This is a genomic window from Haladaptatus pallidirubidus, assembly GCF_020700235.1.
GTDB lineage: Archaea > Halobacteriota > Halobacteria > Halobacteriales > Haladaptataceae > Haladaptatus > Haladaptatus pallidirubidus.
Map to the genome: position 1 here is coordinate 3,452,969 of NZ_CP085301.1, position 112,542 is coordinate 3,565,510.

Here is a 112,542-nt window from a genome sequence, read left to right on the forward strand (position 1 = left end):
TCCTGCCGAAAGACCGCGACGAACTGCGGGCTATCTACGCACAACAGCGCTTCGCACTTTCGGGCGACGAGTTGGACGAGATTCTGAACGTCGTCGCGAAGTACGAGTGACTTCACCGATTCTTTAAGTTACTCGTCGCCGTACTGTACTGCAATGAGTGAATCCGAGAGTGGCCGCGAAGCAATGGCTGTGGTGCTCGACTTTCTCCCCTACGGACGGGCGGAAGACGACAGGCCGCAGTACCAGAAAGAGCCAGTCGCGTACGCGCTGACCGAATCGGACTTTCGCCTCCTCGAACTCACGCTCGAAAAGGAAGAGAGCGTCGGCATCGGCGACAGCATCCCCATCGACCCGCTGGAAGCCCGCGAGCACATCCAAAAACTGCGCGAAATAGCGTACGACGACCTCACGTCCGCCTCCCAGTCTGAACTCGAACACGCCGTGGTTGACATCATCGAACGGGACGAAGAGCGGTTCGTGGACTTCTACAACGACGCGCAACCGATTACTCTTCGGCTGCATCAGTTGAATCTCCTTCCGGGAATCGGGAAGAAGCTGCGGAACAACGTCCTCGAAGCGCGGAAGCGAAAACCCTTCGAGAGCTTCGACGACCTCGAAGACCGAGTTTCGGGCTTACACGACCCGGAGGGCGTGTTAGTCGAGCGAATCCTCGAAGAGATTCGAGAAGACGACTTGAAATATCGGACGTTCGCGCGTCGCGACTAATCCCGTCGTCACGCCGTTCTGCTCGGTTAGTTCGACTCCGTTTCGTCGCTTTCGAGATGCTTCTGCGCAAACTCCGAAGGCGCGTCCCACCCCGTTCTCGCCGAGTCGGTCGATGCTCCACGTACTGTATTTTGGACAATAGGATTACGTCGAATCATGGTCGAATCACTGTTCATTTAGCCGGATCGGAAGTTACGATAGTGAGAATGGCGGCCGATTCCCGCGGTAACTCGGTGGGTTTACGCCACTCGCACCGGTAAACCTAAACTAATGGGACGTTCGCCAAACGAGGAACACGGTACGAGGAATCCCGACGCTTTGATTCGACGGGCAGGCGTCCGGGCCGACCCGAACCGTGACCAACATTTCCTCGTTGACGACCGAGTCGTTGACCGAATACCGGAGTACGGAACGGAGATGGATTTCTCGCACGTCCTCGAAATCGGCGGCGGGCCGGGCGTGCTGACCGACCGCTTGCTAGCGGTCGCAGACCGCGTGACGGTCATCGAACGCGACCCGAAATTCGCCGATTTTCTTCGACGGGAGTTCGCGGATGACTGCGAGGACGGACGGCTGACGGTCGCGGAAGGCGATGCCTTGAGCGTCGAACTTCCCGATTTTACGGCCTGCGTCGCCAACCTTCCGTACGGAATCTCCAGCGAAATCACGTTCCGACTGCTCCCGCTGGGAAATCCGATGCTCCTCATGTTCCAACGTGAGTTCGCGGAGCGCATGGCGGGGGAGGCCGGAACCGACGACTACGGACGACTTTCGGTGACCGCACAGCATTACGCCGACATCGAAGTCGTGGAAATCGTCCCGCGCGAGGCGTTTTCGCCCGCGCCGGAAGTGTCGAGTGCAATCGTTCGTACCACGCCGCGAACTCCGGATTACGAGGTGGACAACGAAGCCTTCTTCCTCGACTTCGTAAAGGCCGTCTTCACCCAACGTCGGAAGACGATTCGAAACGCGATTCGCAACACGGTGCACATCTCCGGATTGGACGATGCCGACGCGGTCGTGGACGCGCTCGAAACCCCTGACCCGGACGTGCTGGGAGAGGACATCCTCAGAAAGCGTGCCGGGAACGTCACCCCCGCGCAGTTCGCGGCGATGGCGGGGGTCGCAGACGAGTACGGCCGGGGTGGTGGTTGATGGCACAGAATCTGTATCGGCAGTTCCAGAATTTCAGCATCCTCGACATTCGGGTGTTCATCAGCGCCTTCATCGCCCTTTCGGTGCTCGCGGTGCTCCTCCTCGCGTGGCGGGCGCGCCCGCAGTTGCAAGAACGAATGCCGGTTTCGCTGGCAAACGTCATCGTCGTCGGTGGCGTTTCCGTGTATCTCCTATTGGCAGTGACGACGCTCGCGTTTCTCTGGGAAATCGTCACGACGGATCTCATCGTCCCGGGGGAGCGGGACTTGGAAGCGAAACAGGCGATCAACGTTTCGCTGACCGTCGTGACGCTGGCCGCGGCGTACGTCGCCGCCGGAATCATCAAACAGGCAATCGGGCGCATGACCCAACAGCGCGACACGTTTTCACAGCACCAGACGCAGATGATGATTCGTGTCTCGCAGGTGTCGGTGTACGTCGTCGCATTTGCGGCCGTCCTCGGTTTTTGGAACGTCGACCTCACCGGCCTGCTCGTCGGTGCCGGATTCCTCGGTATTGTGGTCGGAATGGCGGCCCGCCAAACGCTGGGGTCGCTGTTAGCGGGATTCATGCTTATGTTCTCCCGCCCGTTCGAAATCGGCGACTGGGTGGAAGTCGAGGAAAACGAAGGTATCGTGACGGACATCTCCATCGTCAACACGCGAATCCAGACGTTCGACGGCGAGTTCGTGATGATTCCGAACGAGGTGGTTGGCGGAAGCACCATCACGAATCGCAGTCAGAAGGGTCGCCTCCGATTGGAGGTGGACGTGGGCGTCGATTACGAGACGGACGTAGACCGGGCCGCAGAACTGGCGGAGGAGGCGATGGACGACGTGGAGAATGCGCTGACGGTTCCGTCGCCACAGGTCGTCACGAAGGAGTTCGGCGACTCGGCAATCACCCTCGGACTGCGGTTCTGGATAGATAAACCGAGCGCGCGCCGCAAGTGGCGCGCGCGAACGAGAGTTATGGGCGCGGTAAAAGAGGTCTTCGACAGCGAAGGAATCAAAATTCCGTACCCACAGCGCGAACTCTCGGGCAGGCAGGAAACGGGCGGGTTTCAAATCGCCCGTAAACAACAGCGCGAACTCGGCCCGACGGCGGACGGCGGGGAGGATACCGGACGGCGATTCGGCGACGGTGGCGATGGCGATGAAACGAATGATGACGATGAAAGCGACGGAGGAGATGAAGGATGACTGACCTCGCGGAACGACGCGGCATGGAGACGGACGTGTATCAACCGGCGGAAGATTCCCACCTGCTCGCGGAGGTTGCGGCGGCGGATATACGAAACGACGACCTCGTGCTGGAAGTCGGAACCGGGTCGGGATACGTCTCGGAGTTCGTCGCGGACGCGACGAACTCCCGCGTCCTTGGGTCGGACGTGAATCCACACGCGTGTGAGAACGCGCGAGAGCGCGGAGTCGAAGCGGTTCGCGGCGACCTCGTCGCGCCGTTTCGGGACGGCGCGTTTGACGCCGTACTGTTCAATCCGCCGTATCTCCCGACTGACCCGGACGAGGAGCGCGACGACTGGATGGAGCGCGCCCTTTCCGGCGGCGAATCGGGCAGAGAAGTCATCGACCCGTTTTTGGATTCCGTCGGGCGTGTCCTCGCGCCCGACGGTCGGGTGTATCTCTTGGTGAGCAGTTTGTCGGGCGTCGAGGAAGTCGTCTTCCGAGCGAGCAAGAACGGATTCAGCGTGGTTGCGCTCCGCGACGAATCGTTTCCCTTCGAAACGCTGTCGATACTGAAGTTGGTTCGCTGAGTTACCAATTACTCATGGACATTTTTTAGAACGGAAAATATTAAACACCAGCATATCATAGGGTCGGGTACATGACCGAGCGCATCGCGACCACACCGGGTGTGTTTCCGCTTCCCGACTGGGCGAAGGACGACCTCTCCGACCTAAAAGGACACCAGAAAGACGACCTCATCTCCGGCGACGAAGGCCCGGAGTTGACCGCCGTGTACGACACGGCCCGCGAGGAAGTCGTCTCGGTACAGCAGGACGCCGGACTCGACCGAATCGTGGAGGGGCAACTCCGCTGGGACGACATGCTCGCCCACCCACTCACGGTTCACGATTCCGTCGAAACCGGTGGTATCGTTCGATACTACGACAACAACAATTTCTACCGCGACCCCGTGGTCGTGGACGAACTCACCTTCGACGGCGACGTAGCGGCCGAGCTGGAATCGACCGCGGAACTCGCCGCCGACGTGCAAGCCGTCCTCCCCGGTCCATATTCGCTCGCGGATTTGGCGACCGACGAGTTCTACGACGACGAGACGGAGTTCCTCGCCGCAGTCGCCGATTTTCTCGCCGGTGAAGTCGGTGCCTTCCCGGACATCGAAACCCTGTTCCTCCTCGAACCGTCGCTCGTGGAAAACCCGCCCGGAGACGGCGAGGACGCACGAGCCAGCGAAGCCATCGACGTGGTAGCAGATGCGACCGATGCCGAAGTCGTCGTCCAACCATACTTCGGGTCGCTCGACGAGAAGGTTCACGCGCACCTGCTCGATGCCGACGTGGACGCCGTGGGTTACGACCTCGTCAGCGACCACGACGGCTGTCTGTCCAACGTGAACGAGTACGGGACGAAGGATTCCGTCTCGCTCGGGCTCGTAGACGGACAGAACACGCTGGTCGAATTGCCCGAAACCGTCGCCGAGCGCGTCGATTGGTTCGAGGAGAACACGCCAGTCAACGAGTTCGAAACCGTGTATCTGACGACGAACACCGAGACGTTCTACCTGCCGTATAGCAAGTTCGAAGAGAAGCTGAATGCGTTGGCTGAAGCCGCGCGGTTAGAGGAGGTGAAAGCATGAGCAATAAAAGCAGAGAGCAGTTCCGACCCGACGGTCACGACAACGATCACTTCATCCTGACCACCGTCGTCGGAAGCTACCCGAAACCGAAGTGGGTGGACAGAGCGCGCGACCTGTCCGACGACCCCGAAGCGGACTTCGACGAGAAGGCGTGGAACGAGGCGAAAGACGACGCCTGCCGACTCATCACGGACGAACACGAGCGGGCGGGCGTGGACGTGGTGGTCGATGGCGAGATGCGGCGCAACGAGATGGTCGAGTTCTTCGCCCACCGCATCGACGGCTACGAGTTCAACGGCCCGGTGAAGGTGTGGGGCCACAACTGCTTCGACAAACCGAGCGTCGTGGACGAAGTCGAGTACGACGAATCGTGGCTCGTGGATGAATATAAGTTCACGAAGGAGGTCGCGGAACGCCCCGTCAAGGTGCCGATTACCGGCCCTTACACGCTGGCGAGTTGGAGCTTCAACGAAGCCTACGAGGACGAGGCGTCGCTGGCCTACGACCTCGCGGATTTGGTCAACGAGGAAATCGAGAAACTGGTGGATGCTGGCGCGCGTTACATCCAAATCGACGAACCCGCATTGGCGACGACGCCGGACGATCACGCCATCGTCGGCGAGTGTCTGGAGCGAATCGCGGACGGAATCCCCGAAGACGTCTACCTCGGCCTGCACGTCTGTTACGGGGATTATTCGCGCATTTACCCAGAAATTCTTGACTTCCCGGTGGACGAGTTCGACCTCGAACTGGCAAATGGCGACTACGAGCAGTTGGACGTGTTCCGCGACCCAGAGTTCACCGCGAACCTCGCGCTCGGCGTGACCGACGCCCACACCGCCGAAGTCGAGACCGTCGAGGAAATCAAGGCGAACATCGAGAAAGGACTGGAAATCGTCCCGCCGGAGCAGTTGACCGTGAGTCCCGACTGCGGCCTGAAACTGCTCCCGCGCGAGGTGGCTTACGGCAAGATGGCGAACATGGTGCAAGCCGCGCGAGAGGTGGAGGCGGAGTTGGATTCCGGTGAGTTAGAGGTGCAGGGCGCGCCTGTTAGTGCTGACGACTAGCGACTGCGACGAACTCGATCGTCGATTGTGGCTTTTGTTTTCGGCTTTTGTTCGTAGTTGAATTGGGTTTCTAAGTAGCAGGATAGTGGATCTGTTTCTGGGTGGTCGGTATTCACGACACCAATGAGACCGCCACTGCCGCAGACCACACGCCTCCCCAACCGATTCTCCCTCGCTCGCGCTCGGTCACTCATCCCTCGCGCGAAAACTGACAAACCCTCGGACGAGGTGTCCTCGGGCCTGCCAGCGCACACGCCATGGAGATTGCGAAAATTCGTGAAATTTAAACGAATCGTATGGCGCGCGAAGGCGAACCATAGGTTCGCCCGCGCGAGGTCTTCCTGAACGCAGTGAAGGAAGACCTCGGAAGTCGCATGCCCGCGAAAGGAGCGACCGAGCAGGGGTCTTCCGGTGGACGAGCGACGAAGGAGCGAACGAGGAGGCTGGGGAGGACGAGGCGCGGTTTCACTGGGGTCGTGATTTATTAGTCACGATAAACTTACTGGGAAATCGCTCTACTGAAATTATTCCGTATGTCGGCAGTTGCTAATCGAACAGAAAAAGAAAAGCACCAAGCGGAGCCGTAGAACGGATAAAATAATAACGCAGTAGACGTGAAAATTCGTCGAAGCCAACCCCCCCCCATTCAGCCTGTTACTCGCTCCCCACGAACACAATCCCGGCAGTTTTTATTACCGGGGCGCGTAGGTGCGCTCAGACTGGGCAACTCGCGGGCGAGCGGCTCCGCCGCGCGCGAGTGCCAGACCGACGTGCTGTAAGACGCCGGGGTCTGACGCTCGCGGCCCCGCGAGGATTTCAGTGAGCAACGCAACCGCCACGTCGCGTGGCGTTTCAATGCTTGAGGAAAAGCAACTATGGAAATCGAAATCGCAACCATTGGCGGCTACGAAGAAGTTGGACGGCAGATGACTGCCGTGCGTGCGGGAGACGACGTCGTTATCTTCGACATGGGTCTGAACCTATCGAAGGTGCTCCTTCACGACAACGTTGAGACCGAAAAACTACACAGCCTCGACCTCATCGACATGGGCGCAATCCCGGACGACCGGGTCATGTCCGACCTCGAGGGTGACGTGAAGGCGATCGTCCCGACGCACGGTCACCTCGACCACATCGGTGCCATCAGCAAGTTGGCCCACCGATACAGCGCACCCATCGTCGCCTCGCCGTTCACCATCGAACTGGTGAAACAGCAGATTCAGGGCGAGGAGAAGTTCGGGGTCGAAAACGACCTCATGAAGATGGAAGCTGGCGAAACGATGCAGTTGGGCGACGAGGTCGAACTCGAATTTGTCAACGTTACCCACTCCATCATCGACGCAATCAACCCCGTGGTTCACACTCCCGAGGGTGCAATCGTCTACGGACTGGACAAACGGATGGACTACTCGCCGGTTCTCGGCGACCCCATCGATATGAAGCGCTTCCGTGAAATCGGACGCGAGGGCAACGGCGTCCTCGCCTACATCGAGGACTGTACGAACGCGGGCCGAAAGGGTCGAACGCCGAGCGAATCCGTCGCTCGCCGTCACCTGAAGGACGTGCTGTACAGCGTCCAAGACTACGACGGCGGTATCGTAGCCACGACGTTCTCCAGCCACATTGCCCGTGTCAAGAGTCTCGTGGAGTTCGCACAGGACATCGACCGTACACCCGTCCTGCTCGGGCGCTCGATGGAGAAATACTCCGGCACCGCAGAACGCCTGAACTTCGTGGACTTCCCCGAGGATATGGGCATGTTCGGCCACCGCAAGTCGGTTGACCGAACGTTCAAACGAATTATGAAGGAGGGCAAGGAGAACTACCTGCCCATCGTCACCGGCCACCAGGGAGAGCCACGCGCAATGTTGACCCGAATGGGTCGCGGCGAGACGCCGTATCAACTGGAAGACGGCGATAAGGTCGTCTTCTCCGCGCGTGTGATTCCAGAGCCGACGAACGAGGGACAACGCTACCAGTCCGAGCGACTCCTGAAGATGCAGGGCGCGCGGATTTTCGACGACGTGCACGTTTCCGGCCACCTCCGCGAGGAAGGCCACTACGAAATGCTCGACACGCTCCAACCGCAACACGTCATCCCTGCCCACCAGAACATGAAGGGCTACGCGCCGTATGTGGATCTCTGTGAGAGCCAAGGCTATCGCCTCGGCAGAGACCTCCACGCTACGCGAAACGGCAACCTCATCCAGCTTGTCGATTGATATGACTGACGCGAGTACGGAATCACGCGAAGAACTCGTCATGCAGACGGTCGAACAGCGCCGCGAGTTGGTCAACGAGGCCATCGAGGAAGATCTCCCCATCGTCAAGCCGGAACGCCTCTACGAGGCGTCGCGGTATCTGCTCGATGCGGGGGGAAAACGGCTCCGCCCGACGGTGCTGTTGTTGGTCGCGGATTCGCTGGCCGACGTCGAACCCATGTCGGAAGCCTACCGAAAGTTTCCTGCGCTCGACGGAACTGAACTCGACGTAATGGCCGCCGCGGTGAGCATCGAGGTCATTCAATCCTTTACGCTCATCCACGACGACATCATGGACGACGACGACCTGCGGCGGGGTGTTCCGGCAGTTCATCAGGCTTACGACGTTGAAACTGCGATTCTGGCCGGTGACACGCTCTATTCGAAAGCGTTCGAGATCATGCTGGACACGGGGGCTTCGCCGGAACGCTGTGTCCGCGCACTGGACGTACTCGCATCCACCTGTACGAAAATCTGTGAGGGACAGGCCCTCGACGTGGCGTTCGAGGAGCGTCCGGACGTGCTCCCCGAGGAGTATCTGGAGATGATAGAGAACAAAACAGCCGTCCTCTACGGAGCGGCGGCGAAAGTTCCCGCCGTCCTGCTCGGTGCCGACGACGAAGTCGTCGAAGAACTCTACCAGTACGGAATCGACGTCGGTCGCGCGTTTCAGATTCAGGACGACGTCCTCGACCTGACGGTTCCGAGCGAGCAGCTCGGGAAACAGCGCGGAAGCGACCTCGTCGAAAACAAACAGACCATCATCACGCTTCACGCCCGTAAACAGGGCGTCGATGTGGATTCGTTGGTCGAAACCGACGATGTCGGCGACGTGACCGAGGCTGAAATCGACGCCGCGGTCGCGCGACTCGAAGATGCCGGAAGCATTGATTACGCGAGAGAGAAAGCGCAAGAACTCGTCCAGCGGGGTAAAGACCGTCTCGGCGTCCTTCCGGACAACGAATCACGGTATCTACTCGAAGAAATCGCGGACTATCTCATCGAACGCGGACACTGAACCGCAAACGCCGACCGCTAACCATTTTGCCACGCGGAGACCGTCGCCTTCGCTCGATTTGTGTTCCGACTGCGATTCGAGTAGTAGCGGCTCTCGGATTCCGAATCGGAGACAGAGAGTGAATATTGTTCCGACGCTCCCGCCACTACGGTCCATCCCTCCGCTAGTTCTGTTGGCGCAAAACGGTTGCAGGAGGTTACTATCGGCCTCTGTCGGTGTGAAACGTCGGTCCATCATTATTTGTAATGTGCGTTACTGATTGATAAACTAGACTTGAAAAGTTAGCACGATTTTAAGAGAGTAAGTAATCGAATTTCAACATAAAGTGCATTAGATTGCGAATCTATCCAATAACACAAACGGTGGGTTGCCAGCGAATGAAGCATCGTAAACGGTCAGAACGATTTCCGGGTATAATACCGGATACCAATGAGCGTTATTGCTGAACAGGAACGGTACAAGTGAAGTGGTAAATTCCTGTTCACCCGGTGAGAAAGCATGAAAGGAAAACGAACGCTACAGATCGGCATCGCACTGATGGCACTGGTCGGATTGACGCTCGCAAGCGGCGCGGCAGTAGCGAGCGGCGGCGATTACGGTGGCGACGACAAATACGACGACGACAAGAAAGACAAAAAGTACGACAAGGACAAAAAGAAAAAGCACTCGAAACACGGTGTACCTGCGTGCAAGAAGTCACAAGGAAAAGCCCCGAAAAAGAACCCACACTGTAAGAAGTACTGATACGCGACGTCACCCGTTTTTTAGCAGATCCGAGTACCAAAGAGCGAGGTTTTTCATTCCGACCCACAAACCATCCAGCAATGGACGACGACTTACGCGCCCGAGTCGAAACAGAGGCGGAAAAACACGCGCTGTTCAACGCATTGAAACACGAAAGCGACGCGGACGTCGGTGCCATCATGGGTCCGCTGATGGGTGAAAATCCGGAGTTTCGCGAGCACGGAAACGAGGTTCCGGGCGTCGCCGGGAAGGTCATCGGGCAGGTGAACCAGTTGGACATCGAAGGAAAGCGGGAGCGACTCGCAGAACTCGACCCCGAACTCGTCGAAGAGTTAGATGCCGAGGACGAGGAAGACGAACGAGTGCTTTCAGACCTTCCGAACGCGGAGGAGTACGACCAGATTCGGATGCGGAGCGCGCCGAACCCGAACGGCCCGTGGCACATCGGTCACGGACGAATGCCCGCCGTCATCGGGACGTACAAGGATATTTACGACGGGTGGATGCTGGTTCGGTTCGACGACACCGACCCGGAGACGAAACGTCCCGACATGGACGCCTACGACGATATTCTGGAGGATATCGAGTATCTCGGCTTCGAACCGGACGAGGTGATGAAGGCTTCCGACCGCCTCGAAATTTACTACGACTACGCTCGCGACCTCATCGAGAAGGGCGGCGCGTACACCTGCTCCTGTTCGGGTGAGGAATTTTCTGAACTGAAAAACGACGCCAAATCGTGCCCGCACCGCGACAAGAACGTGGAGACGACGATGGCCGAGTTCGAGGACATGGTCGCCGGGGAGTACGGTTCCGGCGAGATGGTACTGCGCGTGAAAACGGACATCGAACACAAAAACCCGGCCCTGCGCGACTGGGTGGCGTTCCGAATCATCGACACGCCCCATCCGCGGGAGGAAGCGGCGGAGCACCGATGCTGGCCCATGCTCGACTTCCAGTCCGGCATCGACGACCATCTGAAAGGAATCACGCACATCATTCGAGGTATCGACTTGCAGGACTCCGCGAAGCGCCAGCGGTTCGTCTACGACTACTTCGGCTGGGAGTACCCCGAGGTCATCCACTGGGGGCACGTACAGTTGGACGAGTACGACATCAAAATGTCCACCTCGACCATCGGCGAGCTCATCGAAAAGGGCGAACTGGACGGCTGGGACGATCCGCGCGCACCCACGCTCCAGAGCGTCCGCCGACGAGGAATCCGGGGCGAATCGATTACAGAGGCGATGGTAGGACTCGGCACCTCCACGAGCAACGTCGATTTAGCCATGAGCACGGTGTATGCCAACAACCGCGAGTTGGTGGATGACGACGCCCCGAGATTCTTTTTCGTCCGCGACGGAGTGGAGTACACACTCATCGGCGAGCATCCCGAAATCGCGGAACCGGCGGTTCACCCAGACCACGAGGACAGGGGCACGCGAACCATTCCGGCGGGCGAAGCAGTCCGCATCGAATCAGGGGACGTTCCCGACCACGGTGACCGAATTTGGCTGAAGGGTCTTGGCTGTTTCCAGCACACCCGCGACGCCCTCCAATACACGGGCGACGACATCGGCGCGGTTCGCGACGAAGGCGTGGATGTGATTCACTGGGTGCCCGCCGAGGAGAATGTCCCTGTCCGAATGCGAACCATGGACGGCGACGTGAAGGGCTACGCGGAACCCGACTTCACCGACGCCGACGTGGACGATATCGTCCAGTTCGAACGTGTCGGCTTCGTCAGGGTAGATAGTCAGGACGATGGCGAGATTGTGACCTACTACGCCCACGACTGAGCGAATTCGAGATTCATTATCGAGAAATTTCACAGTCTACGCGACCACGAGCGCGAAACGAGCCAGTACGGCGAGTTTCGCGCTCGGCAAGGAAGGGCAGGCGTTTCTTGGCGTCCCCACGAACGGCCGAGGGTCGGGGGAAATCTTCGATTTCCTCGGCCGCGAAAGACTCCGTCTTTCGCAGGCTTCGTTTGGAGTTGAGATTAGCTAGCTACCCGTCAACTCCGCCGTTCTTTGTGATTTGAAAGTTCGAATAGGACGGCGACAATTGCCGACTCCAAACGAAGCCCTCGAACTTCGCTCGTTTCACTCGCTCCGTTCTCGCCCTTCATCCACCAGGAAACTGAGTTTCATCGTCCGCGATCCCGTAGAAGGTTAGGTATCGAACGAGAATCGTTTCCTTTTCACTACCGCCAATCCACGCCTTCGAGCGGTTCCGCAACGACGCCGTCCTGTTGCGCCAACACCCGCGCATGGGCGGTACAAACCTCGCGATCTTCGTCCCACGGGATATGGAGGCGAACCGCGGCCTCGTTCCCACAGTCGTTCTCCGAACAAGCCATATTGCGTGTACGGTTTCGAGGCTAATCCACATCACGGTCGGACGTGGTTTAAACTGGTTTCGAGAATAACCCCCTTCTTCAGGGCAGTTGGGAAACTTCGTTCCTCATGGACACAAATGAGACGATGGAACGCGCCGAGTACATCTACGAGATGGATGACGAAGAAAACGTCACCGACGGCGTCGTCACCGCGGTTGGAAACGCGACCGAGATGTCGATGACAGAGATGACGCCACTCCACGAGAGCGTTGATGTCGATGCCTTGAATGATTTGTTCTCTGATAATCACGATGGCTCATCGCGGAATCAGGGTCGGGTTAGATTTACGTACTGTGGGTGTAGAATACATATCCTGAGCACAGGTCGGGTTCTCGTAGAACCCGACGGAAATTGAATGCTTTCGCGGTCTCCGATGCGGGTTAGAGGGGTTACCACAAAATGACGGTTATCGCCGAAGTGACGATTCCAGCAGACGAGCTTGCGCTCTCGGAGACGTTCGAATCGGTTCCCGGAATGGTCGTCGAACTGGAACGAATGGTCGTTCATCCAGCCGATTGGACGATGCCGTACATTTGGACTGTCGGACGAACCGGAGACGACGTAGAGTCAACTCTGCAAGACGACCCGACGACGACGGACGTGACCAAACTCACTGAACTCGATGGGGGGTCGCTCTACCACGTTCGTTGGTGTCGGGAAACGCAGTTCACAATCGAAGAGATACTGAAAGTTGACCCGATAATCATCACCGGAACCGGTGCCAGACAGGGTTGGGATTTCCAAATACGGTTTAGCGACCAAAAGAGCATCTCGAAACTGCAGGAGAATCTCAACGACCGCGACGTGACGGTCGAACTGAAACGCCTGTACGCTCCCGAAGCGCCGACCGTAGATGGACAGTTCATGCTCACGCCGAAACAACGAGTCGCGCTTACGGTTGCTCTCGACGCAGGCTACTTCGACGTGCCGAGAAGGGCGAACCTGAGCGAGCTGGCGGAACAACTCGATATTACGCCACAGGCGCTCTCGAAACGACTCCGGCGAGCGCACAAAACGATGAGTCGGTACGTACTCACCGCGAGTTCGAGGGCGACAGAACGCGACAAACGACGCGATTAGCGCGACGGAAAACTCGATTAGTCGGCGTATCGCCGTATTTCTTCTTTTGCGGACTCGTTTCCGTACAGCCTCGCGAGCGGTCGGAATGTTTTCCCGAGCGCTCGCATGACTTCTCCCGTCGAGTGAAAGCCGAGTTCGTCCGCAACTTCATCCCACCTCCGGGCCTGTAGCACCTTCCGTACCAGCAGGCGCTCCTGTCGGAGGGATAAAACGCGCGAATCAGCGTTCACCGGGTCGATGAGGTGTTTCACGGCGATTCGACGGAACGGGCCGGGGTCGTGGTCGAACTGTCCGGGGCCGAACGCACTAGCCGAAACGTGTCGCCATTCTGGGTCGGAAAGCGAAAGCGAGACGGTAGCCTCGGTCGCCCGCAGTGCTTCGCGCACCACGTCGGGTTCCATGTCCGAAATCGCGTCGGAGAGCACCGACGCGATTCGCGCCGAAAACCGGCGTGCGTGGCGGTCGTACAACTCGCTGCCCACGTCACTCACCGGTGAGAGCATGAGAACGGAATACTCGCCGCTGGCGTCGTTCCGGGTGGTCGAAAGCTGAATCGTATTGTAGCCATTTTTGCGCCAAAATCGGAGCAGTTCGGGCGTCGCGCCGAATCCTGTTCCAAGCCAATCGACGTCCGAAAACTCCCGGCGAATCTCTCGAAGCAATCGCGACCCCAATCCGGATGAGCGAACCGCGTGGTGGGTCGCGATTCGCATGACTCGTAGCCCCTCGGGCACGGCGGCCTCGATATCGCGGAGTTGCGTCGTCAGCACGTCGGGAAGCATGTTTCCGTTCACACGCTTGCCGTCGTACATGCGCTCGCGCAACGTCGCCGGGAGATTCCCCTCGCGGGCGAGCAGGGCGACGCTGACGACGTGACCTTTCCAACAGAGCGCCCGAACGGCGACGTTCGGCGCGTCTAGCAGTCGGGCGAGATCCGCCGGTTCGGTTCGGTAGTGTGCGAGAACGAGCAGGCCGAACGTCTCTCGAAGTAGGTTTTCGTCCGCGAGCAAGTCCTCGGCATCGAGTTGTCGATACGTGGCGCCCTCGGGAGTCACATCTTCTACCAACGGTTCGACCGGGGGCCGAGCATCGAGCGCGAGCGCGCGAAACGCCCACACCTCGATGGGGTCGCCGGGCGCGTAGCGAATCGGTTCGGCCATGCTCACGTCGGTCACCTCGTGGTCGCTTTCCGCGAGGCGGTCGCGAAACCGCACTGAAAAGCCGCGTCCCGCGCCTTCGTAGCCGTGAACCGTCGTCGCGAACGCGACGCGAGAAAAGTCGAGAAATCCGTCCAGCAGGCCGACGGAGAGCGCCGCGGCCTCGTCCACCAGCAGTACGTCCGCGTTCGTTTCGACTGCCGTCGTCGGCTTTTCGAATCGGACGACGCCGCCCGATTTCGATTCGATTCGCGTCGGCGGATCGTGGTTCGTATCGGCCAGTTCTCCCATTGCATCGAGAATCGCTTGGGCCCGAACGAACACCTCGCGGGCGCTTCGGTAGTTCCGGGCCGTCACGAGAACCTCGTCGCCTCCGCTGGCGAGACAGCCGACGGCGATGCCGCCAGCGCTCGATTTTCCCCGTCCGCGATCCGCTTCCACAACGACTGCGCGGTTGGGTTCGCGGAGCGATTCGAGCGCGTTCACGACAGAACGTTGGTCGTGGGTCAGGCAGGCATCGGAGGCGACAGGCGGGAATTTTTCGACCGAGTCACGCTCGATTCCCGAGCGCGCTCGGGAGTCGAGCCTCGGTGCAGGGTTCGTCAATCCGTCCTTTTCGACAGTTCTCGAATCTACGTTCACGATGGCGATACCGGGGTGCGCGCGGAGCGTCGCGACGAAACGCATCCGAAAGTGACCGGAAACGGCTTCGACGCGATAGGGTTCCACCGCTAGTGACTCGTCGAACTCGTCGCGGCGGTTCGGCCACGAGTCGAGCGACGGCGTGAGCAGAATAAACAGGCCGCCGCCGTCTATCGCGCCGACGACGCGACCTAGGGCGTTCGGACGGAGTTCGTCGTGGGCGTCGAAGACGACCGCCTCGTGGGTCGTTCCGAGCAGGCTTCCGGCGCGGTGTTGGGTGACCTTCTCGCAGTCGAGTTCCCGCCGAGGGGCGACCTGTACCGTTTCTTTAGGTGGGATTTCTGCGGCATCAAGCGCGTCACGAGCAGCCTCGTATCCGGCGTCCCGGTCGCCTGCGAGAACGACCATCCGTCGCTCGTTCGACTGGCGGGCCTCGTCCCGCAGGGCAGCCGCCAACGATACGTCCATGGGTGGGATTAGTCCGACCACTGCAAGGATGTTTCTCTTCGGTCGGATGATGAAAGGTCAGGAGTAGAGGCGAGGTGGGGTTAGGTGATGGCGCCAACCCGCTCGCACGGTGTTGCGGGGACCTCGCCAAATGCACAGTACGTAGCATGCAATAAATGCTTTGTGGTGATTGGAAAATTGCAACAAATTACCCAGAGAGCGACGCTCCAGCGTAGATGGAGACCACGAGGAATATCCAGACGGCGTCCACAAAGTGCCAGTACATCGAAACGGTGCTGACGGAGGTATCCCGCTCGGGGCTGTACTGTCCGATGACCGCGCGCCCAAGCAGAATCATCATGAGAACGATACCGAGCGTAACGTGGAGTCCGTGGAGACCAGTCAGGCCGAAGAAGGCGCTTCCGAACACACCGGACGTAAGGGTGAACCCTTCGTGTGTGATGAATTCGTAATATTCGTACACCTGGCCGCCGAGAAAAACGAACGACAGCAGCACCGTCAGGCCGAGCAAGCCGACGAACTGCCGTCGCTTTCCGCGGTGAAGCGCAACGTGCGAGAAGTGAAGTGTGATGCTACTCGTGACGAGGAGGAGCGTGTTGACGAGGACGAGCGAGTTTATCAGCGGCGGAATGGTCTGACCGGTCGGCGGCCACGCGCCCGTGCGGATGAAAAAGTAATAGACGAACCCCGCGCCGAAGGTCGCCACTTCGGTCACGAGAAACAGCACCATCGCCCACCGAAGTTTCGTTCCGCCGGTTCCCTCGGTACTCCAGTACCGACCGACGAACCCGTGATACAACCAGCCGTACAGTCCGACGAGGAAGACCACCGTGCTGGCGACGAAAACGGTCGCGCTGGACAGCGGCGAGACGTAGTCGTTCCCGCCGTGGCTGAGTATGTACAGTCCCGCACCGACGTACACACCGGCTACGCCGAACGCCGAAACGAACGGCCACCACGAGGCTTCGCCGAATCCCCGCGGCCAGTCCTCTGGTGCCGGATGGTGATGATGCTCCGGTTCCTCCCCGACGTTTCCCCCACTCATGATTTCAGATAACGTACGCGCCGAATCCCCAAAACCCTCATTCGGATTTCTCGGAGATGTTTCGAACCTGATTTTGGGCTTCGAGATTCGACAGTCAAAGTGAAATGATTTTGTCACTGGTCAGTATCAGTCTCTGTATGCCCGGCCCCGTTTTTTGTTCCAGCGAGCGAATCGAACTGCGAATCACCGAACGGGACGACCTTAACCTTCTCCAACAGGCACGGAGCGACCCAGACCCGCGAACATCGCTTGGGTTCCTGCAGCCGTACTCCCACGGGCAGGTAGAAGAGTTCTACGAGAACACAAGGACGTGTTCTTCTACGGCCTTTTCCGCGACGAGTGGACCGGTGATTTAGAGCGCTGACGGAAATCATCGAAATCACCCGCCATAGGCGCATGTGCAAGCGTGGCACTCCGTCATTCATTTGAAAGCGTTTTTATGGGGGCATCATCAACTCAAGGGTACAACCTACGCGGGGTTGATGATGCTCCTAGCCGCACAGGACTTCGAACGGCAGGGGAGCCTGAGCCAGCGCGTAGGAAAGGTGAACAACCATGCCAGTATATGTCAACTATGACGTTCCAGCCGACCTCCAAGACCGAGCGCTCGACGCGCTCGAGGTCGCACGGGACACGGGAACCGTAAAGAAAGGAACCAACGAAACGACCAAGGCAGTCGAGCGCGGCAACGCCGACCTCGTTTACGTCGCTGAAGACGTCCAGCCGGAAGAAATCGTCATGCACCTGCCGGAACTCGCCGACGAGAAGGGAATTTCCTTCATCTTCGTCGAGACGCAGGACGATGTCGGTCACGCGGCCGGACTCGAAGTCGGCAGTGCCGCCGCCGCCATCGTTGACGCTGGCGAAGCCAGCGACGACGTGGACGACATTGCCTCGAAGGTCGAGGAACTTCGGTGAGGTGGTAGACGATGAGTGCTGAAGAGACCGGACAGGAGGACTCCACCTCCGCCGAGGTCATCGAAATCGTCGGTAAGACGGGGATGCACGGCGAGGCCATGCAGGTCAAATGCCGCATCCGCGAGGGAGAAAACCAAGGGCGTATCATCACGCGCAACTGTCTCGGCCCCGTCCGCGAGGGCGACGTGCTTCAGTTGCGTGAAACCGCACGCGAGGCAGACTCCATCGGAGGACAATAATGCCACAAACGCGAGAGTGTGACTACTGCGGCGACGACATCGAACCCGGCACGGGAACGATGTTCGTCCGCACGGACGGAACGACCATCCACTACTGCTCCAGCAAATGCGAGAAAAACGCCAACCTCGGTCGCGAACCCCGCGACCTCGAATGGACCGAGGACGGCCAAGCAGAGAGTGGTAGCGAATGAGCGAGCGAACCTTCGTGATGGTCAAGCCCGACGGCGTTCAGCGCGGCCTTATCGGGGAGATCGTCTCCCGATTCGAAGACCGCGGTCTGAAGATGGTCGGCGGCAAGTTCATGCAGATTGACGAGGAACTCGCCCACGACCACTACGGTGAACACGAAGGCAAGCCGTTTTTCGACGGCCTCGTCGATTTCATCACCTCCGGACCGGTTTTCGCGATGGTCTGGGAGGGACAGGACGCGACGCAGCAGGTTCGCCGCATGATGGGCGAAACCGACCCCGCCGAATCCGCCCCGGGCACCATCCGCGGCGACTTCGGCCTCGACCTCGGCCGGAACGTCATCCACGGCTCCGACCATGAGGACGAGGGCGCGAACGAGCGCGAAATTGACCTGTTCTTCGACGAGGACGAGCTGGTCGATTACGAGAAAATCGACGCCGAGTGGCTGTACGAGTAAGCCACGTTTGACTTCGATTTCGTATCATTTCTGCGAGCGGTGGTGCTGTCACCAGTAGATGAGCTCCAGCTAGACAGACGCTGAAAACGGAATAGCGCGCCGTTCAGTCATTTATCAGAAGGCATTTATAGAAATGAAATAATCGGAACGCAGAAAGATGCCGCCTTCCACCCCATTCGTTGACCGGAGAACTGGGACGATAGACACGACGCAGATCCTCGTGGAAGCAATACCGCTCGCCAAACTCATCGGCGTATTCGTGGCGATTGCACTCATCCCGTTCGCAGTTGGGTTTTTGTTGGGTGAGTACTCGATACTCGACGTACTGTTTACGCTGGCAGGCCAGTTCGTCCTCGCAGTCGGCGCTGGCACTGTTCTGATATACAGCGTCGCTCGCGGGTCACAACTTGCCAGCGAATGATGGATACGCATCGGATTTTCGTAGATTTCACGACGATTTCGTCCGCGTAGAGGCGTCTTCGCGGATATTTATAGGCAATATTTGCCGCAACCCGCCGCATCACGCTCTTTGCTACCGTAGCACATTTTGGAGGGGGATGAAAAATGAGCGACACCGAGTCAACAGAAAGCGGAGCGCACGAGCATCACGAACATCACGACGTAGAGGGGCCGGGGTACGCCACGCCGCAGGCCGCAATCGAGCAGGCGGAGCGCGAGAAAATCGCCTACGTCCCGTCGTTGTACGTCGGTACGGACGTTGACGCGCCAGATTTTTTGTCGGTCGTGGACGTTGATCCGGATTCGGACACCTACTGCGAAGTCATCGACAGAATGGAGATGCCGAACAAGGGCGACGAGCTACATCACTTCGGCTGGAACGCCTGTTCGTCGTCCTGCCACGTCGAGGGACTGGAGCGACGCCATCTCGTCATTCCGGGTCAGCGGTCGTCCCGGCTTCACATCGTGGACACGAAAAACCGCGAAAACCCGGAAATCGTCAAAGTCATCGAACCCGAGGAGGTGTTCGAGTACGACCTCTCCGCACCGCACACGGTTCACTGCATTCCGGACGGCGAGATTCTCGTCTCGATGCTCGGGAACAAGGACGGCGACCTACCAGGCGGCTTCCTCGAACTGAACGACGATTTCGAAATCGAGGGGCGTTGGGATCCGCCGGGCGAAATCGGCATGAACTACGACTTCTGGTATCAACCCCGGCACAACGTGATGGTTTCAAGCGAATGGGCCGCGCCGAAAACCTACTATCCCGGCTTCGATTTAGATGACGTGGAGAACGGCAATTACGGCAGAAAACTCCATTTCTGGGACTGGACGAACCGAACCGTCGAGCAGACCATCGATTTAGGCGAGGAGGGGATGATTCCGCTTGAAGTCCGATTCCTGCACAGCCCGGAGGCGGCGCACGGCTACGTCGGCGCGGCACTGTCCTCGAACATCTTCCACTTCTACGAGCGTGAAAAGGAGTGGTTCGCGGAGAAGGCAATCGACGTGGAAGCGCGCGAACACGAGGATTGGGACATGCCGGTTCCGGGTCTTATCACCGACCTCGTCGTTTCGATGGACGACCGCTACCTGTTCTTCTCGAACTGGCTCCACGGCGACGTGCGGATGTACGACGTGAGCGACCCGAAGAATCCGCGATTGGCAGACCAACTGTGGGCGGGCGGACTGTTCGGCCCTCGTCATCCGACCAGCGAGGACGACCGGGCGGTCGTCGCCGGGCCGCAGATGCTCCAGTTGTCCATCGACGGCGAGCGACTGTACTGGACGACCTCTCTGTTCTCCACGTGGGACAACCAGTTCTATCCTGAGGAGGCCGACCGCGGTTCGGTGATGCTCAAGGCCGACGTGAATCCGCGAAAAGGGACGATGACGTTGGACGAGGATTTCCTCGTCGACTTCGGCGAGATGCCGAACGGTCCGGCCCGAGCGCACGAGATTCGGTGGCCGGACGGCGACTGCACGAGCGACGTCTGGCAGTGAACGACCGCCACCGAATCGAGCTTTGCTGGCGAGAACGCGACGAGGAAACCGAAATCGTTCACGCCGGGAGCAAGGAGTCGGTTCTCGACGCGGCGGAACGGGCCGGTATCGGCCTCCCGTTCGGCTGTCGAACCGGTGCGTGCGCGACCTGCACCGGGAGACTCCTCGCAGGAGAAATCGAGCATGCCCGATTGCCGCGGGGGTTAAAACGCGATTTCGAAAAAGACGGATACGTTCTGCTCTGCATCGCGCACGCGCGGTCGGATTGTAAAATCGAAGTCGGAAGCGACGTGCAGACCGACCTCGTGACGAACCCGTGGAAGTGACGAGTCGCGTCGTATCGCTCAGGATACAGCTATTTATATCGGCTGGCTCACAGTTCGACATATGGACACAGACGTCACGCGGCGGGCACTCGTCGCGGCGATTCTTGGCGGAAGCGTTGCCGGGGGTGCGCTTTCTCCAATTCACAGCCACCTCCAGCGATTTGCCCCGCTAAGCGGGACGGCGTGGGACGGTGCGGCCGACCGCACGAACGCTCGCGTCGAAAGTCCCCACGGTTCCGCCGAACTCCGGTACGACGACGATGGAGTTCCGAACATCGCGGCGGACACCGAGGAGGCGCTCTACTTCGCCGTTGGCTACGCACAGGCGCGGGACAGACTGTTTCAACTCGACCTCCAGCGGCGGCTGATGCGCGGGGAGGTGTCTGCCGTGGTCGGCGAGGAGACGGTTTCGAGCGACGAGTTTCACATCGGGATGAATTTCGCGGGCGCGGCAGAGGCGACGTGGAAGCACGTCGCCGACACCGAAACCGGCGAACTCGTCCGGACGTTTTCCGAGGGCGTCAATACTCACATCGAGACCGAACCCCTTCCGCTCGAATTTTCGCTGTTGGAGTACGAACCCGACCCGTGGAAACCCGAGGACACGATGCTGATGGAAAAGCAGATTTCGTGGAATCTAACGGGGAGTTTTCTGACCCTCCGGCGCGCGAACGTCGCCGACAAACTCGGACAGGAAGTCGCAAACGAATTGTATCCGGCGCGGTTCGACCACGATTCGCCCATCATCCGGAACAACAGTGGTGGCAACGACGATTCCACAAACGGGGTTGCTTCGCCCGGTGAACCATCATTCGAGAACCCAACGACCGGAATCAGCGGAAAGCCAACGAAGGGTGCGGCCGGAACTGCACTCCTCGATTGGTTGAACGAGTTCGAACACGACCGTGGAATCGGGTCGAACAGTTGGGTCGTTTCCGGAAAGCACACGAAAAACGGTCAACCAGTCGTGGCGAACGACCCCCACCTCAGCCTGATGGCTCCGCCGGTCTGGTACGAGATGAATCTCGAAGTCAGCGGGACGCGGACGCGCGGCGTCACCTTTCCCGGCGTCCCGTTCGTCGTCATCGGGGAAAACCACGCCGGGGCGTGGGGATTCACGAACGTCGGGGCGGACGTCATCGACTTCTATAGCTACGAAACGGACGGTGACCGCTACCGCTACCAAGGCGAGTGGCGCGATTTCGAGACGGAACAGCGGGAAATCGAAGTCGCGGAGGGCAAAAACAGAACGATAACCACTCGGAAGACGGTTCACGGCCCGATGCTGGAACGCGAAGGGCACCGTGTCGGCGTCGCGTGGATCGGCCACACGGCGACGGAAACGACGCTGGCGATTCACCGGTACGCAAAGAGCGAGGGGATGGACGACGTGTTGTCCGCGACCCGGCAGTTCGACCTGCCGACGCAAAACCTCGTGTACGCGGACGACTCCGGCAACACGCTCTACTACGTTACGGGGCGGATTCCGCGACGGATGATAAACGGCGAGGAGATTCGCGGGAATCGAATCTTCGACGGTTCCGCCGGAGAGGGCGAGTGGCGAGGCTTCGAACCGTTCGGCATTTCGTCGTGGGATGGCTTCGTCCCGTTCGAGGAGAAACCGCACGTCGTCAATCCTGACGTGCTGGGAACCGCGAACCAGCGGGTGACCGACGACCCGTATCTATCGGAGGGCTACTCCAGTCCGTATCGTGGAAAACGAATCTACGAACTGCTAGACGAGGCGGTCGAATCCGGTAACATCGACGTGGCGACGATGAAGCGAATTCAGGACGACACGCTCGATTTGCGCGCCCGGAACCTCGTTCCGGAACTGCTGGATGCGGCGCGCGGAAAAGACAGCCTCCAGTCGGCGGTCGAAACGCTGTCTAATTGGGATTACCGAATGGAGGGCGATTCCCGCGGTGCCCTGCTGTTCGTCCACTGGTTCGACGCGCTGTACGACGAGGCGTTCGCCGACGAGTTCGAACAGGCGGGATTGGACGAAAGCTACTATCCACGGGACTGGGTACTTGCGAACCTCGGCGATGGTCGATGGTTCGGCGATGGGGGGAAGCAGGGTGCGATGGTTCGCGCCCTGCGAACCGCAGTCGAGACGATAGCGGAGGAGGGATACGAGACGTTCGGCGATTACAACACGACCCGAACAATCACGCATCCGTTCGACCAGTCGTTTTTGAACTATCCGGAGCTGCCGACTGATGGGTCGGCCCACACCGTGAACAACTATCGCGTCGGTTCCGCGGTCGGCAGCAGTTGGCGCATGATATGCCCGATGGGCGGCGATTCGGAAGCTATCCTCCCGGGTGGCAACTCCGGTGATTACTTCTCCGACCACTACCGTGACCAACTGAAAGCGTGGGTGAACACCGAATACAAACCGATGTCGCTCGAAATTCGCGGCGACGTGGCGGTCACGTTCGACGGAGGCGAACGATGAATCGACTCGACGAAATTCAACTCGACGAGTTTCGAGCGGACCGAACCCGTCGCATCCTTGCCGTCGGTGCGGGAATCGTCGTCGGACTCGCCCTCGCGTGGGTTCACTGGCTCGGTCTGCTGATCGGCGGCGCGCTGGTCAGTCTCCCGATGAAAAGCTGGAAGCGTGGGGTTCTCGCCGGATTGGGTTTCGGCATCCTCTCGCTCCTCGTGTTCGCCGGACTGCTCGCATTTTATGGGTCCCTCGTTCCCGCCCTCGGAATGGGCCAAGTCACCGCCCTGATGGTGGCGATTCCGCTCGTCGCGGGGGCGATTGGCGGACTTACGCGTGTACTGGTTTGATGGATTCGTGAACGTGATATACCACCCAGAGTTGGAAACTGCTAACCACTAACGAGAGAAAAGGCAGATAGCGGGTTCCCAACGCGGAAGCACGAATGTCGGTTCTCGGTGAACGTAAGCACGCCAGCTCTCGACTCGTTTTTGCGTCACTCCGTAATTAGCAGATACACCAACAGCACGAGCAGTCCGAACTCGGAGACGAGGGCGACGAACTTCACCGGACCAGCGAGCAAGTGGTCGAGGAGAAACGGCAATAGCGCCCCCTCGTGGAGGTGGCCCTCGCCGAACAGAAGCAGTGGTCGGTGCCCGGTGAGATGCCAGCCGAAGTAGCCGAGGATGTAAACTGCCATGAGAACGATTCCACCGGCGTACACCGGCCTTTCGTACCGTCCCGCCGCGGCGAGGAACAGGCCGACGACGATTAGCAGTCCGGAGAGGACGAACAAGGGCCATCGAAGATCGCGAGGGATGACGAATCCTGCATTCGCCCAACGAATCCAGTTGAACGCACCCAATGTCAGGTGAATCACCGCGACGATGACCGCGAGTTGGGCCGCCACGAAACGGGTCGGGGAAATGGAATCGAAGTCCATCAAATCGGATTGTATGGAGTAGACGCCTAAGCAGTTGGCGACTTTGTGGTCACTTACGCGATTATTTACTGCAGTTGCAACTTGTAAGGTAGTTTGTGGTAAAATGCACCGGACGGGACTTGAACCCGTGCCATGAGCTTGGAAGGCTCAGGTCCTACCACTAGACCACCGGTGCGCATTACCGAATTGTGCATCCCCGTTTAAGGGTGTTACTGTTTCCGCCCGCGAACCACGGCGTAGCAGTTCCCGCTCGAAATCGACACGTCGTCGGGAACCAGTGCGCTTTCCGCGACATCTTCGCGGAACTCCTCAGGCGAGTAGATGTGGTAAAATCGCGGAACAGTTTCCCCGCCGGGGAGTGTCCAATCGACGGTCGTATCGAAGGCGTCCTCTTGGTCGAATTTGTCGTGGGCAGTACTCCACGCGCTGACCAGTGCAACCCCGTCCGGGGAAAGCACGCGACCTAATTCGTCCAAACTGCCGACGCGCGCCGCTCGGGTCATCAGATGATGGAGCGTCGCGACGTACACCGCGAGGTCGATGGAGTTCGCCGCCAGCGGAATGTGGGCCGCGTCGCATTGTACGAGGTTGGCCTCGAATCCCCGTTCCCGAGCGCGGGCGCTGGCTTCCGCCAGCAGTCCCGCGCTCACGTCCGCGCCGACGACGCGCTCCGCGTGCGCGGTCAACAGTTCGGCGTGTCGCCCGTTTCCGCACCCGAGGTCGAGGGCGGTGTCGGCCCGACGCCCGTCGAGAAAGGATTCGACTTCGGGCCACGCGTACTCCCGCGTTTTTGCGAAATGCGCCGCGATTCGGTCGTAGGTGGCCTGCACGTCACCCCTGTTCGGTTCCATACCCGAACTCTCGCGGCGGGAGGCAAATGTTCTGGGGTGTCGAGAGCGGCGGGGCAAAAACGACAGTCGAAGGAAAGCGGAAATTAGAGGAGGTACTGGAGGACGAGGAAAACGACGTAGGCGATGGCGAACATCGCCGTCGCGTGTTTTGCGCCGTCCCGAACCGTCCCTTCGCCCATCTTCCCCGCGACGAAACCGGAAAAGAGCGCCTGCATCAGCGCGGTGTGGAAGAAGACGAGTCGGTAAGCGTCGAAATCCACGTCGGCGATGTTGCCCAACCCGCCGAGACTTCCGCCAGCGGGGACGTTTCCGCCCGCGTTCGCCGCGGGGAGGTTTTCCAGCGCGGGCATGAGGATGGCAGACAGCGCCACGACGATGAGGAGGAAGACGAAAAACGAGATGTAGATGATGATGAGATAGGTCATCATCTCCTGTGCGCGCCGTCGTTTCAGCCGTCGAGAGGCCTGCGCTTCGTCCGCCGCGATCCGGAGCACCCTTCCGACGTCCCCGCTGGCGTGCATCGCGTTCGTCACGAGGGTGACGACTCGCGTGATTGTCGGCGTATCGACCCGGTGTTCGAACCGTTGGAGTGCGGTCGCGGTGTCGGTCCCCCACTCGATGTCCCGCCGCATTCTCCGCATTTCCGCGTTCAACACGCCGAGGTCGGTGCTTGCGACGCGGCGAAAACTCTCGGCCACGGTCATCCCCGCCTCATTGACGCTGGCCAGGCGGTCTAGCAGGTCGGGTACCGCGGCCTCGATTGCTTTTATCCGCCGCCGCTTCATCTCCTGGACGACCGAGAAGGTCGTCAACACGAACAGCGTAGCCTGCACTAGTACGTCGTCCGCGGACGCGAACGTAACCGTTCCCGTTCCGATCTCGGGGGCGAGACGAACCAGCACTGAGAGAAGCGCGAACGGAACCGTCGCGTAGAGGATGGTAACCGGCTTTTCGCGCACGACGCGGAACGGGTCGGAGAGTGCGCTTCGAATCCTTTCGAACCGGTCGTAAACTTCCAGTCGCTCTTCGTTGACGGTCGCAATCCCGCCGTCGCTCACCGTGCGTCCGGCGTCCGGGTCGCTGGCGCGGCGCACCTCGAGCGAGTTCGATGCTAGTAGTTCCCGCGTGTCCTTGCTGACGCGGAGCGATTCGGTGATGCTGTCGAGATAGACGACGAACGCGACGTTTCCGAGGGGGACGAACGGGTACGTCATCAGGGAGAGTATCGCGAGCGTGTCCGCCGTTCCCATCAGGCCGATGACGACGAGGATGGTGATGAGGAGGAGCGGGCCGACGACGAACAGAGAGACGTACCCCTCCGCCAACGTCGCCAGCAGTTCCAAAAACGCCTCCTGTTGCACTTTCGCGTCCTTCTGGTAGCGTTCGTACTGGTCGTGCAAGTACGAGGGGAGACCTTGCCCGCTCTGGAGGACGCCGGCCAAATTGTCGCCGAACTCCTCGAACTTCTCGCTCGGCGATTGGCGCGCCATCTGCCGGATGGCGGTTAGCATGTCGAGGCCGAACAAATCCATCGCCTTCACGCCGACCGCAATTTCCTCCGCTGTTTCGCCGTACACGTTCCGGTTTCGCGCCAAGGTTCGCATGATTTCAGGGAACGCCATCCCGCTGCGCGAGAGGGCGTAGATGAACGCGACGGTTCGCGCGAGACTGGCGTCGATTTGTCTGGCGCGGGCGCTTCCGTAATGGGATGGCATTTCCCATCGAAGCCAGTAGGTCAGCAATCCGCCGAGCAGACCCACCGTTGCACTGCTGAACGACAGCAGAACGAACAGTTCCGCGAACGAGAGTTCGGGAACCGAGAGCAAACCGGCGAGAAACACGAACTGCGGCGGGAGCGACTCCCGAACCGAGTCGGGAGAGACGGACATCAAAGAGAGCACCAACCCGACGAGATAGACGCCAATGATGCTCCCCGAAACCGCGGCGAGTGCGGAATACACCCACGTCTTCGAGGCGTACAATCGATAGGTTTCGCCGACGTGGGCGGACTGAAGCACGTCGGAGCGCGTCGCCCGTCGTCGTCCGCTGTCTTGGACGTAGGTGCCGAACGTTTGCAGCGAGAATCGGGTGACGGTTCGATAGGCCGTCGTGCTGACCGGCGACAGCACGACGGGCGCGAGTAGGCAGAGCGCAAAGACGAGCGGAACGAAGTTGAGCAACCCCATCAGTCGAACTCCGAAACCTCGGTTTCGACGTTTCGCTCGACCTTCTCCACCACTCGCTCGGAGTCAGCGTAATACTCGTTGACCATCGCGGTGAACCGCCAGTAGTCGGTTACGTCGTTTTCGCGGAGGTACTGCAACACGAGTTTCCGGTCGTGCAGTTCCGCGAGCAGTTCGGAACGCGACCAGCCGTGATTGTCCCGGATTTCGTCGAGAACGTCGCTGTCGCGCTTTTTCACGGAGTCAGTCGCGGCGTCCCACGAAAATGCGGTCGAGTAGTCCAAGTCGCCGGTTCGCTGGTCGATGCCGTTAATTTCCGCGAGGGTTCGATTTCGGCGGACGCGCTCTTCCCCGACGTAGGTCAAGGTCTGGATGGAGAGGATGTCGAGCGACTGGATCATCGCCCGTGGCACGTTGATGGGTTCGTTTTCGAGGCGGTTGATGACCGTCTGGACGCTGTCCGCGTGCATCGTGGAGTAGGTCGTGTGGCCCGTGTTCATCGCCTGGAACAACGTCATCGCTTCCTGTCCGCGAACTTCGCCGACCGCGATGTATTCGGGTCGGTGTCGCAAGGCGGAACGAAGCAGGTCGTACATCGTGATGTCCGCGCCCTCGTCCAGTCTGTCGCGGGTCACTGAGGAGAGCCAATTGTCGTGGTAGAGGGTCAGTTCCCGCGTGTCCTCGATGGTGAGCACCTTCGAACGCGGCGGGATGAACATCGAAATCGCGTTCATCGAGGTGGTCTTACCGGATGCGGTTCCGCCCGCGAAGACGAGAGATTTGTTTTTCTCGATGGCCAACCAGAGGTATGCCATCTGGTCGAGCGAGAACGTGCCGTAGTTCACCAAATCCACGGGCGTAAACGGTTCGTCCGCGTACTTTCGAATGGTGAACGCCGACCCGCGCGGCGTGACTTCTTTTCCGAGGGCGAGTTCCGCACGACTGCTATCCGGCAGGGTCGCCTCCACAACCGGTTCGCCGACGCTGACGTGTTGGCCCGACTGTTGGGCGAGACGGACGACGAGATTATCGAGTTCCTCCTCGCCGTAGACGACGTTCGACTCGATGTCGTTGTACTCGTCGTGATAAACGAACAGCGGCAGGTCGTAGCCGTCACAGGAGACGTCCTCGATGTGCGGGTCGTGCATGATTGGGTCGAGTTTGCCGAAGCCGCGGAACGCACGAAAAAGGTAGTAAAAGAGGCGATAGAACGTCACCGAATCGACTTCAACGCCGTACACCTCGAGCAGTTCACGGAGTTCGTCACGGAGCACGTTCTCCGCGGTTTGGCCGCCCATCTCCCGGCGGTAGATGAGCGATTCGCGCAAGTCCGAAAATAGTCGGTCGAGCAGTTCCGCCTCGAACTCGTTCAACTCGGGTTCGACCACGCAGTACAGATTGTCGTTCGCATCCACGTCGTAGTTGATGGAGACGAACGCGAACGGCGCATTCACCCAGTATCGTTCGACCTCCTCGTAGCCCGGAACGCCCGTAAACGTAATGAGCGACCCATCCTCCGTCGGATTGTATTCACCAACGGAAATCGTCGAACCGTGAAGAATCTCGACGGCGCGGCGAATCGTTCTACGGAACTCTCGGACGCGGGCGGTCAGTCCCTCTGTGTATATATCAGACATGTTTTATTGCTGTCTATGACGCGATTTCCGACGCTTCGTCGTCTAATTTCGTTTCGTATTGTGCGTGGTAGATATGTTTCGTCACGCTCATTGGAGTGTGACTACTTAAATCATGACTGGATAGTTTCAGTGTGGTATGATCGAACAAGTACTCTGATTTATATTTCGCATCGAAGCGAACGGTGGTTTGGGAACCCACGACGTAGCGTGTCGTCGCATGGCGTTACGTTCATGAGACGCGAGAACGTAGATGGGTATACGGAATGAGGCGCGACTACTTCACATTAGATGTCGAAAATATAGATTGGGCTGATGCGGACGGAACACCGCGTAAGCCGACGGTAATCATCGATTTCGAGGGGCCGTCTTCGACGCTCCGCGAGCGCCTCACGGGTCTCGACGGCGAACTGCTCGACGCCGACGAGACCGACGTGACATTTCGCTTGCAGGCGAATCTGGACGACCCGGATGCGACCGGCGTGGTGAGCGTGACGAATCGAACGACCGGAGATTTTATCCTTGAACTTAACGAGGACGCGGACGACGTTCTCAAGTTCATTCGTGCCGCTCGCGCGTACGGCGACGAGTCGGACGAAGATGACGGACGCTATCACGTCGATATCGCCATCAACGGCGACCACGTCGTCGAATACGACAAAAGCACGTTTCTCGTCTACAACCGCGAAGGGAATCTCCTCCGCCAACACAGTCTCATCCCGAGCGGTGTCGAACTGTAGTCCGTCGGCCGTTTCTTTTTTGCGTCAGAACCACGGCGTGATGACGCCCGCCATCACGGCCGCGACGTAGAGTCCGACGAGTACTGAAAGGACGATGATGAGTCCGAGAATGTAATCGAACACGCCCCTCGGAGTCGTCAACTTCGGCAGGTTCATGTCAACCGCTACGACGAAGAGACGCATATTGTTATTGGGAGGAAAGGGAAATCGAGGTAACCTAAGTAGCCGCGAGCGAATCCAACCGTATGAATCTGTTCGGAACCGCGGGAATCCGCGGCGACGTCGTTTCCCGCGTGACGCCCGAACTCGCGCTCGCAGTCGGGCGGTCGGCGGGAACGTCGGGAGAAACGTTCGTGGTCGCCCGCGACGGGCGCGAAACTGGTGCCGCACTTGCCGCCGCGATGGAAGCAGGATTGGAAAGCGCGGGCGCGAACGTCTGTCGTGCGGGTCAGCTTCCGACCCCTGCGCTGGCGTTCGCCTCGCAGGGACGAAACGGCGTCATGCTCACCGCGAGTCACAACCCGCCGACCGACAACGGAATCAAACTGTTCGACGACGGGCAGGAGTACGACCGCGAGGCCGAGCGCGACGTGGATGCGGGTGTCGAGGACGAAACACCACCGCGTCCGTGGAACGAATGGGGCGACAGCACGCGCGTGGAGGTTCTCGACTACTACCGGGACGCAGTCATGGAGTACGCTCGCGAACACGGCGCACCCCTCGACGGCGTTCGAATCGCGGTAGACTGCGGAAACGGAATGGCCAGCGTGGCGACGCCGCAAGTCCTCCGCGCGCTGGGTGCGAAGGTCGTCACGCTCAACGCGAACGTAGACGGCCATTTCCCCGGACGGCCGAGCAAGCCGACCCCGGAGACGCTGACCGATTTGACCGCGTTTACCACCAACGGCGATTTCGAATTCGGACTGGCCCACGACGGCGATGCGGACCGAATCGTCCTCGTGGACGGAAACGGTGACGTGGTTCACGAGGACACGGTCGTCGCGGTTCTCGCGGAACACTACACTGAAAAAAGCGATGCAGACGACCCGGTCGTCGTCACGACGCCGAACGCCTCGGCGAGAATTGACGAGCGCGTTCGGGAGGCGGGTGGCCGAGTCGAACGCGTTCGACTCGGCGCGCTTCACGAGGGAATCGCGTCGGCCCTCGAAGACGGAGACGACGGAACGGAAATCGTTTTCGCCGCGGAACCGTGGAAGCACATCCACACCCAGTTCGGCGGCTGGATCGACGGCGTTGCCAGCGCGGCGGTGCTCGCCCGACTCGTCGGCGATGCCGGTGGAATCGATGCCCTTCGTGCCGACGTAAATGAACGTCCGTACCGAAAAGTAAGCATCAGCTGTCCGGATGCCGCGAAGGCGGGAACCATGGAGCGATTGGAGACGACCGTACCGGAACGATTCCCGGAAGCAACCGTCCGAATCGAACACGGCGTTCGGGCCGAACTGACGGATGGGTCGTGGGTGCTCGTTCGACCGAGTGGAACCGAACCATACGTCAGAATTTACGCCGAAAGCGAAAACGTGGACGGATTGGTTAGCGAGGCGAAAGACCTCGTTGCGTCTGCCGTTTCGGCGACGAAAGAATAGTTATTCGAGCGGCTCAAACAGTTATTTTCGCACTTACACGCGTGAAGCGACGCGTTTATCACAAATAAATTGTAGAATTACGCATAGATGACGAAAATTGACAAACAGCGGCGTAAACTGATGGTGACTGGCGGTGCAGTCGGTGTCGCCGGTCTCGCTGGCTGTATCAGCAGTCCGAATGACGGCGGAGGCGACGGCGGAAACGACGGAACGGATGACGGAAACGGGGACGATTCCAGCGCGGAAAGCGATGTCAGCGTCGGCATGGTATACGCAACCGGCGGTCTGGGCGACAACTCGTTCAACGATATGGCCCACACCGGCATCCAGCAAGCGGAGCAAGAACTCGGCGTCAGCTACAAGAACGTCGAACCGAGCTCGCCGAGCGACGTGGAAGGACAGCAGCGACGGTTTGCGCAGTCCCAAAACCACAACCTCATCTGCTGTATCGGATTCGTTCAGACGAGTGGCCTGGTAAGCAACGCACAACAGTTCCCCGACCAGAACTTCATGCTCGTAGACAGCGTCGCCGAGAAGGAGAACGGCGACCTCATCCAGAACGTCTCGAACTACGTGTTCAAAGAACACCAAGGCTCGTTCCAAGTCGGCCATCTCGCCGGACTACTCACCCAACAGGAGTTCAGTGCGGCCGATAGCGCGACGAAATCCGGCGAGACGGTCGTCGGATTCGTCGGCGGCGAGGAAGTCCCCCTCATCAAGAAGTTCGAAGCGGGATACAAGGCCGGAGTCGCACACGCGAGCGAAGACGTCGAAGTCCGAACCGCATACGCCGGTGCGTTCAACGACCCCGTCGCGGGGAAGGAAGCCGCGGTCTCGATGTACGAAGACGGCGCAGATATCGTCTACCACGCTGCCGGAGGGACCGGAACTGGTGTGTTCGAGGCGGCACAGCAGAAAGGCCTGTTCGCAATCGGTGTGGACAGCGACCAGTCGAAAGCGGAGGGGACGGCGCAGTTCAGCAACGTCATCCTCGCGAGCATGGTCAAACACGTTAACGAAGCCGTGTTCCAAGCGACCAAGAACGTGGTGGACGGCAATTTCAAAGGCGGCTCCGTCAACAACCTCGGTCTGGAAACAAATGGCATCGAGGCCGTGTACGGCGCAGACCTCGGTTCGGAGATTCCGGACGACGTGAAATCGAAGCTCGAAGAATCCCGCAAAGCAATCGTCGATGGCGACATCGAAGTGCCAACGACGGTAGACGAATAAGCGTAAATCCGCGCGTTTAAACAGGTAGAATGGAAATCCAGATTCAATGAGCCGGGCGGTATATCTCGACGGCATTACGAAACGATTCCCGGGAGTCATCGCAAACGATGACGTTGACCTCGCCGTGGAATCGGGTTCCATCCACGCACTTTTAGGGGAGAACGGCGCCGGAAAGACGACGCTAATGAACGTCCTGTACGGCTTGTACGAGCCGACCGATGGACAGGTCATCATCGACGGCGAACCCCACGACTTTGATTCTCCGCGGGACGCTATCGAGGCCGGTATCGGCATGATTCACCAGCATTTCATGCTGGTCGATACCCTCACGATTGCGGAGAACATCGTTCTCGGAAACGAACCCCGAAAGTGGGGCGGACTGGCAATGGACAGAAACCGCGCCAAAAGCGAGGTGCGCGAACTGAGCAACCGGTACGGCTTCGACGTTGACCCGAACGCGCTCGTCGAAGACGTGAGCGTGGGCGTTCAACAGCGCGTCGAAATTCTAAAAGCGCTGTATCGCGGTGCGGACGTACTCATCCTCGACGAGCCGACCGCAGTACTCACGCCGCAGGAAATAGACGACCTTCTCTCCGTTCTCGACGAACTCACGACACAAGGAAAAAGCATCATCTTCATCACGCACAAACTCGGCGAGGCGATGGACGCCGCCGACCAGATAACCGTCCTGCGAGACGGGAAAAACGTCGGGTCGGTAGACACCGACAACACCTCGCGCGAGGAGCTCGCGGAACTGATGGTCGGACGTGAGGTGCTCCTCGAAACCGAGAAAACGGCGTCCGACCCCGGCGACACCGTCCTTTCCGTGACGGATCTCAAAGTGACCGACGAACGGGACGTGGTGCAGGTGGACGACATCGGGTTCGAGATTCGAGAAGGTGAGGTGTTCGGCGTCGCGGGCGTGGATGGAAACGGCCAGTCCGAAGTTATCGAGAGCATCACCGGCCTCGAATCGCCGGATGAGGGGCGAATCGAGTTTTTCGGAGACGATATTTCCGAAACGAACCGACGTGAACGAATCGACTCGGGAATGGCTTACATTCCCCAAGACCGCCACGAACAAGGGTTGGTGATGGAGTTCGACCTCGTGGAGAATGGCCTGCTCGGCAGTCAGCGAACACAACCGTTCTCGAACGACGGTCGAATCGACTGGAACCGAACGCGAACGCACGCGGAGGACATCATCGATGAGTACGACGTTCGTCCGCCGAACGCCGACGCGAGTGCGGAATCGCTGTCCGGCGGCAATCAGCAAAAGTTCATCGTCGGGCGGGAGTTCTCCCGCGACCCCTCACTTGTCGTCGCGGCCCATCCAACACGTGGCGTGGACGTTGGAAGCATCGAATTCATTCACGACCGACTGCTCGATTTGCGCGCCGAGGGGAAGGCGATCTTCCTCGTCTCTTCGAAACTCGACGAGGTTCAGCAGCTCTCCGACCGACTGGCAGTTATGTACGAAGGCGAAATTATGGACGTTGTCGACCCGAACCACGTGACCGAAGAGGAACTCGGCCTGCTAATGGCGGGCGAACGACCGGAAAGCGCCCCCAGCATCGGAGGTGAGGCGCAGTGAGTTCGTGGCGGGATCGAGCCGAGCAATCACTCGGGCGACTCGTCGAGGCCTCCGCAGCCGAACGTATTTTCATCAGTCTCGCCGCGCTTGCGATGTCGATTCTTGTCGGCGGCGTTGTTATCCTCGTGTCGGGGTTCGTCGCAACCTGTTCCGAACCCTTCCTCGCACAGCGGATGCTCATCACCATTCCAGGAAGCGGTGGCTGGGGCGTCGAACTACCCCTTCCGGGGTCATTCTGCTACGATCCGATACAGGTGTACAAATACCTCTTCATCGGCGCGTTCGCCAATCCACAGCAGTTCTCGCTGATTCCGTTCAACCCGGCAATCGACCAGTACAGCCTGGCGAGTACGCTCAGGGAGACGTCGATGCTCCTGTTTACCGGATTAGCCGTCGCAGTCGCGTTCCGTGCCGGAATGTTCAACATTGGAACGCAGGGACAGCTCGTTCTGGGTGCACTCGGATCTGTCCTTGCCGTCCTTTGGACCGCACCCTACGTTCCGACCGGAATCGTCGGCGGTATCATCCTGATTCCGCTCGGCTTGGTTTCCGGTGCGCTGGTCGGCGGTATCTACGGCGCGATTCCCGGCGCGATGAAAGCCTACGCGGACGCAAACGAGGTAATTACGACCATCATGCTGAACTTCATCGCGACGGGCATCGCCTTCGTTCTCGTCTCCGAGTACTTCCAAAAGCCTGGCAGCGGAAACGTCGAAACGCGCTCGATTCCCGAGTACGCGACACTCTCTCCGACAGTGTTCCCTCGCGGGTCGTCGTTCTCGATTCTCGTTCTGCTCGGTGCGCTCGTCCTTGCAATCGGTATCTACCTGCTGTTGCACCGAACCGCGTTCGGATACGACCTCCGAACGAGTGGCATCCAACCGAAGGCGGCAGAGTACGGCGGCGTGAACGCGAAGAAAACGATGGTCTCCAGCATGGCGCTATCGGGTGTCATCGGCGGCATCGGCGGTGCGGTTTACGTGCTGATGATTCTCGGTCGATGGCAAACAGGAGTGCCCTCTTTCGGATTCGACGGCATCACGGTGACGATTCTGGCCGGGAACAATCCGCTCGGCGTTCCGCTCGCCGCACTGCTCTTTGGGATGCTCAAAAGCGGCAGTCTCACCATCGACTTCGCGCTCGGTGTTCCGAAGCAACTCGTCGGCGTCCTCCGTGGTCTCATCATTCTGTTCGTCGCCATGCCGGAGTTCTTCCGCATGATCGGCAAACGCTGGGTGACACCCGAAAGGCAGGGTGCCGTGGCGACGGATGGCGGCACCCCGACCGAGGGGGGTGAGAGCGATGAATAGCCGCGTTCGAATCGCCGGGCTGTCGATAGGTTCGGCTATCGTCATCGGCCTTCTCGGATTCCTCTTCCCGGGGAGTGCGCTGGGCCGACTCGTCGGCACTATCGATGGGAGCTACGCCAGTGCGGCGCTCCGATATACGGTTCCAATCGCCTTTGCCGCGCTCGGCGGAATCTTTGCCGAGAAGAGCGGGGTCATCAACATTGGATTGGAAGGGCTGCTCATCATCGCGGCGTTTACCGGTATCGCGGTTGCGGACACGATGGCAGGTGCGGCCGGTGCGACACAGACGACGCTCTGGCTCGGTTTCTTCGCCGCAGTGCTGGCGAGTACGCTCTTCGCGCTGCTGTTCGCCGTCGTCTGCATCGAGTTCAAGGCCGACCAAATCATCGCCGGACTTGCGGTGTGGCTCATCGCGCTCGGACTCGCACCGTTCGGTAGTAAAATCATCTGGGGCCGCGTCAACAGTCCGAGCGTCGGCACGCTAAGCAACTGGCAGATTCCGCTCCTTGCGGACATACCAGTCGTCGGGGCGATACTCTTCGACGCCAACCCGACGGTGTACATGCTCCTCGCGGCGGTTCCGCTCTCGTGGTTCGTGCTAAACGAAACTGCGTTCGGCAGGTGGGTGAAGGCCAGCGGAGAGAACCCGATGGCACTCGACACGGTCGGCGTGGATGTGCGGCGCGTTCGCTACGCGAGCGTCCTCCTCTCGGGCGTGCTAGCCGGAATCGGCGGCGCAGGGCTGTCGCTCGGACAGGCCGGACTGTTCAACGGAAGCGGCACCACGATGGTCGATGGCCGTGGCTGGATTGGCATCACGGCGTTCCTGTTCGGGAACTACAACCCGCTTGGTGCCTTCGGTGCGTCGTTCCTCTTTGCGAGCCTCGACGCGCTTCAAATTCGGCTCCAGCAGGTCGGCTTCCAACTGCCGAACGAACTCATCGGCATCATCCCGTACGTGACGGTTATCGTCGTGCTGGCGTTCGTCGGTCGAACCCGAATCCCGGATGCGGCCGGCGAACACTACGAATCCGGCGAAGAGTAGGGCGGTGGACGGTCTGAGGGAGGGGTGGTTTTTCGCTTCGGTTTCGTTTCTCGTCGAAACACAGCGATTTTGTTTCCGTATTGCTATAAAAACGTTCGCGGGCAAGGAAGATTGTAGATTTCGAAGTCGAATTGGAATCGGCAACCGGGGTAGAAAGGAGGATAACCACCGAGCAGTTAGCAAATCACGACCCCAAACACCGCCACCGCACCTCGTCCTCCCCAACCGACTCCTTCACTCTGTTCAGTCGTCCACCGTCAGAGATCAGCTCTGACGTGCCATTCGTTCGCTTCTTTGTCGCTCACGAAGACCTCGTGCGGGCGCACCTCTGGTGCGCCTTCGCGCGCCGGAAGGAAACCGAAATCAAATGTTCTGGGTTGTGAGTTTACCTTCGGATTTTATTTGAACCGTCGTCACACACTACTCCAGCATGGACGAACTCGTCGAGCAGGCACGCGAGGTACAGGAACAGGCGCATGTTCCGTACTCGGACTATCCCGTCGGTGCGGCGCTCAGAACCGTAGACGGAACCGTCTTCGTCGGCTGTAACATCGAGAACGCGAACTACAGTAACTCGCTCCACGCGGAGGAAGTCGCAATCGCCGAGGCGATAAAACAGGGTCACCGGGAGTTCGAACGACTGGCCGTGAGTTCCGCGCGACGGGACGGCGTTACTCCGTGCGGAATGTGTCGCCAGACGCTTGCGGAGTTCTGCGACGAGGCGCTGGAAGTGGTCTGTGATGAGGGTGACGGCGAGGCAACTACGTACACACTCGGCGAACTACTCCCGAACACGATTACCGAGGAGATGCTGGAATAATACCGCAACACACAGCGAAGCCACGACGAAGCACCTATTTTTCCGGCGACGAACCCACATGACATGGATGACAGCGAAGATCCGAACGCGGACGTCCAGTATCACATCGAAGTCGGAGAGGGCGACGTTGCCGACGCGGTGCTCCTCCCCGGAAATCCGGAGCGCGTGGATACGATAACGCAGTTCTGGGATTCCGCCGACGAAGTCGCCTATCACCGCGAATACCGAACCGCGACGGGAACCTACGAGGACGCGCCAATCAGCGTCACTTCGACCGGAATCGGCAGTCCGTCCGCCGCAATCGCGGTGGAGGAACTGGCGCGAATCGGTGCGGACACGTTCATCCGCGTCGGGTCGTGCGGTGCGATTCAACCCGAGATGAACGTCGGCGACCTCGTCATCACGACCGGCGGGGTTCGACAGGAAGGTACGAGCGACGAGTACGTCCGTGAGGAGTACCCGGCAGTCGCGGATTACGAGGTCGTTTCGGCCCTCGTCGCCGCCGCGGAACGACTCGGCTACGACTACCACACCGGAATCACCATGAGCGCGGATAGCTTCTACGCGGGACAGGGCCGCCCCGGGTTCGAGGGCTTCAGTGCGGAGGGCGGCGACGAGTTGGTCTCCCACCTGAAAAACGCGAACGTCAAAAACATCGAGATGGAGGCGAGCGCGATTCTGACGATTGCGAACATCTACGGCCTCCGCGCGGGTGCGGTTTGTTCGGTGTACGCCAACCGCGAAACGGGCGAGTTCCGAACCGAGGGCGAATCCCGCGCCGCGGAGACGGCCACCCTCGCAGTGAAACTACTCGCGCAGATGGACGAACAGAAGGCGGCGGCCGGTGTCGACCGCTGGCATCCGGGGCTGTCGCTGGATTAATCGGGACTGATCGTTTCCTCGTCGATGACCGTCTGATTCACCTCGTAAATCGACACCGACCCGGAGTGATGTACCTGCTCAATTCCAGGGAAGGTTCCGAACGCCGTTCTGCCGTACTGCTGTCGCTCGCGCGGACCGTAGTAGATGTATTTGACGTCGTATTTATCGAGCGTGTTGGCGCGCGTAGACCACTCCGTGCTCGATCTGAAAATCAGTTCCACGTCGCGTTGTCGCTCCGCGTAGGCCGGTTGCCCGCGATAGATTCGCTCCTGATACCAGCCGAGAACGGTCGGAACGCCGGTGAGCGACGACGCCGGACTTCCCCACTGGTAGGGCTGTCCCTGCGCGGAAACGATGTGCGGTCGACCCTCTCTTTCGTTTAGCCATTCGATTGCACCGGCCTCGTCTCCGTGCGTCGTCCAGATGAACGCCATTCCGTCGAGCGACGGGTCGTCCGCGCGATGAACCGGTTTCTCCGACCCGACGTGTTCGCCGAGAGCAAACGCGCCGTAGACGGACGTCGAGAGCACGAGGAGACAGACGAAAACGACCATTCCGGCCCGGCGAGAAATCGGCGGAGGGGGCGTTTCCGCCGATTTGAGCCTCGTTTTTGCAGTGTATCCAGGTACGGAATCCGTCGCGAGTCGGGCCAACACGACCCCGACGCCGACGGCCCAGAACACCCAGACCTGCATGTAAACCTTGAATACGGTGTTGAACCGGCCAGCAATCGCGTTGTCCTGCACGTAGACGAACTCGACGAGGAGGACGAGGCCCGCGCCCGCGACCAGCAAAACCGTCTCGAAGCCGAGGTTTGAGTCCCGACGGAGGAGAAGCCATCCCGCCACGAGAAGCGGGGCGACCAGCACCACCGCCGCAAAGCCGCTCTGCCAGCCGAACAACAGGAGGAGTCCGCCGAGGATGCCGAGTCCTACTGCGTCGTTTTCGGGCCATTCGATGTGGCTTCCGAGATAAAGTGCGAACGCGAGGAGAAACGCGCCGTGAACGACGAGCAGTTCCACGAAGCTACTCCTGTCGGGGAAAAAGCCGATGCTCCTGGTGCTGGCCGACCCGAGCAGGATGTTCACTACGAACGGCCCGGCCCAGATAAACGCCAGCGCGCCGACAACAATGGTAATCGCCAGTGAAACACCCGTTCTGTCGAATTCGTCTGCGAGTGTGAATCGATTCTCGGACAGTCGCGTAACGCCGGGGACGAGCGTCGCTGGATGTTCCTCGGCGAAGGTGAGCGAGAGCCAAACGATGCCGAGTGCGGTCGGGAAACTCCAGAAGCTAATCGTGCCGAGAAACGCGACGACCGGCGGAAGTACGCCGAAGACGAGCAGTTGTCGCCACCGAGTTTCCGTGTGGGAGCGATATATCGCGTAGCCGAGCGCGGTGACGAACAGTAAAAACGGCTGTCCCATCATGTGAGCGTGCAGGTCGCCGTTGATGTACGCGAAGAGGGGGAACTCGTTTATGGCGCCGACCATCACGCGGCTGGCTTCCCAGTACCAGAACTCCATCGGTTCGAGTGGAAAGTCCGTCGGTCGCATCTCCAACGGAGTTGCGATGGTTTTGACCAACACCCTCGGAAACGCGTTTGCGAGCAAGCGAAGAGGAGTGAAGACGTTGCCAGCGAAGCCGACGAAAAATCCGGCGAGAAGGCCGGCGAGACGTGACGACGTTCTGTAACGGTCGGCCACCGCCCGCGCCAGTCCGTAGGCCGTGCTGACGAGCATTCCGTAGAATCCGGCGAGCGCGAGATTGTAGCTGAACTTCGGTGCGGTCCCCGTGAGTTTCGTCAAAATCGCGGCGACGAGGTGACCGCCGTAGTAGTAGCGAACCGGTTCGCCCGCGAACCACATGTCCTCGGGCGGGAGTTCGGGAGCGCGCATGAGCGATTTCAGCAGCCCGAAATCGAGGAACTTCTCGCCGCCGGTCGCCACGATTCCGGGGTCGACGGCCCGGACGAGGACGAGGAATCCGAATGCGGCGGTAAACACGGCCATCGCTTCGGCGTACCCGCGGAGGTCGATTTCGGGGGTATGCCTCGTGAGAAGTGCAGAAGGAATGACGAGAGCGAGAACTGCGACGGCGACGACGGTAGTGTCGAACGCGAACTGCCCGAGCCAGTACGTGATGAGAGTAAGTATCGTCAGCGAAACCGGCAGTGCGAACGTCGCTCCTCGGTCGGGAAATCGGGAAAATAGCGCGGCGGCAACTGGAAGGCCGCCAAGCGCGAGGGCATAGTAGACGGCCAGCCAGAGACCAATAAGCGCGAACTCCATCTCTGCCTTTGTGCGTGTGCCAGAACGATATACGTCTTGGGGTCGTTGTGTCTCGAAATCATGAATCGAATCGTATATTTTCAATTGGGCAGTAAAATTGCGGTACAAAACCGCATACGGCTAGTGAATCACAACCCTTAACTACCGGACGGCATTACGATGATACAGCGGGATGGGATAGCCAGGAGATTCCGGCGGGCTCATAACCCGCAGATCGGTAGTTCAAATCTACCTCCCGCTATTTTTGAAAAATTAACTCCGGTGAGGGTTGTTTCCGCAATTTTCACGGTATTCGAATCTCTCGTCCGCTACTTCGGAACGTTCTGCTTTCGACGTTTTCGGTCGGAAGGCTATGAACGTTCGAAGACCAGCAGAGGAGAGCAAGCAGGTGCTTCCGGGGCCATCCGGTTTATTGATACGGACGCGTTAGTTCGGCCCATGACATCCGTCCTGTTCGTAGTCAGCGAAGAAGGATACTGGGGCGAAGAATGCATCGATCCGCTTCAGACACTTTCGGATGCGGGCGCCGACATAACCGTTGCGACGCCGAGCGGTTCGAAACCGGTCGTGGACGAGCGCTCCATCGACCCCGAGAACGTCGGCGAGGAAACGGCGAACCGAGTCCGCGAGGCACAGGAGAGCGACCAACGACTGCAAAATCCGATGCCCATCGCGAATGCGGACAGCGATATGTACGATGCGGTGGTGTTCCCCGGCGGTCACGGAACGGAGTGGGACGTAAATCAGGACAGACACGCGCGTCGGTTGCTTCGGAACGTCGTTGAGGGCGAAGACGGAAAAGCGCTCGTCGTCTGTCACGCGGTCGGACTGCTGGCGTTCACCCGAAACAGAGACGGAAAGTTCCTCGTCGCAGGATGCGACGTGACCGGTTTCCCGAACGAGTGGGAGGACGGAATCGTCGACGACCACGACCGCATGCCGGATGGCCGAAAGCTCCCCTACTGGGTCGAAGACGAAGTGAAGGCGGCAGGCGGTAACTGGGATGCTGAACTCGATTCGGACACCAGCGTCCGGATAGACGGTGATTTGCTCACCGCACGCGGCCCGGAGTCGTCGCACGCGGCGGCGACCACGCTTCTCGAAGTGCTCGGCGTCAAGTGACTCGATAGACGATTCTCGAACGACTGAACGGTCAGCAGAAAACGGACGATTTATACCAGTTTCGTTCCCAGTAGCAACGGAATGTTGGGAACGCGCGGCGTCGTGGGGGTTATGGCGGGAGTTACGATGGTCGTCGCCATCGCCGCTTTTCGCTCCGGACGGAAGCCGCTAGGACTCTGGCTGTTGACCGCCGGGTTTTTCATCGCGAGCATCTGGTCGGCGTTGAGCGTCTACTGGACCCAGGAGAACACGGGGGTGCTCTCATCGGAGTCCCATCTCATGCTGGGAACGACCGCGGTCGCCGGAACGATATACTACTGGATGTTAGCCAGAGAAGCTGCTAGTGAACAGTAATGATAATTTATCATACCTCACCCATTTCCATTATAAATCTCTGAGACTGGTTTAGATCCGCTTTCATCTGTTATAATGCTCTCAAAACTAAAAGATTTCAGCAATCAGTAGTTTTAAATACATCTTCTACAAGTCTTTGGTATGCCACGGCGACGCAACCGAAGTGGTACAGACGAAAGCCGACGGAACTTCCTAAAGGTGAGTGGGGCTGGTGCTGTTGCTCTCTCCCTTGCTGGCTGTTCTGGTAATAACGACGACCCGGAGGGCACCGGTACGAGCGGTGACGACGGAACGACCGAAGGCGTGAACACCGTCAACGTCGACCCGGAAAATATCACACCGGGTGGAACGCTCCGCTACGGTCTGCCTGAAGCTCCCGACAGTCCGAGTATCATACTGGCCAGCAGTGTGTATTCTGCGGTCGGACTCAGCCCGGTCTACAACTATGGTGTCTCCCAAGACCCCGTAACGTTCGAGGTCAAACCCAGTGTTTTCACCGACTGGGAACTGCAAAACGGGGACAGCGAAAAGCCGGACATCTACTTTAACGCGCGCTCGGACGGGTTGGAGTGGAACGACGGTGAGTCGTTCAAGACGGAAGACATCCTGTTTTCCTACCAGTTCATGCTCGACAACGAACCGGGCGAGTTCTCGGTTTGGAACGATTACGAGAAAATCGAGGAAGCGAGCAACGACTGGGACTTCCACATCAAGCTGTCCCGACAGGTCGGTGTGTGGGATTCGAAGGTTCTCGGCTACGTTCCGATGCTTCCCAAACACAAGTGGGAGGATGTCGATTACCAGAACTACAACCCGATGGACGAAAATGAGGAGGGGCCGGTCGGGACCGGACCGGGTAAGCTCGTCCAGTACAACCCGGACACGTCGATGCAAGTTAAGTTCCGACGCGATTACATCGAGAACACGTACGCGCTCAACGACCTCGACTGGATAAAAGAGCACCAATCGCTTCTCCACGGCGGCCCGTTCCTCGACGGCGTGAACTTCAAGGTGTACGGCGGCATCGCACCCATGACACAGGCGTTCATGAACGGCGACATCGACACCCACTACGGAACCCTCGACGTTTCGAGCATTCCGAAGGCGCAAAACCAAGACGGTCTCGGTCTCGTTAAGGGATTCGACAGCGGTTTCGCTTACTACGGTTTCAACCTCCGACGCCAACCGCTCGACGACGTGGCGTTCCGCCAGGCGATGGCGTTCATGTGGGACGAACAGTTCTGGGTCAAATCCCTCAAAGGCGACTTCGTTATCAAGGGCGACTACGCACAGTCCCCCGGTTACAAGGGCGTCCGACCCGAGACGGTCTTCGGCGGCGAACTGCTGACCGCTCCGGAGACAGAAGCGTTCAACTTCCGCGGTGTGGAAGGACAAGGAAAGAAACCCGACGTGGAAGGGGTTCGAAAGTTCCTTACCGACGGCCAGGTCATCAGCAAGTCCGGCACGTACGCGGGTCAGGAGTTCCCCGGCACGTTCTCGGGTGTCGAAGCCAGCCAGTCGGAAGCCAAGTACAACTACACGTTCGAATCCGTTCAATCGCAGGCGCTCAAGGACGCGGACGTCGAAGTGGACAAGGAGATTCGAATCGACGGTCAAACCGTTCCGGAGATGATGGACGGCGACGCGATTACCATCTTTATCGACCCGCCGAGCGAGCAGCCGGATGAAGCGGAAGCCATCCAGCAGTGGGCGGGCAATCTCCACCGAATCGGCATCCCGGTTCGCACCGAACCGATTGCGTTCAACACGATGTCCGGCAAGGTGTACAACGAGGAAGACTTCGACGTCTACCCGATGGGCTGGGGCGGAACCAGTGCGTACGGTATCTCGCTCCACTCGTTCTTCCACTCCGAGAACGCGGGCGACGACACGGAACAGTTCGCTTACAATTCCACGGGATACGGTGTCGGCGACAGCGGTGCCGACGACCTCCTTTCGGACGCGTACAGCGAAACCGACCCCGAAGAGCGTGCAAAGAAGTTCGCACGAGCGATGGAGAAAATCTACCTCGACATGCCGTACATGCTTCGTGACTACGAGAAGTATCGCTGGCCGATGAACACGGCTAAATTCGGCGGCTTCGTCGAGAACATCGTCGACCCCGCCTACGCGAACTGGAGCACCGAGTACGGTAACATGTTCCTCAACGACAACTTGAAAGAGTAATAACAGGGTCTACGACCCTCGTTGCCGGTTTTTCACCGATCAGTTGGGGGTTAGGTTGAATTTAGTACGTAGCCAGTACGAGAATCACTATATTGATAATGAATGTGTACCATGCATGGCATGGATACACAATAGTAAGCGATATGGTAAACAGCATACCGAAATTAATAGTTAGCAAACAATGAGTAGGATTAGCACACGCTATCTCGCAAAGCGCCTCGTAGTCTCCTACCTGACTCTGCTCGTGATTATGACGATTCTATTCGTTCTCGTCCGGAGCATGCCGGGGTCGTTTATCACGAACATGATCACACCGGAGATGCACCCGTCGCAGGTCGAACGTCTCCGCGAGATTTGGGGACTCAACGAGCCGCTGTGGAAACAGTACACGAACTTCATGGTAAATTACCAGACGGGAGAGTTCGGGCGCTCCCCGATGCATAAAGAACCAGTTTGGGATGTCATCATTCGCCGACTGCCACGCACCCTCATTCTATTCGGTGCAGGGTTCGTCGTCGCGTACACCGTCGGTCCGCTCGTCGGCATGTATCTGGGATGGTGGCGCGGTACGAGTAAGGATAAAATTATCTACACGTCCGGCCTGACGATGTACTCCATGCCCGCGTTCTGGATTGCATGGCTGTTCATCTGGCTGTTCCACTTCGAACTCGGATGGCTGAAAAGCACGTACATGGTCGACCAGTTCGGGGTGGCCGATTGGACGCCGTGGCTAGCGATGACGAACATCTTACATCATATCGCGTTACCGCTGTTTAGTATCGCGTTCGTGGGGTGGGTCGGAGCCATGCTCGTCATGCGCCCGTCGATGAACAACGTCACGGGGGAGGACTATGTCTTTCTCGCGAGAGCCAAAGGCCTCAGCGAGCGCACCGTGATGATGAAGCATGCGGCCCGCAACGCGCTGATTCCAGTCGCAACGCAGGCAATCGTCGGATTGGCGTTCCTCATCGACGGGAGCGTCCTCATCGAGAGCGTGTTCAGTTGGCCCGGCATCGGGAAACTGCTGGTCGGTGCGGTGTTAGAACAGGACTATCCGGTCACGCAGGCCGCGTTCTTCATCCTCGCAGTCCTCATCATCGTCATGCGATTGGTGACCGACATCGCCTACACGTATCTCGACCCGCGAATCAAGTTCGGGGAGAATTCATAAATGTCAACACAGTCTGAAAACGCGTCAGCGGTCAGTTCGGTCAAGGAACGGTGGGAGCCGCGTATCGAGCGTTTCAAGCGGGGATGGAGCCGATACACACAGCACAAGATGGGCGTTCTCGGAATGCTCATCTTGGTGATGTACATCCTGTGGGCGCTCTTCCCGTCGGTGTTCGCGCCGCACAGTTTGGAGTGGCGAGCGTTCATCGGAAACGACCAGTACGCGTACCTAACACCCCAGATGAGACAGCAACTGCCACACCCGCCGGCGTTCGGCGACCCGTTCTTCGCACCGCTCGGAACGAATAAATCCGGGGAAGGTGTTCTAACGCTGCTCGTCTACTCGGCAAAGAACGCACTCTACATCGGCTTCGCCGCCGGAATCCTGTCGAGTTTGGTGGGCGTTCCGCTTGGCCTCATCAGCGGTTTCTACGGTGACACGTGGATTGACGAGACTATCCAACGTATCGTCGACGTGATGTACGGGATGCCGTTCCTCCCGTTCCTCATCGTCCTCGTTGCGATTCGGGGAATCACGACGACGAACATCATCCTCGGCATTGCGATTACGTCGTGGCTCAACAACTGCATCCTGATACGCGGGGAGACGCTTTCGCTCAAGGAACGAGCGTACGTCGAGTCAGCACGAGTCGCTGGTGCTAGCGACACCCGAATCGTCTTCCGGCACATCCTGCCGAACGTTCTCCCGCTCGCGTTCGTGTTTCTGGCACAGGACGCCGCGGTGGCGATTCTCGCACAGGCATCGCTCGCGTACCTCGGTCTGGCGGATTTCACGGCCAACTCGTGGGGAATGATGATCGAGAACGTGAAATCGCACAATCACATATACGACGCGCCGTGGTGGCTGATTCCGCCCGGACTAGCAATCACGTCCATCGCCGCGGCGTTCTACTTCATCGGATTCTCGGTGGAGGACGTTGCCAACCCACAGGAGTAATGATATGTCACTACTAGAAGTAAACGACCTTCGTGTTCGCTACGACGCCGGAGACAAGCAGGTTCACGCCGTCGATGGTGTCACGTTCAACGTCAACCACGGCGAAACCTACGGTCTCGTCGGTGAATCGGGGTGTGGAAAAACAACGTTAGCCAAGTCGCTCATCCACCTGCTCGACTCGAACGGATACGTCGAGAGTGGTGAAATCTGGTTCGACGGAACCCTTCCCGAATGGGAAGACGAAAACGGAAACGCGCGACAGGAGATAATCAACGACGACCGATACCCGGTCAGAGCGGACGGGAAAACCGACCTCGCAAAACTGGACAACCAACAGATTCGAGACGTTCGATGGCGGGACATCGCGCTTATTCCACAGAGTGCGATGAACGCGCTCAACCCGGTGTACAAAGTCGGTGACCAGATTACGGAAGCAATACTGCGTCACGAACCGGGAACATCCGTGGAGGAAGCGGACGCACGCGCCCGCGACCTCATCGAACGCGTCGGTATCGAACCCGACCGCGCGGACGATTACGCTCACCAGTTCAGTGGCGGAATGAAACAGCGCGCCGTCATCGCAATGGCGATGGCGTGCAATCCGGATTTGCTCATCGCGGACGAACCGACGACGGCGCTCGACGTTATCATTCAAGACCGTATCCTCGAAGAGCTCGAAGCGCTCCAAGAGGAGTTCAACGTCGCAATCCTCGTCGTGAGCCACGACGTCAGCGTCATGGCCGAAATCTGCGACAAACTCGCGGTGATGTACGGCGGGAAGATGATGGAGAGCGGTCCGATGGGAGAAGTTCTCAACAACGCCGCAAACCCGTACACGCTCGGGTTGAAAAACTCGTTCCCAACGGTCGAAGAAGCACAGCAGGAACTCATCTCGATACCGGGATCGCCGCCGACGCTGCTCGACCCGAACGATGGCTGTCGGTTCGCACCGCGCTGTCCGTTCGTCGTGGACGAATGTCACTCGGCACACCCACCGGGATACGACGTCGAAAAGGCGGGAGGGGGACGGCGAACGGAAGCGATTTCTCCCGATGTGCACCGGTCGGCTTGCTATCGAATTGACGAACTCGAAACGATGCGCACTGAAGCGAAAAAGGAGAAAACATGGCATCAGAACACGACGCAGACCCACTAGTAGAAATCGAGAACGTCTCGAAGTTGTTCGACCTGTCGCAGGGTGTCGTCGACCGACTACTCGGGAAGGAACCACAGCCAGTTCGTGCAGTCCAGAACGTCGACCTCACCATCAACCGCGGCGACATCATGGGTATCGCTGGCGAATCCGGCTGTGGAAAGACTACGCTCGGAAAACTGCTGGTGAAACTCTACGACCCGACGGAGGGGACGATTCGCTTCGACGGCAGGGACGTAACCAAACTCTCGCGCGAGGACGAACGGGTGTTCCGTCAGCGCGTCCAGATGATATTCCAAGACCCGTTCGAGAGCCTGAATCCGCGGATGACGGTCTTCCAATCCGTCGTCGAGCCGTTGAAGATAAACGACATCGGAGACGGATACCGAGACCGAAAGGAGCAGGTCGTCGAGGTGCTAAACGACGTGGGACTCTCGCCCGCCGAGGCGTATTTGAACGAGTTTCCGAAGGAACTCTCGGGCGGAGAGCGCCAGCGTGTTGCGATTGCGCGCGCGCTGGTCGTCAATCCGGATTTCGTCGTCTGCGATGAACCTGTGTCGATGCTCGACGTGTCGATTCGAGCGGGCGTGCTGAATCTGATGAAAGAATTACAGGACGAGTACGGGCTGACCTATCTGTTCATCAGCCACGACCTCTCCCTTATCCGATACATGTGCGACCGAACGGCAATCATGTACCTCGGAGACATCATCGAGCAGGGATCGACGAGCGACGTGGTGACGAAATCGAAACACCCCTACACGGAGGCGTTGTTCGACGCGGTGCCGGAAATCGAACCCGACGCGGAACGACACCGGGCGAATGTCACCGGCGAGGTTCCGGATCCGCGAAACCCGCCGAGTGGCTGTCGATTCCACCCGCGATGCGCGAAGATCATTCCGCCGGAGGACTGGACGGGGAGTCAAGATGCGTTCCGACGAGCGTTCCAGTTCAAGCGCCGCGCGGCGATGGATGACCTCGAAGTCGAAGAGATCGACGCCAACGAACAACGGTCGGCGGTTGACCAACTGCTCGCATCCGGGCTCACGTTGGAACTCCCCGAGGAACACCGTCACGAAGCCGAGAGCAAGGGTACAGTCGATGTGAATGCACTCGATATGCCTCGACGAGCCGAGAACGCACTCCGGTCTGCCGCCCGTGATCTCATCGAGGGGAACGAAGAAGACGCCATGGAGCAACTCAATAGGGAGTTCCAAACGGTGTGCGAACAGCGCCATCCGGAACTCCGGCAGTCGGGAGACCAAATTGCAGCCTGTCATTTGTTCGAATCCTCGGCTTCGAACCCGGAAGCGGTCGCACCGGACGCGTCCGACTGAGCGTCATCGACACGGCCATTTTACTTTCTGCTACCGAGGGAAACTCTTACAGTACTGATACGCATAACTATAATCACATCTTTATGTCGAATTTACGTACTCGCTTTGCCTCCCGGCCGAAACAACCGCTTCTCGTCGGTGCAGTCGTCGTCACGGCGTGGTTGTTCGTTCCGACCATGCAGGGCCACCTCGCAACGATGAACAGTGGGAGCGTCGATGTGGCGGCGACGGAGTACACCGTTTCGGACGACGGCGAACACCTGTCCACGACGCTCCAGATACGCAATCCAACGAGACGAGACATCGTCTTTTCCAGCGGCATACTCCACGCACACGATGGAGACGTGCAGTTAACGGACGGAACGACAACCTCGCTCGACGGAGTCCGTATTCCTGCCGGCGAAACGGTCGAGACGACGATACACATCGACTTGAATTCGGAGCAGTCGTCCGAGGCGAAGACCGCAATCGAATCAGAGTCAGTGACGCTCTCGGGAACGATTCGAGGCGAAATCGGAGAAAAGGGCGTTTCGATACCAGTTACAACCGGGGAAGGTCAATGACCGAGACGGCGAACGAATGGGCGTCTGATAGCGCCCAAGGCAATCAACAACGTCGATACTGGCTGTCGATACTCTCAAAAGGTCTCGTAACCGGCGTAATGGGGGGAATCGGCGCGTTTACGTACAACATGTCCGAGCTGATGGTTGCGTCTATAGACCCACAACTGGTTCTAGGTATCACCGCGCTCGCGGGGGTGTACGCACACCTGCTCGCGAACGGTCTCCGAGAGAGCATTCGCGTCGGACTCGTCGGCTTCTTTACCGGGGGCTTTACGCTGGTCGGCGTGTGGCTCGCCCCGCTGTGGATTCTACCGTACACCGCTGGCGCACGCGACATACTGCTTCCGAAGGTGGCCGGAACCGCGGTCACCGCCGCGATTATCGTCTACTCGGCGGTGTTCCTCGGCGCGTATCTCTCGGCGCTGACTATCGACGCATACGCCTCAACGTAAGGGTTTTGTTCTGTGCGTTTGTAGACGCGTCTGTGTCGAAAGACGTTCCCACGCGCGAACGCTCGGTTCGCGAACGTGGCACATTCGCAAATCACGGCGACGATCCGACGCTGGCAAGTTATCTCTCGTCGCTTTTCTTACTACTTTCGGTGCCGTCGTTCATCTTGTTGGCATACGGCGGCTACTGGTACGGCCTGTACGAGTACGGGACGATACTCTCCGTGTTCGGCGGCCTTCTCGTCGGGTCGATTGCGCTCACGTTCACCGTCATGCACGTCGTAACTCGATAGCGTCAGAAGCCGCTGTTTCGCAGGGACAGATAGAACAGGACTCCCATCGCCGCAACGAGGAGTCCTAGCTCCAATCGAGTGGGCGATTGCCCGCCGGAGATGAAAAACAGTAGCAGGCTCGATATGCTAAGCAGTACCGCAAGGGAGAAGAGCAGTATCGTTAGATTCGTCTCGTCGGTCAACCAGTAGAAAACCAAGTCTCCGATATTATCCATGGTGGCCTAAAAGAGCATATCTTCGTAGACACACTCGACCGGTTCGAGGACGAGTTGAAGCGCGAGCGTGTATGTCGTGAGTGCGAGTTTCGAATCGGCGGTGAACTCCGTCGCCTCGTCGCGCCATTCGGCGACGCTGGCGGCGAACCTGACGTGGGAATCGTGAACCGTCATGAGCCATTTCGTTGGGAGTTCGTCGTGATTCCCCTTATATGTCACCCGAAAGAGGTACTTAAACGTCGCATCGGTTCGACCGCTAATATCTTCTCCTGCCTGTAGTTCGGGGAACTGCGGTGTTCCGAACAACTGTGTGAGCCGATAGTACGGGATGCCGATGTTGTCGGTTCGCGACGCGTCACGGTCGCCGCTGATGTACGCGACGACGTTCAGGTCGTCGCGTTGGCGAACGTTATCCTCGACCAACAATTCGCCGTCCGCTCTCCGGGCCTCGATTTCCGTCTGAGGAATTGGCTCGACGACGACGTCTTGAAGCTCGCTGAAATCCGGTGCGTCGGGGTGGTTTCGGATGTCCATAGCTTAGTAAGCGAAGTAGTTGAATCCACGCCAGCCAGCGTAGCCGAGGCCGATGAAGGCGACGCCGGTAGCGAGAACGATGAGCGATTCACCCGTACTCATCGTACTCTCCATCTGCGGAATCAGTTTAAAATACAGCGATATTCCGAATAGGACGTATATGTATCCGATAATGACACCCAACAGAGCCACGGTTATCGACAGTAGCCCGACTGGGCCACGAAGTGGCCGTGGAACACTATTTTTCAACGCCATGGTTTGTGCTACTGTGGCACAAGCATAAAACTTCTGCAACGAGCCTTACTCGTCTTTGTCTGCGTCGCGTTCCCGTGCTTCGAGATTCTCCAAACCGTCGCCGGAGATGGGCGACATCCGCTCGTCGAATTCACCGTCGTTCGGTTCCTCGTTGGCTTTCGCCGCCGCATCTCGCCCGGCGAAGTAAGCGGAGACGAACCTCTCTTTGTTCTCCCGCAGGGTGTAGCCCACCCAGATTAAGACGAGACCGGGAACCACCCGGAAAACGGACGCTGGCGAGGTTATCCCATATCTGCTCGTAACGACAGTCCCGTTGAGCGCGTCACCGACGAGAAGCGCGCCCGTCACGAGTGTGAACGTCGAAACCATCGCCAAGAACTGACGGGAGAACATCTCACCCGTCGCCGTGTTCGTCCTCGATGACGACTTCGCCGTCCACCACGTCTACGTTGATGAGCGTCTTGACCTGATAGTCGGTGTCATCCAGTTCGTTCGCACCGACCTTCTTAATGACGGCGCACACGTCGACGACTTCCGCGCCGATGTATTCGAGCGCCTCGGTGACGGCCTTCATCGTCCCGCCGGTGCTGAGCACGTCGTCCAGCAGAAGGACGCGGTCGCCCTCGTCGACGTTGTTGATGTACATCTCGTTCTCGGAGTAACCGGTCTGCTGGGAGAGCGCGACTTCGCCATCCAAGCCGTATTTTCGCTTGCGGATGACCACCAGCGGAATGTCGGTCATCAGCGAGACGGCGGTCGAGATGTGAATCCCCATCGCCGCGGGCGTGACGATTTTATCGACGTTTTCCAAATCCGCCTTGCGGATGATTTTGATGACGATTTCCCGCAGGAGCGTCGGTTCGAGCATCGGAATCCCGTCGCTGATGGGATGGACAAAGTAGTGGTATCCGTCTTTCTCGATAATCGGGGCTTCGAGAAGCGACTGCTTCAACTGGTCCATGCTGGGGATATTCAATCCAGCAGTAAAAGGTGATGGTATCGCCCGCGAGGGTGAGACATAGACACAGTCGGAGCTATTTGATTATTGTCAGACATTGTTGAGTGCGAGCGATGCCTTTGGGTTGGAGATGAAGATTTTGACGGGAATGAGACTGTAAATCACACCTGCTCCCGCAGTCACTCGTAATTTCGCTACTTGTTCCTTTTTCGCTCGCCCGTGGCAATGGGCGAATCAAGGAGTGAGCGACTGCAAGGAGCGAGCGACGAGCGAGGGCGTGGTGTAGCGTCGTGACGACCGCAGAAGTCACGACGCCAAAATCATTGTCTCGCAGGCGTGGCGTGGAGTCGGCATCAACAAACAGTCCCTCGTCAGAACCAATGTCACCGTCTCGGGGACACTGTTTGCATCCGATTCCAACCAACTCTCCTGAACCACTTTCACTTTCAGTACGGGTAAGGCTCATTTCTTTTACCGTCCCGACCCTCTGAGCAAATGCGGGTGGGAGAGACCCGCACCTCAGCAAATCGGTTGCCAAAACCCCTACTCTGACCCAGCAGGGTTCGATTTGTTTCCATGCCCCCTCCCCGGGGGGTTCTCCTGAAATTCGCGGCTGATGGCTTTTCCGATGAGCGACGATATTCGAGAGGGTCATTTTCCCCTCTTCGAGAGAGGATAAGAGGATAGTTAAAAATATTGACTAATATACAAGAAAATGCTAACTAATAAGCGGTGGGAATATGCTACTAACGCAAGAATAAATATAAGGTAAACGAACTTTTACAGCTCGATTTCTTTCGTCTGTACGACAGTTCGTGTGTCGTCGTTTATTGCTGTAATTGTAACTGTGATGGTATTCCCATCAAGACCTTCTGCGTCTGTATCGATCGAAGCAGAACCACTACTCGTATCGTCAGCAGCGCCATCTTTGAAAGTAATCGTATCACCGACTTCACTGAGGGTTGCTTCACCATCAGAGGTTCCTGCATTTGTCGTCGTCACCTCAAGAACTGTGTCTGACTCCTGTGCTGATGCAAATGAGATGGTGATCGTGTTATCTGTATTATCTCCTTGAATCGAGGCACCTGCTTGGACATTTGTGTTAAGATTGTCACCAAGACCCATCACGAACGTTCCTATCACTGCGGCTAAAATAACGGTAATTGCAACTATTAAAATTACGACGATAACTGTCGAAATACATCTATTTTTTAGATATATTCCCGTCGAATTTTTCTTTGAGTGTCATATTGTTGTATTCTCCTGCGACGCGCATTCTTCACTATCGAGAACATCAAGATTACCAAATATTTCGATATATAATTTGTAATGTCGAATTTAGTATATTTTCGTACTCGTTCGATCTTGCTTTCTTCAGATGGTAAGCGCGTTATATCAGGCTTTGATACCCATACCTAATAAAGATATAGCTGTCCATATCCATGTATTAGAATATGATATTTCATGCGTAGAAAACCGTATTTGAGAAATTGGAATTGTTGAAATTATGTTTCGATGCCATTTCTATGGCAATGCATACGGAAAATCGTCAGTTCGGCCTGCTGTGTGCCAAAATTGATAATTCGACGCGGTTGCGATATGGAACGTGAAATGTGCGGCACTGAAGGAAATAGAGAGTGTGTCGGAGCAGAGTGTCGGCTACAAATACGGTCACTCTGTCTTCGTTAACTCGTTAGCGACTTCCTTCGCCACGCGAATTCCCAACTCCTCTTTGCTCCCGCTGTACTTCCGAACGCTGTTCTCGCGGACGAACAGCGTTCTCGTCTCGTCTTCGCCCATCACGCTCGCGTCGTTCGCCACGACGAACGAACACTCGGCACGGGAAAGCGTTTCGCGGGCGGCAGCGACCATCGCCGAATCGTCACCGCTGGTTTCGGCCTTGAAGCCGACGATTGGGAGGTCTGGGTGGTTCTCACGAACCGTATCGATGAGCTTCTGCGTCGGGTGCAATTCGAGCGAGAGGGTTTGTCCGGAGCGAATCTTTTCCTCCGCGGTGTCCGCCGTATAGTCGCTGATTGCGGCCACGGAAATCAGCGCGTCGGCCGGAAACGCCGTCACGAGATCGTTCGCGGCGTCCGTCATCTCCTCGGCGGTTTCGACCTGTACGCCAGTTGCGTAGGGCACGTCCGGCGCGTCGTGGACGAGCGCGACGTTCGCGCCCGCGACGTAGCATGCGCGGGCGATTGCTCTCCCCGTTTTTCCCGACGCACGGCTGGTTAGCACCCGGACGGGGTCGAGGGGTTCGCTCGTCGCGCCGCTGGTGACGACGATTCCCGTTCCGGCGAGGGGTTGGTCGCCGGTCGCTCGCGCCACGTCGAGCGCAATCATATCCTCGGTGGCGATTTTCGCTTTGCCTTCTTCGATTCGCGGTTCGACGAAATCGACGCCCCACGATTCGACGCGCTCGATGGCATCTAAGACGCCGGGGTGGTCGTACATCGGTTCGTGCATGGCGGGCGTGATGACGACCGGAACGTCCGCGCCGAGTGCGGTCGTCGCGCAGGTCGTTACCGGGGTATCGTCCACTGCACCCGCGATTTTCCCGACCGTGTTCGCCGTCGCTGGCGCGATGAGAAGCACGTCGGCCCACCCGTCGCGGCCACAGAGTTCGACGTGTTCGACTTTGCCCGTGATTTCGGTGACCACGTGGTTGTCGGTCGCGAACTCGACGGCCCACGGGTGGACGATTCCCTGCGCTCCCTTCGACATCACCCCCCGGACGTTCGCGCCGCGCCTGCGCAGTTCGTGCGCCAACTCGACTACTTTCACCGCCGCGATGCTTCCGGTCACCCCCAACGCCACGTTTACTCCGCTAAGCATTACCCGCTACTGGGTTCGGTATCCCGTAAAAGGTCACGGGTTCGACCGTTGGTTTCGGTTCGGATTGCCGTTCAGTTCGACCCGCTATTTACCTGGCTCGCGCTCGCCCGCCGGGACGCTTCCTCCACGAACTCCGACGAAAGCGCGTCGATTTCGCCGGCCTGTACCCGCCAAAGATCCGCGTACAGACCGTCCTTTTCGAGCAGTTCTTCGTGGGTGCCACGTTCCACGATTTCCCCGTCTTCGACCGACAGGATGGTGTCCGCGCCTTTCACCGTCGAAAGGCGGTGGGCGATGATGAACGTCGTCCTGTCTTCGGTGAGACGATCGAGACTGCGTTGAATAAGCATCTCCGTCTCGGTATCCACCGCACTCGTCGCCTCGTCCAGCACGAGCAGTTCGGGGTCGGCCAGAATCGTTCGCGCGATGGAGATTCGTTGGCGTTGGCCCCCCGAGAGTTTCACGCCGCGCTCCCCCACTCGCGTATCGTAGCCCTCGGGAAGATTGGTGACGAACACGTGGGACTCCGCGGCTTTTGCGGCGGAGACGATTTCCTCCTCCGTCGCGTCGAACGCTCCGTATCTAATGTTCTCCTGCACTGTTCCGTCAAAGAGGAACGTATCTTACCCGACGTAGCCGATGTGTTCGCGGAGGCTTTCGACGGTCAGGTCGCGCACGTCGGTTCCATCGACGCGGATTTCGCCGCCGGTCACGTCGTAAAGGCGCGGAAGGAGTTTACAAATCGTTGATTTTCCGGCACCGGTCGGGCCGACTAGTCCGACCGTTTCGCCGGGGTTTGCGGTGAACGTCACGTCATCTAGCACCCGTTCGCCATCGTCGTAGGAGAAATCCACGTGGTCGTAATCAACTCGGCCTTCGACGGAATCGAGTTCGCTCGCGTCCAGCCCGCTGGTGATGCTGGGCGGAATCGACATGAGACCGAAAATCCGGCGTGCAGAAGCCTTCGCGTCCTCGTACCGATCCACGACTTCGCTCATCTGCGTGAGGGGGTTCGACCATGCGCTGGGTGAGCAAGAGGAAAGTGACGAGTTGGCCGACGGAGAGGTCTCCCGAGAACCCCAATGGCGGTTCAGTGAGATACCACAATCCGCCGACGATGAAGGTAGCGATGAACGCGATTGAGGTGAGCAGTTGGAGTCCGGGTCGGTAGATGAAGTTCATCCGAAGCGCCTTCCAATCGCGCCTGAAATATTTGTAGGAGGCGTTTCGGACACGCTCGTCCTCGAATTCCTCGGTTCCGGCGGTTTTGATGACTTCGACGCCAGCGAGGTTATTTTCCAACCGTGTGTTCAAATCGCCAACTGACGAGCGAATATCGGCGTAGAACGCCTCGATTCGGCGCATGAACCACCACGTGAACAGCGCCGCGATGGGAATGATAGAGAGGGTAACCAGCGCCAACTGTTCGTTGATGGAAAAGAGAACCCATCCGATTCCGATGATGAGGACGAAAAGTTGAATCGCGCTTCCCATCATGTTGTCGAGGAACAGTTCGAGGCGGTTTGTGTCGTTGTTCAGGATGCTCATGAGTTCTCCCGTCTTGTGGTCATCGAAGAACTCCATGTCGAGTCTCTGCATCCATTGGTAGGTTTCCGTCCGAACTTCGTGTTTCACGCGATGGGAGAACAGATTTAGGCTGGATGCAAGTGCGAAATTACTGAACGCGGCGAGCACCATCGAAATCGCCATGATTTGAATTGAGAACCAGAACTGCCCCATCGTGGTCTGTGGAATCCACGCCTCCGGCAGTAACGGGAGCGAATACGCCTTTTCGCCGTAGAAAACAGCGTCCAGCGCGACGCCGAGAACGACCGGTGGAACGAGTGCGAGAAATCTCGCGGAAATACTGGTTAGAATACCGACGATAAACCAGCGGAGATGGTCGTCCCCGTACTCGGCGAACAGCCGAAACATCGGCCGTTCGACGGACTCTCCCAACTCGTCCGGATCTACCTCGTCGTCAGCCATTTTCCTCGCCGCTCATTTCGTAGACGGTTCAGAGCAAATTGATAAAGTCACTTGGATTTCGGCAGAGTAGAAGGGCGGCTGTGGGATCGAGATGCAGAAACGGAATACATTCCCTTCCCCCCTTCCAAAACGAACCGATGTCGTGGAAGATTCTGATTATCGCCGGACTGTTCGAAGTCGCGTGGGCCATCGGATTGGAATACTCCGACGGTTTCTCGAAATTCTGGCCCTCGGTCGCCACCGTCGTCGCCCTCGTCATCAGCATGGTGCTGCTGGCGGAAGCACTCAAAACGCTTCCCGTCGGCACGGCCTACGCGGTTTGGACGGGCATCGGCGCGGTCGGTACTGCAATCCTCGGCGTCGTTCTCTTCGATGAACCCGCGGATGTGCTCAGAATCGCCTTCATCGGCGTCATCGTCGTCGGCATCGTGGGTCTTCACGTTTCGTCTGGCGGGCACTGAGTCGGACAAACAAAATGCAAAAGACAACCGAATCAAACCACTCCGGCACGCGCTGGCGTAGCGACTCGGACGACGCGTCCTCGTCGCTTCGTCACCTATCGCGCGAGGGGTGACTGAACGAACGTTAGCGAGTGAAGAAATCGGCTGGGGAGGGTTGTGGCTTATGCGGTTGCGGGGCGGTGGCAGAGCGGTCTCATTGGCGTCGGCGTCCCTCAACCTCCTCGGTCGCTCCGCTCTTTCGTCCCTCGCACGTTTCTCGCACGCACCGAGCGGGAAAGTGCTGTTTTACAACACAGATTTCCTTACGCACTCACACCCTTTACTCCATCTTTTCCACGAAACTCGGATGCGGAACCGGTGTCTCGTCCTCCCACTCCTCTACGTATTTCCGGAGGCGGTTGTGCGCCCGCCGCGCCCGGCGCTGACGCTCGTCCTCCGAGATTTCCTCGCAGCCGACCGGAACGTCGCGGTCGCGGTTAGTGAAGTATCCCTCCGGGGCGACCCAGTCGTGGTAGAAATCCGGGATGGCGTCCTGTACCACCGTAATTCCGACTTTCGACCCGTCGCCCGCCGAAACGATGGCTTGGTGGTACTGCTCTGCCAGTCGTCCGGCGGCGTAGAGTCCGTCGACACCGGTTCGTCCCGCGTCGTCCACCGAGACGAACCGTTTGCTTCCGGACTGCTCGAAATCGAGGCTGAAACCGTCGAGGTAGTCAGAATCCGACCACGACGCCGCGACGACTCGCTCTGCGTCGATGGTTTCCTCGTCGGTTACGACCGAAAATCCGTCGCTCTCGTCCGCGCGGCGCACGTCCGAAACCGTGGCATCGAGTCGGGCGCATCCGGCGCGCTCGGCCTGTTCTTCCAGCATGAGGCTGAACAACCGCGAGTCGATTCCGACGGGGAAACCGGGGAAGTTTTCCAGAATCGCGTTTCGGTAGAGGATTGGTACCCCGTCGTTGACGACCAGCGTGTCGAGGTCTGCGCGGGCGGTGAAGATGGCCGCGGAGAGTCCCGCGACACCGCCGCCGACGATGACCACATCGTAGCGCGTCATAGTCGGGGGTTACTTGTGAGATGGCATAAACTGCCGTGTTGATGGCCGACGGGTTTAGGAATCGTCTTCGTCGGAATCAGAATCTGAATCGTCCCCATCGGAGTCAGAATCGCCAGTTTCGGGACGAACGTCTGCATCGCTCGCGGACGGGCCGGCGGCTTCGGACGGCTCCGCCGCCGACGGGGAGTCGTTCGTTTCATCGGTGATGGAACCGGTTGATGCACTGGCGTCTGACCCTGCCGCCGCGGCGTCTTCGCTCGCTTCGTTCGGAGCGACGTCGTGGGATTCTTTCAGATGCTCGTTCAACTGCGCTTCTCGTTCGAACGATTCGCCGCACTGTTCGCAGGAAACGTCTTCTTCTGATTCTGCCATACCTATTCCTTTTCACGGTAGCATTGAAAGGATTTTACTGGCACATTCAACCCTATTTCACGTCGGCCACTCAACTCGTGTTTTTCGAGCGGCTCGCTTCCGTCGGTAAAATCATCACCCATCCCGCCGCCGGAATGTTTACTTTCAGCCGCACGGAACCGAACGGTGTGGATTCAGTCGAACTCAGCACCGTCGTCTACGTGCCGCCGGAGGAGGCCTACGAGTTTCTCGTCGACTTTCCGGGATACGCAAACTACTCGGAACACCTCACCGGAGTCACGCGAGAGGGCGACGGTGGGCCAGGGACGGAGTACGACATTCATCTGAAATGGTGGAAAGTGAAGTACACTGTGCGCTCCGAAGTGACGGAACTCGACCGCCCGAACCGCATCGATTGGAAGATAATCAAAGACATTCACGCCCACGGTCACTGGCGGGTCGAGGAAGTTCCCGAGGAAGCTCCCGAAGGGAAAGAAACCGCTTCGCGGGTGTGGCTCTCCATCAACTTCGACGCGGATTCGGCCGACAGCAGCATGCTCAACTTGCCGATGTTCGTCTCGATGGGGTGGGTCGTGAACAAGGCGAAACCGCTCGTACTCAAGGAAGCAGAGCGCGTCGTGGAGCGAATCGTCGCGGATCTAGAGGGCGAAAAACGCGACGTTAACCTCGTGATTCACGACAAACCGGATGCGGTCTGAACTTCGGTTCTCGATTCTTTTTCACTCGATTTGCACGAGCAGAACTCCGAGGAGAACCAACCCACCGCCGCCGACCGTCACGACAGTAACCGGTTCTCCGAGGATGGCCGCCCCCAGAAGAAGCGTGACGACCGGTTCGACGGTGCTGACGATGCTCGTGCGGCTCGCGCCGATTCTGCTGATTCCGGCGAAGAGCGCGAAGATGGGAATCGTGGTGGCGAGAACGGCCATGGCGACGACGATTCCCCACTCGGCGAGTGCGACGGGAACGAACAGCTCTCCCGTGGCGGAGCCAAAGAACAGGTACGCGCAGGCCGCGGCGGGGAGGACGTGGGCCGTCAGTTGGTCCGCGGGAACGCTGTCCAGCGCGACTCGACCGATGGTGATGTACCCCGCGTACACAACGGCGGCGACGAGGACGATAACGATTCCGCGCGGGTCAGCGCCTACCGGGTTGCCGCCCGTGATAAGCGCGACGCCGGTTAGCGCCAGAACGAGCGCGGAGGCGGTTCGACGGGTTACGCGCTCGTCGAGGACGAGCGCGGACAGTACGACGACGAAGACGGGGTAGGTGTAGAGCAGGATGCCGACGAGTCCGGCGGTCATGAACGACAAGCCCCAAAAGTACAGACCGCTCATCGCGGCGTAGCCGAACGCGCCGAGGCCGAGACCGATGAACAAATCTTTTCCGGAAAAGCGACGGAGTCGCCCGCGGACGGCGAGACCCCCCCAGACCAGCGCGGTGGCGAGCAGAAACCGAAAGAAGAGGACGGTCGGAATCGACAGTCCGGCGTCCGCCGCGAGTTTGCCGAAGATACCGAGGGTACCGAATCCGACCGCGGAGACGATGATTAGCAGAACACCGACTCTGTCACTCATTCGTCGGAAGTTCGTAGGTCGGCGGTAAAACCGATTCGCAAGCGAAAATGGGTTCGTTGTAGACTACCATCGAAAATCGAGTGAAATCGGATTGGAAACGGATCGAAAAGGGAATCGCGGCTCGGGGGCGAATCGCCCGTTTCAGGCCAGACTACGCCCGTCGAGTTCGTTACCGGAGTACTCGATGTTCATTAGGTCTAGGATGGTCGGCGCGATGTCGAGCAGGTCAACGTCTTCCGGAATCGTCACGTTCGAATCATCCACGAACAACGAGGCGTTGTCGAAGCTGTGCATGCCGTTCCGCGGGCCGACGCCGAACACGTCGTCGTGACCTTTGAATCCGGCTTTGAGGTCGAATCCGTAGTTTGGAATCGCGACGAGGTCGGGCGCGATGTCTTCATGGTCGCCGCGGAAGGCGTTTTCCTTTTCTACGACTTGGGCGCAGACCTTCTCGCCGTTTGGCCCCTCCAAGTTTTCGAGCATCTCCTTGAGTTCGGTTCGCTTCTCCTCGTACTCGTCCTCGGGGACGCTTCCACGCGGTTCGCGCCCTTCGAGGTTGATGTAGAATCGCCCCGGAATGAGCGAGTAGGCAGCGGTGTCGTCGGCGATGTCGCCGAGTTCCTCGTGGTCGTCGTCTTCGTAGGAGAGCCAGCCCTCGTCTGCGAGCCACTGGTTGAAGTGAACCTCGTGGTCGAGGCTAGTGAACCCGTGGTCGCTCGCGACGACCATCGTAACGTCGTCGGCCAGCGCGTCGCGGAGTTTGCCGAGATATTCGTCCACCTTCTTGTAGAAGTCGATGAACTCCTGTTTGTACTCGCCGTCCTCCTCGTAGTGTTTGAACAGGAAGTGGTTCACTCGGTCGGTCGTCATGAAGACGCCGAAAAAGAGGTCCCAGTCGTCCTGCTCGATGTAGTGGCGGAACGCCTCGTAGCGCGCTTCGAGCGTCTCGTGGGCGTTTTCGATAAACTCGGATTTATCCTCTTTGTGACCCAACTTCGCGTTCGCGTCTATGCGATAGTCGATGGAGTTCAGGTAATTCCGCAGTTCGTCGGGGTACGCCGCCTTGTCCACGCCGGGCGAAAGGAATCCCGAAACCATGCGCTGGACGTTTCGCTGCGGCGGGAACGTCACGGGGACATTCATCACGGTCGCATCCCGACCGGATTCGGCAACGCGATCCCATATTCGCGTCGCCTGCACGTCCCGGCCCATCGGAACGTAGGTGTCGTAGGAACCGACCTCGCGGTCTTGGAAGCCGTAGACACCAGTCTCACCGGGATTGACGCCCGTGGTGAGGGCGGGCCAGCAGGCGGAGGATTCGGGCGGAACGATACTGTCTATCGCTCCGGCGCTTCCTTCCTTCGCGAGGGACGCGATGTTCGGAAACTCCGAGGCGTTGTCTTTAAGAAAGCTGTACGGCACGCCGTCGATACCAAAGAAGGCTACCCGAGGGTCGTCATCTCCACGGAGCCTATCGAAGAGACCCATACGCGGCCCTACCACAGGCGACTACAAGAACCTTCGTTTCCATGGTACACAGTGTCGAACCTACGGACACCCGATATCAAACATACAAATTCTCGAACGCGGTGAACTACGAACTTTCGAACGCGGCGAACAGCGCTTTGCGGGTACTGGCGTCGATGAGCGAATCCAAGGTGGTCGCGTGTTCTCCATCGACCTGCGCGAAGATTCCCAACGGAACGCGGGCGGTTGCGGCGTCCGTGTTCCCGCCGGTTGTCTCGCTCGCGTCGAACGCGCCGTCGAGAATGTCCACCGCGCTGGTTCGAACGTCCTCCGCTCGACAGGAGATGACGATGGTTTCCTCGTGGATGCCGAACACCGCCGCGGTCGAAACGCCCTCCAACCGAAGGAGGGAATCCGCGGCCTCTTCGAGCGCGCTCACTGAGGGAACCACGCCGACGTTCGTCACGGCGAAACTCGCCCGCCGTTCCCGGTTGGCGATAGCTTCGCCGAGCACGTCGAAGGTGTCGCCGCTGACGCCCGGCGAGCGTAAATCCTCGATGCGGCCCAAATCCGCGAAGGCGTGGAGGAAACCGGCGGCGTCGTAATCGTTTTTCCCGTTGGCTCGCCGGAACTCCCTGGTTCCGGCGCGGATGCCGTACAACAGCGCCGTGGCGACTCGCTGGTCGGGAATCAGTTTCGCATCCCGAATCAATTTTGTGACGACGGTCGAAGTCGCCCCGTCGTCGGTTCGCGTGATGGTCAGAATGTTTTCCTCCGCGGTCGGTCGGTGGCGGATGACGCAGATAACCGGCGGATTGTTCGAGAGTCGGGGAACCGCGCCGCCGCCGCCGACTGCGATTGCCGCGTCGCAATCTTGTAGTTGGTCGCCCCGTCCGTCGATAGTCGTCAAATCCACGTCGAAAATATTGCAGAACGCCTTGCTATCTTCGCCGGTTACCTCACCCTCCGCGGCGATTCGACCCGCAACGCCCCAATCCTTACACAGGGCTTGCAAGCCGACCGCCGACGCGAGCGAGTCGATGCTCGCGCCTTCCGGAACGACGAGTGCGACTCGGTTCTGTCCCGCGACAGTCTCCCGAAGCGAGTCGATGGATGCTTTCTCGGTTCCGCGGCGAAGGGTACGGAACTGAACCGCGTAAAGGACGCCGCCGCCGGAGAGAACGAACAGCAGTGCTGTGAGTACGACAGCGAGGTTTTCGGCGAGGAATCCGGCGGGCATTCGTATCGCACAACACCAGTCTGGAGTAAATCCTCTCGGGTGGATTACTGTAGCAGTTATAAGATATGTTCCGTTTTGGACGGGGTTAGCTGCCGACGTAAAGCGTCTCGCTTCGTGACGTGCAAAAATTCGAAATCGATGAAATCAGATCGCAGAGACGATTACGCGAAGTTCTCTTCGTACAGGTCTTGTGCGTGCTCGATTGCGTCGAGCGCGGATTGCTTGTCCTCCCAACCCTGCGTCTCGACTTCCTTGCCTGCTTCGAGGTTTTTGTAGGTCTGGAAGAACTCGTCGATTTCGTCTTTCTGCTGTTCCGTGATGTCGTCTACATCCTCAATGTGGTCGAAACGTGGGTCCTCGATTGGGACTGCGATGACCTTGTCGTCCTGCTCGCCGTCGTCATCCATCTTCATGAGCGCGACGGGACGAACTTCGATGACACAGCCAGGGAACGTCGAATCCTCGACGAGAACGAGAATGTCGAACGGGTCTTCGTCGTCGTAGTAGGACTGCGGGATGAACCCGTAGTCGCCGGGGTAGTGAACGTTGCTGTGAAGCACGCGGTCGAGCATGACACCGGGGATGTCTTTGTCGTACTCGTATTTGTTCCGGTCACCTTTGAGACACTCGACCACGGCGTAGATTTCTTCAGGCGCGTTCGGTCCTGTTTCCAGGTCTTCCCAGAGATTCGTCATAGGTCGTTTGCGACTGCACGGGAAGACCAAAAAGTCCTTTCGGCATCGACTCAAAACGGACTCCGTCGCTCGATGAACCACCCAAAAACGGAACACACCTCCGTAATCGACTTGTGGTATTCCCGAGTAAAATCGAGCGAAAGCGAAGAGAAACACCAAGAAACTTGAGAAGGGTTAAATATCTCGGTTACATATTTCGTCCTGTCAAAGCCAATGTCAGAGGCACAAACACTCACCGAAAGCAGTACCGCCCGCGACCTCACCGCTTTCCAGCGTAACATCCTCATCGTCCTCACCGAGGAACCGATGTACGGACTCGCTATCAAGCGTGAACTCGAAAACTACTACGACGAGGAAGTGAACCACGGTCGTCTGTACCCCAACCTCGACACGCTCGTCGAGCGCGGACTGGTCGAGAAGAGTGAACTCGACAAGCGAACGAACCAGTACGGCCTGACTCAGGCGGGTCTCGAAGCGGTCGAGGACTCGTTTGCGTGGTCGCTCTCGAAGTTCGTCACGGACGACGAGCGTGCGGAGCAGGTTCGCGCGCTCATCGGGAAACACAACTAACGCAGTCGAACACGAGTTCGATTGACGTTTCGACAACCGATTTTTGTTCGTCCGTGGGCCACGCGTTCCGCGGGAAATACTCCGTACGGAACTGAGTGACTTCAACGTTGGTCGCCGACTCCACGGGGCGGGCGTAGTGGTTGCTCATGAAACCGGCGAAGGCTTCGGCGTTCGCGCCGTGAATTTCGCCGTGTTGCTCCCGAACCGTCGCCGCAACCGCTCGGTTGTGGGTGTCAATCTCGTCCCAGTCATCGGGGTCGCCGGGGCCGTCGAGCGGAATTTCGACCGCCCGCTCGGTGTCCTCGATTCGTTCGACCTGAATCGTCCCGGCTTCCAGCCATTCGTCGGGATGGAGGACGAGAACGCGCCGTGTCTCGTCCTCCCGAACGCGCGCGACGAAATCTTGTTTCGCGAGCAGTCGGTCGCGCTTCTCTTGATAAGCGTCGGCTTCGCTGCCCTCGGCATCGCGCGCGAGGTGGGTCAGTCGTTCCGCTTCTTCGACCGTTTCTCGCGGCAGTTCGGCTTCGCCCGGCGCTTTCGATTTATCCTGTGATTTCGATTCATCAGGTACTTCCGGTTCGTTCGGCGGTTCAGCCATCGTCTAATGCCTCGTTTACCAGCTTGTCCGCGCGCTCGTTTACCTCCCGCGGAACGTGTTTGAGCGACCATTTGTCGAACCCCTCGAGCAGTTCTCGGGCGCGAACCCGTCGCTCGCGGAGGTCCGGATCGTTCGTCTTCCACGCGCCGGTCACCTGTTTGACGGCGAGTTGGGAATCTCCCTTCACGTCCACGGAGTCGAATCCGTACTCGCTGGCCGTTTTGAGTCCGGCGATGAGCGCGTCGTACTCGGCTTGGTTGTTCGTCGCGCGCCCGATTCGCTCGCTACCTTCCGCGGCGATTCCGTCGCTGGTGACGATGACCCATCCGATGGCGGCCGGGCCGGGATTGCCGCGACTTCCGCCGTCGAAATAGAGGTAGGCGTGGCCGCCGGAGTCGCGGAGCAGGGCTTCGATACGTTGCGGGTTTGACCCTTGAATCACGAGTTTGTCGTCGTAGGCGATGGCGACGGCGTCTTCGTATCTGGCCCGCCAACGCTCGTACTCGGTCTTTCCGTCCGAGATGACCACCCCGGCGTCGGCGAGCGTCTTGCGCGCCGCGTCCACGTCACACTCGATGACTGGCATTGAAATCAATTCGTTTGTGGGCGAGTAAACAGGTTCCGGTGCGGCGGGGAACTGTGGCACCGGTTGTCAAGTATATATGGCTTTTGCCCAAGTCTTTAAGTGAATCGAAGTTACTACTATAAAAGTGCGATGACACGGTCTACTCGCCAGCGGGAGCGCCAACTTGAAGGGGAGCAAACGGCGAACGAACGAGAGGGAGAGCGTGCTTGTCCTGAATGTGGGTCCGAAAATTTAGTCAAGAGCAACGACCGCTCCGAACTCATCTGTGACGACTGTGGGTTGGTCGTCGAAGAAGAAAAGATAGACCCTGGCCCGGAATGGCGTGCGTTCAACCATCAGGAGCGCCAGCAGAAATCTCGCGTGGGCGCACCGACCACGCAGACGATGCACGACAAAGGGCTGACGACGACCATCGACTGGAAGGACAAAGACGCCTACGGTCGGTCTATTTCTTCGAAAAAGCGCAGTCAGATGCACAGACTGCGCAAATGGCAGGAACGAATCCGAACGAAGGACGCGGGCGAGCGAAACCTCCAATTCGCCCTGTCCGAAATCGACCGGATGGCCTCCGCGCTCGGTGTACCGCGGTCGGTTCGCGAGGTCGCGTCCGTCATCTACCGACGGGCGCTCAAGGAAGATTTGATTCGGGGTCGTTCTATCGAGGGGGTTGCGACGAGCGCGCTGTACGCCGCCTGTCGAAAGGAGGGAATCCCCCGCAGTCTCGAAGAAATCTCGGAGGTATCGCGCGTCGAACGAAAAGAGATCGGGCGAACGTATCGCTACATTTCCCAAGAACTCGGTCTGGAGATGAAACCCGTCGATCCGAAAAAATACGTCCCGCGGTTCTGTTCTGAACTCGAACTCAGCGAAGAAGTCCAGTCGAAGGCGAACGAAATCATCGAAACCACCGCCGAAGAAGGACTGCTCTCGGGCAAATCGCCCACGGGCTACGCCGCCGCCGCGATTTACGCTGCCTCGCTTCTCTGCAACGAGAAGAAGACCCAGCGGGAAGTCGCCGACGTGGCGCAAGTGACGGAAGTCACCATCCGAAACCGGTATCAAGAACAGATCGAAGCGATGGGAATCCACAGCTAATCACGCTCACTTTTTTAGCAGTTTGCTCCCCCGAGCGTCTGCTGTTTCACGAGTCGAAAACCGACCGAAGTGCCGTCCGATTCAGGAACGGTTGTAATCCGGTTGGACGGGACCGATTGGCCCAGCGTAGAGACCGCCCCCGCCACCCGCGTCGTACACTCGTACCGCGATGACGTTTTCATCGCCGTAGTTGACCGTCTCGGTCGGCGCTGAATATTCCCTCGGCAGTTGCCACGCTGTGTCGAATCCGTCCTCCGGGAAGCTTCCGTTCTGGCCGATTTCCTCCCCATTGAAGAACGTCCGGTCGACGTCGTCTATTTTGCCGACCGGAAGTAGCAGATCCTCTCCGTACTCCTCCCAAGACGCGGGAATCGTGATGGTTTTCCGGTACCATCCGAAGACGTTGTCCTCCGTGTGTCCCGAATGGTCCTCCCAGTTCGCGGGGAGTTCGACCTGCTCCCAATCGCCGTCGTCGTAATCGGGGTTCGCCCACGCTGCGTCGTCGCCCTTGCGGAACAGCCACGTCGAAGAGAGCGACATCGACGGGAGGATTCGAATCGTCCGCGCGGGAAGCGCCTCGTCCAGGGACCGCCCGATTCGTATCTCGTGATTTCCTTCCGAGAGGGTCGGTAACTCGAACTGGACGGTGCTTTCGCTCTGTCCGGGCACCAATCGGACGAATGCGGTAGCGATTGCTTCGCCGTCGACGAAGACGCTCAGGTCTTCCCCGCCGATGACCGACCCGTGATTCGTTCCCGTCACCGTGACGCTAATCGACCTTCCGGAGACGGCGGCATCCGGCGCATCGAAGCAGTCGTACTCCTGCTCGAATCGCGGATTGACGAACTCGTTTCGAATCCACCACGCCGTGTAGTCGTCGGCGAAATCGAACTGGGTGTTCTCCGAGGTGACGACGACGTTTCCGCCGTTGCTGGCGAAATCGTCGCTCAGGACGAACCGGAATCCCAGTCCGTCGTCGAATACGCGAAACTCTATATTCACCGCCCGCTCCGGTGCGCTCGTTTCGACCAATCCGACACGGAGGTAGGTGTACTCCTGCGAGATGGTGGCGTACTGGTCCCACAGCGGATTCCACGTCTCTGTGGCGGTGCCGGTTTCGCTTCCCGTCACTGTGATGTCCGCGCCGGAATCACCAGCCGCCGTCGCGCCGAACGGCGGCTGATTTTGGAAATCGAACCCCAAGTTCGAAGTCGTGAGGTACGTCGTCCCGTCGAACGAAACCGCGTAGGTTGGGACGTCGGAGGAAACGTCGAACGTTACTCGAACGCTGCCGTCTGGAGAGGTAACGGTTCGTGTATCCGCGTCGTCCTCGTTCGAAATCGTCGCGGCAAGAGCCTCGGGAATCTTCGTGGTGTGCGCGGCGAGCAACCCGGTAACGCCGCCGAGAAAACTCCGTCGAGTAGGTCCGGAGGTGTGTAATTTGTTACTACAATCCTCCTTATTCTGTGGGCCATGTGGCATACACACAGATTATCAATTAACAATATAAATTTGACATGTGGAATAAATTATATCTCGATTAAAATTCATAAATTGGCGTTTATACTTTTGAACCTCCTTCAAGGCTGGGTCTACGGCGGTTCGCAAAGACACCGCGATATCGGCGGACGACGCCTTCGAACGGCGAACGTCCCCCGCTCCGTGTCCGAACGTTGAAGCCAGTCCCACCCCTAAATCGAACGAATGCGGTTGGACGAGTACATCGACGATTTGCGTCCGGACGAAGAGGAGCGCCGCCGCCGTCTCGCCGAGGAAAAATCCTACGAGATTCTGGATTACGTGGACGACTTCCAAGACCGATTTTCGGAGGTTGCACAAGGCGATTCGCTGTTCGGAAGCACCTCGCCCTCGGTGTTCGTCGGTCGGTCGTCGTATCCCAACGTTTCGACCGGCATCCTCTCGCCCGTCGGGGAAGAAGAGCGCGCCTCGGAGTTCGCTACCAGCGGCGACTGGTACCGACGCGGCCTCAACATCGACAACGTCCTCCAGTATCGAACCGGCCTTTTGAATTCGAATCGCTCTGCGAAGGTGAACGTCGAGGACGTGTGGGACGGTTTCGTCGGCGTTCAGCGCGAAATCGCCATCGCCGACCGACCGGTGGACGTGGAAATCAGCCTCACCGAAAAACTCGATTTGGACGTGAACGTGGACGATATCGCGACGCCGACCGGTCCCTCGGCCCGCGCGTCCTCGGCGAGTCTCACGGAAAACCCCCACGTTCCGCGTCACGTCAAGAAAACCTTAGAGGACGACGACTGGCAGGCCCAAGGCGCGATGACATACCTCTACCGGCGCGGATTCGACGTGTACGACATCAACAACGTTCTCTCGGCGGGCGCGCTCGGACAGGGGCAGAACCGAAAGCTCGTCCCGACGCGCTGGTCGATTACGGCGGTTGATGATACTGTGGGACAGTATCTCCGGGGGCGCATCCGCAACGCCCCGAGCATCGACGAGACGCAGGTCTGGGTGAACAAGTACATGGGCAACCGGTACTGGGTCGTCCTCTCGCCGGGGCAGTGGGAGTTCGAACTCGTGGAGATGAAAGCGCCGGGGAGCATCTGGAACCCCTCCCCGACCGGTGACATCTGGTTGGGAAGCGCCCACGAGGGATTCGAGGGCCGAACGAAATACGTCGATGAAACCGCGGGTGCGTACTACGCCTCTCGACTCGGCGTGCTGGAGCATCTTGAGGATATCGGGCGACAGGCAAAGGCCCTCGTCCTCCGCGAGGTCAGCGACGACTATTGGGCACCCGTCGGCGTCTGGCAGGTGCGCGAAAGCGTCCGAAACGCCTTCGACGGCGAGTTCGGAGAGTCGGAGTCGTTCCACACTGCGGTTCGAAACATCGTCCCCGAACTCCCGATTTCGATGAACACCCTTCGCCGCAAGTCCGAGATGGTGTCCGGCGTGCAGGCTAATTTGTCCGATTTCGGTCTGTAGAACGGGGAAACGAGGGACAGTACGTTGGTTTTAATGAGGTGCTGATTGGTGATGCCGACTCAGCGTCACGATAGCGAGGCGGCGATTTTGGTGAAGTAACGACCAAAATCCATGGCAACATCCGAAAAATGCCACTAGCGCAGTCGAAAACGAAAACCGCAAACCGAACCTAAACCGCCTAGTCCTTGCGTTTGACGACGTCGCCGAGGGTGGTGCCACCGGTCGAACTGCCGCCGCTCCACTCCTCGTCGTCGGCCCCGGCGCTTCCGGCGGTGAGGCTGATTTCGAGTTTCTTTTCGAGTTTCTTCTGCACGCGGTCGCTGGGGAGCATGTCGCCGCGTTCGAGTTTTCGGATGAGACTCGCCTTCTCGTTCAGGTCTTTGGCGAGATCTTCCTGACTCAGTCCGGACGACTCGCGCGCGTCGCGGATCCGGTCGTCGTAATCCTGCACGATTTCGTCCATGTCGTCGAACATGTCCGAAGGGCGCGAGCGCGACCCGCCTGAAGACGAGCGCGAACTGCCGGAACTCCCGCTGGAGTTGCCCGACGACGAGGTGGAGTATTTAGTGGACGTGGTTGAGGACTGCTGTGTCTTCACCTCCGTCCCGAAGTCAACGCAGTTGTCACAGACATCCAACTCCGCGCCTTCGACCTTGATTTTCTTCGGCGAGGCGGTCTCGGCACCGCACATCTCACACTGAACCATGTGTTGACGTTTACCGTCTCGACTCATAAATGGCACGCCACGGTGGCTATATCAAGCCAATGCGCGCCACGAGTAGTAAAACCGCTGCAGCGCGGTGAAATGCCCGATGACGGCGAGGAAGCCGAGCAGGAGTACGATAAGGGAGTAGCCACCGACCGACCCGACGAACGGGGCGATTCCCCCAACGATGCCGATGAGGGCTAACCTGTCCGCCCGCCCAACCAACCCGCCGTAGACGCGGTCGAGGCCGACTGCTTGGGCTTGCGTGCCGAGGTAGGAGGTCATCAGCACGCCCGTCACTGCCGCGAGTCCGAGGGCGTACTGTTCCAACCCTGCGGCCAGTCCGGCGATGAGCACGATGTCGGCGTAGCGGTCGAGAACGTGATCTAACAGGTCGCCCGCTTTGGAGTCCGTGCCGAGTTCGCGCGCCAACGCGCCGTCGAGCAGGTCGAGCCACCCGTTCAAAAAGACGAGTACCGCACCGACGAGGTACCACATCGGCGCCGAGTCTCCGAGGTAGAACGCCCAGCCCGCACCGCCGGCAAGCAGAAAGGCGATGACGCTGATGGAGTCCGGAGTCAGACCGGCTTGCTTCGATACCGAGACGAACGGGCGGAGCGCGCGGTTTGCGACGGGACGAAGTTGGTCGAGCGTCATAGATAATCGAGGTAATCGACGGTTCCAGCGGAAGGCGCGCGCTCGCCCCGAATAACCGCTTCAATGTCGGCTGACACGTCCGTCGGAGTGCGGTCGGTGGTGTCGATTTCGTACACCGATTCGGTGCCGTGTTCCGCAACCGCCTCCGAGAGGATGACGTCCAGAGCTTCGCTCTCCGCATTTTCCCTTGCTTTTTTTCCCGCTTCTCCCCGCTCGACTAACCGTCCTTCCAACTGTTCGGGATGGCATCGCAGGACGACGACCCTATCTGCATCGAAATGGTGGGCCAGATGCGAATCGATGAGAAAACCGTTGTCATCTTCGCGCTCGGCCAACCACTCCCGAATCGCGTCGAAATCCGCGAAGAGGCTGTCCCGCTCCTCGTCCGTTCCCTCGTCCAGCCCCTCCTCCCGGATCACGTCGTTCAGGTGGACGACTTCGAGGTCGGTTTCGACCAGTTCCGCGGCCGTCGTTTTTCCGGTTCCCGGCGTTCCGGTTACGGCGACTTTCACGACGACAGCACCTCGTTGAGTTCCCGAACCGCTCGCTCGGTTTCGTCCTCGGTTCCGCAAGTGATTCGAACGCACTCCGGAAGACCGAAACTCGTGCAGTCGCGGAGAATGATCCCGCGTTCTTGAACCGCGTCCGCGACCTCGCTGGCGTTTCCGACTTCCGCGAGGACGAAGTTGCCGTGGCTCTCCCACGTCGGTGCGTCGAGATTCTCGTAGATGTATCCGCGCGCCCAACGCGCCGTTTCGACCGACTTTTCGACGTGTTCGTCGTCGGTCAATGCGGCGAGACCCCCTCGACAGGCCAGTTCGCTCGCGGCAAACGGCGTATTCACGCGGGCATAAGCCGCTGCCCAGTCGTCGGGAACGACGGCGTAGCCGAGTCGGACGCCCGCCAAGCCGAACGCTTTCGAGAAAGTTCGGAGGACGGCCACATCGTCGCGGTCGTCTATTAGGGAAATTGCGCTCGGTGCGTCGGCGTACTCGCCGTACGCCTCGTCCACGACGATGAGCGTTTGCTCGTCCGTTTCGTCCGCAATCGTCTCGACTGCTTCCAGCGAGAACATCCCGCCGGACGGGTTGTGCGGACTGGTGAGGTAGACGATTCGCTCGCCGTCGTACGCCGGGAGAACTGCATCCACGGTGAGTTCGAATCCGTCGTCCTTCGAGAGGGAGTACTCCGACACCTCGCCGTGATGGTAGCGCGCGCTCATCCCGTAGTAGGCGAATCCGGGCGTCGGCACCAGCACTTCGTTGCCGGGTTCCAGCATCGCGCGAGAGAGGTAATCCAGCGCGCCGTCGCCGCCGTTCGCCAGCCAGACCTGTGCGGGTTCGACGTTCCAGCGCTCGGCGAGTCGGGTGGTGAGGTCGGTGTGCGACGCCTTCGGGTACGAACTGGCGTTTCCGGCCCCGTTCCGGACGGCATCGACCGCCGCAGGACTTGGGCCGAACGGGTTTTCGTTCGAAGCGAGTTTCACGAGGTCGTCTGGGTCGAATCCGAGTTCCCGGGCGACCTCCTCGATGCCCCGTCCGGCCTGATACGCGACGTGCGCGGAGAGGTCTCGTGGTTCCATATCGGGAGGAAGTGACCGACTAGCCTTAAGTATGGCCACCTCAGGCCAACATGCCTAAGGAAACTTGTGGCGTTCCATTGGTGAGAGTTGGACAATGACACACCACCAGCACGACCAGTCACGTCGCAGTGACGAAGAGAAATCGGGAATGAAACGTTACGGCGGTCCGCGAGGGCGTGAGCAGGAAGGAGGGAAAGAACGACGGGGACGCGGGCGACAGCGAGGGGGTCAGCGACGGTACGGTCGCCAACGAGAGCGGGAACGGCAGGAAATGGAGGAAGGCGGGCGGCAAGAGCGACACGAACAGCATCGGCAGACCCACCAACGAGGGCGTGGACGACGGTATGGACGACAGCAACAACAGCATCGCCACGAACAGCAGGGACAGCAGCACCGGCAAGGGCAACAGAGGGGACAGCGGTCGGAACACGGCGGGCAAAACCAGTACGGCAGTCGCTCCGAGAGCCAGTACAGCCCCGTCCAACAGACGGCGATGCGCGAAGGCCGACAGAGCCGCGAAAATCGACGACAACGACAACAACAGGAGCGGCGATACGGTCGGCGACGGGGAGAGCACGGACAGCAGCATCAGGGTCAGCAGTTCAGGCACGAACAGCAAGAACACCAAGGCGAGCGCCTGCAAGAACAACAGGGACGCCAGCAACGCCACGGTCGCCAACTGCCCCAGCAGCAGAGCGGAGGGTAGATACGATTGCTACCTTGCTTTTTCAGCCAGTGCGTTCATGTCAGCAACCGGTGTAGTGAGCACGCTATGGATTTCGAACTATCGGAGGGAAAACGATGACGCAAATCGGCTACACGCTGTCGAGCGAGGAGCATCATCCGAACGACCTGGTTGACCACGCGGCCCGCGCTGAAGAGATAGGGTTCGACTTCGCGTCCATCTCCGACCACTACCACCCGTGGATTAGCCAGCAGGGTCACAGCCCGTTCGTTTGGTCAACCTTAGGTGGTGTTGCCAATGCGACCGACGACCTTCCGGTCGGAGTCGGGGTGAACTGCCCAATCATGCGAATCCATCCGGCAATCGTCGCGCAGGCGGCCGCGACTGCCGCCGCGATGTTCGAGGGGAATTTTTTCCTCGGCGTCGGGACGGGTGAACGACTGAACGAGCACGTGACCGGCGAACATTGGCCCGAGCATTCGATCCGTCTCGAAATGCTCGAAGAGGCGGTCGAAATCATTCGAAAACTCTGGCAGGGTGGACAACAGAGTTACTACGGCGATTACTTCACGGTCGAAAACGCGCGCCTCTACACGCTTCCAGAGGAACCGCCGGACATCATCGTCTCGGCCTATGGGCCCCGGGCGGCGAAATCCGCCGCCGAAATCGGCGACGGGTTCTGGAGCGTCGGCCCGCAGGACGTAGTGGAAACGTTCGAGGAGGCCGGTGGCGAGGGGCCGAAGTACAGTCAGATGTCGATTTGCTACGCCGAAGACGAGGACGAGGCAATCGACACGGCGCTGGAAAACTGGCCGAACACGTCGCTCCCGGGCGAACTCGCCGCCCAGCTCTCCACGCCGACGCACTTCGAGCAGGCCAGTCAAATGGTCACCAGAGAGGACATCGCGGAGGGGAGCATCGTCACCGACCCCGACCCCGAGACGCACCTTGAAAACCTCCAGCAGTTCGTCGACGCGGGGTACGACCACGTGTACGTCCATCAAATCGGCCCGGATCAGGGGGCGTTTTTCGACTTTTACGAGGAAGAGATTTTGCCGGAGTTCGAGTAACGAGGGAAGGAGTGAACTGAACCGATTTTTCGAGTGTTTCGATAGGGCAAAAGCGAGTATGAACGTTGCAGATGCTGACGACACACCTACGAGATACGACGCCGATTTTACTGGAGTAACCACCGCAGAAGTCAGTCGAAACCAGTTTCAGTGACCTGTCGAAGGCGTGGCTTACGCGCATTCGCAGTCACTGGTGTAAATCGAAGACCACTACGACCCATTCACCACCTCATCACGTGTTCGCGCACTCGGAACCTATTTGGGCGCGCCGACAGTCGCTTCGGACATGTTCGTACTCGTCAACCTGAAAGCGTATCCCTGCGATCCGATCGAAATCGCGGAAGCCGTCCGCGACGTGAGCGACGCGAGCGGCGTTGACATCGCCGTCGCGCCCCAGACGGCCCACCTCTCGCAAGTCGCGGAAACGGGCGTCGAAACGTGGGGCCAGCACGTCAGCCCCGTCGAACACGGAAGCCACACGGGAAGCACTCTCGCGGAGGCGGTCGCCGACGCGGGCGCGACCGGGACCATGCTCAACCACTCCGAAAACCGCCTCAAGTTGGCGGACATCGACGCCGGACTGGCGGCCGCGGAGCGCGTCGGACTCGACACGACCGTTTGTGCGAACAACCCCGAACAGGTCGGTGCGGTCGCCGCACTCGGCCCGGACGCCGTCGCAGTCGAACCGCCGGAACTCATCGGGACAGGGACACCCGTCAGCAAGGCCGACCCGGACATCGTCACCGATGCCGTGGCCGCGGCGGAAGCGGTGGACGAGAACATAAGCGTCTTCTGCGGCGCGGGAATCAGCACGGGCGAAGATCTCGTCTCGGCGCGAGAGTTGGGTGCCGAGGGCGTCCTGCTCGCCAGCGGGGTTGCAAAAGCGGACGACCCGATCGCCGCTTTGGAAGACCTCGTCGAACCGCTCTAAGCCGGTTCAATACTATTCCGGTACGATTCCGAACCAGTTCGGTACTATTCCGGTACGATAACGAAGTGATCTGCATCCTGTTCAACCAGCACCGAGCGTTCCCGCATTTTGACGATGTATCCCGTCACCGTCCGGTCGAGTTCGTGTTCGGATCGAACGCGGACGAGATTGCCGATTACCTGCGCAGATGGCGGCTTCTGTGCGGCCCCGCAGTCGTAGATAGTGAGAAGCTCGTCGCCCTTCTCGGCCTCGTAAACGATGATATGCGCGTGTTGCGGAAGATGCCAGCGACCTTCGCCGACCTGCGCCAGCTTGTTCATATCGGGAGTATGGAGTCGAGCGTAATCAGCGGTCCGAAAGTGGCGAATCGCGGGTTACAGCACAGATCCGAACTTTCGCGTCAGAAGTCGGAAAGCGACACCTGTCCGGAATGAGAGTTTTCCGTTTCTGTTTCGAATTTTTGCGTCTCGGTTTCACCCGTTTCCGCTCCATCGTCCTCGTCATCGCTCTCGGTTGGCGTCAGTTCTCCGGGCGATGCCTCTCCTTCCGACTTCGCGCTCCCCGGCGCGTCGAAGCCGTCGAGGCTCGTCTGGTCGATTTCTGTAAACTGGAGGTTCGAAACACGGACGCCGACTTTTCGAACCCGGTCGTCTTCGAACTCAGTGAGCAAGTCGAGCGCGATTTCCGTGACTAGCTCCGGGTCGTCAACCGGTCCGGGGAGCGACCGTTCCCGGGTGTGCACGTCGAAGGGGGGCGTTACGACCTTCATCCCGATGGTTCGGTACATCGCGCTCCGGTCGCGCGCGCGCTCCGCCACGGCGGTCGCCAGCGTTTCGATGCGCGAGCATTTTTCCTCAGAGTCGCTCGTTGCGCCGGTGAACGCCGATTCGCGGGAGAGACTTTTCGGTCGCCCCCGCGGGGTGATTTCCCGGTCGTCGTCTCCGCGCGCTCGCTGGTAAAGTTCGCGTCCGCGCTCGCCGAATCGGTCGGCGAGCGCGCGCGGGTCGGCATCGGCCAAATCGCCCGCCGTTTCGATACTCATTTCGCGGAGTTCTCGTGCCGTGACGGGACCGACGCCGTGAATCTCAGCCACGTTGAGGGGAGCGAGAAAGTCGCGGACGGTTCCGGGTTCCACGACGACTAATCCGTCCGGTTTGTCGTAGTCGCTGGCGATTTTGGCCGTGCTCATATTCGGGGCGACGCCGACGCTGGCCGGGACGCCGACCTCGCGCTGGATTCGGTTTTTGACGTGTCGTGCGAACCCTTCGGCGACCTTCCATGCAGTTCGGTCGGTCACGTCGAGGTAGGCTTCGTCGATGCTCACCTCGCGCACCGTGTCCGCGCAATCGTAGAGGATTGCGCGCACGTCCTCGCTGACGGATTTGTAAAAGTCGATGTCCACGGGACGGTAGTAGCCTGTTGTATCGGGGGTATCATGACCAGCCGAATCGTTGCCGGAGTCCTCCGCGCTGTCGTTTCGCGGCAACCGTTCGAGTGCCTTTCTGATGGCTTGTGCGCTCTCAACGCCGTGTTCTCGGGCTTCGTAGCTCGCGGTGGCGACCGCGCCGTGTGATTCTCCTTCTTCGTATCCCATCCCGACGACAATCGGTTCACCTGCGAGTTCGGGCTCCCGTAGACGTTCGCAGGCCGCGTAAAAACAGTCCATATCGACGTGAAACACGATGTGCTCTTCGCGCTCGTCGCCGACGCCGGGTAAGCGTGAACCGCCGCGGTTCGACATCACTCGTGGATTCTCGTGCCAGTCGAATTAAACTGTGCAAACCGCGGTGGAAGTGTTCGTGGTGTTGGATTCTGCGCGGGAGTGACGAAGGCCAAAAGCACAATATAATGGCGATATGAGTGCTCTAAAGTGTTTTTCGTCATATTTATTGGGAGATATGTGGTAGCGCAGGACGAGATGGATGATTTCACCGAGCGTGAGTCAAGTATCGACGACCGACCTAGTATTCGAGTCGTTAACGCCATCGCAGAACACGAAGAGACGACGCCGACGGAAATCAGGCCGGTTCTCTACGATATTATCGACCCGGATGCGCTCGACTCTTTGTTTTCGGAGACGCAACTCGGGAACCCTCGCTCGGACGGACACGTCAGTTTTGAATACGATGGCCACGAGGTGACGGTGTACAGCGACAGCAAAATCGAGATAGAACCACTTCAGGGAGATTCGACCGAGTCCCCGGAGTCAATCGGTTCTGTGGAATCGTTTTCCTCCTCGTCCGAATCTACCTCGAATGACAACTGAAGGAGGCTACAGTATCGCGGTCGGGTCGTCCTTCGGAGACGACATCTTCGGTGAGTTTTACAATCGTATTTGAATATAGTAGCTATTCGTCCATGCCATCGAATGATTCTCCAGTGACATCTGTCAGTCGCCGATAGATATATACCGATTCCGCCTCTGCACCCGTAGTAGTACAACCGTGGTTAAACTGCCCGCTGATGAGAGTATGGGAATCGAGATAGAAAACCGTCGAGGCGAGAATCCCGCTGAAACGTCTTCGACTTACGTCTTCGAAATCGAATCGGAAATGACCAACGGACACACATGTGCGGGAATCGTGCGCGCCCTTGCGAACGTGATGGACGAACGCCCGAACGAGATGCGGCCCCTTCACGCATTCGTGAACTGTGATGCCATCGATGCCCTGTTCCGCACGCGACGATACGGCGAGTCACGCGACAACGTCTCCATGACCTTCCATTACGACGTGTACGAAGTGACGATTGACGCGAGTGGCAAGGTCGTCGTGAAAGAGTAATCGGCGAACGTTGTTCTCACAGTACTCGTTTATTCGTCTTCGAACTGCCCAGTGTAACCAATCGAACTGGAACCGTTCGGAGACGAACCAAACCCCGTCACACTGAATTCCGACCAACCGTATCATCCGGAACCAACCGGGAACTTCTTCGGATTTTTATTCCTCGAACTGCTACCCACCTCCAGATGAGCTACCCGTATCGGAGTCCGATGCGAACGATTGGTTCTCTCCCACATCGCACTGCCAGTGCGTTCCTGGCGGTGAGCCTGCCATGATGCCGTGGGGTCACGCCGCGTTCGGCTACGTCGTGTACTCGCTCGGCCACCGCATCTGGACGCGCGCGCCGCCCGCCGGTCTCGCGGTGTTCGCCCTCCTCTTCGGAACGCAGCTACCCGACCTCGTGGATAAAACCCTCTCGTGGGGGCTGCACTTGTTCCCGCAAGGTTACTCCGTCGCCCACTCGGTGTTCGTCGCGGTGCCGGTCGGACTACTGGTTCTCGCCGCCGCAGTTTACAAGGGTCGGTCTGCGGTCGGTGTGGCGTTCACCGTCGGCTACTGGTCGCACTTGGCCGGCGACGTACTCATCCGAATCGTCGGGCGGGACGAGTCGCCATTCGCGCCCGTGCTCTGGCCCGTCGTGACGCTTCCACCCTACGGACACGAGGTATCGCTGTTCGACCGCGTGTTTAGCATCATCGGCGCGTTCCTCTACTCGCTCTCGACGGAAACGCAGTTGATGGTGCTCGGCATTTACCTCGCCCCGTACATGCTCGTGTTCGTCCTCTGGTTGCTCGACGGCGCGCCAATCGTCGCCGAACTTCGGCAAGCGGTCATGGGTCGATAACGGACCGCCGCGGAGGACACGCTTTACTCCCTTCGACTGTTCCCTCTCCACCGACCATTCTCCCTTGGACTGCTATCGAGTCACCAGCTTGAATGTGTAAAGTCCGGTAAACGTATCGCTCGCGACGACGAGTTCGCGTTCCGCATCGTACCTTGCCGTCCACGCCATCGGCGGCTCGCCGAGTTGCGCTACCGTGTCGTTCGGTGTGAGCGAATCTATCTCGTCGTCGGTGGGATACCGGTCAACCGGATTCGGGTTCTTCGGGTCGGTAATATCGTATATCACCACTCCTTCGTGCCAGTCGGCGCTGACGATAAACGTTCGTTCCCCCCAAGGAACGATGCTGAAATGATGGCCCGTCCAGTCGAAGCGTTCGGCGAAGTCGTCCTCCGCCATGCGCTGTGCGTTCGGCGAGATGGTGAATCCAACCGGAATCGGATTCGACAGCGACCCGTCTTTCCATCCGACGTCGAAGACGTGTTTTCCGCCCGGAATCCCCTGCGGTCGCTCGTCACCCACGAGGAGCAACTCTCGCCGTGGGTCGAAATGTCCGTGGTGTGCGCTCCCGAACGCCTCCTCCCCGACTTGGGCCGTGCTGTACGATTTCCGTTCCAGATAGTCGAACCGGCCGATTTCGCTCGGCTTCCATGGTTCGCTCACATCGTAGATGACGATTCCGATGAACTCCCCCGCCTGATAGAAACAACAGAGCACCTCCCGTTCCGGGTCAACCGTAATGTCGTGGGCTGCCCCCTGAGGGCCGTACTCGCCGAGTTTGTTCGGATTCGTCGGGTCGTTCACACCGTACACGTCGAATCCATTTGTTTCCAGCCTGTAGTTCACCGTATAGAGAACTGGCTCGGTCGGATGCGGTGTCACGTTGTGCGATTTCTCCTCCGAAATGGTACCGACGACCGTCGGGTTCGCCGGCGATCCGTTTTCGTGGCCGTAATCGACGATTTCAAAATTACCGGGATGGTGCCTCTCTATGGCTCGATAGTACAATCCGTCTCGAGAATCGAACTTGACATCTAAATTCGGCGCGTCGTCCGGATTGTCGAGATAGTGAACCTGTTTCGGGTTGGCGGGGTCGCCGAGATCGATGAGATACGAACCACTGAGACCCCATTTCGACCCGACGACGGCGTATTTACCGTCCGCTCGAACCGAAACTTCCGAGTAGCCCCCGCTCGGGGCTTCGTTTCCGGACGGTTGCAGTTGACCGACCTTCTGTAGAACCATCCGACCGGATCTGTTCTTTTTGCCCGCGGTTGTTTGGGTGTTGGTCGTTTTTCCATCGTCCCTCTTACCGGAGCAACCAGCAAGAAACGTCCCTGCGAGGGCGGTACCGGAAACTCGGAGTAGCTGTCGACGTGTCTGTAGACGGCGTTCGGGGGGCATTGATACTCACTTGAGTACGTTGCACGATAGACTCGCACTTTGTTATGGGTTGTCTGACCGGGATACGAAAGCAGCAACTGCTTCCTACTGCGTGATTTCGGCTGAAATCATGTGCAACGGAGGTGGCTCGATCGACAGGAGAATTAAAATTTCGATAAATAGCGTGCAGATTGGATGGTCGTTTCGCTGCTCACGCGGAGTGAACCTCAATCGAGTAGTACAAGCCGCCAACGAACAAGGTTCCGACTATATTGTCGATGATGCTACCAAGAGCATGCCCATTGTCTGCGGATAAACGTAGCCGCCCCCACGTGCTTTGGCGTCCCGATAAACGTGATATGCAGGCGCTAGAATGATAGTAAGTAGCAAGACGATAACGCCGATTTCCATACCGCCCGGCACAGGCCCAAACACGGGAATCATACGATAGTTTTTGGTCGATTACGGTTTAGCCTTCGGTGATTTTCTCTCAAATGGAAGTAATCACAGCTTCTACAGTGGTCGGTCAGATTTTGTAGTGCTGGCCTATCAAAAACGGAAACAAGAAAACGAACCGAGTGGGATGAAAGAGAGTCTAACTGACGTGATCATTGGCGAAGTAAAATATACGAAGTCAGAGACGACGTTCTCCCGTGGCCTACGTGAATTGCTAGAGTATCTATATTTTGCTCGTGAAGCAGATCAGTATCTGTTCAACAATGTAACTCAAGAGTGTCGAATATCGGGACTCCTCTGCACAGATGGTGTTGCTACAGCGACCCAATCCAGCCAGTCAGTCACTCATCTTACCACAGAAGATCTATCCCAACTATTCTGAACCGACGAACCACGACACTTCAGCCATCACCGGTAGTTCGTCGGTGTGTAGAATCTCCCCAATCTCCTGCGGAGTCACACTGCCCTGCTATTCAGCTTTCTCCATCAGTTCGACGAACGCACCGTTTGGAACCGCAACAGTGTCGCCGCGCATTTGGAGATAGAACTCGGCGGCGCGGTCGAGTGCCTTGCTCTTCGTGTTCTCGCCGGTCGCTTCGAGGAGATACTCCATCCGTTGTTCCCGCGTATCGGTCATTCGGAGACGCATATTTTTGCACACGTCCCTCGGAAACCTAGTTTTATCGGGTAACTGAAACTGAGCGCATATATAATGAACCCCGAGAACCGCTCGATCAGCCCAGACCGATCGATGCGGTGGCACTCGCAACCGACTCGATTTGCACACAGTGAGTCTGGTTGATGTGTGCAATTTTGGGGGATTCGTTTCTGGCGTTCTGCAACCGGCAGGGGAGCGACTGGAAAACCATCTTGCTCGCCGTGCGCCTGTTCTGCGCGTGGCTCGGGAATGCGACGGTGCACCGGAGTCCGTGCGCTTCCAATTCAATGATGGTACGAATACACACGCGACGTCGCGAGTTCCTCCGGTGCGCTGTCGGATAGCCCGTTCCCCTATCTTGTGAGAAATACTCGTCGAGAGAAACCGTATCGACCTTCGGTAGCGAGAGCCCTAGTCTCGGTTGAATACCACTGATATGCCCTCAGACGAGCCTCCCGAGTACGGGTCGTATACAGTGAAACTATCAATAAAGCCCACGATAAGATAATTATCAGCGTTGTCGGCGTTGAGAAAGCCACTAGCAATAGTGCCACTCACGGAATCATTATCATCTGCTTTAAGGCCCTTATCGATGTCCGCGGGGTACGACTCCCCGTCCGCATCGACGTTATCAACAGAGAAGAGATAGGAGAAGTAGCTATTTTCGGAATATATATCAACAACCCTTCGACTAAAAGAATCTTCACCGATATTCATAACTAGACTTGCGTCAGCCCCTTTATGGTGGGCAGTAATCTTAGTAATTTGGTCATCGAATGAATATTGACCGCGAAGGGAGCTTACCGGACATGAACTTAGTAGAATACGAGAACGACGACGAGATGAAAGTGTGGCTGTCCGAATCCGAAGTCGGCCAGCTCCTCGACGAGTTCGAGGACACCGAGAAGCGCATCGCGGTCGGGCTGGCGGTGCGGCCTCCGCTCGGACGAGGTCGTCCGGGTCGCGCCTAATCACGTCGCCGACACCGACGCGGGGCAGATGCTTCGCGTCTGGAAATCGGCGAAGACGAACCACTACCGAGAGACACCGATTCCGCCGACGCTCGCCACGACGATTCGAACTGTCGGCGACGTCCGCAACGCCCCGGCTGATGAACCGGTCGTCGGCGTTTCGACGCGAACGCTCCGGCGCTGGATGGCACGGGCGACCGACGATCTCCTCGACGTGACCGACGAGCCGGGCTGGGAGTTCGTCGGGTTCCACGACTTGCGACGAACGTGGGCCACGTCGCTGCGCTCGGCCGACGTAGACGCGATGGTAGTCTGCGACTGGGGCGGCTGGGACGACCTCGACACGTTCCTCGATCACTACCGAGGGACGCACAGCCCGGAAGCACAGCGACGTGAACGTGAGAAGGTGTCGTGGCTCTAACACTAAGTAACTGGAGCATCTTCGACGATGGTTTTGTTGAAACCCTCAGCACGTGATCGGTTTCGGCAGCCGTGCTGAATGCAGGGCGCGAATCGGTCACTGGGTAGTCGCGGTTTAGAGAGGCATCGAAGTGATAGACACAGAGCGTACGTGTATCGCTCCTCATAAAGAAGAGCCACCGAAGATATTTGTCTTCCCCTCTCATCGACAAATATATGAAAAAGTCGAAGCTCAGAGCGATACTCATGCCGCTCGGACTGTTCGTTCTCTCGGCTGGAGCGTACTGGTCAGTCCTAATGGGTGTCGTTCCGTTCAGTTTCGATGCGCCACTCATTTTCGCGGCTATCGCAGGAGCGACTGCTCTCGGTGCTGTGAAGATTGGAGCACGGGCACCAGCCCTCACTGCGGGGGTGGCAGCTCTTGGATTTACCCTCGCTGCCGCAAGTGTGGGTGGAATTCTCAGATTGGGTGACTCAGCGGTTCTCGTCGGGGCAGTGCTCGCAACGTTCGGTGTATTGACCTATACAGTCAGTATGATCCACCACATCGGGACGCGCGTCCAGAGCGTGAGCCCGGCCTAATCTGCACGGACTCGCATTCGGCTGACGCGATACACACGCGCGCTCTCCCTATCGGTCAGTTCAACTCATCTAGTGTGAAACGAAGAGCGGCGGTTTGCTGGATACACCCTCTGTATTCAACAGAAATTTTCGGGTGTATATGAAGAGGGCCGTTTGGTTTCGATTCCGCTGAGCTTTCTAGTAGATTCTCGCCCGGTAGTGTTCTGAGCGCACATTGTATCGTCATCGAAGATACGTCTCAAGTGAATCAACGACGTGACCGACGAATTCCTTCGTGACTCGGCCCTGCCACACCACCAGATCTTCGATACGAGGGGAGTGGACTGCCCATGGAGAGACGAACGATTCGTACGGTACACCACCTGTTTCCCAGACGGTTGACTCTAGGGGAATCGAATCACCGTACTCTTTCGTCGAGATAGCAACAGCCACGTACTGCTCGTCGCCGAACGGATGCGATTCGTTGTTGACGATGAGCCACGGTCGTTGGCTATCTTCGCCCAGTTTGAACGGGTCCGAACTTCGAACCACGTCGCCACGTTCCGGTTGCATTTATTCGTCTCTCTCGCTTGGATGTGGTTCGTCCGGAGCGACTGCGTCCCACTCGTCAGGCTCGATCGCTCCTTCGTCTTGATTGAGCCGTTCCGTGATCGTGTGAAGAGCATACGCATCTGCAACCCGATCGAGATCGTTCGTTATCGCCCAGTACTCTCCTCTGTGTCGCACGAGTTCACGCTGTTTCAACCGTGAGAGGGCAGTCCCAACTGTGTTTGAATCCTCGTCAATACTGGTAGCGATTTCCGACCGGGTGAATGCTTTGTCCCGGTTTGTATATAGATAGCCAAGTACCTGTTGGGGCACGCTTGGGCCACTTGGGAGATCCCCGGCTTCGAACTCCTCGATGCGTACAGGCATACGCTGTACTTAGTGTGCTGACGTAATCAATGTACGGGTGTGCTGAAGTTGTGGTTCAGTAAATGGTCACTATTAGCAGGTACCCTTGGCTCGTTGGCTGAAATCGATCATAGCTTTAGGGATTCAACACGGCCGAATAACCCGAATCAGGGATTCAACCGGCGAATTGCACGGATGGTTTGAGAGATGGGCAACTATTCTTCACGGAGCCCTGTCGTCGCGCAATCAGTGGCATAGAATCTGCGGTCGTGTATCAGATGTTAATCGAGATCGTAGGAAAAGTCATCTGCGTTCTGGGATTTCGGTGCGTTTCAAAATGTGTGATTGATCCTATAATTGAAATAGAACGTGCGACGGCAGCGAGGTCGAGTTCTCTAATTCGCCCAATTTTGCTGATTGACTTCCTGTGGGCAGTACAACCGGTAGTGATACGAACGGATCCCAATCAATCTACGCTTCATATACAAGTGGGCGAAGTTTACTGTCCCCTGAAATCATAAGCGGAAGTAGACACACCCCGGTACCCCTGTCTCGATCTGTGCGCAGTTCGTGGTGCTGATCTACCTAATTATGGTTTGGCTCTGTCCCGTGTCGGTACCAAAGCTGCCATCCCGAGCCAAGCACAATAAGCGAGAAGCAAATAAGAGCAATAACTGCCCAGATATCTCCTTTGCCGATGGTGATTCTATACGCCTGTATAATCGCCGCGATACTGATTGAGACGATGATAAATAGCAGTCGGCGCTGAGATTCGCCGGACATTCTTACTCTAACACTACTACTGATATACACATATATCTACCTCAGCAAACCAATATACACATGCACGCCGTCGGATTCGGCGGCTTTCTCGACCTTTTTGAACTGGTTGAGGAGTTTGCGGGGCGGTGCGAGCGCTGGGCAGTTTCGGTCAACGGTGCGCTCGAAGAAGTCGTATTTGTAGCGGATAACGCCAAGAACGAGATCGTCGTCGTGCGACTCGACGACAGAACCAATTGCGGCCACGTAGGTCGTTCGAAGGTCGCCTTCGAACTCGTCGGAACTCACACCGAGTCACCTCCTCGGCGTTGGGCGATACACCCGTCGCTGACGGGTTTACTTTTGGTAAGTAACGGCAGAACCTTCCGCAATAGTTTTATACGGAGTGGGGTCGGAGGGATTTGAACCCCCGATCGACTGATATCTCCGGTGCGCCTCGGAACTCCAGAGGGTCGTCAACGCGAGCGATGATCAGTCACTCGCTCGGTATATCAGCTGGAGTTTCGTCCCGGGCGCGTAGCCTCTGGAGTCAGTCGCCATCCCTGGCTTGGCCACGACCCCGCGGACTTTGATAGGTCGAAACCACCTAAAGGGGTTTCGATTTCTACTCTTCGCGTTCCCGCCAGTCGCAGTCTTGGCACTTGTACCCAGTGATGAACGCTGTCACACTCGGCATGTAGCCGACTTTCAATACATCTCCTCCACATTCCGGGCATTCGCGGTCTGTCTCCTCGATTTTGTCGGCCTCCATCACCGACTCGCTCTCGATAATCTCGGCGAGTTTCTTCGGTGTGACCATCCGCCCCTGCACGACGCGATTTTCGACCATACGTGACACAGGAACGGGGAGACGGAAAAACGTTACACGAAAGCGTTCGGTGAGAGCAGGAAGAAAATTCCTACAGCCACGGACGGCGTTCGTCGCCGTCTTCCTCGCCGGGGTAGCCGTAGGCCGTCTCGACGCTTTCTTCGGCGTCTTCAGCCGTATCGCCCGCGACGTTTTCGTTCTTTCCGCCGTCGGTTACCGCCGTGTTATCGGACGCGTCCGCTCCGTCGGTCGTCTGTTGCGATTGGTCGGGAGCTTCGACGGCGGCATCCACCTGTTCGCCGGGATCGAGCGCCAGCAGGCTGGTGACCGCGAGAACGGCCAGCGGAGCGCGACCCGGCGCGAGGCCGAGTATCGACAGGGGCAGGACGCCCAGCGCGACCGCGCTGCCAAAGCGGAAGCGGTCGATGTCCACGATGTTTCGGAGCCACGGGCCGAGCAGGGCGACCGAGAGAGCAAAGCCGACGCCGCTTCCCGCGGCCGCGGCGGCGTGGAGGACGCGCGTCGTGTCGATGGTCGTCACCAATTCGAATCCGGCGGGTTGGAGGCTCGCGAGCATGCCGAAGCCAATGATGATACCGGGACTCGGCAGATACTCGCCGACTCGTGCGCTGGCGGTTTTCGCGGCGATGGCCCCCATGACCAGCGCGGCGAACCGCTTGAACACGTCCATGTTCAGCGCGCTCTCGATGGTCGGCGCGAACGCAGCTTCGACGGACGCGAGCGCGATGATTCCGACGCCGACCGCGAGGACGGTCATCGCCTGTTCGCGCGGCGTGCCGTCCATCTCGGCGAGGATAACGGCGACGGTGGCGCTCCCGCCGAAGACGAGGAGGCCGACCTGCACGATACCGACCGGATCGTCTATCGCTCCGGCGAGAACCATCGCCGGGAAGATACCGTCTACGAGGGGAAGCCCCATGACGGTCGCCAGCAACTTCGTCGCACCGCCTACCTGTCGCTCTAAACGATAGGCGATTGGATGTTGTGAACTACTCATTGACTAGCCACGATAACCCTGACCCGTGGGTGAAGGGTGTTGATACCTGCGATGCGACCGGGAATGCGATTTCGGTCGAAGATTTAGCGCAGGCCGTTTCCCTACCAGTGTAAATGTGGAGCACATTTTCGCAAAAATTGCAATCGGAGCAAAGGAGTCGCCGCTCGTCCGACCAGCAATGCGCTCTACGATGAGACTGGTAGAGTCCATACCTCCAATTATTGTGGTTTTCTGCTTAAGTGTTGCGTGACAGGTGCCCCCATGGGGCGCAAAATAGACGTGAAAATAACTATCGAAGCTATTGATCGTCGTTAGATACACCCATTTGCCGACTGTTTTTCAACGAGATATACGTTCGGGTCGAGGACGGCAGTAGATACGCACGTGTATGTATAGAAATCGAAAAATCGCTCGGAAGTGGAGCATAATCACGCAACGTTTTTCAATAACCGCTACGTTCGCATTACATGGCGAACGATTCTCATAACGGCGGTTCGTTTTCCGAAAAACTCCGCGTTCCAGAGGCACTCACCTTCGATGATGTCCTTTTGCGCCCGAAGGAGAGCCGCGTCGAACCCGACGACGCCGACGTAACATCGCGCGTCTCGAAGAACGTCGAACTCAACGTTCCCGTCCTCTCGGCGGCGATGGACACCGTCACCGAGAGCGAGATGGCGATTGAGATGGCCCGGCAGGGTGGTCTCGGTGTCCTCCACCGAAACATGGACGTAAACGTGATGGTTGACGAAGTCGAGCGCGTGAAACGCGCCGACGAACTCATCATTCGAGACGTAGTGACGGCTAACCCAGGTCAAACCGTCCGCGAGGTGGACGCGATGATGGAACGCAGAGGGGTCGGCGGCGCACCGGTCGTGGACGACGACGGGGAGGTTCTGGGAATCATCTCCGGGACGGACATCCGACCGTATCTCGAAGTCGGGGATAGCGACGAAGTCAGGGAGGCGATGACGGACGAAGTTATCACAGCCGAGGAATCGGTGACCGCGCGCGAGGCGCTCGAACTGATGTACGAACACAAAATCGAGCGCGTTCCGATCGTGGACGACGGAGATTACCTCACCGGTCTCATCACGATGCAAGGTATCCTGCAACGGAGAGAGTACGGGGACGCAGTTCGCGACGAGGACGACCACTTGCGCGTCGGCGTCGCAGTCGGCCCGTTCGAAACCGACCGGTCGGTCGCCGCCGACGAGGCGGGCGCGGACGTGTTGTTCATCGACTGCGCACACGCGCACAACCTGAACGTCATCGACGGCGCGCGGGAAATCAAGGAATCCGTCTCCGCGGACGTGGTCGTCGGAAACATCGGAACAGAAGAGGCGGCAGAAGCGATGGTCGATTTTGCCGACGGTCTGAAAGTCGGTATCGGCCCGGGAAGCATCTGTACCACCCGCGTCGTCAGCGGGTCGGGAATGCCCCAGATTACGGCCATCTCGCAGGTCGCCGACGTGGCGGCGGAACACGACGTGCCCGTCATCGCGGACGGCGGGATTCGGTACTCCGGCGACGCCATCAAGTCCATCGCGGCGGGCGCGGACGCCGTCATGCTCGGGTCGTACTTCGCGGGAACCGACGAAGCACCGGGCCGCGTCATCACCATCGAGGGCAAGAAGTACAAGCAGTACCGCGGCATGGGGAGCGTCGGCGCGATGAAAAGCGGCGACGGCGACCGCTACCTGAAAGACGACCCGGAGGACGACGAGGAGTACGTTCCGGAAGGTGTCGAGGCCGCGAAACCGTACAAAGGAACGCTCGAAAGCGAACTACATCAGCTCGTCGGCGGGATGCAGTCCGGCATGGGCTACGTCGGTGCGGAGACGATTCCGGCGTTCAAAGAACGCTCCGAATTCGTTCGCGTCTCGTCCGCTGGTCAGACCGAAGGTCACGCGCACGACGTGATGATTACCGACGAAGCGCCGAACTACAGTCCCGGGGAGTAGGTACTTCGAGCGACCGAGTCAATTTTCTGTTTTTTACGTGCGTTCGGGAAACCCGTACTGAGTGAGCGATCGCAATCCGTACTCCGAGAGCTCATCCATTTTCAGAATATAACAGACGAAAAGAATGTCGTGATATGCGAATTCGGTGGGAAAAATATCATAAATTTAATAAAACTATTATTACTTATAATAGATTCGTATGTTAATCCTAGGGTGTAACTTATTCAGAGAAACATGAAACTATGAAGTGAATAACTCACTTCAAGAGAAATCATGACACGTAACGACGATGGATCCGATTTATTCGGCTCAAAAGTAAATAGACGCACATATATTAAATCTGGTCTTCTTGGCCTTTCCTCAGCTGTCGGAATGCTCTCGGCGACACCGCTCGCATCCGCGCAACGCTCCGACTACACGATTCGAACTGGGACGAGCGAAGAGACCACCGTGTACGTCCGCGAGGCAGACGCGGACGGGCCGACGGTGATGGTCGTCGGCGGAATGCACGGCGACGAGGCAAACGGCTACACGGCGGCGCAAAAGATTGCAAACTGGCGCATTGACGCTGGGAAACTCGTCGTCCTTCCGGAAGCGAACGTCAAAGCAATTCAGATCGATTCTCGAACCTGCAACGGAACCGATCTTAACAGACAGTTCCCGACCGGGTCGGAACCGACGACCGCCCTCGCCCGCGAAATCTGGAACGTGGTGGTTTCGGAAAACATCGACTTCCTCTTCGACCTGCACAGCTCCTACGGCATCTACAGCTCCGACGACGGTGGCGTCGGGCAGGGAATCTTTTCGACCCGAGCGGGCGATGCGACCGGCCACCGGAAGCAACTCGTCTCGTACTTGAACGAAAACTACGTTTCCGATTCGACGTACGACTACTCGGGCTACTCCAGCAGTGACGGGTCGAGTCCGATGCTCAAGCACAAGGTGGGGGCCGACCTCGACACGGGCGCAATCATCTTCGAGGCGACCCGTAAGAACGGCCGTCCGCTCTCCCAGCAGGTCAGGGAGACGACAGCCGCAGTGCAGGAATTCCTCCAGCGATTCGGCCTCATCCACGAGACGGTTTCGTACAGTCAGGACGTAATCGCGGCCAATACAGCCGAAGATACGAACGCAAAGCAGTCCGGTCTGCGATTCGATATTGCGAACACGTTCGGACAGGACGTCCGCATCACCGACCTCGAAATCGACCCCCACAACTCCGCCATCGACCAACTCCGCGACCACTCCTACGGCGAAGGGCAGTGGGTTAGCGAACTGTTCATCGACGCCGACGTACAGAACGGCGTGACGGACATCAACAACGGCGTTTCGCTCCCCTGCTCTATCGACCTCGACTGGGACGGCCACAGCACTGACGCGTCCAACGACGCGATTCTCTCCCCCGGGTCGTTCGGCACCGTTTCGCTCTACGAGTTCAAATCGAACGGTTCACCCGTCGATATGGTCGGCGAGAACGTCGAAATCACCATCGACTACACGCTCAGTGACGGCGCAAGTGGCAGTCGGACGTTCATGCTGTTGCTCTGAATTCTGCCGAAAATCACATCGATTAGCTATTTTGACGGCGATTTGCGTTCATTGCGCTTTGATTCGGCGATTTCGGAACTCCTCTCGAACGGCAGCCCAAACCCTTAGCTTTCGGTGTTGTTCGTGGTAAAAACGGGCCGGGCGCGATTTGAACACACGGTCGGACGTGCTCATTTCATTGGGCGCGACTTCCCTGCGATTCAAATCGTGCCTGCCGGTTCACTCACTGATTCGCTTCGCTCATCAGTTCGTTGTACGGGCCGGGCGCGATTTGAACACACGGTCGGACGTGCTCATTTCATTGGGCGCGACTTCCCTGCGATTCAAATCGTGCCTGCCGGTTCACTCACTGATTCGCTTCGCTCATCAGTTCGTTGTACGGGCCGGGCGCGATTTGAACACGCGACCGTCTGATTAAGAGTCAGACGCTCTGCCTAACTGAGCTACCGGCCCAACGCATTCTGAAAATGCGTGGTGTGACGTAAATACGTTTCCTTTCAGAACGCGGTCGTGCGTTTTGCGGGCGATTTCACGCCGGAGAACGGTCGAATAATCGCGTCGCTCTCGGCGTGGAAAACGTCGCGCGAAGTTCGTGGGTGTGGAACGTTTCGCCTTCTGCAGAGACTGTCGCGCCCGCGAAAATTTTCAAGTCCGCGTGAAAAACCGACCATCGGAGTCGGGTTGTCGGGAGAGTGGTCAGTTGTATAAGTGGATTTAATATCATTTATTTGGATATTTTTGGCGATAGATACAGTTTCGAAATGGTGAGGAAAACACGGCGTCGGGCTGGTTTCGCGCCTGCTTCGGGAGGATTAAGTACCGCCCCGGAAAACGGGCCAATAGTAATGAGCGCCGGGATAACAATCTCCTCGATGTCTACATACGCTATTCTGGGGTGCGGGAGCGTCGGCTACGCCGTCGCCGAGGAACTCGTCGAACAGGGCAAAGAAGTCCTCATCGTAGACCGAGATACCGACCGCGTCGAGGCGCTCCGCGACCAAGACTTGAACGCCCAGGCGGGCGACATCGTCGATGAGTCAGTCGCAGAAGTCGTCGACGACCGCGATGTCGTCCTCATTCTTTCGTCGGACGTGACCGCGAACAAGAAAGCCGTCTCGAACCTCCAAGACGGCAACGACGAGCGATTCATCGTCGTCCGAGCGAGCGACCCCGTTTCCGCGGACGAGCTCACCGAATTGGGCGCGGACGTGGTTATCAACCCCTCGACCGTCATCGCCAATTCGGCGCTTCGGTCGCTCGAATCCGGCGAGTTGGAGTACAAAGCGCGCCAGTTGTCCGCGGTCATCGAGGATTCCTCGGAGAAACTCGCAATCCTCACGCACGACAATCCCGACCCGGATTCCATCGCCAGCGCCGCCGCGCTACAGACGATTGCCGAGAGTCTCGGCGTCGAAGCCGATATCCTCTATCTCGGCGAAATCGGCCATCAGGAGAATCGCGCGTTCGTCAACCTTCTCGGCATCGAACTACTCCAGCGCGACGAGATGGACATCAGCGAGTACGACACATTCGCGCTCGTCGACCACATGCGGGCGACGGAGCCCGAGCTCGACCATCCCGTCGATATTCTCATCGACCACTACGAACCGGAGGGCGAGTACGAGGCGGAGTTCTCCGACGTTCGCCCGAACGTCAGTTCGACCTCGACCATCATGACGAAGTACGTACAGGAGTTCGATATCAACCTCAGCGAGGAGGTTGCGACCGCACTCTTGTACGGTATTCGCGCTGAAACACTCGACTTCAAACGCGACACGACGCCCGCCGACCTCACCGCCGCGGCCTACCTCTACCCCTTCGCGAACCACGACACGCTCGAACAGGTGGAGTCACCCTCGATGTCGCCCGAAACGCTCGACGTGCTGGCCGAGGCGATTACCAGTCGAGACGTGCAGGGAAGTCATCTCGTCAGCAGCGCGGGATTCATCCGCGACCGGGACGCACTGACGCAGGCCGCACAACATCTGCTCAATCTAGAAGGTATCACGACGACGGCTGTGTTCGGTATCGCCGACGACACCATCTACCTCGCGGCCCGGTCGAAGGACATTCGACTGAATATCGGCAACGTCCTGCAGGATGCCTTCGAGGATATCGGCGAGGCCGCGGGCCACTCCACGCAGGCGAGCGCGGAGATTCCGCTCGGTATCTTCACCGGCATCGAATCCAACGAGAACAATCGAGATACGTTGCTGGCGCTCACCGAGGAAGCGGTCAAAAAGAAACTGTTCGACGCGATGGGCGTTGACGGCGAGACGAACGGGAACTAGACGACCGCTTCTTCTTCTTCTTCCTCGGAGCCTTTCATCCGTTCGACGACATCGTTTACGAGGATTACGTCGCCTACGGCGCGTACCCAGCGATACGGCACGATGACGCCGCGGCCGGGTTCGATTCGGCTTCCGAACAGTTCGTCGTTGATTCCGCCCAACGCGAGACCGGTTACGGCGGTTTCGTCCAAGTTAAGGCGAACGTCGTCCACTTCGCCAACGAACACGCCGTTGTTGGAGTACACCTCCCGTCCGACAAGGGTCGTGATTTCCTCAGGGGATCCGTCCATATGCACGAAGATTGTATGGGCGGGTCTTAACTCTTGGTAGACGTTTCACGACCGCTCGACGACAGTTCCGTTCGATTACAGTTCGTCCAACACGGAACCGAAGACCTCCAGTCCCTCTTCGACCGATTGTCCGTCGAGTCCAAGACTCAGACGGAACCGCTCTCTATCGTCGAAAAACCGCCCCGGAACGATCAGTACGCCCTCCTCCCACGCCGCCTCGGAAACGTCGTCCCCGTCCGCCGACTCGTGCTGGAAAAAGCCGTAGGTACATCCGGCGGTGGCGGTTCCGGTGAGATCGTCGCGACCCGAGACGAACTCCGACAGCAGTTCCCGGTTTTCGATGATTCGTTCCCTCGACTGCTCCGCGAGTTGGATGTCGCTGTAGAGTGCCCGCCGGGCCAACGCCACGGCAGGTCCGGAAACCGCAGGAACGTGGTGCATAATCGACCGGGCGCGAGAGACGAACTCGGCGTCCGCGACCAGCCACCCGATTCGAACTGAACCAAATCCGTGGAACTTCGTCAGCGAGTTCGTGACGACCGTGTTCGGAAGTCCCGCGGCGGTTGGTCCGCCGAAAACCGACGGGTCGTCGTTCTCGCAGAAGGGCGCGTACACCTCGTCTACGATAAGAGACGCGCCGTTGTCGGCGGCAGCGCTGCTCGCATCGGCGATAGTTTCTCGCTCGGCACGATTCCCACTCGGGTTGTGGCGGTTCGTGACGACGATACAGCGCGTGTCGTCTGTCGTCGCCCCCGAAACTCGACCCGGGTCGAGCGCGTAGTCGTTTTCCTGCAGTCTGTAAAATCGGTCTACCGTCGCACCCAACCCCCTCGGCGTGGCCACGAGCGGTTCGTATCCCGGTTTTTCGACCAGTACGCGAGGATTCTGCTGCCCCGCCGAATCGTCCGTATCGGTTTCCACCGAATTTAGTTCTTCACCCGCGTCGTTGAGTGCGGCGGCCACCGCGAGGAAATTCGCGTGTGTCGCCCCTGCCGTGACGAGAACGTTTTCGGATTCCACCTCGTAGCCTTCGGCGATGATGTTCTCCAATTCGACGTTTTCCGGCGGTGCCGGAAGGTCGGCAAGGTCCGGTGGCACGACACCGTCCGGGTCGGGAAACGGTCTGCGAAGGTCGCTCGACCCGAGGTCGTATTTCGCGGAGTCGGGTCGCCCGGAAATCCAGTCGAGGTATTCGATATCGGGGAACACGTAAACTGCTACGGGAACAGATGTAATAATAGTCCGGAAGCCCGCAAACTGCGGTGGAAATCGAGTGAATTGAGAACGGTGGTCTTCGCTACTCGTCGCTCGGCATCGTCATCGGCATCGATCCGGCGTTTGCCGACAGCGAGTCGAACTGCTCGTGGACGTTGTCAGCCATCGGGTACGATATGCGATACCGCTCGCGGACCGTCTCCCCCCTCGTCATAGTTCGAATCGCATCTGCAATGGACACTATCCGGTGGTGGATTTCATGGATGGGTACGACAATCTTGTGTTTCGAACAGTTATCTACTCCAAACTAACCGCCACCCTGCGGGCTACATCGAGATACGTCCCCGTCCTTTTCGACGGTTTGAGTTCGGCAGTAGACGGGAGTAATTGGTGATTACTCATACGAACTGAGCACATTGAGGGAGTACTGAGGTGTCTCGTCAAATGGGGGTGACGTTGAATTCGATATCGTTCCGTTATACGCTTTCCCTTTTTCGGTAGGGCGTGGTTTCTCTTACGACGCGAGGAGAAAGTATAATTTATTTCCCTTCTAGAGTATTTAGATAAAGCTATTCTCGATGCCTCCCACGTAACGGATGCGATGACCGAAAGCAATGACACGTTAACGACGTATCTCGCGGAGAATCCACGAATGATTGGCGTCCTGTTCACCATCTGCCTGCTACTCACCCAGGCGGGGAACGCGGCGGCCGCCGGCGGCGGAACGATTCGATAGAAGTCGAATTTTTTACAGCGATTCGAGGTCGAGGTCGGTCGACCAACTGAATTCCCCATCGACGACGAGCGGTATCTGTTCGAGGCGGAGGAACCGACGTAACGTTTCCCCGTTCACGCGGAACGTTCCGATGTCCCCGCCGCTCAGGAAGTACGTTTCGATGTCGTCGATGAATGGGGTGAAAACAGATCCCATACCGGAATCGACTGTCGGATACGTCGTTATTCGCAATTCGTACTCGTCGCCGCCGGTATCGAAGTGACAGAGGTACGGTGTACCGCTCTCGCTTTGGGCGATTTCGATACTCCCGTCGCCGACCACGATGTACTGGTTTCCGACTAGCCGTTGTTCCCGGGCAATCGAAAGGGTGGAGCGAAGGGAAAACCCGCGGTTCAACAGCCGGGCGATGGTTCGTCCGATCTTAATCGCGGTTTTGTTCGCGATTTCGCTGTACGTGACGATTCCGCCGATGCTCCCAGAGTTGATGAGTTCCACTCCCAGTTCGTACGAGCGGCATCCATTCAGGAGGAACGTATCGACCGCGACATCGTCTATCGACTCCGCGCTGAGTCCGCCGTCGTGACAGACGAACTCGCCGTCGTTGCTGTGACCGATGTAGTGTAAGAAATCCGTCGGAGTAGTGAGCACCGATTCCAGTTCGTCCACGGAGAGATTTCGATGAACGTCGATGTCGAACTCGAGTTCGTCCCGTTTTCCGTACAGATTGTTCTTCGAATCGTACTCCGGGCTCATCTCCCGTTCGTTACACACCACCGTTATATCGATTCCATCGGTCGAGGACGACCGTTCGAGTTTGTTTTCGAACGCCGATTTAATTATTTTGTTCGCGGAGACGGGCATTCCCCGGCCGAGCCACGCCCGTTCCACGGAGTCCGTTCGAGTTGGTGCCACGTACGAGCCGCGGTTCCGTCGTCGCTGTTCGCTTCGTTTCGCCTCGCTTCCGCGCAGGAAACCATCGATCGGCGTTCGAATCTCGGGTTTCGATTCCCGTCGTTGGTTTTCTTCCTTCGTCGAGACGATGGAGAGGTTGTTCGCGAGATACGGAAGCGCTTCGAGATTCGACGGTTCGTTCGTGACCGTCGTCGACAGAAGCCACGTTGGGACTGCTTTTTCGACGGTTTCGAAGGGAATACCGAGATAGGTCTCGATTTGTTCCGGGAGGTCTTTTTCGTACAGTTCGTCGAACGCCACGTCGACGTGCGGTTCGATGGCCCGCCGTTCGTGGAGCGGTATTTGATACAACCCCTCGGTTCGAGTAACGCAGTCGAGGAACAACGACTGTTTGAGTACACGCTCGATTTCACCCTCGAACCCTCGTTGCGGATGGTCGAGCGGGTGAACGAAGCCGCGATCCGTAACGAGTCTCGGTTCGTCACCCGGAACGACGGTCGCACCCAAATAGTAGGCGAGCGAACTCGTCGGGAAAATCATCGACAGTTCGGGCGGAAGCTCGATTCGAACGCCTGTATCCGGCGGCGATAGTCCCTCGGGAACGTGGAGTCGATTCCCGAGCTCTATTTCGGGCGGATGTCCCCTGAGCGAGGGAAGCGACCGCTCGCAACTCGTCGTTTTCAGCGCCGAACCGAAGGTGGAAAGCGCGGTCATCGCGTCTCGAGGAGTCGCCGTCGTCGTCACCGTCGCACCGGGCTGGTCGTGGTACGAACGCGCCCCGATTCGAATACGCGCTTCGGTGTCGAAATCGAACTCCATCCGCTCCGTCGACGATGCTATCGTTACGCCGCTGTTCACGCGCAGATATATTCGAATCGGCGCGTTCAATTCGATCAGATACTCCCCTTGGGGAAGCTGTTCGTACGAAAAATCCTCGACTTTCGTCAACACGTCCCCGTCGATGGTTCTGATGTGGGCGATAACGACGTACGGTAACACGAGCGTGTTCGTGACGATTTCCGCCGCGCTATCGACGGGAAAACGGAACGCGTCGGTATCGGTCGAAACCGGATCGACGGAATTCGAAGTTCGTATCGGAAACTGCCGCCGCTGAATCGGATCGATAATCGTTATCCCGGTATGGTTCGTGTTTGTACGAAATATCGGTTTCATGTGCTGTCGAGAGGCGATTTCGGAACGTCGCTGCGGTCAGGGAAGCGCATTTATTTCGGTTCCGTAACGCGCTAGATAGGGAACCACGTCGTCGTATATTCCGTGTTGTGCAAGTGCCATCGCTGCTCGGGCCCCGTTTCGCCGATTTTCAGTTGAATGGTTACGTCGAACAGCGGTTCGATGGCTTGTACGCTAGATGAGTCGTACGCATTCGGGAAAACGTAGTGGCCAAGCCCGGAGACCTCGTCGACGGTTTTCGTCATGGTTCGCAGAAATTCTTCGACGGTTCGCGTATCTTCCTCGTTGAAAAGGAGTCGTAGCGAGTCGAAGCAGAACCGGAGTTCTCCCGGCTCGAATCCCCGCCGTTGGTACTGCAAATCGAACACTTTATCGTCGATTGCTCGCCGAAAATCGTCGATGGTTCCCGACACAGGCGAGACGGACGGTTGACCGGGATAATCGTTCCGCGGTGCCTGTGCGGTCGATCGAACGGGTACCTCGTACGTGAGGAGATGCGCACGCTCGGAATTTGCGTCCGCTCGCGAGAGACGAGCGCGAGCCGCGTCGGTATCGCGTCCGTAAAGCGCGAAGAGCTGCGTTCTGTCGTACGCAGTCTCGCCCAGGAACTGTGCGCTCAACTGCTCGAAAACGTCCGCCGGAACGTCGCCGGTGAAAAGTAGGTTTCCGCCGGAACGCTTCAATCGGCCGAGTTCCGATTCGATTTCTATCGTTCCGTCACTACTGGCGGTGATGTAGTGCCCGGCGAGCGTAAACGTCACTTCCCCGCTCGTTCGAGGTGTACCGTCCTGCAGTGGTCGGAACAAATCTGCCAGTGCGTCGGGGTCGATACACTGGTACAGTGATTCGGGGACGTCGGTCGAATTGGTTTTCGACTCTTCAACCATTCGTTGAATGATGGACGCCCCGAGCACGTCATCGCTCTTCCAGTCGTGCTGGAACGTTATGGGTGCTTCTACGCCGCACATAAACGGCGAGGCTGCACTTTCGTCATCGGCGCTCATGTTCTACTCCTAGTGGTTCTATGGGTAAAAACTCATATGCCGTTTTGAAATGCTACCAACTGACAACCGCTTCGATGTCCGTTTTCAAATCAAAAAGTGAACGAAATTCTTCACATATTTGCGACCTCTCTCGCGGTTTTCTACTATGTATCAAATAGCGCCCCGATAATTATGGGTAAATTTTGATAATTGCCCAAATCGCGAAATACATACCTCGCGATGGCGATAAAACAGAATATGGGCGACACAACGAACGATGAAGGTCAAGTCCTCGTGGAGCTGCTGAGGTTCTTGGAGGCCATCGAACCAGGGACTCTTCTTTCCACATCCGACTCGGTGTTCAAGTTGCTTGGAGACGAACAACGGCGTCATCTAGTTCTCTATCTCGTCGAACAGGACACCCCGACTCCGCTCTCACGAGTCGCCCTCGATATCACGAGTCGGTGTGACGACACGCCGTACACCGACGTTACGCCAGCCGAACAGGAACGAACGCGCTTTCGTCTCGAACAAGAACATCTCCCGCGACTCGCCGACTACGGCGTCCTCTCGTGGTCGTACGGTGACGATATGGTAGAACCGATTCCGAAAACACCGTTTGGCGGGGTGGGGAACGGGGCGTAGCGTGAGGGCCGTCCGATAGAAGCGGTTCACGTCGTTATCACGACGTCCGCGTACGAAACCGGTTAGAGCCTTCACGTCCAACTTCCGCCCAGTGCAGGACACTATCGACTGGCTCCGCGGGCGGCCCTACTATGAGGGGCAAATTGCCCGGCACGAGACGATATCCGGGAACGACGGTGAGTTTCGGGAGATTTCCCTCGAATCACGTCTCGAATCGGCTCTCGCAGACCGCGGTATCGACCGACTGTATCGGCATCAGGCGGACGGCGTCGAAGCAGTTCGCGACGGGAACAATCTCGTTATCGCCACTCGAACAGCGAGCGGCAAGAGCCTCGCGTACACGATTCCGGCGTTCGAACGAGCGATAGATCACGGCGGGAGGACGCTCTACATCGCCCCGCAAAACGCGCTCATCAACGACCAAGAAGACACCTTATCGGAACTCGCCCGCGATTTGGGGTTCGGCAGTCGAGTTTCGGTAGACCAGTACACGGGGCGGCTCGATAAAAACGAAAAGCGGGCGGTGCGCGATCGTCGTCCGACCGTCGTCCTCACGACGCCCGATATGCTCCACTACGCCCTGCTTCCCTACGCCCACCGACTGTGGCACTGGTTTTTCAAGGGGTTGGAAACGGTCGTTATCGACGAAGTCCACGAATATCGGGGTGTTTTCGGAAGTCACGTTGCGCTCGTCCTCCGGCGACTCGCGCGAATTTGCGACCGATTTGACTCCGCACCCCAGTTCGTCTGCTGTTCCGCGACCATCGGCAATCCGGTCGAACACGCGAGCGCGGTGACCGGACAGCCCGAATCCTCGTTTCGCCTCGTGGACGAAGACGCGAGTCGAACCGGGCCGACCCACTGGGTGCTGTGGAATCCGCCGGAGTACGAAGACCCAAACCGCGGCAGTGGCAGACGAAAATCGAGTCACGCCGAGTCGAAGCGACTGTTCGCCGACCTCGTCACTCGCGACTACCAGACGTTGGTATTCACCCGCGCTCGACAGGCCGCGGAACGCTACGCGATGGAGAGTACCGACGAACTTCGACGGCGCGGAGAACACGGCCTCGCCTCCAAAATCTCGGCGTACCAGGCCGCGCTGCGAAACGACCGCAGGCGGGAACTGGAATCCGGCCTCCACTCCGGCGAGGTTCGTGGCGCGTGGAGTACGAACGCGCTGGAACTCGGCGTGGACATCGGCGGTCTCGATGCAGTCCTCCTCGACGGCTATCCGGGGACTCGGATGGCCGCGTTCCAGCAGGCCGGGCGTGCGGGCCGCGGAACCGACGCCAGCCTCGTCACGCTCGTCGCGGGAGAAGATCAGTTAGACCAGTTTTTGATGCGCAACCCCGACGAACTTTTTGCGGGCGACCCCGAGCGAGCAGTCGCCAATCCCGAAAACGAGGAGTTGCTTCCGAGCCACGTCACGTCTGCGGCCCGGGAAACGTGGCTGTCGGCGAACGACGAGAGATATTTCGGCGAGGGATTTCCCGAACTCGTTTCGAACCTCGAATCATCAGGACAACTGAAGCGCCGACAGACGAACGAGGGCATACGCTGGGTGTACGACGGCGACGGAAGTCCGCAGCACGAGATGAGCCTGCGAAGCATCGACGAGCGCGAAATCGACCTTCTCGACCGCTCCCGAAACGACGTTATTTCTTCGCTTCCGTTCAGCGATGCCCTGAGCGACGCCCATCCCGGGTCGGTCTATCATCACCAAGGCCAATCCTACGAAGTGGTTGACCTCGACCTATCGAAGGACGTGGCCGAGCTGTCGCCGACGTGGGCAGATTATCACACGAAAACGCTCCACGAAAAGGAAATTACGGTCGAGAGCGATACGGATGAAAAAACCCTCTCGACCCGCGACGACTGCGTCGTCCGGTTCGCCGACGTGACGATGCGAAAGCGAATCACCGGATTCGAGCGTCGAGACGCGAAGCGCGGCGAGACGCTCGGAAAGGAGTCGCTTTCTCTGCCGGAGCTGACGCTTCGAACCAAGGCGCTCTACTTCACAATTCCGGAGGACGTAGAGCAGGAAATCCGCGCCATGGGCGGCGATTTCGGCGGCGCGATTCACGCCGCGGAACACGGGATGATTTCCCTGTTTCCGCTGGAATTGCTCTGTGACCGTCGGGACATCGGCGGCCTCTCCACGCCGGTTCATCCGCACACCGGAAAGAGTACCATTTTCATCTATGACGGCTACCCAGGCGGTGTCGGTCTGACTCGCGAAGGCTACGAGACTGTCGAATCGCTCATGCGAAACACGGGGGAGATGATTCGCGCTTGCGATTGCGAGTCGGGATGTCCGTCCTGCGTGCAGTCGCCGCACTGCGGAAACGCGAACGAGCCGCTCGACAAACGCCTTTCGGCGCACCTGCTCTCCCTGCTTACAGAGTGAGTCGCAACCTTTTTAGGACAGCCTAAACCTAAATTAGGTTAGCCTAAACATGGACGACATCCTCCGGCAGACACGGAAGGAAATCGAGTCGTTGGCGGTCGAGAGCGGCCACGGTCGGTTTTCGGTGCTATGCGCGGAAACCGGCGAATGCCCGATGCCGATTACTGGAAAACAGTTCGAAGCCCACGACGACGCCTCTCGCGCCGTCCAACTCGCACGCGACTATCGCGACGCACTCCGCGAACACGACCCCGAAATCCCTCAATATCGGTTCGTCGTCACCGAAGAACCCGCGCGTCCGCTCCAGATGGCCGGCGTTCGCGAACGAACGAGCGGGACGCGCGCTAACGGACTTCCCCAAACACAGCGTTCCGTGACTGTCGCCAGCGATGGCAACGGGGAGTGGCTCACGATGGACAACGCTCCACTCGTCCATCTCGCGCGGGATTGCGGTCCCGTCGGCGACGATGCAGTTGGGAGACAACTCGATTCGAAACTGTAGGAACTCTGAGCGAATCCTCACCGAATCTCTTCTCGCAGTTCCGGAATAACGTCGAGTTGCCGGTTCGTATCACCCAGCACGAGCAGGGCGAAATACCGGAGGTAGGTTTGTACGGGCACCCGGATGATGGCGAGTACGAACAGCAAAAAGAGGATACAGAGGAGCACGAGCAGGCCGAACGAGGCCGTGAGCGGGATGCTCGACGTGATTGCGTTGAATGTGGGATTTCCGGACAGAACGTACAGCCCGATTCCGAGGATGGCAAACGGAATTAGCACGAAAAGACTCAGGATTCCGCCCACGATTCCGACGATGATTCCCGCCGCGATGCTAAGGGCGAATCGAAGCAAAACGTACATACCGTACTGTTTCCACTGACCGCGGAGCGTCGGCCAAAACGTCCGCCAGCCCGCGAGCACGCCGCCGCCGCGCAGTAGCATTACGGGAACAACGAAGTTCGTCGTCAGACCATCGACAAGGGCGACGATGAGTCCGAGAACGACCATCACCGGCAAAAAGACGAATACGCTTCCGAGGGCCACGTCCGCCGAGCCATCGAGGAGCGACGGAATGAAAACGAACAGAAATCCGACTATCGGAAGCAAAAGAAGGGTGAAGAGGACGACTCGGAACCCGAACAGTCGTACTCCCTGCACGAAGTACCGGCGGACATACGACCGGACGTGAACCTCGCGCGAGCGAAGCGATTCGACAAACGCGAACTCCATAATCGACCCGATGAAGGTGAGCACCAGCCAGACGAAAACCACCACTGCAACGACGGCGATTACGAGGACAATGAGTGTGTCGGTCGAAAACGGAATGTTCGGGAGTGGAGTTCCCGTTCCACCTCCCGTTCCACTCCCGCCACCGAACTGGAAGTTAGCACCCGGTGGCGACGTGCTCGTCCCGCCGACGAAAAGAATGATGACGGCGAGTTTCAACCACGTCCACACCTCGAACGGCAGGAGGAAGGCTTTGGTGGTCTCGATAGCGTCGTCCAGGGCTTCGACGGCGTACCACGGCATACCGGACGATTTGGCGGCTTGATATTTAAACTGTCGTGAAAATTTGGTCGGCAGAAACCTCAGTCCCGCGCCGCGTTTTCGAGTCGAGCGTCGATGAACTGACTCAAAATCGCCGCGAATCCGGTCTGCGAACTCCAAATCGCGTTCTCGTCGTCGCCGAGAACGCTGATAAGCACGGTATCGTCGTCCACGACGGCTACACGCCCTGCGCGGTGTTCTTCCGGCCCACCGGGCATGTCGATAATCGAGAGGTCTTCGACCCGGTTGTGAACGGAAGGGTCGTCTGTGACGACGAGAACGCTGACTCCCGCGTCGGCGCGCTCTCCGAGGGCGTCCGCGATACCGCGGGTGAACAACGAAGCGTCGTGAACCGCGAAAACGATTCTCGATTCGGCTTCCTCGATGAGCTGTTCGAGCCGACTGGAGATTGCATCGCGCCCATCGACAGACCACACGTCTTCGCGTTCCTCGTCGCCGTCCACGAACTCGTTCTGTGCGGTTTCGAGGTAGTCGAAGGCTCGCTGCTGAGTTCGCTCGAATCGGTCGCGGAGGTGCGATTTTGCGGCGTCCAAGCTCACGGGCCGGTACTGAATCGGTTTCGACTGCTGAAGCTCGACCAGTCCGCGCTCTTGGAGCGTTTCCGCCGCACCGTACACCTGTGACCGCGGAACGTCCGTCACGGTGTGGATGTCCCGAGCGGTTCCGGTGCCCAGTTTTTGCAGGGCGACGAACACCTTGGCCTCGTAGTTCGACAGGCCGAGGTCGGTGAGCGCGGAGATGGCGTCGTCTTCGTTCATCTCAATCCTCTCCGGATACAGCCGCGGTCGATTTCGTCTGGATGGTTCCACGAGCGCCCGGCCCGAAGTAGCGCGTCCAGACGACGAGCAGGCTCGGAAGCACCAACACGCTCGCGAGGAAGGCGTAGATGATAGTCAAGCCGGTGATGATACCGAACTGCTGGAGTGCGGGCAGAATGGCGAAGACGAGGACGCCGAAACCGCCGATCGTCGTCGCCGCACTGCCCAGCAGTGCGCCGCCGGTTCCGGTGAGTGCGACGTTCATTGCTTCCCAGACGGAGCCGCGTCGTTCCAGTTCGACGTTGTACCGCTCGGACAGGTGGATGCTGTAGGCGACACCCAATCCGACGGTAAGGCTCGTAATCATCCCCGTCAGGACGTTGAACGGCATACCGAGCAGGTACATCGTTCCCAGAATCCACGTCACACTGAACACGACGGGAAGCAGGGTGACCGCGCCGAGGGTCGCACTTCCTTCCGTGATGCGGTAGATGAGCATCAGGAAGGCGAACACCGAGACCATCGTGATGATGAGGCTCTGAATGACCGTGTCGAGCAGTTGTTTCTGGACGATTTCGAAGACGATTGCTTGACCGGTCGCGGTGGCTTCGAGGTCGCCGTCGAAGCCGTCCGCCACGTCGCGCATCTCATCGGTCACGTCGGCGCTCGCCGCGCCACCCTCGACCGAAATCGACATTCGCACCGCCTGATACTCGCCGTCTTCTCGGTGGACGGCGCTTGCCGCTTGCTCGGGGGCGACGGTGTACAGTCCGTCGTACACCTGTTTCAGGTTCTGGTCGGGAACGCCGTTTCCGTCGGTGTCGGCGGCGGTAAACGTCGCGTTAAACGATTCGTTCTGCGCCGCTACCTGTTCCATCACCGAGAGCGGACTCGTCACCTCGGGTTCGCCGTTCGAGAGGACGAGCGTCGTATCCTTGTCGGCGGCGTCGTCGCGCGCCTGCTGCACCTGTTCTAACGTATCGTCTTGGGTAATGTCACCTTGTATCAGGATTTGTGCCTGCGAATCCTCACGGACGAAGTTGTCGTTCACGTAGTCGAGATTCTTCTTCGCCGAATATTCGGCGGGTTTGAACGGCTCCGGCAGTTCCTTCGTCCACCCCGGTGGATCTTCCGCGAGAAAGTCTTCCTGTGCGAAACTGGTATCGACCTTCGTCGCACCGTAGGCGCCGCCAGCGCTGATGAGCACCGTGAGGACGATAACGACGAGCGGGGCTTTTCGTGCCGCAACCGCTCCGGCAGAGAGAACGCGACCGAGTCCGCCGCCGCCGGTACCGAACGCCCGTTTGGTACGGTCGTAGCCGCGGGATTCGAGGATTTCGTCGAGTTCGACTTTCAGCGCGGGAATCAGCGCGCCGAAGATGAGCAGTGCAGCGATGATGCCGATGGAACTCACGATACCGAAGTCCTGGATCGGCGGGAGGGGGCTGACCAAGTTCGAAAGGAATCCGATAACCGTCGTCGCGGTCACCCACGTCAGGGCCGCGCCGACACTGACGAGCGCGACTCGCATCGACCCGCGAACGCCTGCACCGGTATCCTGTTCACGTTCTTCCCGATGCCGCATGAAGACGTGAATCGCGTAGTCGATGGACAACCCGATGAGCAGCACGGGAACCGCGATGAACATCTGGTTGAACGTGATTCCGAGCCAACCCATGAAGCCGAACGTCCACACCAGCACGAGGACGATGCCGAAGACCCCGAGCAGGATGTCGAGCAGGTCGCGGTAGGCCACGAGCAAGGTCAGGATAACGAACAGCAGGGCGAGGGGGCCGACGATGGTCAAACTGTCCGTCATCGACTGGTTGATTTCCTCGCTGATGATGCCGCTTCCGAAGACCATGGCCTCTCGGTCGAACTCCTCGTCCGCAATGGACTGGATGGCCGACTGGGACTCGACGATAGCGTCAGACCCCTGACCCGGTTGCATCGACTGACCGTCCTGCTTCTGGAAAACCATCAGCATCGTCGCGTTCGCTTCGGTCGTACCGGGTTCGTACGACGTTGGCATGAACGCCAGTGCTTGTCCCGACATTCCGTCGGAATCGTTCGAGGAAAGCACCATCTCCGTCGTGCTATCGACCTGTGACTGATTCATCGACTCCAACCGCTCGATTTGCGCGGAAAGCGACGGGGTCGAACCGTTTTGAAGGTTTTCTCGTTTCTCCGTTAAGTTCTCGCTCCGGGTCTGGAGTTGTTCGTACTCCTCCGCCAAGACGCCCTGCGTACCGAGTTGGTACACCTGTTGGAACTGCGATTCAATCTCGCTCGTTCGCTCCTGATAGGCCGATTGGTTAATCTGACCTTGCTGGTAGGAGGCGTTCAATTGGTCGAGTTGGGCTTGCAGGCCGCGGGCCTGCTGTGCCGATTGGTTGAACGTGGCCGATTGATTCGCCGTGAGTTCGCTCGTCGCGTTCGCCCGTACCCCTTGTAGTTGGGTTTCTATCTCGCCCGCACGCTGGCGGTACGTTTCGTTGTCGATTTCGCCCGACTGCCGGGAGGCGTTCAACTGGTCGTACTGCGCTTGCAGTTCCCGCGTTTGGTTCAGCACGTCGCTCAACCGTCCCGCGGTCTGATTTAACTGCTGACTCCGTTGTTGGAGTTGTTCACCCTCCGCACGAAGTTCGGCACCTTTCTCCCGTTGTATCGCGCTGATGGCGATGACGTTCGCAACGCCACTAGTGGGGTTTTCGTCTACTAGCGTCTTGTTAACCGTCTCGTTTTCGCGGAGTTGCTGTTGGAACCGGAGGGCGTGCACCATCGTGTCCTTTGACAACACGTCGTCCCCACGGACGATCACCTGTACTGCGGTCGTGTTCTCTCGTCCGGTCGTAAAGTTCGAGTCGATATAGTCCAGTTTCTCCGCAGCCTCGCTGTCGCTCTGGAACTGATCGAGCGACGACGACTGTTCTATCATCGGCGCGCCCGCTCCGACGAGCACGGTCAATACGAGCAACACCGCGATAACCACGCGGCTGTGAGACGTTACGTTCTCGAAAATTCGATTGAGAAGGCTCACAGGCCCCCTCCTTGGTTTCGACTGTCTCGACTCATAGCTGTTGTTAGAATCCTACTGACAGCGTTATCAAAAAGATGGGGGTTTCGTTTTCCGGTGTGATACGAACGGACGATGGCCGCTCGGAACGCACGTGCACCGAAAAGAGGAAAATCAGCGATTCACTCGTCGCAGAACTTCTTCGCCTCCTCGGCGGTCATCGTCTTCCACTCGCCATCGTCGGTTCGAACCTGCACACAACCGTCCGGAATCTCCGCCTCTACTTCGACCGTTTCGACGTGTTCGCGCAGGAGATGCGATTCGTACTGTTTCCACGCAGACCGCTCCGACGGTGCGATGGCGACCCATCCACAACCGCGCTGACCGCACTCTATCATTAAGTAGCGTTCACTCGCCGGAGCGCATATAACAGTTCAGAAACGCTCGTAGCCCACTCGGGAGGGGAAAATCAAAAATAAAGAAGAGAAATTCGAAACGGCGACTATCCGGTGACGACGCGCGAGGAAAGTTCTTCGATGGTTCCCTCGACTTCGTACTCCGGCGTCTGGACAGTGAGGACGCTGTCCGGCGTCACGTCGTGGAATTTGACGTGGAGCGAGTACGAGCCGTCCTCCAAGATGCTGGTCGCCTCGTTCTGTCCGGTTTCGAGATGGCGCGCCCAGGCGTTGTCGCCGACGAATGCCGGGTCGGCAACGCCGTCGATGACGTACTTCTGTGGCGAGGCTTCGGTGTTTTGACCCGTAACCGGATACCCCTTCTCGTGCCACGCCCAGTAGCCCTCGTCGATAACGTACACGTTTTCGTATCCGTTCTGCATCAGTTTCCCCGCGCGCATCGAGGAGAGATGGTGCGGACAGCCACAGTAACAGATGATGCGTTCGTCCTTCGACCACGACGAAACCGGGTCGTTTTCCGACAGTCCGTCCGGTGCTGGACTGAGTACGGCCCCTTCGATGTGGGACGTATCGTACTGCGTCCGCCTGCGAGCATCCACGAATCGGCCGTCGTCCTGCTGATACCAGTCGTACACGTCGGAAAGCGGTGCAAGCGGGACGTTTTGACCGTATTGTTCTTTCGTGTCGTACCCCTCGTCGGACTGCGGATTCGACCCCGACCCACCTCCCAAACCGAGACAGCCACTCAGTCCTGCGACCGAAACCGCACTCGCCGCGAGGAACTTTCGTCGATTCATTGCTATGGAACCGTAGTAACCACCCCAGTATCAATTTTATCATGGTCATTTCACGCGAAAAATCGCGGAGAAAATGGGCCTCACAGCTGAGTTTACAAGGATTCTCAAACCAGTTTGGCAACGTCTTTTTTCAAACCTCCGCCGTACGATCTTCTGTTCTCGGGGCAAACATGCAATGAGAGACACGCACGTACAAGCGGGGAAGTCGATACAACAGCAGACGGGGAAGACGTTCCATCTCGCCACGCGACTCCTGCCAAAGCAAGTTCGCCACCCGACGTACGTGTTGTACGGGTTCTTCCGCGTCTGCGACGACGTCGCCGACGAAGAAATCGAGAACTTCGAGTTTCCGGAAGTTTCGCAGCCGCCATGCGCGACGAACTCTGTCGGGCGGAATCGCTGTACCGTGACGGCGTCGCAGGAATCCAGCACCTCCCAGAATATTGCCAGTTGACCGCGCTAGTTTCGGCGGTATTGTACGCGGATTATCACCGCGCGATTCGAGCGCAGGGCTACGACGTATTTTCGAAAGAGCCGTCGCTCGGAAGCCTGCGAAAACTCTCGCTCATCGCCCGGACGCGCTGGCATTGGCGAAAGATGCGTAACCCGGAAACGGTTTTCCGCGCGGTGAGTTCCATTGCCACCCCAAAACGCGGACGCAAAGACTTCGACCCTCGGGACACGGTTCCGACGCGGCTCTGACGCGGTCGCCGAACGTCCGAAATCCGCGCGGTCGGTGACTGTTTCAGTCGTCCGCGTGACCTTCTTCCCGACGGAGGAAGGCCGGTAGCTTCGGTACGGCGGTCGTATCGTGCAGACCGGTCGGTGGGAGGTTGACATCCGCGGCGAGCGATTCGTCCAAGTCCGTCTCGGCCCGGAGCGATTCCATCTCACCGTCGCTTTCGCGGGCGTCCTGGTCGATGCGCATCGAGCAGAATTCGACCCCGCACATCGAACAGAAGCGAGCTTCCTTGTAGTTGTCCCCCGGGAGCGTCTGGTCGTGATACTCGCGCGCTCGTTCCGAGTCGAGAGCGAGATCGAACTGACGCGACCAATCGAACTCGTAACGCGCCTCTGAGAGCGCATCGTCCCAATCGCGAGCGCCGGGCAGACCGCTCGCCACATCTCCAGCGTGTGCGGCGATCCGGTACGCCGCAAGGCCGTCCCGAACGTCGTCTTCGTCCGGAAGCCCGAGGTGTTCTTTGGGCGTGACGTAACACAGCATCGCGGCACCGGCGCGAGCCGCCTCGGTCGCACCGATAGCGCTCGTGATGTGATCGTATCCGGGCGCGATGTCGGTGACGAGTGGACCGAGAACGTAGAACGGCGCACCATCGCACGCCTCTTGCTGTCGTTCGACGTTCATCTCGATTTCGTCCATCGGGACGTGTCCCGGCCCTTCAACCATGACTTGGACGCCGCGATCTCGCGCCGTTCGGGTCAGTTCGCCGAGCGTCTCCAATTCAGCGAACTGCGCCTCGTCGCAGGCGTCGGCGAGGCATCCCGGACGGAGACCGTCCCCGAGGCTGAACGTGACGTCGTGCTCGACGAAGACGTCACAGATCTCCTCGAACGATGCGTAGAGCGGATTCTGCATCCCGTTTTCTTCCATCCACTTGGCGAGGATCGAGCCACCGCGGGAGACGATACCCGTTTTACGGCCGTCGGTGAGCGGGAGGTGTTCCATCAACACGCCCGCGTGAATCGTCATGTAATCGACGCCCTGCCGGGCCTGTTTCTCGATAACGTCGAGCAGTAGTTCGTGCGTGAGGTCGGCTACGTCGTCCACGAGCGTGACCGCCTCGTAGATCGGAACCGTTCCGACGGGAACCGGCGAGTACTCGACGTTCGTCTCCCGGATCTCGTCGAGGGTTCCGCCCGTGCTTAGATCCATCACCGTGTCGGCTCCGTAGTGGATCGCAGCGTGAAGCTTTCGAAGCTCGCCCTCGCGATCGCTCGTCGTCTCGCTGTTGCCGATGTTCGCGTTCACCTTCGTGGCGAACTCGCGTCCGATGATCATCGGGTCGAGCGCCTCGTGACCGCGGTTAGCCGGAATGACGGCCTGCCCGTTCGCAACCTGTTCTCGGACGAATTCCGGCGCTCTATTTTCTCGCTCAGCGATCCGTTCCATTTCAGAGGTGAGTTCGCCGTTCCGGGCGCGCTGGAGTTGTGTCTTCGACATCAATTACCCAGTGATACCATAGAGTAATAAGCGTTGCACACGACGCGCGAAACGCGACCGTTTCCACGCAACGTTCAGGCCGTTCGAGCACGAAGCGCCGGTATGCACGTCGCAGTCCTCGACGAACCGGGGTCGCTCCGCGTCGAAGAACGGGAGCGCCCCGAACCCGCGCCGGACGAACTGCTAGTCAACGTCCGCGAAATCGGAATCTGCGGATCGGATGTACACTACTACGAACACGGAAAAATCGGCGACTACGTGGTCGAATCCCCGCTCATCCTCGGCCATGAAAGCGCGGGCGAAGTCGTCGCAGTCGGCGAAAGAACGGGGTTCGAACCGGGCGATAGGGTAGCTCTCGAACCCGGCGTCCCCTGCCGTCGATGTGCCCACTGCAAGCGCGGCGAGTACAACCTCTGTCCCGACGTGACGTTCATGGCGACCCCGCCGGACGACGGCGCGTTCGCGGAGTACGTCGCTTGGCCCGCCGACTTCGCCTATCGACTCCCCGACTCGGTGTCACTGCGCGAAGGCGCGCTCTGTGAACCACTGAGCGTCGGGATTCACGCGGCCCGCCGCGGCAACGTTGACGTCGGCGATTCTGTCCTCATCACTGGGTGCGGGCCAATCGGCCTGTTGGCGATGGAAGCGGTGCGCGCCGCCGGAGCAACCGAAGTGTTCATCTCCGACATGGTGCCCGAAAAACTCCGGACGGCCGAATCGCGCGGTGCCGACGCCGTCATCGACGTTCGGGAAGAAAATCTCGCGGGCGCAGTTGCGAACCTCACGGACGGCGACGGCGTCGATATCGTCATCGAAGCCTCGGGCGCGAAACCCGCGATTCGTTCGACCATCGATTCGGTGCGGCGCGGCGGTACCATCGTTCTCATCGGACTCGCACAGAACGCGGAAATTCCGCTCGATACGGGCGAAATCATCGACAACGAACTCGACCTGTTCGGGTCGTTTCGCTACCGGAACACGTACCCCGCCGCGATTGACCTGCTGGCCGACAACGTGGTCGATGTCGAAGGAATCGTGGATTTCGAGTCGGGATTGGACGACATCGACAAAGCGTTCGAGCGGGCGATGAACGAGGAGACGGTGAAGGGAATGATAACGATTTAATCGACGGGACAATAGTCAACGTGGTACGCTCTCACAGAAATTTTTACTCAAAAGTGAGTAAGACTTATTAACTACACCTCCTTACGATGATTCGATGAAACAGATAGCCTTCCAAAAGACAACCGGAACGAGGATTGTAGAATGATGTGGCAGGACGTCGTTTTCCTCGCCGGAAGCGTCTTTTCACTCCTCGTTCTCGTACCGACCCTTCGCGATTCGATGGCGAACATTCCGCTCGGTACCTCGCTCCCGTCAGCAACGATAGGGGTCGTCTACGGAACCGCGTTTTTCTCTCTCGGGATGAGTCTCTCCGCCGTCGGATCGTTCCTCACGGGGATCATGTGGAGCCTCATCGCGGCACTTCGTTCGCCGCACCCGTTTAACACCCCCGACGACGAAACGGCTCGATCTGCTCGTTACTCCGGATCGCAGCACGCGGACTAGCCCAATCGGTTCGCTCGAACGCTCACAGTCGTAAATCACGACGTTTCTTCGAACGCCGCGGTATCGACTGACACGTCCTTCGCCCCGAGTGCGAACGTCTCCCACGTTCGCTGAAAACCGGATGTTTTCGGGGCCACCGCAAACAGCGTTCGAGCGAGAGGTGCGCCAATCCACCCCGGAATCGAGTCGTGATGCAGAACGTACCACGACAATGCTCGTTCTCCCCGTCGTTGGAGTCGAACCACTTCCTCGATGGCGGGACGACGAATCGACTCGAATCGGCGCAGTCGTCCCGCGGGAATCGCGCCCTCGCTTCGTTCCAGTGCGTTCACGATTGTCGAGTGAGCAACTATCGCGTCCTGAATCGCCAATCCGTTCCCCTGTCCTCCGACCGGCGAGGCGACGTGCGCCGCGTCGCCGAGCAAGAGCAACCCATTGCCAATCCACTTCTCGGCTACTCCGGGTTCGATGTGCAGGAGCGAACACTGGTCGAAACTTTCGAGATGGCGGGCGAGCGTCGGTTCGACCGCCCCGATTTGTCTTCGAAGATGGTCGATTCCGCGCTTCCGAATCTCTGGATAGGAACCCTTCTCGATGAACCACCCCGCTTGTGCATCTTCCTCGCCAAGTCCGAAGTAGAGCACTATCCCGTTGCTCTCGATTCGTCCCTGTGCCGTGGACTGAACGGCATCCGCCGGAAGCTTGAACCAGAGCAGTTCTACCTCGGAAGCCAACAGTCCGGGGTCGATTCCAGCAACCTCTCGAACCGTCGAGTATCGCCCATCGGCACCGACGACGAGGCGACTCCGCAATTCAATCGTCTCGTCTCGTTCTCGGTCAGTCCCGCGCACGCCGACGACATCGCCATCCTCGGATAGGAGGTCGGTCACGGTCGTTGCGTGGCGGAACGTGAAATTCTCGAACTCGCTCGCCCGGTCGATGAGCAACCGAAGCAGCGCCGGTTGCTCCATCAGAATCCCGTAATCGTACGGCTTCGGCATTCGGGAGAAATCTACGATTTCATACGGGCGTCCGAACACCGTCAAGGCGGGTCGGCGGACTTCGTCGTGGTCGAGCGAGCGAACGTCGTCCAACACACCCATCTGGTCGAACAGTCGAAGAACGAGCGGTTGAAACAAGTAGCCTCGAAATTCTCGGTCGAGGTCGGCGTGTCGTTCCAGCAAAACGGTTTCGACGCCGCTTCTGGCGAGGAGATAGCTCAACACACAGCCGCCGGGACCGGCACCGACGATGACCACCTCCGAGTTTTGTGTAGTCGTATCGTAACCGCGTTCGGCCATTCTACTCCTCGTTCTCGCCGTTTTCCTCCCTCGAATCACCGAGCAGCGCGTCCACGTCGGCGTGGTCGTGCAGAAGCCCCCGCATTCGTTCGACCGTCTCTTCGTCGCGGGTTCGACCGCTCCGAACCACGTCTTCCGCGCGTTCGATTGCCGTCAGGGTGTCGCCTTGCACGAGCAGGATTGGGACGT

At 58.6% G+C, this 112,542-nt stretch carries 118 protein-coding genes, 4 tRNA genes and 2 pseudogenes (2 of these 124 only partly in view); 67 read left to right on the forward strand and 57 right to left on the reverse strand.

All coding sequences use genetic code 11. The annotated features are described in order from the left end of the window. The 7 genes from LIX15_RS18690 to LIX15_RS18720 all read left to right on the forward strand — a co-directional run. Positions 1–110, forward strand: partial view of an RNA polymerase Rpb4 family protein gene (locus LIX15_RS18690; RefSeq protein WP_227774971.1) — the 3' end only. It extends 247 nt beyond the left edge of the window; only the last 110 of its 357 coding nucleotides appear in the window; its start codon lies beyond the left edge, outside the window; it ends in the stop codon at positions 108–110. A 43-nt stretch (positions 111–153) separates the two neighbouring features. Then, positions 154–726, forward strand: a complete 573-nt coding sequence (locus LIX15_RS18695; RefSeq protein ID WP_227774973.1) for a DUF655 domain-containing protein — start codon at positions 154–156, stop codon at positions 724–726. A gap of 270 nt (positions 727–996) precedes the next feature. Then, positions 997–1,881 (forward strand): 16S ribosomal RNA methyltransferase A, encoded by an 885-nt coding sequence (locus tag LIX15_RS18700; protein ID WP_227774975.1) that lies wholly within the window; start codon positions 997–999, stop codon positions 1,879–1,881. Further along, complete coding sequence (locus tag LIX15_RS18705; RefSeq protein WP_227774977.1) at positions 1,881–3,083, forward strand: mechanosensitive ion channel family protein; 1,203 nt, start codon at positions 1,881–1,883, stop codon at positions 3,081–3,083. Before LIX15_RS18700 ends, LIX15_RS18705 begins: the two co-directional genes overlap by 1 nt. After that, the gene (locus LIX15_RS18710; protein WP_227774979.1) at positions 3,080–3,655 is read left to right on the forward strand and encodes a HemK2/MTQ2 family protein methyltransferase; all 576 of its coding nucleotides are present in this window, start codon (positions 3,080–3,082) and stop codon (positions 3,653–3,655) included. Before LIX15_RS18705 ends, LIX15_RS18710 begins: the two co-directional genes overlap by 4 nt. A gap of 71 nt (positions 3,656–3,726) precedes the next feature. Beyond that, complete coding sequence (locus LIX15_RS18715) at positions 3,727–4,722, forward strand: 5-methyltetrahydropteroyltriglutamate--homocysteine methyltransferase (protein WP_227774981.1); 996 nt, start codon at positions 3,727–3,729, stop codon at positions 4,720–4,722. Continuing rightward, a complete protein-coding gene (locus LIX15_RS18720) occupies positions 4,719–5,789 on the forward strand; it encodes a methionine synthase (protein WP_227774983.1) in 1,071 nt (356 codons plus the stop codon). Before LIX15_RS18715 ends, LIX15_RS18720 begins: the two co-directional genes overlap by 4 nt. Before the next feature lie 692 nt (positions 5,790–6,481). Here LIX15_RS18720 and LIX15_RS18725 read toward each other — a convergent pair. Beyond that, complete coding sequence (locus tag LIX15_RS18725) at positions 6,482–6,628, reverse strand: hypothetical protein (protein ID WP_227774985.1); 147 nt, start codon at positions 6,626–6,628, stop codon at positions 6,482–6,484. 36 nt (positions 6,629–6,664) lie between these two features. Between LIX15_RS18725 and LIX15_RS18730 the strand changes: the two genes are divergently transcribed. The 4 genes from LIX15_RS18730 to LIX15_RS18745 all read left to right on the forward strand — a co-directional run bounded on the left by LIX15_RS18730 (position 6,665) and on the right by LIX15_RS18745 (position 11,611). After that, entirely contained in the window at positions 6,665–8,011 is a 1,347-nt protein-coding gene (locus LIX15_RS18730; protein WP_227774986.1) for a ribonuclease J, read from the forward strand. 1 nt (position 8,012) lies between these two features. Next, the gene (gene idsA3 / locus LIX15_RS18735; RefSeq protein ID WP_227774988.1) at positions 8,013–9,068 is read left to right on the forward strand and encodes a geranylfarnesyl diphosphate synthase; all 1,056 of its coding nucleotides are present in this window, start codon (positions 8,013–8,015) and stop codon (positions 9,066–9,068) included. 498 nt (positions 9,069–9,566) lie between these two features. Continuing rightward, positions 9,567–9,812 carry a hypothetical protein gene (locus LIX15_RS18740; RefSeq protein ID WP_227774990.1) on the forward strand — a complete coding sequence of 82 codons (246 nt, stop codon included), beginning with the start codon at positions 9,567–9,569 and terminating at the stop codon, positions 9,810–9,812. An 80-nt stretch (positions 9,813–9,892) separates the two neighbouring features. Beyond that, positions 9,893–11,611, forward strand: coding sequence for a glutamate--tRNA ligase (locus tag LIX15_RS18745; RefSeq protein ID WP_227774992.1), 1,719 nt, complete (start codon positions 9,893–9,895; stop codon positions 11,609–11,611). Between the two features lie 407 nt (positions 11,612–12,018). Here the strand turns inward: LIX15_RS18745 and LIX15_RS18750 are convergent, their stop codons facing one another. Beyond that, positions 12,019–12,174, reverse strand: coding sequence for a DUF8014 family protein (locus LIX15_RS18750; RefSeq protein ID WP_227774994.1), 156 nt, complete (start codon positions 12,172–12,174; stop codon positions 12,019–12,021). A 106-nt stretch (positions 12,175–12,280) separates the two neighbouring features. On the opposite strand from LIX15_RS18750, the gene ddfA (LIX15_RS18755) reads away from it, so the two are divergent. Continuing rightward, positions 12,281–12,568: a DdfA family disk-determining factor gene (gene ddfA, locus LIX15_RS18755; protein ID WP_227774996.1), complete on the forward strand. Its 288-nt coding sequence runs from the start codon at positions 12,281–12,283 to the stop codon at positions 12,566–12,568. A 44-nt stretch (positions 12,569–12,612) separates the two neighbouring features. Beyond that, a complete protein-coding gene (locus LIX15_RS18760) occupies positions 12,613–13,293 on the forward strand; it encodes a helix-turn-helix domain-containing protein (protein WP_227774998.1) in 681 nt (226 codons plus the stop codon). Positions 13,294–13,310: 17 nt separating this feature from the next. Here the strand turns inward: LIX15_RS18760 and tmcA are convergent, their stop codons facing one another. Beyond that, complete coding sequence (gene tmcA, locus LIX15_RS18765) at positions 13,311–15,560, reverse strand: tRNA(Met) cytidine acetyltransferase TmcA (protein ID WP_227775001.1); 2,250 nt, start codon at positions 15,558–15,560, stop codon at positions 13,311–13,313. Positions 15,561–15,747: 187 nt separating this feature from the next. Then, a complete protein-coding gene (locus LIX15_RS18770; RefSeq protein WP_227775002.1) occupies positions 15,748–16,605 on the reverse strand; it encodes a cytochrome c oxidase subunit 3 in 858 nt (285 codons plus the stop codon). A 137-nt stretch (positions 16,606–16,742) separates the two neighbouring features. On the opposite strand from LIX15_RS18770, the gene LIX15_RS18775 reads away from it, so the two are divergent. The 10 genes from LIX15_RS18775 to LIX15_RS18820 all read left to right on the forward strand — a co-directional run bounded on the left by LIX15_RS18775 (position 16,743) and on the right by LIX15_RS18820 (position 23,501). Further along, positions 16,743–16,961: a hypothetical protein gene (locus tag LIX15_RS18775; protein ID WP_227775003.1), complete on the forward strand. Its 219-nt coding sequence runs from the start codon at positions 16,743–16,745 to the stop codon at positions 16,959–16,961. 199 nt (positions 16,962–17,160) lie between these two features. Next, a complete protein-coding gene (rpl7ae, locus tag LIX15_RS18780) occupies positions 17,161–17,523 on the forward strand; it encodes a 50S ribosomal protein L7Ae (protein WP_227775005.1) in 363 nt (120 codons plus the stop codon). A gap of 11 nt (positions 17,524–17,534) precedes the next feature. Further along, positions 17,535–17,762 (forward strand): 30S ribosomal protein S28e, encoded by a 228-nt coding sequence (locus tag LIX15_RS18785; RefSeq protein ID WP_049970866.1) that lies wholly within the window; start codon positions 17,535–17,537, stop codon positions 17,760–17,762. Next, positions 17,762–17,953: a 50S ribosomal protein L24e gene (locus LIX15_RS18790; protein ID WP_227775007.1), complete on the forward strand. Its 192-nt coding sequence runs from the start codon at positions 17,762–17,764 to the stop codon at positions 17,951–17,953. Before LIX15_RS18785 ends, LIX15_RS18790 begins: the two co-directional genes overlap by 1 nt. Further along, positions 17,950–18,408 carry a nucleoside-diphosphate kinase gene (gene ndk, locus LIX15_RS18795; RefSeq protein WP_227775008.1) on the forward strand — a complete coding sequence of 153 codons (459 nt, stop codon included), beginning with the start codon at positions 17,950–17,952 and terminating at the stop codon, positions 18,406–18,408. Before LIX15_RS18790 ends, ndk begins: the two co-directional genes overlap by 4 nt. A gap of 157 nt (positions 18,409–18,565) precedes the next feature. Continuing rightward, on the forward strand, positions 18,566–18,829 hold the full coding sequence (locus LIX15_RS18800) for a hypothetical protein (protein WP_227775010.1): 264 nt from the start codon (positions 18,566–18,568) through the stop codon (positions 18,827–18,829). Between the two features lie 143 nt (positions 18,830–18,972). Beyond that, positions 18,973–20,373, forward strand: a complete 1,401-nt coding sequence (locus LIX15_RS18805) for a selenium-binding family protein (protein ID WP_227775012.1) — start codon at positions 18,973–18,975, stop codon at positions 20,371–20,373. Beyond that, on the forward strand, positions 20,370–20,699 hold the full coding sequence (locus LIX15_RS18810; protein WP_227775014.1) for a 2Fe-2S iron-sulfur cluster-binding protein: 330 nt from the start codon (positions 20,370–20,372) through the stop codon (positions 20,697–20,699). The genes LIX15_RS18805 and LIX15_RS18810 overlap by 4 nt, the downstream gene beginning before the upstream one ends. A gap of 61 nt (positions 20,700–20,760) precedes the next feature. Beyond that, positions 20,761–23,160: a penicillin acylase family protein gene (locus LIX15_RS18815; RefSeq protein WP_227775015.1), complete on the forward strand. Its 2,400-nt coding sequence runs from the start codon at positions 20,761–20,763 to the stop codon at positions 23,158–23,160. Continuing rightward, positions 23,157–23,501: a hypothetical protein gene (locus LIX15_RS18820; RefSeq protein ID WP_227775016.1), complete on the forward strand. Its 345-nt coding sequence runs from the start codon at positions 23,157–23,159 to the stop codon at positions 23,499–23,501. Before LIX15_RS18815 ends, LIX15_RS18820 begins: the two co-directional genes overlap by 4 nt. 146 nt (positions 23,502–23,647) lie before the next feature. On the opposite strand, the gene LIX15_RS18825 is transcribed toward LIX15_RS18820, so the two are convergent. The 5 genes from LIX15_RS18825 to LIX15_RS18845 form a co-directional block, all read right to left on the reverse strand. After that, the gene (locus LIX15_RS18825) at positions 23,648–24,094 is read right to left on the reverse strand and encodes a hypothetical protein (protein ID WP_227775018.1); all 447 of its coding nucleotides are present in this window, start codon (positions 24,092–24,094) and stop codon (positions 23,648–23,650) included. A gap of 104 nt (positions 24,095–24,198) precedes the next feature. Continuing rightward, positions 24,199–24,269 (reverse strand) — tRNA-Gly (locus tag LIX15_RS18830). A gap of 34 nt (positions 24,270–24,303) precedes the next feature. Next, complete coding sequence (locus LIX15_RS18835; protein ID WP_227775019.1) at positions 24,304–24,945, reverse strand: class I SAM-dependent methyltransferase; 642 nt, start codon at positions 24,943–24,945, stop codon at positions 24,304–24,306. 83 nt (positions 24,946–25,028) lie between these two features. After that, positions 25,029–27,131 carry a type II secretion system F family protein gene (locus tag LIX15_RS18840; protein WP_227775021.1) on the reverse strand — a complete coding sequence of 701 codons (2,103 nt, stop codon included), beginning with the start codon at positions 27,129–27,131 and terminating at the stop codon, positions 25,029–25,031. Next, complete coding sequence (locus LIX15_RS18845) at positions 27,131–28,765, reverse strand: type II/IV secretion system ATPase subunit (RefSeq protein ID WP_227775022.1); 1,635 nt, start codon at positions 28,763–28,765, stop codon at positions 27,131–27,133. Before LIX15_RS18845 ends, LIX15_RS18840 begins: the two co-directional genes overlap by 1 nt. Positions 28,766–29,028: 263 nt before the next feature. Between LIX15_RS18845 and LIX15_RS18850 the strand changes: the two genes are divergently transcribed. Next, positions 29,029–29,502, forward strand: a complete 474-nt coding sequence (locus tag LIX15_RS18850; protein WP_227775023.1) for a DUF5793 family protein — start codon at positions 29,029–29,031, stop codon at positions 29,500–29,502. Positions 29,503–29,526: 24 nt separating this feature from the next. Here LIX15_RS18850 and LIX15_RS18855 read toward each other — a convergent pair whose 3' ends face one another. After that, entirely contained in the window at positions 29,527–29,685 is a 159-nt protein-coding gene (locus tag LIX15_RS18855) for a hypothetical protein (RefSeq protein ID WP_227775025.1), read from the reverse strand. Between the two features lie 62 nt (positions 29,686–29,747). Between LIX15_RS18855 and LIX15_RS18860 the strand changes: the two genes are divergently transcribed. The 7 genes from LIX15_RS18860 (at position 29,748) to LIX15_RS18890 (ending at position 37,990) form a co-directional block, all read left to right on the forward strand. Then, positions 29,748–31,109 (forward strand): phosphohexomutase domain-containing protein, encoded by a 1,362-nt coding sequence (locus tag LIX15_RS18860; protein ID WP_227775027.1) that lies wholly within the window; start codon positions 29,748–29,750, stop codon positions 31,107–31,109. Between the two features lie 87 nt (positions 31,110–31,196). Then, positions 31,197–32,339 carry a BMP family lipoprotein gene (locus LIX15_RS18865; protein ID WP_227775029.1) on the forward strand — a complete coding sequence of 381 codons (1,143 nt, stop codon included), beginning with the start codon at positions 31,197–31,199 and terminating at the stop codon, positions 32,337–32,339. Between the two features lie 46 nt (positions 32,340–32,385). Further along, complete coding sequence (locus LIX15_RS18870) at positions 32,386–33,933, forward strand: ABC transporter ATP-binding protein (RefSeq protein WP_227775030.1); 1,548 nt, start codon at positions 32,386–32,388, stop codon at positions 33,931–33,933. Next, a complete protein-coding gene (locus tag LIX15_RS18875) occupies positions 33,930–35,243 on the forward strand; it encodes an ABC transporter permease (protein ID WP_227775032.1) in 1,314 nt (437 codons plus the stop codon). The genes LIX15_RS18870 and LIX15_RS18875 overlap by 4 nt, the downstream gene beginning before the upstream one ends. Beyond that, complete coding sequence (locus LIX15_RS18880) at positions 35,236–36,288, forward strand: ABC transporter permease (RefSeq protein WP_227775034.1); 1,053 nt, start codon at positions 35,236–35,238, stop codon at positions 36,286–36,288. Before LIX15_RS18875 ends, LIX15_RS18880 begins: the two co-directional genes overlap by 8 nt. A gap of 430 nt (positions 36,289–36,718) precedes the next feature. Further along, positions 36,719–37,108, forward strand: a complete 390-nt coding sequence (gene cdd / locus LIX15_RS18885) for a cytidine deaminase (protein WP_227775036.1) — start codon at positions 36,719–36,721, stop codon at positions 37,106–37,108. A gap of 63 nt (positions 37,109–37,171) precedes the next feature. Beyond that, on the forward strand, positions 37,172–37,990 hold the full coding sequence (locus tag LIX15_RS18890) for a nucleoside phosphorylase (RefSeq protein WP_227775037.1): 819 nt from the start codon (positions 37,172–37,174) through the stop codon (positions 37,988–37,990). Here LIX15_RS18890 and LIX15_RS18895 read toward each other — a convergent pair. Further along, on the reverse strand, positions 37,987–40,281 hold the full coding sequence (locus LIX15_RS18895; RefSeq protein WP_227775039.1) for a DUF2298 domain-containing protein: 2,295 nt from the start codon (positions 40,279–40,281) through the stop codon (positions 37,987–37,989). The genes LIX15_RS18890 and LIX15_RS18895 overlap by 4 nt on opposite strands. Before the next feature lie 166 nt (positions 40,282–40,447). Here LIX15_RS18895 and LIX15_RS18900 point away from each other — a divergent pair. From LIX15_RS18900 to LIX15_RS18950, 11 genes are all read left to right on the forward strand, one after another. Next, positions 40,448–40,522, forward strand: a tRNA-Met gene (locus LIX15_RS18900). Positions 40,523–40,719: 197 nt separating this feature from the next. Next, entirely contained in the window at positions 40,720–41,403 is a 684-nt protein-coding gene (locus tag LIX15_RS18905) for a type 1 glutamine amidotransferase domain-containing protein (protein ID WP_227775041.1), read from the forward strand. Positions 41,404–41,484: 81 nt separating this feature from the next. Continuing rightward, positions 41,485–41,757 (forward strand): hypothetical protein, encoded by a 273-nt coding sequence (locus LIX15_RS18910; RefSeq protein ID WP_227775043.1) that lies wholly within the window; start codon positions 41,485–41,487, stop codon positions 41,755–41,757. A gap of 141 nt (positions 41,758–41,898) precedes the next feature. Further along, complete coding sequence (locus LIX15_RS18915) at positions 41,899–43,944, forward strand: ABC transporter substrate-binding protein (RefSeq protein ID WP_227775044.1); 2,046 nt, start codon at positions 41,899–41,901, stop codon at positions 43,942–43,944. A gap of 181 nt (positions 43,945–44,125) precedes the next feature. Further along, entirely contained in the window at positions 44,126–45,115 is a 990-nt protein-coding gene (locus LIX15_RS18920; protein WP_227775046.1) for an ABC transporter permease, read from the forward strand. Beyond that, the gene (locus LIX15_RS18925; protein WP_227775048.1) at positions 45,116–46,072 is read left to right on the forward strand and encodes an ABC transporter permease; all 957 of its coding nucleotides are present in this window, start codon (positions 45,116–45,118) and stop codon (positions 46,070–46,072) included. 4 nt (positions 46,073–46,076) lie between these two features. Next, positions 46,077–47,228 carry an ABC transporter ATP-binding protein gene (locus LIX15_RS18930; protein WP_227775050.1) on the forward strand — a complete coding sequence of 384 codons (1,152 nt, stop codon included), beginning with the start codon at positions 46,077–46,079 and terminating at the stop codon, positions 47,226–47,228. Then, on the forward strand, positions 47,198–48,562 hold the full coding sequence (locus LIX15_RS18935; RefSeq protein ID WP_227775051.1) for an ABC transporter ATP-binding protein: 1,365 nt from the start codon (positions 47,198–47,200) through the stop codon (positions 48,560–48,562). Before LIX15_RS18930 ends, LIX15_RS18935 begins: the two co-directional genes overlap by 31 nt. A gap of 83 nt (positions 48,563–48,645) precedes the next feature. Further along, the gene (locus LIX15_RS18940) at positions 48,646–49,125 is read left to right on the forward strand and encodes a hypothetical protein (protein ID WP_227775053.1); all 480 of its coding nucleotides are present in this window, start codon (positions 48,646–48,648) and stop codon (positions 49,123–49,125) included. Further along, positions 49,122–49,577, forward strand: coding sequence for a hypothetical protein (locus tag LIX15_RS18945; RefSeq protein ID WP_227775055.1), 456 nt, complete (start codon positions 49,122–49,124; stop codon positions 49,575–49,577). Before LIX15_RS18940 ends, LIX15_RS18945 begins: the two co-directional genes overlap by 4 nt. A 32-nt stretch (positions 49,578–49,609) precedes the next feature. Then, positions 49,610–49,867: a hypothetical protein gene (locus LIX15_RS18950; protein ID WP_227775057.1), complete on the forward strand. Its 258-nt coding sequence runs from the start codon at positions 49,610–49,612 to the stop codon at positions 49,865–49,867. Between the two features lie 2 nt (positions 49,868–49,869). Here LIX15_RS18950 and LIX15_RS18955 read toward each other — a convergent pair whose 3' ends face one another. The 7 genes and pseudogenes from LIX15_RS18955 to LIX15_RS18985 all read right to left on the reverse strand — a co-directional run bounded on the left by LIX15_RS18955 (position 49,870) and on the right by LIX15_RS18985 (position 56,659). Then, complete coding sequence (locus tag LIX15_RS18955; RefSeq protein WP_227775058.1) at positions 49,870–50,082, reverse strand: hypothetical protein; 213 nt, start codon at positions 50,080–50,082, stop codon at positions 49,870–49,872. A 6-nt stretch (positions 50,083–50,088) separates the two neighbouring features. Beyond that, positions 50,089–50,616 carry a hypothetical protein gene (locus LIX15_RS18960; RefSeq protein ID WP_227775060.1) on the reverse strand — a complete coding sequence of 176 codons (528 nt, stop codon included), beginning with the start codon at positions 50,614–50,616 and terminating at the stop codon, positions 50,089–50,091. Positions 50,617–50,916: 300 nt separating this feature from the next. Then, on the reverse strand, positions 50,917–51,264 hold the full coding sequence (locus tag LIX15_RS18965; protein ID WP_227775062.1) for a hypothetical protein: 348 nt from the start codon (positions 51,262–51,264) through the stop codon (positions 50,917–50,919). Between the two features lies 1 nt (position 51,265). Further along, positions 51,266–51,832: a hypoxanthine/guanine phosphoribosyltransferase gene (hpt, locus tag LIX15_RS18970; RefSeq protein WP_227775064.1), complete on the reverse strand. Its 567-nt coding sequence runs from the start codon at positions 51,830–51,832 to the stop codon at positions 51,266–51,268. Between the two features lie 777 nt (positions 51,833–52,609). Beyond that, complete coding sequence (locus LIX15_RS18975) at positions 52,610–53,050, reverse strand: type IV pilin domain-containing protein (RefSeq protein ID WP_227776932.1); 441 nt, start codon at positions 53,048–53,050, stop codon at positions 52,610–52,612. Between the two features lie 450 nt (positions 53,051–53,500). Then, entirely contained in the window at positions 53,501–54,670 is a 1,170-nt protein-coding gene (coaBC, locus tag LIX15_RS18980) for a bifunctional phosphopantothenoylcysteine decarboxylase/phosphopantothenate--cysteine ligase CoaBC (protein WP_227775066.1), read from the reverse strand. 71 nt (positions 54,671–54,741) lie between these two features. Beyond that, positions 54,742–56,659 (reverse strand): annotated as a pseudogene (locus LIX15_RS18985) (ABC transporter ATP-binding protein). Between the two features lie 137 nt (positions 56,660–56,796). Here LIX15_RS18985 and sugE point away from each other — a divergent pair. Then, a complete protein-coding gene (gene sugE / locus LIX15_RS18990) occupies positions 56,797–57,120 on the forward strand; it encodes a quaternary ammonium compound efflux SMR transporter SugE (RefSeq protein ID WP_227775068.1) in 324 nt (107 codons plus the stop codon). Positions 57,121–57,439: 319 nt separating this feature from the next. Here the strand turns inward: sugE and LIX15_RS18995 are convergent, their stop codons facing one another. Together LIX15_RS18995 and LIX15_RS19000 are read right to left on the reverse strand one after the other, a co-directional pair. After that, the gene (locus LIX15_RS18995; protein ID WP_227775070.1) at positions 57,440–58,177 is read right to left on the reverse strand and encodes an FAD-dependent oxidoreductase; all 738 of its coding nucleotides are present in this window, start codon (positions 58,175–58,177) and stop codon (positions 57,440–57,442) included. A 54-nt stretch (positions 58,178–58,231) separates the two neighbouring features. Beyond that, positions 58,232–58,549 (reverse strand): C2H2-type zinc finger protein, encoded by a 318-nt coding sequence (locus LIX15_RS19000; RefSeq protein WP_227775071.1) that lies wholly within the window; start codon positions 58,547–58,549, stop codon positions 58,232–58,234. 167 nt (positions 58,550–58,716) lie between these two features. On the opposite strand from LIX15_RS19000, the gene LIX15_RS19005 reads away from it, so the two are divergent. Further along, complete coding sequence (locus LIX15_RS19005; RefSeq protein WP_227775073.1) at positions 58,717–59,247, forward strand: SRPBCC family protein; 531 nt, start codon at positions 58,717–58,719, stop codon at positions 59,245–59,247. 21 nt (positions 59,248–59,268) lie between these two features. Here the strand turns inward: LIX15_RS19005 and LIX15_RS19010 are convergent, their stop codons facing one another. The 4 genes from LIX15_RS19010 to LIX15_RS19025 form a co-directional block, all read right to left on the reverse strand. After that, positions 59,269–60,126 (reverse strand): DMT family transporter, encoded by an 858-nt coding sequence (locus tag LIX15_RS19010; protein WP_227775075.1) that lies wholly within the window; start codon positions 60,124–60,126, stop codon positions 59,269–59,271. A gap of 141 nt (positions 60,127–60,267) precedes the next feature. Next, a complete protein-coding gene (locus tag LIX15_RS19015) occupies positions 60,268–61,614 on the reverse strand; it encodes an alkaline phosphatase family protein (protein WP_227775080.1) in 1,347 nt (448 codons plus the stop codon). 106 nt (positions 61,615–61,720) lie between these two features. Further along, entirely contained in the window at positions 61,721–62,833 is a 1,113-nt protein-coding gene (locus LIX15_RS19020) for a DHH family phosphoesterase (RefSeq protein WP_227775082.1), read from the reverse strand. A gap of 161 nt (positions 62,834–62,994) precedes the next feature. Continuing rightward, positions 62,995–63,528 carry an inorganic diphosphatase gene (locus LIX15_RS19025; protein WP_227775083.1) on the reverse strand — a complete coding sequence of 178 codons (534 nt, stop codon included), beginning with the start codon at positions 63,526–63,528 and terminating at the stop codon, positions 62,995–62,997. Between the two features lie 213 nt (positions 63,529–63,741). On the opposite strand from LIX15_RS19025, the gene LIX15_RS19030 reads away from it, so the two are divergent. Further along, complete coding sequence (locus LIX15_RS19030) at positions 63,742–64,098, forward strand: PadR family transcriptional regulator (protein ID WP_227775085.1); 357 nt, start codon at positions 63,742–63,744, stop codon at positions 64,096–64,098. Here LIX15_RS19030 and LIX15_RS19035 read toward each other — a convergent pair. Together LIX15_RS19035 and rnhA are read right to left on the reverse strand one after the other, a co-directional pair. After that, positions 64,079–64,696 (reverse strand): DUF7108 family protein, encoded by a 618-nt coding sequence (locus tag LIX15_RS19035; protein ID WP_227775087.1) that lies wholly within the window; start codon positions 64,694–64,696, stop codon positions 64,079–64,081. The two genes, LIX15_RS19030 and LIX15_RS19035, sit on opposite strands and share 20 nt — an antisense overlap. Continuing rightward, positions 64,689–65,282 (reverse strand): ribonuclease HI, encoded by a 594-nt coding sequence (gene rnhA, locus LIX15_RS19040; RefSeq protein WP_227775089.1) that lies wholly within the window; start codon positions 65,280–65,282, stop codon positions 64,689–64,691. The genes LIX15_RS19035 and rnhA overlap by 8 nt, the downstream gene beginning before the upstream one ends. Before the next feature lie 129 nt (positions 65,283–65,411). On the opposite strand from rnhA, the gene LIX15_RS19045 reads away from it, so the two are divergent. After that, the gene (locus LIX15_RS19045) at positions 65,412–66,377 is read left to right on the forward strand and encodes a transcription initiation factor IIB (protein WP_227775091.1); all 966 of its coding nucleotides are present in this window, start codon (positions 65,412–65,414) and stop codon (positions 66,375–66,377) included. An 81-nt stretch (positions 66,378–66,458) separates the two neighbouring features. Here LIX15_RS19045 and LIX15_RS19050 read toward each other — a convergent pair whose 3' ends face one another. Next, on the reverse strand, positions 66,459–67,859 hold the full coding sequence (locus LIX15_RS19050) for a glycoside hydrolase family 97 N-terminal domain-containing protein (protein ID WP_227775093.1): 1,401 nt from the start codon (positions 67,857–67,859) through the stop codon (positions 66,459–66,461). Between the two features lie 222 nt (positions 67,860–68,081). Here LIX15_RS19050 and nreA point away from each other — a divergent pair, with 222 nt between their 5' ends. Next, positions 68,082–69,341 (forward strand): DNA repair protein NreA, encoded by a 1,260-nt coding sequence (nreA, locus tag LIX15_RS19055; RefSeq protein WP_227775095.1) that lies wholly within the window; start codon positions 68,082–68,084, stop codon positions 69,339–69,341. A gap of 178 nt (positions 69,342–69,519) precedes the next feature. Here nreA and LIX15_RS19060 read toward each other — a convergent pair whose 3' ends face one another. From LIX15_RS19060 to hisC, 4 genes are read right to left on the reverse strand one after another with little or no spacing between them, the layout of a single operon-like run. Further along, complete coding sequence (locus LIX15_RS19060; protein WP_227775096.1) at positions 69,520–70,047, reverse strand: multiprotein bridging factor aMBF1; 528 nt, start codon at positions 70,045–70,047, stop codon at positions 69,520–69,522. 51 nt (positions 70,048–70,098) lie between these two features. Beyond that, on the reverse strand, positions 70,099–70,704 hold the full coding sequence (locus LIX15_RS19065; protein WP_227775098.1) for a CDP-alcohol phosphatidyltransferase family protein: 606 nt from the start codon (positions 70,702–70,704) through the stop codon (positions 70,099–70,101). Beyond that, positions 70,701–71,216, reverse strand: a complete 516-nt coding sequence (locus tag LIX15_RS19070; protein ID WP_227775100.1) for an adenylate kinase family protein — start codon at positions 71,214–71,216, stop codon at positions 70,701–70,703. Before LIX15_RS19070 ends, LIX15_RS19065 begins: the two co-directional genes overlap by 4 nt. Continuing rightward, the gene (gene hisC, locus LIX15_RS19075; protein ID WP_227775102.1) at positions 71,213–72,286 is read right to left on the reverse strand and encodes a histidinol-phosphate transaminase; all 1,074 of its coding nucleotides are present in this window, start codon (positions 72,284–72,286) and stop codon (positions 71,213–71,215) included. Before hisC ends, LIX15_RS19070 begins: the two co-directional genes overlap by 4 nt. A 94-nt stretch (positions 72,287–72,380) precedes the next feature. On the opposite strand from hisC, the gene LIX15_RS19080 reads away from it, so the two are divergent. From LIX15_RS19080 to tpiA, 3 genes are all read left to right on the forward strand, one after another. Then, positions 72,381–72,992, forward strand: coding sequence for a hypothetical protein (locus tag LIX15_RS19080; RefSeq protein ID WP_227775104.1), 612 nt, complete (start codon positions 72,381–72,383; stop codon positions 72,990–72,992). A 95-nt stretch (positions 72,993–73,087) separates the two neighbouring features. Continuing rightward, entirely contained in the window at positions 73,088–74,041 is a 954-nt protein-coding gene (locus LIX15_RS19085; RefSeq protein WP_227775106.1) for a TIGR03557 family F420-dependent LLM class oxidoreductase, read from the forward strand. 286 nt (positions 74,042–74,327) lie between these two features. Next, complete coding sequence (gene tpiA / locus LIX15_RS19090; protein ID WP_227775108.1) at positions 74,328–74,972, forward strand: triose-phosphate isomerase; 645 nt, start codon at positions 74,328–74,330, stop codon at positions 74,970–74,972. Between the two features lie 44 nt (positions 74,973–75,016). Here tpiA and LIX15_RS19095 read toward each other — a convergent pair whose 3' ends face one another. Both LIX15_RS19095 and LIX15_RS19100 read right to left on the reverse strand, forming a co-directional pair. After that, positions 75,017–75,292, reverse strand: coding sequence for a hypothetical protein (locus LIX15_RS19095; protein WP_227775111.1), 276 nt, complete (start codon positions 75,290–75,292; stop codon positions 75,017–75,019). Between the two features lie 80 nt (positions 75,293–75,372). Next, complete coding sequence (locus tag LIX15_RS19100; RefSeq protein WP_227775112.1) at positions 75,373–76,713, reverse strand: DNA polymerase Y family protein; 1,341 nt, start codon at positions 76,711–76,713, stop codon at positions 75,373–75,375. A gap of 159 nt (positions 76,714–76,872) precedes the next feature. Here LIX15_RS19100 and ddfA (LIX15_RS19105) point away from each other — a divergent pair, with 159 nt between their 5' ends. The 3 genes from ddfA (LIX15_RS19105) (at position 76,873) to LIX15_RS19115 (ending at position 78,599) form a co-directional block, all read left to right on the forward strand. Then, positions 76,873–77,238, forward strand: a complete 366-nt coding sequence (gene ddfA / locus LIX15_RS19105; RefSeq protein ID WP_227775113.1) for a DdfA family disk-determining factor — start codon at positions 76,873–76,875, stop codon at positions 77,236–77,238. Between the two features lie 178 nt (positions 77,239–77,416). Further along, positions 77,417–77,755 (forward strand): HalOD1 output domain-containing protein, encoded by a 339-nt coding sequence (locus tag LIX15_RS19110; protein WP_227775114.1) that lies wholly within the window; start codon positions 77,417–77,419, stop codon positions 77,753–77,755. A gap of 271 nt (positions 77,756–78,026) precedes the next feature. After that, positions 78,027–78,599 (forward strand): metal-dependent hydrolase, encoded by a 573-nt coding sequence (locus tag LIX15_RS19115; RefSeq protein ID WP_227775116.1) that lies wholly within the window; start codon positions 78,027–78,029, stop codon positions 78,597–78,599. 72 nt (positions 78,600–78,671) lie between these two features. Here the strand turns inward: LIX15_RS19115 and LIX15_RS19120 are convergent, their stop codons facing one another. From LIX15_RS19120 to LIX15_RS19130, 3 genes are all read right to left on the reverse strand, one after another. Next, a complete protein-coding gene (locus LIX15_RS19120) occupies positions 78,672–80,000 on the reverse strand; it encodes an LVIVD repeat-containing protein (protein WP_227775118.1) in 1,329 nt (442 codons plus the stop codon). Positions 80,001–80,904: 904 nt separating this feature from the next. After that, positions 80,905–81,072: a hypothetical protein gene (locus tag LIX15_RS19125; protein WP_227775120.1), complete on the reverse strand. Its 168-nt coding sequence runs from the start codon at positions 81,070–81,072 to the stop codon at positions 80,905–80,907. A 432-nt stretch (positions 81,073–81,504) separates the two neighbouring features. Further along, positions 81,505–81,810: a hypothetical protein gene (locus LIX15_RS19130; protein WP_227775121.1), complete on the reverse strand. Its 306-nt coding sequence runs from the start codon at positions 81,808–81,810 to the stop codon at positions 81,505–81,507. A gap of 92 nt (positions 81,811–81,902) precedes the next feature. Between LIX15_RS19130 and LIX15_RS19135 the strand changes: the two genes are divergently transcribed. The 3 genes and pseudogenes from LIX15_RS19135 (at position 81,903) to LIX15_RS19145 (ending at position 83,066) form a co-directional block, all read left to right on the forward strand. Next, on the forward strand, positions 81,903–82,064 hold the full coding sequence (locus LIX15_RS19135) for a hypothetical protein (protein WP_227775123.1): 162 nt from the start codon (positions 81,903–81,905) through the stop codon (positions 82,062–82,064). A 16-nt stretch (positions 82,065–82,080) separates the two neighbouring features. Next, a pseudogene (locus tag LIX15_RS19140) lies at positions 82,081–82,485 on the forward strand (tyrosine-type recombinase/integrase); the annotation flags it as partial. Between the two features lie 215 nt (positions 82,486–82,700). Beyond that, a complete protein-coding gene (locus tag LIX15_RS19145; protein WP_227775125.1) occupies positions 82,701–83,066 on the forward strand; it encodes a hypothetical protein in 366 nt (121 codons plus the stop codon). A 222-nt stretch (positions 83,067–83,288) separates the two neighbouring features. Here the strand turns inward: LIX15_RS19145 and LIX15_RS19150 are convergent, their stop codons facing one another. From LIX15_RS19150 to LIX15_RS34015, 7 genes are all read right to left on the reverse strand, one after another. Further along, positions 83,289–83,618, reverse strand: a complete 330-nt coding sequence (locus LIX15_RS19150; protein ID WP_227775127.1) for a hypothetical protein — start codon at positions 83,616–83,618, stop codon at positions 83,289–83,291. Continuing rightward, positions 83,619–83,981, reverse strand: coding sequence for a hypothetical protein (locus LIX15_RS19155; protein WP_227775129.1), 363 nt, complete (start codon positions 83,979–83,981; stop codon positions 83,619–83,621). Between the two features lie 798 nt (positions 83,982–84,779). Next, positions 84,780–85,028: a hypothetical protein gene (locus LIX15_RS19160; protein ID WP_227775130.1), complete on the reverse strand. Its 249-nt coding sequence runs from the start codon at positions 85,026–85,028 to the stop codon at positions 84,780–84,782. Positions 85,029–85,126: 98 nt separating this feature from the next. Continuing rightward, positions 85,127–85,301 (reverse strand) — tRNA-Trp (locus tag LIX15_RS19165). Positions 85,302–85,344: 43 nt separating this feature from the next. Next, positions 85,345–85,569 (reverse strand): DUF5795 family protein, encoded by a 225-nt coding sequence (locus LIX15_RS19170; protein WP_227775131.1) that lies wholly within the window; start codon positions 85,567–85,569, stop codon positions 85,345–85,347. A gap of 70 nt (positions 85,570–85,639) precedes the next feature. Continuing rightward, on the reverse strand, positions 85,640–86,566 hold the full coding sequence (locus tag LIX15_RS19175) for a DUF5794 domain-containing protein (RefSeq protein ID WP_227775134.1): 927 nt from the start codon (positions 86,564–86,566) through the stop codon (positions 85,640–85,642). Between the two features lie 3 nt (positions 86,567–86,569). Next, positions 86,570–86,776 (reverse strand): DUF8099 family protein, encoded by a 207-nt coding sequence (locus LIX15_RS34015; protein WP_486327104.1) that lies wholly within the window; start codon positions 86,774–86,776, stop codon positions 86,570–86,572. A 257-nt stretch (positions 86,777–87,033) separates the two neighbouring features. On the opposite strand from LIX15_RS34015, the gene guaB reads away from it, so the two are divergent. Then, positions 87,034–88,527: an IMP dehydrogenase gene (gene guaB, locus LIX15_RS19180; RefSeq protein ID WP_227775135.1), complete on the forward strand. Its 1,494-nt coding sequence runs from the start codon at positions 87,034–87,036 to the stop codon at positions 88,525–88,527. A gap of 273 nt (positions 88,528–88,800) precedes the next feature. Beyond that, positions 88,801–90,075, forward strand: coding sequence for a succinylglutamate desuccinylase/aspartoacylase family protein (locus LIX15_RS19185; protein ID WP_227775137.1), 1,275 nt, complete (start codon positions 88,801–88,803; stop codon positions 90,073–90,075). A 379-nt stretch (positions 90,076–90,454) separates the two neighbouring features. Here the strand turns inward: LIX15_RS19185 and LIX15_RS19190 are convergent. Continuing rightward, positions 90,455–90,528: transfer RNA gene (locus tag LIX15_RS19190), tRNA-Lys, on the reverse strand. A gap of 392 nt (positions 90,529–90,920) precedes the next feature. Between LIX15_RS19190 and LIX15_RS19195 the strand changes: the two genes are divergently transcribed. Then, entirely contained in the window at positions 90,921–92,366 is a 1,446-nt protein-coding gene (locus LIX15_RS19195; RefSeq protein WP_227775139.1) for a DHH family phosphoesterase, read from the forward strand. Here the strand turns inward: LIX15_RS19195 and LIX15_RS19200 are convergent. From LIX15_RS19200 to LIX15_RS19210, 3 genes are all read right to left on the reverse strand, one after another. Then, positions 92,363–92,656, reverse strand: a complete 294-nt coding sequence (locus LIX15_RS19200; protein ID WP_227775142.1) for a PRC-barrel domain-containing protein — start codon at positions 92,654–92,656, stop codon at positions 92,363–92,365. The genes LIX15_RS19195 and LIX15_RS19200 overlap by 4 nt on opposite strands. Before the next feature lie 75 nt (positions 92,657–92,731). Further along, positions 92,732–93,865, reverse strand: a complete 1,134-nt coding sequence (locus LIX15_RS19205; protein ID WP_227775144.1) for a pyridoxal phosphate-dependent aminotransferase — start codon at positions 93,863–93,865, stop codon at positions 92,732–92,734. 88 nt (positions 93,866–93,953) lie between these two features. Next, positions 93,954–94,112, reverse strand: coding sequence for a hypothetical protein (locus LIX15_RS19210; RefSeq protein ID WP_227775146.1), 159 nt, complete (start codon positions 94,110–94,112; stop codon positions 93,954–93,956). 360 nt (positions 94,113–94,472) lie between these two features. Here LIX15_RS19210 and LIX15_RS32860 point away from each other — a divergent pair, with 360 nt between their 5' ends. Next, positions 94,473–94,607 (forward strand): DUF7503 family protein, encoded by a 135-nt coding sequence (locus LIX15_RS32860; RefSeq protein WP_265338382.1) that lies wholly within the window; start codon positions 94,473–94,475, stop codon positions 94,605–94,607. A gap of 12 nt (positions 94,608–94,619) precedes the next feature. Here the strand turns inward: LIX15_RS32860 and LIX15_RS19215 are convergent, their stop codons facing one another. Then, on the reverse strand, positions 94,620–96,692 hold the full coding sequence (locus tag LIX15_RS19215) for a hypothetical protein (RefSeq protein ID WP_227775147.1): 2,073 nt from the start codon (positions 96,690–96,692) through the stop codon (positions 94,620–94,622). Between the two features lie 71 nt (positions 96,693–96,763). Continuing rightward, entirely contained in the window at positions 96,764–97,714 is a 951-nt protein-coding gene (locus LIX15_RS19220) for a DUF7504 family protein (protein WP_227775148.1), read from the reverse strand. Between the two features lie 237 nt (positions 97,715–97,951). Between LIX15_RS19220 and LIX15_RS19225 the strand changes: the two genes are divergently transcribed. The 3 genes from LIX15_RS19225 to LIX15_RS19235 all read left to right on the forward strand — a co-directional run bounded on the left by LIX15_RS19225 (position 97,952) and on the right by LIX15_RS19235 (position 101,247). Then, positions 97,952–98,338 (forward strand): DUF7344 domain-containing protein, encoded by a 387-nt coding sequence (locus LIX15_RS19225; protein ID WP_227775150.1) that lies wholly within the window; start codon positions 97,952–97,954, stop codon positions 98,336–98,338. 91 nt (positions 98,339–98,429) lie between these two features. After that, positions 98,430–100,745 (forward strand): DEAD/DEAH box helicase, encoded by a 2,316-nt coding sequence (locus LIX15_RS19230; RefSeq protein WP_227775151.1) that lies wholly within the window; start codon positions 98,430–98,432, stop codon positions 100,743–100,745. Between the two features lie 49 nt (positions 100,746–100,794). After that, positions 100,795–101,247 carry a DUF7552 domain-containing protein gene (locus LIX15_RS19235; protein ID WP_227775153.1) on the forward strand — a complete coding sequence of 151 codons (453 nt, stop codon included), beginning with the start codon at positions 100,795–100,797 and terminating at the stop codon, positions 101,245–101,247. A gap of 17 nt (positions 101,248–101,264) precedes the next feature. Here LIX15_RS19235 and LIX15_RS19240 read toward each other — a convergent pair whose 3' ends face one another. From LIX15_RS19240 to LIX15_RS19260, 5 genes are all read right to left on the reverse strand, one after another. Further along, complete coding sequence (locus LIX15_RS19240) at positions 101,265–102,275, reverse strand: DUF7544 domain-containing protein (protein WP_227775155.1); 1,011 nt, start codon at positions 102,273–102,275, stop codon at positions 101,265–101,267. Between the two features lie 59 nt (positions 102,276–102,334). Next, positions 102,335–103,072, reverse strand: coding sequence for a TrmB family transcriptional regulator (locus LIX15_RS19245; protein ID WP_227775157.1), 738 nt, complete (start codon positions 103,070–103,072; stop codon positions 102,335–102,337). A 1-nt stretch (position 103,073) separates the two neighbouring features. Further along, a complete protein-coding gene (locus tag LIX15_RS19250) occupies positions 103,074–106,112 on the reverse strand; it encodes an MMPL family transporter (RefSeq protein ID WP_227775158.1) in 3,039 nt (1,012 codons plus the stop codon). A 158-nt stretch (positions 106,113–106,270) separates the two neighbouring features. Beyond that, complete coding sequence (locus tag LIX15_RS19255; RefSeq protein WP_227775160.1) at positions 106,271–106,486, reverse strand: hypothetical protein; 216 nt, start codon at positions 106,484–106,486, stop codon at positions 106,271–106,273. 104 nt (positions 106,487–106,590) lie between these two features. Beyond that, entirely contained in the window at positions 106,591–107,301 is a 711-nt protein-coding gene (locus LIX15_RS19260; RefSeq protein WP_227775162.1) for a rhodanese-like domain-containing protein, read from the reverse strand. Between the two features lie 175 nt (positions 107,302–107,476). Here LIX15_RS19260 and LIX15_RS33715 point away from each other — a divergent pair, with 175 nt between their 5' ends. Together LIX15_RS33715 and LIX15_RS33720 are read left to right on the forward strand one after the other, a co-directional pair. Then, the gene (locus LIX15_RS33715) at positions 107,477–107,755 is read left to right on the forward strand and encodes a squalene/phytoene synthase family protein (protein WP_390184140.1); all 279 of its coding nucleotides are present in this window, start codon (positions 107,477–107,479) and stop codon (positions 107,753–107,755) included. Continuing rightward, positions 107,671–108,003, forward strand: coding sequence for a squalene/phytoene synthase family protein (locus LIX15_RS33720; RefSeq protein ID WP_390184139.1), 333 nt, complete (start codon positions 107,671–107,673; stop codon positions 108,001–108,003). Before LIX15_RS33715 ends, LIX15_RS33720 begins: the two co-directional genes overlap by 85 nt. 43 nt (positions 108,004–108,046) lie before the next feature. Here LIX15_RS33720 and thiC read toward each other — a convergent pair whose 3' ends face one another. Then, positions 108,047–109,483, reverse strand: a complete 1,437-nt coding sequence (gene thiC, locus LIX15_RS19270) for a phosphomethylpyrimidine synthase ThiC (protein ID WP_227775164.1) — start codon at positions 109,481–109,483, stop codon at positions 108,047–108,049. Between the two features lie 102 nt (positions 109,484–109,585). Between thiC and LIX15_RS19275 the strand changes: the two genes are divergently transcribed. Further along, positions 109,586–110,608 (forward strand): NAD(P)-dependent alcohol dehydrogenase, encoded by a 1,023-nt coding sequence (locus tag LIX15_RS19275; protein ID WP_227775166.1) that lies wholly within the window; start codon positions 109,586–109,588, stop codon positions 110,606–110,608. Between the two features lie 141 nt (positions 110,609–110,749). After that, positions 110,750–111,052 (forward strand): hypothetical protein, encoded by a 303-nt coding sequence (locus LIX15_RS19280; protein ID WP_227775167.1) that lies wholly within the window; start codon positions 110,750–110,752, stop codon positions 111,050–111,052. A 35-nt stretch (positions 111,053–111,087) separates the two neighbouring features. On the opposite strand, the gene LIX15_RS19285 is transcribed toward LIX15_RS19280, so the two are convergent. Then, positions 111,088–112,353 carry an FAD-dependent oxidoreductase gene (locus LIX15_RS19285; RefSeq protein WP_227775169.1) on the reverse strand — a complete coding sequence of 422 codons (1,266 nt, stop codon included), beginning with the start codon at positions 112,351–112,353 and terminating at the stop codon, positions 111,088–111,090. A 1-nt stretch (position 112,354) separates the two neighbouring features. Next, positions 112,355–112,542, reverse strand: partial view of a phosphotransacetylase family protein gene (locus tag LIX15_RS19290; protein WP_227775172.1) — the end only. 901 nt of this gene lie beyond the right edge of the window; 188 of the gene's 1,089 nt are visible here — the last part of the coding sequence; its start codon lies off the right edge, out of view; it ends in the stop codon at positions 112,355–112,357.

Bases quoted from the DNA above. Each gene is read 5' to 3' on its own strand.
- LIX15_RS18695 (WP_227774973.1), top strand. From the start codon at position 154: ATGAGTGAATCCGAGAGTGGCCGCGAAGCAATGGCTGTGGTGCTCGAC.
- LIX15_RS18700 (WP_227774975.1), top strand. From the start codon at position 997: ATGGGACGTTCGCCAAACGAGGAACACGGTACGAGGAATCCCGACGCT.
- LIX15_RS18705 (WP_227774977.1), top strand. From the start codon at position 1,881: ATGGCACAGAATCTGTATCGGCAGTTCCAGAATTTCAGCATCCTCGAC.
- LIX15_RS18710 (WP_227774979.1), top strand. From the start codon at position 3,080: ATGACTGACCTCGCGGAACGACGCGGCATGGAGACGGACGTGTATCAA.
- LIX15_RS18715 (WP_227774981.1), top strand. From the start codon at position 3,727: ATGACCGAGCGCATCGCGACCACACCGGGTGTGTTTCCGCTTCCCGAC.
- LIX15_RS18720 (WP_227774983.1), top strand. From the start codon at position 4,719: ATGAGCAATAAAAGCAGAGAGCAGTTCCGACCCGACGGTCACGACAAC.
- LIX15_RS18730 (WP_227774986.1), top strand. From the start codon at position 6,665: ATGGAAATCGAAATCGCAACCATTGGCGGCTACGAAGAAGTTGGACGG.
- idsA3 (WP_227774988.1), top strand. From the start codon at position 8,013: ATGACTGACGCGAGTACGGAATCACGCGAAGAACTCGTCATGCAGACG.
- LIX15_RS18740 (WP_227774990.1), top strand. From the start codon at position 9,567: ATGAAAGGAAAACGAACGCTACAGATCGGCATCGCACTGATGGCACTG.
- LIX15_RS18745 (WP_227774992.1), top strand. From the start codon at position 9,893: ATGGACGACGACTTACGCGCCCGAGTCGAAACAGAGGCGGAAAAACAC.
- LIX15_RS18750 (WP_227774994.1), bottom strand. From the start codon at position 12,174: ATGGCTTGTTCGGAGAACGACTGTGGGAACGAGGCCGCGGTTCGCCTC.
- ddfA (WP_227774996.1), top strand. From the start codon at position 12,281: ATGGACACAAATGAGACGATGGAACGCGCCGAGTACATCTACGAGATG.
- LIX15_RS18760 (WP_227774998.1), top strand. From the start codon at position 12,613: ATGACGGTTATCGCCGAAGTGACGATTCCAGCAGACGAGCTTGCGCTC.
- tmcA (WP_227775001.1), bottom strand. From the start codon at position 15,560: ATGGACGTATCGTTGGCGGCTGCCCTGCGGGACGAGGCCCGCCAGTCG.
- LIX15_RS18770 (WP_227775002.1), bottom strand. From the start codon at position 16,605: ATGAGTGGGGGAAACGTCGGGGAGGAACCGGAGCATCATCACCATCCG.
- LIX15_RS18775 (WP_227775003.1), top strand. From the start codon at position 16,743: ATGCCCGGCCCCGTTTTTTGTTCCAGCGAGCGAATCGAACTGCGAATC.
- rpl7ae (WP_227775005.1), top strand. From the start codon at position 17,161: ATGCCAGTATATGTCAACTATGACGTTCCAGCCGACCTCCAAGACCGA.
- LIX15_RS18785 (WP_049970866.1), top strand. From the start codon at position 17,535: ATGAGTGCTGAAGAGACCGGACAGGAGGACTCCACCTCCGCCGAGGTC.
- LIX15_RS18790 (WP_227775007.1), top strand. From the start codon at position 17,762: ATGCCACAAACGCGAGAGTGTGACTACTGCGGCGACGACATCGAACCC.
- ndk (WP_227775008.1), top strand. From the start codon at position 17,950: ATGAGCGAGCGAACCTTCGTGATGGTCAAGCCCGACGGCGTTCAGCGC.
- LIX15_RS18800 (WP_227775010.1), top strand. From the start codon at position 18,566: ATGCCGCCTTCCACCCCATTCGTTGACCGGAGAACTGGGACGATAGAC.
- LIX15_RS18805 (WP_227775012.1), top strand. From the start codon at position 18,973: ATGAGCGACACCGAGTCAACAGAAAGCGGAGCGCACGAGCATCACGAA.
- LIX15_RS18815 (WP_227775015.1), top strand. From the start codon at position 20,761: ATGGACACAGACGTCACGCGGCGGGCACTCGTCGCGGCGATTCTTGGC.
- LIX15_RS18820 (WP_227775016.1), top strand. From the start codon at position 23,157: ATGAATCGACTCGACGAAATTCAACTCGACGAGTTTCGAGCGGACCGA.
- LIX15_RS18825 (WP_227775018.1), bottom strand. From the start codon at position 24,094: ATGGACTTCGATTCCATTTCCCCGACCCGTTTCGTGGCGGCCCAACTC.
- LIX15_RS18835 (WP_227775019.1), bottom strand. From the start codon at position 24,945: ATGGAACCGAACAGGGGTGACGTGCAGGCCACCTACGACCGAATCGCG.
- LIX15_RS18840 (WP_227775021.1), bottom strand. From the start codon at position 27,131: ATGGGGTTGCTCAACTTCGTTCCGCTCGTCTTTGCGCTCTGCCTACTC.
- LIX15_RS18845 (WP_227775022.1), bottom strand. From the start codon at position 28,765: ATGTCTGATATATACACAGAGGGACTGACCGCCCGCGTCCGAGAGTTC.
- LIX15_RS18850 (WP_227775023.1), top strand. From the start codon at position 29,029: ATGAGGCGCGACTACTTCACATTAGATGTCGAAAATATAGATTGGGCT.
- LIX15_RS18855 (WP_227775025.1), bottom strand. From the start codon at position 29,685: ATGCGTCTCTTCGTCGTAGCGGTTGACATGAACCTGCCGAAGTTGACG.
- LIX15_RS18860 (WP_227775027.1), top strand. From the start codon at position 29,748: ATGAATCTGTTCGGAACCGCGGGAATCCGCGGCGACGTCGTTTCCCGC.
- LIX15_RS18865 (WP_227775029.1), top strand. From the start codon at position 31,197: ATGACGAAAATTGACAAACAGCGGCGTAAACTGATGGTGACTGGCGGT.
- LIX15_RS18870 (WP_227775030.1), top strand. From the start codon at position 32,386: ATGAGCCGGGCGGTATATCTCGACGGCATTACGAAACGATTCCCGGGA.
- LIX15_RS18880 (WP_227775034.1), top strand. From the start codon at position 35,236: ATGAATAGCCGCGTTCGAATCGCCGGGCTGTCGATAGGTTCGGCTATC.
- cdd (WP_227775036.1), top strand. From the start codon at position 36,719: ATGGACGAACTCGTCGAGCAGGCACGCGAGGTACAGGAACAGGCGCAT.
- LIX15_RS18890 (WP_227775037.1), top strand. From the start codon at position 37,172: ATGGATGACAGCGAAGATCCGAACGCGGACGTCCAGTATCACATCGAA.
- LIX15_RS18895 (WP_227775039.1), bottom strand. From the start codon at position 40,281: ATGGAGTTCGCGCTTATTGGTCTCTGGCTGGCCGTCTACTATGCCCTC.
- LIX15_RS18905 (WP_227775041.1), top strand. From the start codon at position 40,720: ATGACATCCGTCCTGTTCGTAGTCAGCGAAGAAGGATACTGGGGCGAA.
- LIX15_RS18910 (WP_227775043.1), top strand. From the start codon at position 41,485: ATGTTGGGAACGCGCGGCGTCGTGGGGGTTATGGCGGGAGTTACGATG.
- LIX15_RS18915 (WP_227775044.1), top strand. From the start codon at position 41,899: ATGCCACGGCGACGCAACCGAAGTGGTACAGACGAAAGCCGACGGAAC.
- LIX15_RS18920 (WP_227775046.1), top strand. From the start codon at position 44,126: ATGAGTAGGATTAGCACACGCTATCTCGCAAAGCGCCTCGTAGTCTCC.
- LIX15_RS18925 (WP_227775048.1), top strand. From the start codon at position 45,116: ATGTCAACACAGTCTGAAAACGCGTCAGCGGTCAGTTCGGTCAAGGAA.
- LIX15_RS18930 (WP_227775050.1), top strand. From the start codon at position 46,077: ATGTCACTACTAGAAGTAAACGACCTTCGTGTTCGCTACGACGCCGGA.
- LIX15_RS18935 (WP_227775051.1), top strand. From the start codon at position 47,198: ATGGCATCAGAACACGACGCAGACCCACTAGTAGAAATCGAGAACGTC.
- LIX15_RS18940 (WP_227775053.1), top strand. From the start codon at position 48,646: ATGTCGAATTTACGTACTCGCTTTGCCTCCCGGCCGAAACAACCGCTT.
- LIX15_RS18945 (WP_227775055.1), top strand. From the start codon at position 49,122: ATGACCGAGACGGCGAACGAATGGGCGTCTGATAGCGCCCAAGGCAAT.
- LIX15_RS18955 (WP_227775058.1), bottom strand. From the start codon at position 50,082: ATGGATAATATCGGAGACTTGGTTTTCTACTGGTTGACCGACGAGACG.
- LIX15_RS18960 (WP_227775060.1), bottom strand. From the start codon at position 50,616: ATGGACATCCGAAACCACCCCGACGCACCGGATTTCAGCGAGCTTCAA.
- LIX15_RS18965 (WP_227775062.1), bottom strand. From the start codon at position 51,264: ATGTTCTCCCGTCAGTTCTTGGCGATGGTTTCGACGTTCACACTCGTG.
- hpt (WP_227775064.1), bottom strand. From the start codon at position 51,832: ATGGACCAGTTGAAGCAGTCGCTTCTCGAAGCCCCGATTATCGAGAAA.
- coaBC (WP_227775066.1), bottom strand. From the start codon at position 54,670: ATGCTTAGCGGAGTAAACGTGGCGTTGGGGGTGACCGGAAGCATCGCG.
- sugE (WP_227775068.1), top strand. From the start codon at position 56,797: ATGTCGTGGAAGATTCTGATTATCGCCGGACTGTTCGAAGTCGCGTGG.
- LIX15_RS18995 (WP_227775070.1), bottom strand. From the start codon at position 58,177: ATGACGCGCTACGATGTGGTCATCGTCGGCGGCGGTGTCGCGGGACTC.
- LIX15_RS19000 (WP_227775071.1), bottom strand. From the start codon at position 58,549: ATGGCAGAATCAGAAGAAGACGTTTCCTGCGAACAGTGCGGCGAATCG.
- LIX15_RS19010 (WP_227775075.1), bottom strand. From the start codon at position 60,126: ATGAGTGACAGAGTCGGTGTTCTGCTAATCATCGTCTCCGCGGTCGGA.
- LIX15_RS19015 (WP_227775080.1), bottom strand. From the start codon at position 61,614: ATGGGTCTCTTCGATAGGCTCCGTGGAGATGACGACCCTCGGGTAGCC.
- LIX15_RS19020 (WP_227775082.1), bottom strand. From the start codon at position 62,833: ATGCCCGCCGGATTCCTCGCCGAAAACCTCGCTGTCGTACTCACAGCA.
- LIX15_RS19025 (WP_227775083.1), bottom strand. From the start codon at position 63,528: ATGACGAATCTCTGGGAAGACCTGGAAACAGGACCGAACGCGCCTGAA.
- LIX15_RS19030 (WP_227775085.1), top strand. From the start codon at position 63,742: ATGTCAGAGGCACAAACACTCACCGAAAGCAGTACCGCCCGCGACCTC.
- LIX15_RS19035 (WP_227775087.1), bottom strand. From the start codon at position 64,696: ATGGCTGAACCGCCGAACGAACCGGAAGTACCTGATGAATCGAAATCA.
- rnhA (WP_227775089.1), bottom strand. From the start codon at position 65,282: ATGCCAGTCATCGAGTGTGACGTGGACGCGGCGCGCAAGACGCTCGCC.
- LIX15_RS19045 (WP_227775091.1), top strand. From the start codon at position 65,412: ATGACACGGTCTACTCGCCAGCGGGAGCGCCAACTTGAAGGGGAGCAA.
- LIX15_RS19050 (WP_227775093.1), bottom strand. From the start codon at position 67,859: ATGCCACATGGCCCACAGAATAAGGAGGATTGTAGTAACAAATTACAC.
- nreA (WP_227775095.1), top strand. From the start codon at position 68,082: ATGCGGTTGGACGAGTACATCGACGATTTGCGTCCGGACGAAGAGGAG.
- LIX15_RS19060 (WP_227775096.1), bottom strand. From the start codon at position 70,047: ATGGTTCAGTGTGAGATGTGCGGTGCCGAGACCGCCTCGCCGAAGAAA.
- LIX15_RS19065 (WP_227775098.1), bottom strand. From the start codon at position 70,704: ATGACGCTCGACCAACTTCGTCCCGTCGCAAACCGCGCGCTCCGCCCG.
- hisC (WP_227775102.1), bottom strand. From the start codon at position 72,286: ATGGAACCACGAGACCTCTCCGCGCACGTCGCGTATCAGGCCGGACGG.
- LIX15_RS19080 (WP_227775104.1), top strand. From the start codon at position 72,381: ATGACACACCACCAGCACGACCAGTCACGTCGCAGTGACGAAGAGAAA.
- LIX15_RS19085 (WP_227775106.1), top strand. From the start codon at position 73,088: ATGACGCAAATCGGCTACACGCTGTCGAGCGAGGAGCATCATCCGAAC.
- tpiA (WP_227775108.1), top strand. From the start codon at position 74,328: ATGTTCGTACTCGTCAACCTGAAAGCGTATCCCTGCGATCCGATCGAA.
- LIX15_RS19095 (WP_227775111.1), bottom strand. From the start codon at position 75,292: ATGAACAAGCTGGCGCAGGTCGGCGAAGGTCGCTGGCATCTTCCGCAA.
- LIX15_RS19100 (WP_227775112.1), bottom strand. From the start codon at position 76,713: ATGTCGAACCGCGGCGGTTCACGCTTACCCGGCGTCGGCGACGAGCGC.
- LIX15_RS19115 (WP_227775116.1), top strand. From the start codon at position 78,027: ATGATGCCGTGGGGTCACGCCGCGTTCGGCTACGTCGTGTACTCGCTC.
- LIX15_RS19120 (WP_227775118.1), bottom strand. From the start codon at position 80,000: ATGCCCCCCGAACGCCGTCTACAGACACGTCGACAGCTACTCCGAGTT.
- LIX15_RS19125 (WP_227775120.1), bottom strand. From the start codon at position 81,072: ATGACCGATACGCGGGAACAACGGATGGAGTATCTCCTCGAAGCGACC.
- LIX15_RS19130 (WP_227775121.1), bottom strand. From the start codon at position 81,810: ATGAATATCGGTGAAGATTCTTTTAGTCGAAGGGTTGTTGATATATAT.
- LIX15_RS19135 (WP_227775123.1), top strand. From the start codon at position 81,903: ATGAACTTAGTAGAATACGAGAACGACGACGAGATGAAAGTGTGGCTG.
- LIX15_RS19145 (WP_227775125.1), top strand. From the start codon at position 82,701: ATGAAAAAGTCGAAGCTCAGAGCGATACTCATGCCGCTCGGACTGTTC.
- LIX15_RS19150 (WP_227775127.1), bottom strand. From the start codon at position 83,618: ATGCAACCGGAACGTGGCGACGTGGTTCGAAGTTCGGACCCGTTCAAA.
- LIX15_RS19155 (WP_227775129.1), bottom strand. From the start codon at position 83,981: ATGCCTGTACGCATCGAGGAGTTCGAAGCCGGGGATCTCCCAAGTGGC.
- LIX15_RS19170 (WP_227775131.1), bottom strand. From the start codon at position 85,569: ATGGTCGAAAATCGCGTCGTGCAGGGGCGGATGGTCACACCGAAGAAA.
- LIX15_RS19175 (WP_227775134.1), bottom strand. From the start codon at position 86,566: ATGAGTAGTTCACAACATCCAATCGCCTATCGTTTAGAGCGACAGGTA.
- LIX15_RS34015 (WP_486327104.1), bottom strand. From the start codon at position 86,776: ATGGACTCTACCAGTCTCATCGTAGAGCGCATTGCTGGTCGGACGAGC.
- guaB (WP_227775135.1), top strand. From the start codon at position 87,034: ATGGCGAACGATTCTCATAACGGCGGTTCGTTTTCCGAAAAACTCCGC.
- LIX15_RS19185 (WP_227775137.1), top strand. From the start codon at position 88,801: ATGACACGTAACGACGATGGATCCGATTTATTCGGCTCAAAAGTAAAT.
- LIX15_RS19195 (WP_227775139.1), top strand. From the start codon at position 90,921: ATGAGCGCCGGGATAACAATCTCCTCGATGTCTACATACGCTATTCTG.
- LIX15_RS19200 (WP_227775142.1), bottom strand. From the start codon at position 92,656: ATGGACGGATCCCCTGAGGAAATCACGACCCTTGTCGGACGGGAGGTG.
- LIX15_RS32860 (WP_265338382.1), top strand. From the start codon at position 94,473: ATGACCGAAAGCAATGACACGTTAACGACGTATCTCGCGGAGAATCCA.
- LIX15_RS19215 (WP_227775147.1), bottom strand. From the start codon at position 96,692: ATGAAACCGATATTTCGTACAAACACGAACCATACCGGGATAACGATT.
- LIX15_RS19220 (WP_227775148.1), bottom strand. From the start codon at position 97,714: ATGAGCGCCGATGACGAAAGTGCAGCCTCGCCGTTTATGTGCGGCGTA.
- LIX15_RS19225 (WP_227775150.1), top strand. From the start codon at position 97,952: ATGGGCGACACAACGAACGATGAAGGTCAAGTCCTCGTGGAGCTGCTG.
- LIX15_RS19235 (WP_227775153.1), top strand. From the start codon at position 100,795: ATGGACGACATCCTCCGGCAGACACGGAAGGAAATCGAGTCGTTGGCG.
- LIX15_RS19240 (WP_227775155.1), bottom strand. From the start codon at position 102,275: ATGCCGTGGTACGCCGTCGAAGCCCTGGACGACGCTATCGAGACCACC.
- LIX15_RS19245 (WP_227775157.1), bottom strand. From the start codon at position 103,072: ATGAACGAAGACGACGCCATCTCCGCGCTCACCGACCTCGGCCTGTCG.
- LIX15_RS19255 (WP_227775160.1), bottom strand. From the start codon at position 106,486: ATGATAGAGTGCGGTCAGCGCGGTTGTGGATGGGTCGCCATCGCACCG.
- LIX15_RS19260 (WP_227775162.1), bottom strand. From the start codon at position 107,301: ATGAATCGACGAAAGTTCCTCGCGGCGAGTGCGGTTTCGGTCGCAGGA.
- LIX15_RS33715 (WP_390184140.1), top strand. From the start codon at position 107,477: ATGAGAGACACGCACGTACAAGCGGGGAAGTCGATACAACAGCAGACG.
- LIX15_RS33720 (WP_390184139.1), top strand. From the start codon at position 107,671: ATGCGCGACGAACTCTGTCGGGCGGAATCGCTGTACCGTGACGGCGTC.
- thiC (WP_227775164.1), bottom strand. From the start codon at position 109,483: ATGTCGAAGACACAACTCCAGCGCGCCCGGAACGGCGAACTCACCTCT.
- LIX15_RS19275 (WP_227775166.1), top strand. From the start codon at position 109,586: ATGCACGTCGCAGTCCTCGACGAACCGGGGTCGCTCCGCGTCGAAGAA.
- LIX15_RS19280 (WP_227775167.1), top strand. From the start codon at position 110,750: ATGATGTGGCAGGACGTCGTTTTCCTCGCCGGAAGCGTCTTTTCACTC.
- LIX15_RS19285 (WP_227775169.1), bottom strand. From the start codon at position 112,353: ATGGCCGAACGCGGTTACGATACGACTACACAAAACTCGGAGGTGGTC.